Source organism: Pseudomonas sp. Root401 (assembly GCF_001425105.1).
Classification (GTDB): domain Bacteria; phylum Pseudomonadota; class Gammaproteobacteria; order Pseudomonadales; family Pseudomonadaceae; genus Aquipseudomonas; species Aquipseudomonas brassicacearum.
Map to the genome: position 1 here is coordinate 1 of NZ_LMDO01000013.1, position 115,343 is coordinate 115,343.

The following is a 115,343-nucleotide window of genomic DNA, read 5'->3' on the forward strand; positions in this document are numbered from 1 at the left end:
ACTTAACTCATTGAATCTCAAGGAGTTTTCCGTTTCGACTGCGCCGGAAGTGGGGCGAATTATAGACTTCCAGAATCTGCCGTCAACACCTATTTTCAGCTTTATTCGGATTTCAGCGTAATACGCGCGAAAGCCTTCTTGCCAGCCTGGCATACATGAGTAGAACCCAGCTCATATATATAGGTGCGATCCACAACCTCACCATCTATACGCACACCACCCGAACCCAGGAGGTCTCGCGCCACCGCCGCGTTCTTGACCAGGCCTGCTTTATTAAGGACCGCCGCAATCGGCATATCCTCGACAGCAGTCAACTCGATCTCCGGCAGATCATCCGGCAGCTCGCCATCCTTCATACGATTACCCGCCGCACGATGAGCATTGGCCGCAGCCTCCTCACCATGGAAACGAGCAACAATCTCTTCGGCCAGCTTGATCTTGATGTCCCGCGGATTGGCCCCTGCCTCGACATCGGCACGGAACGCATTGATTTCATCCATGGACCGGAAGCTCAACAGCTCGAAGTAGCGCCACATCAGCACATCAGGAATGGAGACCAGCTTGCTGTACATGACGCCTGGCGCTTCCTGGATACCGACGTAGTTGCCCAGCGATTTGGACATCTTCTTCACGCCATCCAGACCTTCGAGCAATGGCATGGTCAGAATGCACTGCGCCTCCTGACCATAACCACGCTGCAACTCACGCCCCATCAACAGGTTGAACTTCTGGTCAGTACCGCCGAGCTCAACGTCCGCGCGCAACGCGACCGAGTCATAGCCCTGAACAAGCGGGTAGAGGAACTCATGAATGGCAATTGGCTGATTGGATTTATAGCGCTTGTCGAAATCATCGCGCTCGAGCATACGAGCCACGGTGTATTGAGACGTCAGACGAATGAAATCCGCGGGCCCCATCTGATCCATCCAAGTGGAGTTGAAAGCCACTTCGGTCTTGGCTGGATCAAGAATCTTGAAAACCTGAGTCTTGTAGGTCTCGGCGTTATCGAGAACCTGTTCACGAGTCAGCGGCGGGCGCGTAGCACTCTTGCCGCTTGGATCACCGATCATCCCGGTGAAGTCACCTATAAGGAAGATGACCTGATGCCCCAGCTCCTGGAACTGGCGCAGCTTATTAATGAGCACGGTATGACCCAGGTGCAGATCGGGCGCCGTCGGATCGAAACCAGCCTTGATACGCAGCGGTTGCCCGCGCTTGAGCTTTTCGATCAGCTCGGACTCGACCAACAGTTCTTCCGCACCACGTTTGATCAGCGCTAGCTGCTCTTCGACCGACTTCATAACAGACCCGCAAGGCTCAGATTTAAAGGGCCCCAACCATACAAGATCGCGCACCAAATACAAGGTTTGCCCGGCGCACGGACGCCAATCCACAGAACAGAGCGTCCGCGGGCTTGCTTCGCAGGGGTTTTGGTTATATTTTATACAGTTATTTCATCTTCATCATGTCATTCATCTTTTCCAATTCATCTTTTCAAAAGTCAAAATTACCTATGACCACAGAACCGTCTAAAGCGCCACCGCTTTACCCAAAGACCCACCTGCTTGCCGCAAGTGGCATCGCAGCCCTCCTTAGCCTGGCGCTCCTGGTGTTTCCCTCCAGCGATGTTGAAGCCAAAAAGACGACTCTGAGTCTTGAACTGGAAAGTCCTGCTGAACAACTGACACAAGAACAAGACGCCGCCGAAGCCGTTCAAGCCACAAATGAACCGGCCGCCTCTCCTTTTGCGCAGATTGAAAACAGCCCGCAAGACACCACCGAGGCAGCCGCTCAGGTAGAAGCGCCTGTTGCAGAAGAAAAGAAAGGACCGGACCATCGCGAAGTGATTGTTGCCAAGGGCGACACACTTTCCACCCTCTTCGAAAAGGTTGGTCTGCCCTCGACTTCGGTCCATGAAATCCTGGCCAGCGACAAGCAAGCCAAGCAGTTCACTCAACTGCAGCGCGGCCAGAAACTCGAATTCGAACTCAATCCAGACGGTCAGCTGACCAACCTGCACACCAAGCTGAGCGACCTGGAAAGCATCACCCTGACCAAAAACGACAAAGGTTATGTATTTAACCGCGTCACCGCCAAGCCTACCGTTCGCTCGGCCTACGTTCATGGCGTCATCAACAGCTCATTGTCCCAGTCGGCTGCTCGTGCCGGCCTTTCCCATAGCCTGACCATGGACATGGCCAGCGTATTTGGCTACGACATCGACTTCGCTCAGGACATTCGCCAGGGTGACGAATTCGACATCATCTATGAGCAAAAAGTGGTCAATGGCAAGAGCGTCGGCAACGGTCCGATCCTTTCCGCGCGCTTCACCAACCGCGGCAAGACGTACACCGCAGTGCGCTACACCAACAAGCAAGGCAACAGCAGCTACTACACCGCCGACGGCAACAGCATGCGCAAGGCCTTCATCCGTACACCGGTTGATTTCGCCCGTATCAGCTCGAAGTTCTCCGCCGGTCGCAAGCATCCAATCCTGAACAAGATCCGCGCCCATAAAGGTGTCGACTACGCCGCCCCCCGTGGCACGCCAATCAAGGCTGCCGGCGACGGCAAGGTATTGCTGGCCGGACGTCGCGGCGGTTACGGCAACACCGTGATCATCCAGCACGGCAATACCTACCGCACGCTGTACGGCCACATGCAAGGTTTCGCCAAGGGCGTGAAGACTGGCGGCAGCGTCAAGCAAGGCCAGGTGATCGGATACATCGGCACTACCGGCCTGTCCACTGGCCCGCACTTGCATTATGAATTCCAGGTCAATGGCGTCCACGTCGATCCACTAGGCCAGAAGCTGCCGATGGCCGATCCGATCGCCAAGGCCGAGCGCGCGCGCTTCCTGGCTCAAAGCCAACCCTTGATGGCTCGCATGGATCAAGAGAAAGCCACCATGCTGGCCTCGAGCAAGCGCTAAGCATGGCGCTCTATATCGGTGTGATGTCCGGGACCAGCCTGGATGGCTTGGATATCGCACTGATCGAACTGACCCCGGCGATCAAATTGATCGCCACGCACTACATTCCTATGCCCGCCGCCCTGCGCACCGAATTGCTCGGATTGTGCAGCAGTGGGCCCGATGAGATCGCCCGCTCCGCCATTGCCCAGCAAAGCTGGGTAAAGCTGGCTGCACAGGGTATCCATACCCTGCTCAACGAACAGAAACTCAAGCCTGAAGACATCACGGCGGTCGGCAGCCACGGCCAGACCATCCGCCATGAACCAGCCCGCGGGTTTACCGTACAGATTGGCAATCCGGCCTTGTTGAGTGAGTTGACCGGCATCGCCGTCGTCAGCGATTTCCGCAGCCGCGACGTCGCCGCCGGTGGACAAGGCGCCCCGCTGGTTCCGGCATTTCACGAAGCACTGTTCGAAGAACGAGTCGGCAATCGCGCCGTGCTGAATGTCGGCGGTTTCAGCAATCTCAGCCTGATAGAGCCGGCAAAACCCGTTGCAGGTTTCGACTGTGGCCCAGGCAACGTATTGCTTGATGCCTGGATACACCAACAACGAGGCGACCATTTCGATCGTGACGGTCAATGGGCTGCCAGCGGGAAAGTCGAGCCAGTCTTGCTCAAGGCACTGCTCAGCGATCCCTTCTTTGTCACCAAGGGTCCAAAAAGTACCGGGCGCGAAGTATTCAACCTGCCTTGGCTGACACAGCATTTATCGCAGTTGCCAGCCTTCGCCCCCGAAGACGTGCAAGCAACGTTGCTCGAACTGACGGCCCTGACCATCGTCGAATCACTCCAACATGCCCAGTCCAACACTCAGGAGTTGCTGGTCTGTGGCGGCGGCGCGCACAACCAGACGCTCATGCAGCGCCTGGCTGACTTGCTGCCGGATGCCAAAGTCAGCAGTACGGCGGCGTACGGCGTAGACCCGGATTGGGTTGAAGCCATGGCTTTCGCCTGGCTTGCCCATTGTTGCCTTGAAGGTATTCCAGGCAACCGCCCAAGTGTCACCGGCGCACGCGGGCTGCGCGTACTCGGCGCCATCTACCCGGCCTGAATCCAATAATTACGGACAAAAAAAAGCCGCAGGGGCCAAAGGCACTGCGGCTTTTTTATTGAAGCACTCAGATCGAGAACGAAGAACCGCACCCACAGGTCGTGGTCGCGTTTGGGTTCTTGATCACGAACCGCGAGCCTTCCAGGCCTTCCTGATAATCCACCTCTGCACCTGCCAGGTACTGGAAGCTCATTGGATCGACCACCAGGCTGACCCCCTCGCGCTCGACGATGGTGTCATCCTCGGCCACTTCTTCATCAAAAGTGAAACCGTACTGAAAACCGGAACAACCGCCGCCCGTTACAAACACGCGCAGCTTCAAACGATCATTGCCCTCTTCATCGACCAGGCTCTTCACCTTGTGCGCGGCACCGTGGGTGAATTGCAAAGCCGTGGGGGTGAAGGTTTCGACGCTCATGCTGAATATCTCCCGGCGCTTACGCCGCCATAATGCGTGATGGCGGGCATTATCCGCTTCTCCTAGAAAATCGGTCAACTATTTAGAGGCGCAGCGGCGACTACAAGCCTCAAGCTTGTAGCTGCCAACTTGAAACGAGTGACTGCCGTTACGGCAACATCCCTGCATGGGACAGCCCCAAGCGCTCATCCAGCCCGAACAGGATGTTCAGGTTCTGCACGGCCTGGCCGGACGCGCCCTTGACCAGGTTATCGATGACCGACAACACCACCACCAGATCACCGTCCTGCGGACGATGCACGGCGATCCGGCAAACGTTCGCACCGCGCACGCTGCGGGTTTCCGGATGACTGCCGGCTGGCATTACGTCGACGAACGGTTCGTTGGCGTAACGCTTTTCAAACAACGCCTGCAGGTCGACCGAACGATCGACGACGGTTGCATAAAGAGTGGAGTGGATCCCACGAATCATCGGCGTCAGGTGCGGCACGAAGGTCAGGCCGACCTCCTTGCCTGCGGCCCGGCGCAACCCCTGGCGAATTTCCGGCAGATGGCGATGCCCCTTGACCGCGTACGCCTTCATGCTTTCCGACGTTTCGGAATATAGCGAACCGACACTGGCTCCACGCCCGGCACCACTGACACCGGACTTGCAGTCGGCAATCAGACGCGAAGCATCGGCAAGACCGGCCTCGAGCAGCGGCAGGAACCCCAGCTGAGTTGCCGTCGGATAGCAACCCGGTACCGCGATCAGTCGGGCCTGCTTGATTTTTTCGCGATTGACTTCCGGCAAGCCGTAGACCGCCTCGTCGAGCAGATCCGGCGCGCCGTGGGGCTGGCCGTACCACTTGGCCCATTCATCGGCGTCCTGCAGTCGGAAGTCCGCCGACAGGTCGATGACCTTGGTCCCGGCGGCCAGCAGTTCACCCGCCAGGGCGTGGGCAACACCGTGGGGCGTGGCGAAGAACACCACATCGCAGGCGCCGAGGGTCTTGACGTCCGGAACGCTGAACGCCAGGCCGTCGTAATGGCCACGCAGGTTCGGGTACATGTCGGCGACGGCCAGGCCGGCCTCGGATCGGGAAGTGATGACCACCACCTCAGCTTGCGGATGCTGTGCCAACAGACGCAGCAGTTCGACACCGGTGTACCCCGTGCCGCCGACGATACCGACCTTGACCATAAACCTGCCCTCAACGAACCCACTGGAAAGCCGTCGATGATAGGGGCCGCAGGGCCCGGCGACAACCGCCAAGGTGACGTGCGGACGCTCTAACCTCTACTATCGGGCTACCGTGAATCCTGGGAATAACTAAAAATGCTCTATCTGTGGCTCAAAGCACTTCACATCGTCAGCATGGTCTGCTGGTTCGCCGGCCTGTTCTACCTCCCTCGCCTGTTTGTCTATCACGCCCAAAGCGAGGACAGCGTCAGCAAAGAACGCTTCAGCGTCATGGAGCGCAAGTTGTACCGCGGCATCATGGGCCCGGCGATGATTGCCACCCTGGTGTTCGGCATCTGGCTGCTCAGCCTCAACGCCGGCGCCTATTTCACTCAAGGTGGCTGGATGCACGCCAAGCTGACCCTGGTGGTGCTGCTGATCGGTTACCACCATATGTGCGGCGCCCAAGTGAAGCGCTTCGCCCGTGGCGAAAACACCCGCAGCCATGTCTTTTATCGCTGGTTCAATGAAGTGCCGGTTCTGATATTGCTGGCTATCGTAATTCTGGTCGTCGTCCGACCGTTCTAATCTCCAATGCAGCATCCATTATCCGGGGTACTTGCGATGTCGTTGCCCGCTCTGCTTGAACAACGCTTGCGCCTGCCCGTCGTGGCAGCGCCAATGTTCCTGATTTCCAATCCGCAACTGGTGCTGGCCTGCTGCCGCAACGGCATCGTCGGCAGTTTTCCGGCGTTGAACCAGCGCGAGAGCAGTGGCTTCAAGGCCTGGCTCGAGGAAATCGAAGCAGGCCTGGCGACCCTGGAGAATCCGGCACCCTACGCTGTGAATCTGATCGTCCATCACAGCAACCCGCGGCTTCAGGCCGACTTGGCCATCTGCATCGAACACAAGGTGCCGATCGTCATCACCAGCCTGGGCGCGGTGAAGGAGTTGGTGGATGCCGTCCATGCCTATGGCGGACTGGTGTTCCATGACGTGACGACCCGGCGTCATGCCGAGAAAGCCGCCGAAGCCGGTGTCGATGGCTTGATCGCCGTTGCCGCCGGTGCAGGCGGGCACGCCGGGACCTGGAGCCCGTTTTCATTGATTGCCGAGATCCGGCAGTTTTTCGACAAAACCGTGCTGCTTGCAGGATGCCTGAACCACGGCCATCAGATTTTGGCCGCACAATTGCTCGGCGCCGATCTGGCCTACTTCGGTACACGCTTTATCGCTACGAGCGAAAGCCACGCCCCTGACGCTTATAAAGAGATGTTGCTCACATCCAGAGCCGCAGACATCGTGCATACTCCCGCTGTATCCGGAGTGCCGGCCAGCTTCATGCGTCAGAGCCTGGAGAATGCCGGTTTCGATCTGGCCGCCCTGCAGAACAAGGGCGAGGTGGATTTTGGCTCGAAACTCAAACCGCTGAACGATGAAGCCAAGGCCTGGAAAACCGTATGGTCCGCTGGCCAGGGAGTGGGTGAAATCGATGATTTGCCCAGCGTCGATCAGTTGGTGGCACGCCTGGATGAAGAATACCGTCAGGCACATGCCCGGGCGGCGCAGCTTGGCGGGCAATGGCCCCGCTGAAGCAACCCCAAAACAACAGTTATTTAACTTTCAGAGACAAGGATGCCGGGCATGAGCGAAACCCGTTTCAACATCGTATTCGACGGAGGCCTGATGCCGGGCGTCGATACCACCACCGCCAAACTCAACCTCGCCGAACTGTTCAAAAGTGACATCAGCGCCATTGAACGGCTGTTCACCGGTCGCAAGATTGCCCTTAAAAGCAACCTGTCCCAAAGCGAAGCCCAGCAGTACCTGGAAGCGCTCAACAAAAGCGGAATCGACGCCCGAATCGAAGCCGAACCCGCCGCCCTCCAACTGAGCCTTGGCGAAGTACAGGAGTCGCCGCAACAGCCGGGTGGACGCCATCCAGAGCCGATCGTCGACCCCGTCTCGCCGTACGCGCCTCCCCGCGCCGAAGTGGGTGAAGCGCTCGCCGAGTACAGCACGCTAAAACCCTTCAGCTTCGAGGGACGTATCGGGCGTTTGCGCTACCTGGCCTGGACCATGGTGTTGACCCTGGCCATGCTGCCCTTGGTCGGCCTGGGCTTCTGGTTGGCCACGGCCTGGCTGCTGGCTTCCGACTCGATAGCTGCGCTGGTCGTCGGCGGCCTGCTCGGCGCAGCCGTTGTACTTGCCTTTGCTTTCGTGAGCATCCAGTTCAACGTCCAGCGCCTGCATGATCTCGGCTGGTCGGGGTGGTTGTGGCTGGTCAACCTCGTTCCATTCGTGGGCAGCATCTTCCCGTTCATCCTCATCATCGCCCCGGGCAATACCGGTGCAAACCAGTATGGTCCGCCGCCACCGCGCAATACCACCGCGGTCAAATTGCTGGCGTCGCTTTGGCTTGTGATGATCGTCCTGATTTTCCTGGCTACCTTTGCCGGCATCTTCGGAGCCCTCCAGGAGGACTACGACAGCAGCAGCCTGAGCAGCTATGAAAGCAGCGAGTCCAGCAACGAAACCACCGAAGAACCAGCCGTCGAGGCAGCCGAGCCCGCCTCGCCTTCTGTAGACTATGAAGAAGAAGAGGAACAATAAGCACGCTTCATGCCGGTGACAGCCCAGTCAACTGGCGGCGGGCTGTTGCGATGGAGAACTGCATGACCCGTTACGCACTGATCACTGGCGCTTCCAGCGGCATTGGCCTGGCCATGGCTGAAGCGCTGGCCCGGCGCGGCCGCAACCTGATACTGGTGGCTCGACAGCGTGATCGGCTGGAAAGTATTGCAATCGAACTGACTCAGCGGTTTGGCGTAGAGGTGTTGTTCCGGGCCTGCGACCTGGGAGAACCGCTGAGGCTTTCAGGCTTTCTCCTGGAACTGGAGGAAGGTGAGCGGCAGATAGACCTGTTGGTCAATTGCGCAGGCATCGGCACCAGCGGGCCGTTCCTGGGCCAGGACTGGATGACCGAGCAGGACCTGATCGAAGTCAACATCCTCGCCCTGACACGGCTTTGTCATGCTATCGGCAACAGCATGGCACTGCTTGGCGGCGGCCAGATCCTCAACGTCGCCTCGATTGCCGCGTTCCAGCCCGGCCCCTGGATGAGTACCTATTACGCCAGCAAGGCCTATGTGCTGCACTTCTCCGAAGCCCTGCGGGTTGAGCTGAAGAAATGCGCGATCAAGGTCTCGGTGCTTTGCCCTGGCCCGACCCGGACCGGCTTCTTTGCCAGAGCGCAGATGGACGAACAGAAGCTCATCGATAGCAAGTTGCTGATGAGCCCGGAAGAGGTGGCCCTGTACGCCGTGCGCGCGTTGGACCGCAACCGCGCCATCATCATTCCCGGACGCCGCAACCGCTGGCTGGCCGCGCTGCCGCGACTGGGGTCGCGATGGCTGGTCCGAACCATCGCCGGCATGATCAACAAGGCTTATTGCCCGCGCTGATCCCTTCAAGTTGAACAACCAGGCACCTCAACTGCAGCCTTCAAGACACCCGACCTCGACGAACCCAACGGAGAAAACAGCTGTGGATACTCTGTTTACCAAGATCATCAACCGGGAAATCCCGGCGAAGATCATTTACGAGGATGACCAGGTATTGGCCTTCCACGACATCGCCCCACAGGCGCCTGTACATTTTTTGGTCATACCGAAGAAACCGATCCGCACCCTCAATGACCTGGCCGAAGAAGACAAAGGCCTGGCTGGACACATTTTGTTCACTGCTCAGCGCCTGGCGCTTGAATTGGGCTGTGAAGAAGGTTTTCGCGTGGTGATGAATTGCAATGAACTGGGTGGGCAAACGGTCTATCACATTCATATGCATGTGCTGGGGCAGCGCCAGATGAACTGGCCGCCGGGCTGATACCCCTGACCCAACGCAAATCTTCGGCGGTCGATTGGGTTAAACTGGCCGCTGTGATTTTTCCCGGAGGTAAGCATGACTACCCAACGTCACTACTCGCCGATTGACCGTCTGTTGCTGCAAGCTGATACCGCGATGCGCACGCTGCTGCCCTTCAGTGGCCAGCCGTACCGCCCATCACCGGCTATCGTGCAACCAGACGCGCAACTGAGTGACGAGCAAACCCGCCACGTCGCCGGACTGATGCGTATCAACCACACCGGTGAAGTCTGTGCCCAGGCGCTGTATCAGGGCCAGGCGCTGACAGCGAAGCTACCTAAAGTGCGTGAGGCAATGGAGCATGCCGCCGAGGAAGAAATCGACCATCTGGTCTGGTGTGAACAACGGATTCGTCAGCTGGGCAGCCATACCAGCGTCCTGAACCCGCTGTTCTATGGGATGTCATTCGGAATAGGCGCCGTTGCCGGGCTGATCAGCGACAAAGTCAGCCTCGGTTTCGTTGCGGCGACCGAGCATCAAGTGTGCAAGCATTTGAATGAACACCTCGAACAACTGCCAGCCGAGGATGAAAAATCCCGGGCAATCCTCGAGCAGATGCGCGTGGATGAGGAACACCATGCCGAGAGTGCGCTTGAGGCCGGTGGCTTCCGTTTTCCGGCCCCGGTCAAATTCGGCATGAGCCTGCTGGCCAAGGTCATGACCAAGAGTACTTATCGGATTTGACGGCAATTGGGGACTGACTAGCTCATTCCCACGGAAATTAAAAAGGCGACGTCCCCAAGGGAAGTCGCCTTTTTTCTGTTCGAAAACTTCAATACGGCCAGTCGGCTATCGACTCAACCCAACTCGATGATTTCATAATCGTGGGTGATTTCGACCCCGGCGGCGCCAAGCATGATCGAAGCCGAGCAGTATTTCTCGGCGGACAGCTCAATGGCGCGCTTGACCTGGGCTTCCTTCAGGGCTCGTCCCTTCACCACGAAGTGCATGTGGATCTTGGTAAACACTTTGGGATCTTCAGTGGCGCGTTCTGCCTCCAGGAAAGCTTCGCAGCTTTCGACGGCCTGGCGGGACTTTTTAAGAATGCTGACCACGTCAAAATTGCTGCAACCGCCCACGCCCAGCAGAAGCATTTCCATCGGCCGAACACCCAGGTTCCGCCCACCGGCCTCTGGCGGGCCATCCATGACGACCACATGACCACTGCCTGACTCACCGAGGAACATGGCTTCGCCAGCCCATTGGATGCGTGCCTTCATCGCCAAGACTCCACTGTTAAAAAAGGGTCGCCAGCTTAGCACAGCGCTCCGGCATGACTGCTCTGCGTCTTAGGAGACCTGACCTACCAGCATGTAGATAAATTCTCAAATCAATTGAGGACGCCTCTGTTAAGCTGGCCATACGCCAACTCGCTGGCGCATGGCCAGCTTTTAGCGATAGCCATTCGCGTCTATAAAAAAAACCAAACCATCACACTGCGCAGTCTTTCGGGATACAACCATGGTTGCCATTACTCCCACGTTCAAGATCAAGAATCTCGACAAACTCTTGATGCATTGCCAGCGCCGCCGTTATCCAGCCAAACACAACATCATTTGTGCCGGAGATCGTTCCGAGACGCTGTTTTTCATCATGAAGGGTTCGGTCACTATCCTGATAGAGGATGACGACGGCCGGGAAATGATCATCGCCTACCTCAATTCAGGAGATTTTTTCGGCGAGCTGGGGTTGTTCGAACAGGCAGGCAAGGAACAGGAACGCAGTGCCTGGGTACGGACCAAGATTGAATGTGAAGTTGCGGAAATCAGCTACGCCAAATTCCGAGAACTGTCCCTGCAAGACCCGGACATTCTTTACGTCCTCAGCGGACAAATCGCACAACGCCTGCGCAATACCACCCGCAAGGTCGGCGATCTCGCATTTTTTGACGTCACCGGACGTGTCGCACGTTGCCTGCTGGAACTGTGCAAGCAGCCCGATGCCATGACCCACCCGGACGGCATGCAGATCAAGGTGACCCGCCAAGAGATTGGGCGGATTGTCGGTTGTTCGCGTGAAATGGTCGGTCGCGTTCTCAAGGATCTGGAAGAGCGCAACCTGGTCAACGTCAAAGGTAAGACCATGGTGGTGTTCGGAACGCGTTAAGCGCCCAGAAGATTGGTCAACAGCTCCCGGTACAAAGCGTCGAGCCGCTCCAGCGCGTGAGGCGCCGGGAATTTTTCATGCAGGGCAATATGGCTCTCGGCCCGCACTCGCTGCTCCAGGCCGCAAGCCTCATTGAAACGATTGACTGCCGCGACCATGGACCCGCGCTCGTTCTCCAGCAAAAGCGCGCCATGAACCAGCCCCACCGGACGTTGACCACCCTTGCTCTGGCGCCAGCGCTGAGCGGTGCCCACCATTTTCCGGCCGTCGAGGTTGACGTTGAAGCGCCCGTCACAAAAAGCCCCCTCCACCTCTCCCAGCGAAGCCACACCGCCCAGCTCGTCCAACAGCTGACAGATGGGATCGCACAACCGGCGATACCCGGTTTCGATACGTCCGTGGTCACCTTCACTGCGCGGTGGTGCGTAGACCAGGGCGATATTGACCGTAGCGGCCGACTGCGGCACCGGTTCGCCACCCGTTTCACGCAACAAGACAGGCCAGCCATGAGCGGCCGATACTTCACAGGCGTGTTCAAACCCCGGCAGGCGGCTCAAGCGACGCGGCATCACTAGCGCACAATCGTTGGGCTGCCAGAACAGCAGGCCGAACTCGGCGTCGCCCGCGCAGATGCTGGCCAACAGATCCTGTTCGGCTTGCAGGCCAGCTTCGACGGCGTGGGAAATCACAGGCGACATGGATCAGTCCAGCGTCGAGCCGCTCACCGGCAGGCCTCGTTCAGGAAAGAACAGTCGCTGCAATTCCATACCCGGATTCTCGGCGCGCATGAACGCTTCGCCCACCAGGAACGAATACACATCGCTGACTTCCATCAGCTCGACATCGGCCCGGTTGAGGATGCCGCTTTCGGTGATGACCAGGCGATCGCGCGGAATGCGCGGCAACAGGTCCAGGGTGGTTTCCAGGCTCACTTCGAAAGTGTGCAGATTGCGATTGTTCACGCCGACCAGTTTGGTATCGAGGGTTTTCAGGGCTCGCTCCAACTCGTCACCGTCGTGGACTTCCACCAGGACATCCAGCCCGACGCTTTTGGCAACGGCCGCCAGCTCGGCCATTTTCACGTCGTCCAAGGCGGAAACGATCAACAGCACGCAGTCGGCGCCCAGCGCACGCGCCTCGACGATCTGGTACGGGTCAATCATGAAATCCTTGCGGATCACCGGCAACTTGCACGCCGCCCGCGCCTGTTTCAGGTAGTCGTCGGCCCCTTGAAAAAAGTCGACGTCGGTCAGCACCGAGAGGCAGGTCGCACCGCCCTTCTCGTAGCTTCGCGCGATCTCGTCCGGGACGAAGTGCTCACGAATCACGCCCTTGCTGGGGGATGCCTTCTTGATTTCAGCAATCACCGCCGGCTGTTTTTTCTTGGCCTGATCGATCAAAGCCTGGGCGAAGCCGCGCGGCGCATCCGCTGAACGCGCCAGGCTTTCCAGCTCGGCCAGACTGACCCGAGCGCTGCGCTCGGCCACTTCCTGGGCCTTGCGAGCCAGAATTTTTTCCAGAACCGTTGGCACGCTCATCCTTCGTTCTCCACTTTGAATACGGCGGTAAATGCACCCAGCTCTTCGAGCTTTTCCCTGGCCAGGCCAGTGTGCAGTGCATCATGGGCCAGTTCCACACCTTGCTTGAGGCTGCTGGCGTGGTCAGCGGCATACAACGCGGCACCGGCATTGAGCACGATCATCTCAGCGGCTTTCTGGCCATTCTCGGTCTTGCGGCGACCCAGCGCATCACGAATCAGCTCCAGCGATTGGGCCGGGCTGTCGACCGCCAACCCGTGCAGGCTCTGGCTCTTCATGCCGAGGTCTTCAGGTTCGACCCAATACTCGCTGATCTGATCATTTTTCAGTTCGGCCACGAATGTAGGCGCCGCCAGGCTGAACTCATCCAGCCCATCCTTCGAATGGACCACCAGCACGTGCTTGCTGCCCAGGCGTTGCAAGACTTCAGCCAATGGCCGGCACAACGCCTGGCTGAATACACCGACTACCTGATGTTTCACGCCGGCCGGATTCGTAAGCGGGCCGAGCATGTTGAACAGCGTACGCAGCCCCAGCTCGCGGCGCGGCGCGGCGGCGTGTTTCATGGCGCTATGGTGGGTCTGGGCAAACATGAAACCGATGCCGACGTTGTCGATGCAGCGTGCCACCTGGATCGGCGTCAGGTTCAGGTAAATACCGGCCGCCTCCAGCAGATCGGCACTGCCGCTCTTGCCGGAAACTGCCCGATTGCCGTGTTTGGCAACAGTGCAACCGGCCGCCGCAACGACAAACGACGAGGCCGTGGAAACGTTAAAGATATTGGCGCCGTCACCGCCGGTACCGACCACATCCACCACACCGTCCAGCGTCTTGAGTTCGACCTTGTCCGCCAGCTCACGCATCGCCGAAACCGCACCCACGATTTCATCGATGCTCTCACTCTTCATGCGCATGGCCATCATGAACGCGCCGATCTGCGCATCCGAGCATTGGCCGGTCATGATTTCGCGCATCACGTCGCGCATCTCGTCGGTGCTCAGGTCGAGATGGCCGACGATACGGCTCAGGGCTGTCTTGATATCCATGAAAAGTCCTTAGCGCGTGCCGCCGGTTTGTTTGAGAAAGTTGGCGAACAGTTCGTGGCCCTGTTCGGTGAGAATAGACTCGGGATGGAATTGCACACCCTCGATATTCAGCGTCTTGTGGCGCAGCCCCATGATTTCATCGACCGAGCCATCTTCAAGCTGGGTCCAGGCCGTCAACTCCAGGCAGTCGGGCAGAGTTTCGCGCTTGACCACCAGGGAATGGTAGCGGGTCACGGTGAGCGGATGATTCAGCCCCTCGAACACGCCCTTGTCCTCGTGGAATACCGGGCTAGTCTTACCGTGCATGACTTGTCGGGCACGCACCACGTCGCCGCCGAACGCTTGGCCGATCGACTGATGTCCCAGGCAAACACCGAGGATCGGCAGCTTGCCGGCGAAATACTTGATCGCGTCGATGGAAATGCCCGCTTCGGTCGGCGTGCACGGGCCGGGTGAAACCACGATGCGCTCAGGCTTGAGGGCTTCGATTTCGGCGATGGTCAATTCGTCGTTGCGCACGACCTTGACCTCGGAGCCCAGCTCGCCGAGGTACTGCACAACGTTGTAGGTAAAAGAGTCGTAGTTATCGATCATCAGCAACATGGCGTAAGCAACCTATTGAATTCACTGACTTTAAATACAGCCTTCAGAGAGTGACCCGCACGCTGCTGCGCTTGGCGAGGCAAGTGATGCCCCTGCGAAGCGGCTCTACAAGCGGGTGAAGAAGGCAAATCGGTACAGGTCCGGCGAGGCCGGCGGAGAATGTTCAGGCGCGCCAACGCCAGCGGGCGTGTGCCTTGATCATTTGATCCAGAAGTTTGCTGACAATCGACACGGGGAAAGTCTCGTTCATACGTCCCAGCACAGTAGCTTAGCTGGGCGGAGCACGCAATATGACCGTTCCCGAAGGGCTTTGAAACAATCACGACGTTCCGGATAGATGGCAAAACGCCGGAAGTTTTTGGTACTGTCGTTTCGTTTTCTAACAACAATAAGATAAAAACGGACTTTCCCATGATAAAGAAGACGTTGTTCGTACCGATTGCTGGTTGCCTGCTTGCGCTCGCCTGCGCCCAAGCGAACGCCGGCCCCAACCCGTACTCCAAGTTCATCGTGTTCGGCGACAGCCTCAACGACGCTGGCCAGTTTGCCGACCCGAATGGTCCGCCCGGCTCGACCGAGCGCTATACCAACCGAACCGGTCCGATCTACACCGACGGCAGCGGCGAGGCCTACTCCGCCAACTCCACCCAGTTGCTCGGTGGGCGCCTGGGTTATTCCGCCGACGAGACTGCCGCTTCCACTTCGGCGGTCCGCGCCAGCGAGGGCCTGGCGGACGGCAACAACTGGGCGGTGGGCGGTTATCGTACCGACCAGATACTCGAATCGATTACCGGCGTGTCCGACACCGGCGAGCGCAGCCGTCCCGGCTACCTGCAGTCCAATGGCCTGCGCGCCGATCCAAATGCGCTGTATTACCTTTCCGGTGGTGGTAACGACTTCCTTCAAGGCCGGGTGCTGACCCCCGAGCAAGCGAACGCCGCCGCGGACCGCCTGGCCGACAGCGTCCAGGTGCTGCAAACGGCCGGTGCCCGCTATGTGATGGTCTGGCTGTTGCCCGACCTGGGCCTGACCCCGGCCCTCAACGGTGGTCCGTTGCAAGACGCCTTTTCGCAACTGGGCAACCAGTTCAACCAACAGCTGGTCACGCGACTGCAAGGCATCGACGCTGAAATCATTCCATTGAACATTCCGCTTTTGCTGAAGGAAAGCTTCGCCGATCCGGCAAGATTTGGCCTCGCCACCGGGGAGAACCTCACCGCGACCTGCTTCAGCGGCAACGGCTGCACGGAAAACGCCACCTACGGCATCAACAGCGCCACGCCTGATCCCACCAAGCTGATCTACAACGACGCGGTCCATCCGACCGAAACCGGGCAAAAACTGATCGCCGACTACGCCTATTCCCTGCTCGCGGCGCCATGGGAACTGACGTTGTTGCCGGAAATGGCCCACTCGACCCTGCGCGCTCATCAGGACGAGTTGCGCAGCCAGTGGCAATCGGATTGGGAGAACTGGCAGGCCGTCGGCCAATGGCGAGCCATCGTCGCAGGCGGCGGCCAGCATCTGGACCTGGACAGCCAGAGCAGCGGCGCCAGCGCCGACGGCAGCGGCTACAGCCTGAACATTGGCGGCAGCTATCGCCTCAACGACGCGTGGCGCGTGGGTGTCGCCGCCGGTTTCTACCGCCAGGACATGGAAGCAGGCCATAACGATTCGGACTACAAGCTCAACAGCTACCTGGCGACCGCTTTCGCCCAGTTCCAGCAAAACCGCTGGTGGGCCGATGCGGCACTGACCGGCGGCAAGCTCGACTACGACAACCTGGAGCGCAAGTTCGACCTGGGCGTCAACGAAGCGCAGGAGAAAGGTGACACGGACGGTCATCTGTGGGCATTCAGCACGCGGGTGGGCTACGACATCGCCCAGCCGGGCAGCGAGTGGCATCTCTCACCGTTTATCAGCGCTGACTATGCGAAGGTGGAAGTCGATGGCTACTCGGAAAAGAGCAACCGCTCCACGGCCCTGACCTTCGATGACCAGACCCGCGACTCGAAACGCCTGGGCATTGGCTTGCAGGGCAAATACAACATCACCCGACAGACCCAGGTGTTTGGCGAGTATGCCCACGAACGCGAGTACGAAGACGACACGCAAAAGGTGAACATTGCCCTCAACAGCCTGCCGGCCAATGACTTCACGCTGGAAGGCTATACGCCACAGAGCCACCTCAATCGCCTGAGCCTGGGGGTCAGCCACAAGTTGACCAACGACTTGGCGCTACGGGGCGGTTATACCCTGCGCAAGGATGATGACATGACCCAGCAAGGGGTAAGCCTGGGCGTTAGCCTGGATTTCTAACGAAGGGCGGCTTGCTTCTGTAGGAGCTGCCGGAGGCTGCGATCTTTTGATCTTGATCTTGATCTTGATCTTTTGTTCTGGACTCGATTGGTCTTGGAAAGATCGCAGCCTCGTTGCACTCGACAGCTCCTACACAGCTCCTGCGCCGCGTCAGAACGGTTCAGTTGCTGGAGGTCTGCTCGGCCAGCGCCACGGCGCGGAACATGGCCCGGCGCTTGTTCAGGGTTTCTTCCCACTCCAGTGCCGGCACCGAGTCGGCGACGATACCGCCGCCGGCCTGCACGTGCAGTTCACCGTTCTTGATGACCGCGGTGCGAATGGCAATGGCGGTGTCCATGTTGCCGTTCCAGGCAAAGTAACCCACGGCCCCGCCGTACACGCCCCGCTTGACCGGCTCCAGCTCGTCGATGATTTCCATCGCGCGGATTTTCGGCGCGCCAGACAAGGTGCCCGCCGGCAGGATCGCCCGCAAGGCGTCCATCGCCGTCAGCCCGGCCTTCAACTGGCCGGTGACGTTGGAGACGATGTGCATCACGTTGGAGTAGCGCTCGATGACCATCTTCTCGGTGAGCTTCACCGAGCCGATTTCCGAGACCCGCCCGGTGTCGTTGCGCCCCAGGTCAATCAGCATCAGGTGCTCGGCGATTTCCTTGTCATCCGACAGCAGGTCCTCTTCCAGCGCCCGGTCAGCTTCCTCCGTGGCGCCACGGGGGCGAGTCCCGGCGATCGGCCGTACCGTGATCAGGTTGTCTTCGACCCGCACCAGCACTTCCGGCGAACTGCCCACGACATGGAAGTCGCCGAAGTTGAAGAAGTACATGTACGGCGTCGGGTTGAAACAGCGCAGCGCTCGATAGAGATCGATCGGCGCTGCCTTGAAGTCGATGGACATCCGTTGCGACGGCACCACCTGCATGCAGTCACCGGCAAGGATGTATTCCTTGATGGTATCGACAGCCCGTTCGTAATCGTCCTGGGTGAAACTGGAGCGGAATACCGGGTCGGCCGCCGACTGCTTGCTGAAGTCCAGGCCGGGACGCGGAGCGATCGGCTGACGTAACTTCTCCAACAGTGCTTGCAGGCTTTGTTGACCCTGCTCGTAGGCATCTTCCTGGGACGGATCGGCCAGGACGATGGCGTGCATCTTGCCGGCGAGGTTGTCAAAGACAACGACCGCGTCGGACACCATCAGCAAAATATCCGGAACGCCCAACGGATCGGGGTTCGGGCAGGTGCCCAGGCGTTTTTCCACGTAGCGCACGCAGTCGTAGCCGAAATAACCCACCAGGCCACCATTGAAGCGCGGCAGGCCAGGGATGGTCGGCACGTTGTAGCGGGCCTTGAAGGTTTCGACGAACGCCAGCGGGTCTTCGACTTCGAGGCTTTCGATTTCGACACCGTCGTGGGTCACGCTGACGCGATGGTCATGGACCCGCAGCACCGTGCGGCACGGCAGGCCGATGATGGAATAACGGCCCCATTTCTCGCCGCCCTGCACCGATTCGAGCAAGTAGGAGTTGGGCTGGTCGGCCAACTTGAGGTAGATCGACAGCGGCGTGTCGAAGTCGGCCAGGGTTTCACAGGCAAGGGGGATGCGGTTGTAGCCGGCTGCGGCTAGACGCAGGAATTCTTCGCGGATCATGGGGTGCCTCGTGGCAAGAGGAGCTGACAGTCAGGTATGCAAACGCGCCGGATAACCGGCCAGGATCACGTCAGGTGCGCCAACGCCAGCGGGCCAGGGCCTTCATGACTTTCATCCAGAGTTTGCGAGTGACCACCACGATGGCGTTTCCAGAAGAGGATTGAACAGCGTCGGGCAACGTTATCTCAGCGGCCGGGTCCAGGCAACCGGGAATTAACAGGCGCAAATCGTCGATCACCAGCGTCGGAAACTCTTCGGCGATTGGCCGACCGTGGTTGTAGCCGTAACTCAGCGCCACGCATTTGACCCCTGCCGCTTTCGCCGCCAGCACATCGCTGCGCGAGTCGCCGACGAACAAGGATTGGGAGGCCGGAATGTTGGCCATTTTCATCACGAAAAACAGCGCGGCCGGGTCAGGCTTTTTCTGCGGCAAGGTATCGCCGCCGATGATCCAGCGGAAATAGCGGCCGATTTTCATCTGGTCCAGCAACGGCGCAACGAAGCGCTCCGGCTTGTTGGTAATCAGCGCCATTTCCACGCCCTGCTTTTGCAGCCACTTGAGGGTTGAGCGCACGCCGGGATAGACCACCGTCAGTTGGTGATTGTCTTCGTAGGCTTCATTGAACAACTCCAGCGCCCGCTCGACCTCGGCATCATCGACACCTTGGGCACCGATGTCATTGGCCAGGGCCCGGCGCACCAGCATCGGCGCGCCATTGCCGACCCAGTGGCGTACCGAATCGAGGCCGGCAGGCGGGCGTCCAAGCTTGAGCAGCATCGTGTCCACCGCCGCCGCGAGGTCCGGGACCGAATCGACCAATGTGCCATCGAGGTCGAACATCACCAGACGCGGCAAGCTGCCGGGGAACAGCTGCTCGAAGCCGCTCATGGGCGCGCCAGGGCCAGTTCGGCGCGCATTTGTGCAATCACCTCTTCGTAGTTCGGTGCATTGAAGATCGCCGAGCCCGCAACGAACGTGTCGGCGCCGGCCGCGGCGATTTCACGAATATTCTTCACGTTCACGCCACCGTCGATTTCCAGGCGGATATCACGGCCCGAGGCATCGATCAGCGCACGTGCTTCACGCAGCTTGTCGAGCGTCCCCGGGATGAACTTCTGCCCACCGAAGCCAGGGTTGACGCTCATCAACAGGATCATGTCGACCTTGTCCATCACGTACTTGAGCACGTCCAGGGGCGTGGCCGGGTTGAACACCAGGCCGGCCTTGCAACCGCCTTCGCGGATCAACTGCAGGGAGCGGTCGATGTGCTGCGTGGCTTCAGGGTGGAAAGTGATGTAGGTAGCACCGGCTTCGATGAAGTCACCGACAATGCGGTCCACCGGGCTGACCATCAAGTGCGCGTCAATCGGCGCGGTGACGCCGTACTTGCGCAGCGCCGCACAGACCATCGGGCCGATGGTCAGGTTGGGCACGTAGTGGTTGTCCATGACATCGAAGTGCACGATGTCGGCCCCGGCGGCCAGAACGTTGTCCACTTCCTCGCCCAGGCGGGCGAAGTCGGCAGAGAGAATCGACGGAGCAATAGCGAAGGGCTGCATGACGCACCTGTTTTGAGCGAAATCACGATGGCGCGCATTGTATACCTCAAGATTTGGCACGCCCACCGTGGTAATCGATCAATACGCCGCGCGGTAGATCTTCTCGATATCGGCGGCGCTCAGTTGGCGTGGATTGTTGCGCATCAGCCGTTCTATTCCCGCCGCTTCCACCGCCATGGAGGGAATCACGTCATCGGTCACGCCCAGGCTGCTGAGGCCGTTGGGTATTTCCACGGCGGCGCACAACGCAACCATGGCCTCCACGGCTTCGTCGGCCGCTTCAAGATCACTCAGGTGCGCAGTCTTGAGGCCCATTGCCTCGGCGATGTCACGCATGCGCTCGACACAGGCCATCTTGTTCCAGGCCATGACGTACGGCAGCAGCAAAGCGTTGGCGACGCCATGGGAGACGTGAAAGCGCCCGCCCAACGGATAGGCCAACGCATGCACCGCCCCGACCCCGGCATTGCCGAATGCCATGCCGGCCATCAGGCTGGCCGTGGCCATGTCTTCACGGGCTTGCAGGTGAGCCGGGGTGGCATAGGCTTTGGGCAGCGCGCGGGTGATCAGTTTGATTGCGCCGATGGCCAGGGCATCGGTGATTGGCGAAGCATTGAGCGACAGATAGGCCTCGATGGCATGTACCAGCGCATCGACGCCACTGGCAGCCGTGACGCTGCGCGGGCAGGTGAGGGTCATCTGCGGACTGACCAACGCCACGTCCGGCAACAGATAATCGCTGACGATGCCTTTTTTCAGCTGCGCAGCCTTGTCGGAGAGGATCGCCACGTTGGTGACTTCCGAACCAGTACCGGCCGTGGTGGGGATGGCAATCATGGGCGGGCCTTTGCGTGGCACCTGATCGACACCGAACATATCTTGCAGCTCGCCGTGGTAACCGGCATAGACCCCCACGCACTTGGCGATGTCGATGGCACTGCCACCGCCGAGACCGATCAGGCCGTCATGACCACCGTCGCGATAGGCTTGCATGCAGTCTTCGACAATGGCGATTTCCGGGTCCGGCATGACCCGGTCGAAAATCTCGTAGTCCCGTCCGCCCAGATGTTGCAGGGCCAGTTCCACGGTGCCGGACTTGACCAACGCCGCATCGGTCACGATCAGCGGGTTGTCGACGTCCAGGCGCGTCAATTCCGCGGCCAGTTGCTCGATGGCAGCGGCACCGGTGATCAGTTTATGGGCGATCTTGAATGAGGAAAGACTCATGTGCGCGGCCTCTTATTCGAGTATGGGCTGGCACAAGGATAGCTCGGTATTGAGGGTTGTCTGCCATTCAGCGCATGAATGCGATAAGGAACCTGTGGATGAGCCCACTGTGGGAGCGAGCTTGCTCGCGATAGCGGATCAACATTCAACTTCTGCTTTGAATGTATCACCGCTATCGCGAGCAAGCTCGCTCCCACACTGTTTTTGCTTGGGCCTCAGACTTGGGTAGTACGCAGCTTCTCGCTACGCCCACGCAACCACTCCAGGGTCAGCAACAGGATCACCGAGAAGGCAATCAGCAGCGTCGCCGCCGCGGCGATGGTAGGGCTGAGGTTTTCGCGGATGCCGCTGAACATCTGCCGTGGCAAGGTTGCCTGCTCGGGGCCGGCCAGGAACAGAGTCACTACCACTTCGTCGAACGACGTCGCAAAGGCGAACAGTGCACCGGAGATCACGCCCGGGGCGATCAACGGCAGGGTCACCCGCCGAAACGCCGTCAGTGGCGAAGCCCCAAGGCTGGCAGCGGCCCGAACCAGGTTGTGGTTGAACCCCTGCAGGGTCGCCGACACCGTGATGATGACGAACGGTACACCCAGCACGGCGTGGACCACGATCAGCGAGAAGAAGCTGTTGCCCAGCCCCAGCGGTGCGAAAAACAGGTAGCTGGCCACGCCAATGATCACCACCGGCACCACCATCGGCGAAATCACCAGGGCCATCACCAACGCCTTGCCTGGGAAGTCACCACGGGTCAGGCCGATGGCCGCGAGCGTGCCGAAGACCATCGCCAGCAACGTCGCCGCCGGGGCCACGATGATGCTGTTTTTCAGCGCCCGCATCCATTCGGCCGAGGCGAAGAAATCGTGGTACCACTGCAGCGAAAAGCCCTGCAGCGGGTAGACCAGGAAGCTGCCGGAGTTGAACGACAGTGGAATGATCACCAGCACCGGCAGGATCAGGAACAACAGAATCAGCCCGCAGAGTGTGCGCAAGCAGTAAAACCACACCCGCTCGACGGGGGACATGTAAGGACTCACCATTTTCGATCTCCCCTTAGCTCAGGCGCAGGCGACTGGCGCCCACCAGCCAGCTGTAAATCAGATAAAGCACGATGGTCGCCAGCAACAGCAGCCCGCCGAGCGCCGTGGCCATGCCCCAGTTGATGCTGGTGTTGGTGTAGAACGCGACGAAGTAGCTGACCATCTGATCGTTCGGGCTGCCCAGCAGCGCCGGCGTGATGTAGTAGCCGATGGCGAGGATGAACACCAACAGGCAACCGGCGCCGACCCCGGCATAGGTCTGCGGGAAATACACCCGCCAGAAACTGGCGAACGGGTGGCAGCCCAGGGAAATCGCCGCACGCATATAGGTTGGCGAGATGCCCTTCATCACACTGTAGATCGGCAGGATCATGAACGGCAGCAGGATGTGGACCATGGAGATGTATACGCCGGTGCGGTTGAACACCAGCTCCAGGGGCTTATCGATGACGCCCATGGCCATCAGCGCACTGTTGATCAGGCCACCGGACTGCAGCAACACAATCCATGCGGCGACGCGTACCAGGATCGAGGTCCAGAACGGCAGCAGCACCAGGATCATCAGCAGGTTGCTCTGGCGCGAAGGCAGGTTCGCCAGCAGGTAGGCCAACGGATAGGCCAGCACCAGGCAGATCGCGGTGATCACCAGGCCCATCCAGAAGGTCCGGGTAAAGATGTCGAGGTAGATCGCCTGGTCCGGGGTGGCCGTGGCCAGTTCGCCGAGGTCATCGATGCGGTGATCGACAGCCGCCAGCAGGTAATACGGGGTAACGTCGCTGGTGTTGCGGCGAATCACCTGCCAGTACGCCGGGTCGCCCCAACGCTCATCGAGGTTTTCCAAGGCTTCTTTATAGGAAGCCGGCTCGGTGGCAAATGGCAACGCCCGAGCGGTCTTGGTCAGCAGGCTGCGATAGCCGGCCAGTTCCATGTTCAGGCGCTTGGACAAGTCGCCCAGGGTCTGATTCTTGCGGGCTTCGGCCAGGTCTTCGCTGGCAGCCTTGTACACCGGCTCGCCCGGCAAACCACGTCCGTCCCAGGCAGCGACGGCGGCAACAGTACGCGGCATGGCGCCCACCACTTCCGGGTTGCTGACGCTTTTGAACAGCAGCGCCACGATCGGCACCAGGAACACCAGCAACAGAAACAGCACCAGCGGCGCGATCAAGGCCTGGGCCTTCCAGCGGTTGATCCGCTCGGCGTGCTTGAGCCGTTGCTTGAGGGTGGGGCTGGTGCCCGCGTTCAGTGGAACGGCGATGGCCATGGCGAACTCCGCAAATCTTTTTGATCGTTACAGGGGCGGCGGGCCGCCTCTGTTCTTTTGAAACGTTGGCCTCTGAGTCGATCGTTCCCACGCTCCACGTGGGAATGCATCCAATGACGCTCTGCGTCACAAAGGACGCGGAGCGTGCTGGGCGGCATTCCCACGCGGAGCGTGGGAACGATCTCTGTCAGCGGTTACTTCGCAGCCCAGGAGTTGAAGCGCTGCTCCAGTTGCTCACCGTTGTCAGCCCAGAAGCTGACGTCGATCTGCACTTGGTTGGCGATGTTTTCCGGGGTGGTCGGCATGTCCTTCAGGACATCCTTGGCCAGCAACGGAACAGCCTGGGTATTGGCCGGACCGTAGGCGATGTTTTCCGAGTAGGTCTTCTGCTGCTGCGGCGCCACCGAGAAAGCGATGAATTTCTTCGCAGCTTCGGCGCGGGTCTTGTCCAGGCCGCGTGGGATGGCCCAAGCGTCGAAGTCGTAGATGCCGCCGTTCCACACCACTTTCAGGTTGCTTTCTTTCTGTACCGCGGCGATCCGGCCGTTGTAGGCCGAGCTCATGACCACGTCACCGGAAGCCAGGTACTGCGGTGGCTGGGCGCCAGCTTCCCACCACTGGATGTTCGGCTTGAGTTCATCGAGCTTCTTGAACGCACGGTCCTGGCCGTCTTTGCCAGCCAGCACTTTGTAGACGTCTTTCGGCGCTACGCCATCGGCCATCAGGGCGAATTCCAGGGTGTACTTGGCGCCTTTGCGCAGGCCGCGCTTGCCCGGGAATTGCTTGGTGTCCCAGAAGTCCGCCCAACTGGTTGGCGCGGTCTTCAGTTTGTCGGCGTTGTAGGCCAGCACGGTCGACCACACGAAGAAGCCCACGCCGCAAGGCTGGATAGCACCCTTGACGTAGTCTTCGGCCTTGCCGAACAGCGCCGGATCGAGTTGTTCGAACATGTCTTCGTCACAACCACGGGACAACTCCGGGGACTCGACTTCAACCAAATCCCAGGAAACGCTCTTGGTATCGACCATGGCCTTGACCTTGGCCATTTCGCCGTTGTACTCGCCAGCCACGATCTTGCCATTGCCGGCCGCTTCCCACGGTGCGTAGAAGGCTTTGACCTGAGCCGCCTTGTTCGCCCCGCCGAAAGACACCACGGTCAGGTCCGGGCCCGCCGCCATCGCGCTTGCCGCACCCATCATGCCCAATGTCAGGGCTGTGAACTTCAGGGATCTCAACATTTATTGTTCTCTCCACGTGCAGGGTTGGTGTTGGTACAGCAGGGGGGCGATCAATTCGCCTCTAGAAGGGGATCGAGCGCACGCACATGCTCGACTTGCCAGCCAAGCGGAACCACGTCCCCGACGGCGAGCCCGGGATCGAGCTCGGCAATCGGCTGTTTCACAAAGAAGTCGTTCTTGCCGCAGACTTCCAGGCGAACCCGGACGTGGTCGCCCAGATAGATGAATTCCGCCACCCTCCCTGAGAAGCGGTTGACACATTGTTCGCTTGCGCCGTTGAGGCTCACCCGCTCCGGGCGGATCGACAGAGTCACCGGCTCGCCTGGCTTGCCGACATTCACCGCCAGTGCCTCGACCTTCTCACCGCGCCCCAGCTCCACCAGGCAGCGCTCGCCGGTTTGGCTGTGCAGGCGGCCGTTAAGGCGGTTGTTCTCACCGATGAAGTTGGCGACAAAGGTGTTTTTCGGCTCTTCATAAAGGGTGCGCGGCGGGGCGATCTGCTGGATCTCGCCCTGGTGGAACACCGCCACACGGTCGGACATGGTCAGGGCTTCGCCCTGGTCGTGGGTCACGTAGACCACGGTCACGCCCAGGCGCTGGTGCAGGTGTTTGATTTCCATCTGCATGTGTTCGCGCAATTGCTTGTCCAGCGCACCCAGGGGTTCGTCCATCAGCACCAGCTGCGGCTCGAATACCAGCGCCCGGGCCAGGGCCACCCGTTGTTGCTGGCCGCCGGACAATTGCGCCGGGTAGCGTTGGGCGAAGCTGTCCAGCTGGACCATGCTCAAGACGCGCTTGACCCGATCACTCACGTCACTCTTGTTCAGGCCCCGCACGGTCAGCGGGAACGCCAGGTTCTCGGCGACAGTCATGTGAGGGAACAAAGCGTAGTTCTGGAACACCATGCCAATGTCGCGCTTGTGCGGTGGCACGTTGTTGATCGAGCGCCCGGCCAGCAGGATCTCACCGGCGGTTGGGGTTTCAAACCCGGCGAGCATCATCAGGCTGGTGGTCTTGCCGGAGCCGGAAGGCCCGAGCAGGGTCAGGAATTCGCCTTTGCGAATATCCAGGTTGAGGTCTTTGACGATCAGGTTCTCGCCGTCGTAGCTCTTTTGCACACCACGAAAGCTGACCAGCACATCACTGGCCCCCGCGCTTGAATCGACCTGGCTCATACCCGCACCTTTTGTATTGATGACTGCTTGTGAGTCAAGCCTAGTGGAGCCTGGGGCCCGCGCAAATCGGGACGCAGGAGAGAATCACCTCAGCCGGATGGAAGAGTCGGGGTAGGGATTGCCCTACAGAGATGGCGGGATTGGATAAGGACAGCGGGCAGTTGGCAGCGGCACGCCGCAAGTAGGGGCGAAAGCGCTGTTGGGGGCGTGTCGCAAATGGATATGCCGGCACATTTCCCCTGTGGGAGCGAGCCTGCTCGCGATAGCGGTGTATCAGACAATATCGATGTCGAATGACCCGACGCTATCGCGAGCAGGCTCGCTCCCACAGAGGGAAACTGCGGACCTTAGAGCAGCTTGTGCTCCATCGCATATTTCACCAGCTCCGCCAATGAGGTGATGTTGAGCTTCTGCATCAGCCGTGCCTTGTGGGTGCTGATGGTCTTGCTGCTCAGGGCCAGTTGCTGGGCGATGTCGTTGACGTTGGCGCCCTGGGCCAGGCGTTCGAAGACTGAGAATTCACGCTCGGACAGCAGCGAGTGCAACGGTCGCGTGTCGGTCAGGCCGACTTCAAAGACCATGCGATCGGCCAGGTCCGGGTCGATGTAGCGTCCGCCAGCCGCGACCTTGCGAATCGCCATGAGCAACAGGGCCGGGTCGCTGTCCTTGGTCGCGTAGCCAGCGGCGCCGACCTTCAGGGCGCGGGCGGCCATTTGCGCTTCGTCATGCATCGACAGCACCAGGATGGCCGGCGGATTGCTCAGCGCCCGGATCCGTGGGATCGCCTCCAGGCCGTTGACGCCCGGCATGGAAATGTCCAGCAGCACCACTTCGCAGGGCACGTGGCGCAAGGTCTCGAGCAACTGTTCGCCATTGCTCGCCTCCCCCACCACCACCAGATCCTTGGCCAGGCCGATCAACTGCTTGATGCCTTCACGGACGATGGTGTGGTCTTCGGCTACCAGTACACGGATCACGTTGTTCTCCAGATTCAGGATCTCATCGCGAGCAAGCTCGCTCCCACAGTGTGTATGTGTACATCTCAATCAATGTGGGAGCGAGCTTGCTCGCGATTGGGCCCACCCAGGCAACCCACCCCATCAGACCTCATGCAACGGCACCCGCACCGACAGGGTCGTCCCCTCCCCCGGCTCACTCTCCAGGGACAACTGCCCGCCCATGATCAACACCCGCTCACGCATGCCGACCAGGCCAAAGGAGGTTGGCCGCCCCGTATCGGCAATAAATCCTACACCGTCGTCGCTGACGGTCAGGCACAATTCGTCGCCCTCCTGAACCAGCGTCAGCTCTACAGTATGCGCTTGGGCATGACGCATCACGTTGGTCAGCGCTTCCTGGAGAATCCGGAACAGGCCAATGGCCTTGGCATCGCTCAGGGCCGGCAGGTTGTCCGGCACCTGCACCAGGCATGGGATCTGCGTTCGCGCCTCGAAACGCCGAGCCTGCCATTCGATGGCCGAGGCAATGCCAGCATCCAGGATCGGCGGGCGCAGCGCCGTTGCCACGTCCCGCACCAGTTGGAACAACTGGGCAATCAGGCGCTTCATGCTGTTAAGCCGCTCATGCAGGCCCGGGTCGAGTTGCGCGTAGGCCAATTCACACATGGATGTTTCTAGCTTCAACACCGTCAGCATCTGGCCCAGCTCGTCGTGGACCTCCCGGGCAATGCGCGCCTTTTCCTCTTCCCGCACGCTTTCCAGGTGCGCCGACAATTCGCGCAGCTGTTCCCGGGAGCTGGCCAGTTCCAATTCGATGCGTTTGCTTTCGGTGATGTCCCAGACGATTCCGTCCCAGACATAGGCGCCATCTTCGAGACGACGGGTGATCGCCTTGATCTCGGCCCAGCGCTCCTGGCCTTCGCGGGTCAGGATGCGGCCCTGCCATGACCAGTCACTGTCGGTGTCCAGCGCCTGGTCCTGAGTGCGGTGGTAATCGGCCTTGTCCTGCGGGTGCACCAGGCTGCGCAGCCCGGTGTCGCTGCGGGCCAGGGTCGCGGGGGAATAACCCACCAGGCTTTCGCTGCCCTCGCTGATGTAGGCAAAGTCGATCTGGCCGGTCACCGGCGCCCGCTCCAGGCGAAAGACCAGGCCCGGCACGTTGGCGGCGATGCCTTGCAAGCGCGCTTCGCTTTCGCGTAACGCCGCCAGCGCACGTCGGCGCTCGGTCACGTCGTTGAGGTAGACCACCAGGTATTCGGCGTCGCGAAAACGCAGGAAGCTCAGGGAAACGTCAGCCGGCAGGATGCTGCCATCGGCTCGCACGCATTCGGTTTCGAAACTCTGCGCCCCCTCTTCACTGGCCCGGGCGCGCTTCCACAGGTTCAGCCAGCGATCCATGTGCAAGCCCGGCTCGAAGTCGATCAAAGGCCGGTCGATGATGGCGCCCGAGGCATAGCCGAGCATGGTTTCAGCCGCTCGGTTGGCATAACGCACGTGGCTGTCCCAATTGACCCAGAGAATGCCGACCGTGCTTTGATCGATGGAAAACTGCGTCAGGCGCAAGGCTTCTTCGCTGGCAGCGCGCTGGACGATGTCCTCCCTCGCGGCTCGCAGACGGCGCTCCAGTGCGCGTTGCTGGCGGCGCTGCCAGAACACGATGGCAACGCTGCTGAGCAGCAAGACCAGAATCAACAGGGTCAGGTTCTGCCAGAAGCCCGGGGTCTCGGTCAGGCGTGGGTATTTTGGCTTGAGCCAACGGCTGTGCAGTTGCTCCAGATCCTTGGCCGGGATCGCCTGCAAACCGCTGTCGATGATCTCGGCCAATTCCGGCCAGTCCCGGCGCGTGGCAACCCGCAGCAACTGCGGCAGGCCAATGTCGCCCACTACCGCCAGCTCGGCGAATTCGGGCTCGACCATCAGCCGCCCGAGTTGTGCCTCGTCGACCACCGCGTATCGGGCCTGCTGGGTCAGCAATAGTTGCAGGGCCTCGCGCTCCATCGGCACGCCTTGCAGATTCAGCGTCGGGTAGTTGCTGCGCAAGTAATCGGCTATGGCGCTGGGCATGCGCACCGCGACCCGGGCCTGGGTGTCGAGTTTTTCCAACTCCACCCCTTCGGCGCCCTTCTGCGCGCCGACGATCAATTGCGGCACGCGCATATAGGGATCGGAAAACTGCCAGAGCTTGAGCCCGCCCGGGGATTGGGTCAGGCCCGGAGCAATGTCCACCTCGCCGGCGCGCACCGCTGCTTCCAGTTGTGCCAAGTCCTGGAAATTGCGCCAGGTCAGCTCGACGTTCAACGCCTTGCCCAGCCATTGCATCAACTCGACGTTAGTGCCGGACAAACGCTGCAAGCGCCGGTCGTATTGGGCATAGGGCGCCTGCAATACCAGGCCGACCCGCCATTGCGGATGTTGCACCAACCACTGGCGCTGCCCTGCATTCAATTGCACCCCGTGCGCCGACGGCGCGGGCGCGGCCCACGCCATCAAGGGAAGCCATAAACAGCCGATAACCCACAGGCAGCAAAAACGCATCATCGAAGTCTCATGCACTGACAAATACTGACCAACCCATTAGGCTGCCGGAAATACTTCTGGTCATGGAATATCCGATGCCCTCTGTTTATCGCCTGGCGTTGCCAGCATTGTGCCTGTCGCTGATCCTGCCAAGTGCCTTTTCTGTACAGGCCAGCGAAACGGCCCCCGCCGCCGAGCAACCTGCCGAAGAAAAACCCGTCGAGCGCCAGCCTTTGCTCGAGCGTAGCCAGGAAGAAGCGAGCGCACTTGAACGAAAAGTCCCGGTCCAGGAACAGCAACAGTTGCAGACTGGCAGCGATACCTTCCTGGCGCTGTGGAAGCCGGCCAACACCAGCGACCCCAAAGGTGCCGTCATCATAATCCCTGGCGCCGGCGAAACAGCTGACTGGCCTCAAGTCGTCGGCCCATTGCGTAAAAAATTGCCCGATGTCGAATGGAGCAGCCTGAGTATCACCCTGCCGGACCTGCAAAGCGACGTCATTGCACCGCGCGTGGTAGAAGCACCGCCCGAGACCAAGCCGGCCGACACCGCTGCCGCAGCACCGGACGCCACCACGGCGGCGCCGATCGAACAGGTCGCAGGTGGCGAAGCCGATGCGGCAGATCCCGTCGTTGCCCAAACCGATGAAGAACACGCCAAAGCCGACGCCGAGCGCATCTTCGCCCGTATCGATGCAGCCCTGGCCTACGCCGAACAGCAAAGCGCACGCCGCATCGTGCTGCTGGGCCATGGCACTGGCGCCTATTGGGCGGCGCGCTACCTGAGTGAAAAGCAACCCTCGCAGGTCGAACGCTTCGTGATGGTGGCCGCCCAGACTCCGACCACCGCCAAGCCGGCCCTGGTCGAACTGACTTCGACCTTGAAACTGGCGACCGCCGACATTTTCTACATGGACAAGCCGCTGGATCGCAACGCGGCGCTGGAGCGCTTGCAGGCGAGCAAACGCTTGAAAGGCTCGACCTTCAGCCAGGTGTCCCTCAAGGCCCTGCCGAACCCGACGGCGGAGCAGGAGCAGCTGTTTCGTCGAGTTCGGGGTTGGTTGAATCCGCAGAAGGCGGGGGAGTAAGACTGACTCTGGCACCGCCCACACGCTGTAGGAGCTGCCGAGCGAAGCGAGGCTGCGATCTTTCCAAGGCCAGTTGAGTCCCAAGCGAAAGATCAAGATCAAAAGATCGCAGCCTTCGGCAGCGCCTACCGCAGGCCAGCGGGCTAGCGAAAATCCCGGCGCTCGCGAATCAACCGATAGGCGTTATGCAATTCCCGGGTTTTGTCGGTGGCTTCACGCACCTGCATGGGCGTTGCTCCGCTGCCGGCAATCTTGTCCGGATGATGGCGACTGAGCAGGCGTCGGTAAGCGCGCTTGATCTGTGACGGTTCGCTGGTGGCCGACACCCCCAGCAAGCGCAAGGCTTCCTGATAGGTCACCCCGCTGTTGGGCCGCGACAGTTTCTGCGGCTCGTAATCAGCCGCCAGCGCCTGGACCTGCTGCGGCGTCCAGCCCAACCAGCGGCCCCACTGGGCCACCAGTTCTCGCTCACTGACACCGGCACGCCCATCGGCCCAGACCATCCGCCAACACGCGCGCAATACCCCTTCAGCCGCGTGGGGCTGGACGGCCAGGCGGCGCATGTAACCGCGCAAGCGATCGTTCCCGGACTTGCCCCGGTTGAACGCCGCGATCGCCCGGCGCTGCGCCGACTCGCTCAAGTCCAGCGCACGCATTTCCTGGCGAGCCTGCTGGATGTGACCATCGACCACGCGGCCATCGCTTTTCGCCAGCCGCCCCAGTAATACAAACAACAACTCATCGTTGCGCAACGCCGGGCGTCCACCCAGACGCTCACGTACCTGCGCCCAGCCTTGCAGGTTCAGGCGCCGATCCAGCGCCTGTCCCAACAACGCCCCAAGCATGGCCCCCGGGATGCTGGCTATGGCAAAGCCCGCCCCGGCTCCAATCAGAGTCCCTGGCCACCACATATCAACCGCTCGCTTCTATCAAGGTTTCGACCTGCGCCAAACGTTCATGGGTGCCGACATCGACCCAATGCCCTTTGAGGTGCTCGCCACTGACGCGCCCCTCGGCCATGGCCGCGCGCAACAGCGGTGCGAGCTTGAACGCACCGTCCGAGCAACCGTCGAACAACCGCGGGTGCAGGACGGCAATGCCGCTATAGGTCAGGTTGTCGGCAGGCGCGAGCCTATCGTGAACCTTTCCGTCGACCAGGACGAAATCGCCGCCTGGGTGATGCTCGGGATTATCGACGAGCACCAGGTGCGCCAGCCCTTTTAGCGGCCTGCGCAACACGCTGAAATCGTAGTCGGTCCAGATATCGCCGTTCACCACCACAAACGCTTCATCGCCCAGCAACGGCAAGGCCCGGAAGATTCCACCGCCGGTTTCCAGCGGCTCGCCTTCGGGGGAAAACCGAATGTTCACGCCAAACCGTGAACCGTCCCCCAGGTGATCTTCGATCTGCTGACCGAGCCAGGCGTGATTGATCACGATCTCGGTGAACCCGGCCCGCGCCAGCGCCCGCAAGTGGTATTCGATCAAGGGAACACCACCGACGCGAATCAACGGCTTTGGCGTGGTAAGAGTCAAGGGCCGCATGCGTTCGCCCTTGCCCGCCGCCAGGATCATCGCCTTCATGCCGTTGCTCCGGCCGATTGCCGCAGGCTGCCCAGCAGTTCATCGAGCGGTGCCAGTTCCGGGCGACGGGCAATGACCGCTTCTATATAAGCAAAGAACCGCGGCACATCGCCGAGGTAGCGTGGCTTGCCATCACGATGGCAAATGCGCGCGAAGATCCCGATGACCTTGAGATGGCGCTGCACGCCCATCAAGTCGCTGGCCCGCAGGAAGTCCTCGAGATCCGGCTGGACGGGAATGCCGAGGGCGCCGGCCTGCTGCCAGTAATTCTCCAGCCAGCCGCGCACACGGGCTTCGGGCCAACTGAGGAAGGCATCCTTGAACAGACAGGTCACGTCGTAGGTGACGGGGCCATAGACCGCATCCTGAAAGTCCAGCACACCGGGATTCGGCACGCTGAGCATCAGGTTGCGCGGCATGTAGTCGCGATGCACCAGCACTTTGGGCTGGGCCAGGGCGCTGTCGATCAACAGCTCGCTGGCCTGCTGCCAGAGTTGCTGCTGGGCCGAATCCAATTCGATACCCAGCTCGCGCTTGACGTACCACTCAGGGAACAATTCCAGCTCCCGACGCAGCAACGCGACATCGTAGCTCGGCAACGGCGCAACCATCGGCAATTGCTGGAAAGCCAGCAGGGCTTGCAGGGCATCGCGGAATAAATCGTCGGCATTTTCGCCGTTGATCACGTCCAGATAGGTCTGGTTGCCCAGGTCATTGAGCAAAAGAAAGCCGCGCTCGAGGTCTTCGGCATAAATTTTTGGCACGTTAATGCCGGATTTCGCCAGCAAAAAAGCAATATCCACGAAGGGTTTGCAGTTTTCCTGGGGCGGTGGCGCATCCATTACGATCAAACTGCGACCCTCGCCTTCCCAGCGGAAATAACGCCGGAAACTCGCGTCACTGCTGGCGGCGGTCAACGTGGCCGGGGGTACGGCGCCCCAGCCCTGTTGAGTGAAAAGGATCGGCAGTTGTTCATCGAGCCAAACTTTCAGGTGTTGCAAGCGTACATCTTGGTCGGGCATTGCAAGGGTCTCCGACGGCGCTAGCCGTCAAGCGGGTCATGCTTTATTATCCAGCATCTTGTGCGACACGCGTAGCGTGCCTCCAGCTTCGCGATGAGGAGTCATCGTGAAGGGTTCTTGCAAAGGAACCAACAGCCCGGCAGCCAATTCGGGAAACAAAACCGCCCAAGGAGTCCTTCGCTTAAAAAGACTCGTTGTCGCTGCGGCGCAATAGCGAACCCAAAACCACTTAGCACTCGGAAACGTGGTTAGGGTCCGGATTTCGGACTGGGAGTGCTTACTTCATCACATCGGCCCCATGGCCTTACTCTGACGGGAAGAATCCCCGCAGGGGTTCCTCCTTCTGCAAATAGGGGGAACATCACCCAGACAAGCCGTTTTCCTACGGTCCTTGTCCATTTCAACTGGAGACATGAGCGAAAGTTCTGTCTGTCATTGTCCAACTGTTGCAGTCACTGAACAGTAGCGGACTCGTTGTGCGACCAACGATAGCCTAGGAAGACATGCGTCACTGGTAACGGTGGGGTATGAAGCTCTTCCGACAATGTAGCCCCCGTCAGGGCGTGATCTTGCTGCGAGGCAAGTCATGGATGCTCGGAGCAGTACCGGGTTGAGGCGCTAGGCTGGCTGGCAAGGGCAACGTAAGTGAACTGCTGATAAACGCCGTAAGGATAACCATGCCCAAACTGCTGTCAGGCATGAGCCAAAAGGTACGAGGCCAGATATTCCTGTGGGATGTGGGAATACGTCGCTGCACAAGCCTCCGGCGAAAAGGCAGGTCCTAAACCAGTCGTGTGACAGTCAGGGAACGTGGTAAGCCCGTATGGCTGCCTTCGGGCAGGCATACCGCAAGGTGAACTGTTGGCTGTGCGGGTATGGGATCGCAGAGAAAGCGAACGCCGGGCTGTAATGGTTCGGATAGGGATTGGAACATTATCCCACGGGAAACCGGGCAGACTTCTGCGTGGTCTTTCGTCGCATGAATGCTGATTGAGCCTGTTTCAATGAACTTCGAGGTCCAGAAATACCGGACCTTCCAATAGTCCAACCCTGACGGGAGCGCACCTCCCCATCAGGGGATGCGTACGTCTTTTGCTCAGGGTCATCTGAGAGGAAGGCAGCATGATAGAACACAGCCAAATGGCCGTGTCTGCGCCTTCCGACGTTCCGCAGCAATGGCACGACATCGACTGGTGTCGCGTTCAGCGGAACGTTCGGGCAATGCAGATACGGATTGCGAAGGCTTGTCGGGAAGGCAACTGGCGCAGGGTGAAAGCCTTGCAACGGATGCTGACCCGCTCACGCTCGGCCAGATACTTGGCCGTACGGCGAGTCACTGAAAACCAGGGTAAGCGCACGGCGGGAGTCGACCGCGTGCTCTGGGATACACCGGATGCCAAATGGAAAGCGGCAGATGGATTGAAGCGCCACGGGTATAAACCTCGGCCGCTACGGCGAGTGTTTATCCCAAAGTCGAATGGAAAGGAGCGCCCTTTGGGCATCCCGACCATGACTGACAGGGCAATGCAGGCGTTGTACTTGCTTGCTCTGGCGCCCATCGCAGAAACCACGGGTGATCCCAATAGCTACGGCTTCAGGATCGAACGCTCGACGGCGGATGCGATGGGGCAGTTGTTCGTTTGCCTGTCCAAGAGGCTATCGGCCAAATGGGTTTTGGAAGCGGACATCAAGGGCTGCTTTGACCATATCAACCACGACTGGCTGATCCACCACGTCCCTACGGACAAAATGGTTCTTCGCAAATGGTTGAAAGCAGGCGTGATCCATAAAGGTCAGCTTCAGGCAACGGATGCCGGTACACCTCAAGGCGGGATTATCTCGCCGACCTTGGCAAACATGGTGCTGGATGGCCTGGAAACACAGCTCAAGCGATATCTGGGCGTGACACGGGCCAAGAAGCTGAAAATCAATGTAGTGCGATATGCGGACGATTTTGTGATCACTGGCGAATCGAAAGAGGTGCTCGATAGCGAAGTCAAACCTTGGGTGGAGCAGTTCCTCGCGGTGCGCGGATTGCAGTTATCCCCTGAGAAAACCCATGTCGTCCATATAGATGAAGGCTTTGACTTTCTGGGTTGGAATTTCCGCAAGTACGGCGGGAAGCTTCTGATCAAGCCGAGCAAGAAAAACGTGAAAGCGTTCTATCGCAAGGCCAAGGAGGTCATCAGCACCAACAAAGCGGTGACGCAAGAGGATCTGATCCGATTGCTGAACCCGATGCTGCGAGGCTGGGCGTTCTATCACCAGCCAGTAGTCGCCAAGAAGGCGTACAGCCGCATGGACTTTCAAATATTCCAAGCGCTATGGCGCTGGGCAAAACGGCGACACCCGAACAAAAACCTCGACTGGATCAGGAAGAAGTATTTCCAACTCATCGAGGGTCGAAACTGGGTGTTCTGCACCACGTTACTGACAGAGACTGGGGACAAAGAGGAGATCAGGCTATACACCCTTGAGGCTACGCCGATCGAGAGGCACAGAAAAATCAGCGGGGAGTACAACCCGTTCGATCCTTCGATGGAGGAAATGGGCGAGAAACTGCGGATGTCCCGGATGCTCGGGAAGCTGAAATACCGTAAACAAGTATCAAACCTGTTTCAATCGCAAAAAGGTCTGTGTTTACTGTGCAAGAACCCGATAACCAGGGAGACGGGGTGGCACGACCACCACATCATTTATCGCTCACAAGGCGGTGGTGACTCGCTAAGCAACCGGGTACTATTGCATCCCATTTGCCACCAGCAGCTTCATGCTCGTGGGCTAACAGTGAACAAACCGGCTCCCGATTTCGGGGGTTAAGTAGAGACTTGAGCCGTATGCGCTGAAAGGCGCACGTACGGTTTTTAGGGGGGAGCAGGCCAGAAATGGTCTGCTCCTACCCAACTTTCAGACCATCGAGAGGCGTGCGGCCCACACCGCGGGCAGATGGCACGCAGGAAGCCCGGACTAATAAGATGGCATTGAAATCCCCCGCGTTTCGTAAAAAATTTCCGTTGCTGGTCACCGGCAGTCTGCTGGCCCTGCAACCCTTGGCCTCTTCATTCGTCGTCGCGGCGCAGCAGTATGACTGCTCTGTCTCCGCTTCGGGTGCCTGGGACTGTGCGCCCAAGACACCGGCCGCCGCGTTGCCGCCGCGTCCCGTGCATGACGGCAGCGCGGTTTCCGACAGCGGCACGGCTCCGGCCGACAGCAGCTCGGGCGAGGAAGCCGGCGAAAAGCCGATGCTCGTTACCGAAGCCAAGGGCCGTGGCCTGAAGTCGCGCAGTGCAGACTACAGTCACCTGGATTGGGTTCCACGAGAGAACCTCACCCCGGCGCAATTGGCTGAAACCGGGCCTTACTGCTCGGGTGCCTATATCGAGCCGACCCGTCCTGGCATGAACGACAAGACGGCCAAGAGCGACGCCCCCACCTTCCTCGGCGCCAAGGCTTCACGCTATCAGCAGGAAGAACAGGTGGCGACCCTGGCCGGTGACGTGGTCATGCGCCAGGGCAGCATGCAGGTCGAGGCCGACGAGGCCAGCCTGTACCAGGCCGAGAATCGTGGCGAGCTGAGTGGCAACGTGCGGGTTCGCGACAACGGTGCGCTGATCGTCGGCGACCACGCCGATGTACAGCTGGACACCGGCGAAGCCAAGGTCGACAACGCCGAATACGTGATGCACAAGTCGCGCATCCGCGGTAACGCGCTGTACGCCAAGCGTGCCGAGAACGCGATCATCCGTCTCAAGGACGGTACGTACACCACGTGCGAACCGAACAGCAACGCCTGGACGCTCAAGGGCAACAACATCACCCTGAACCCGGCCACCGGCTTCGGTACCGCGACCAACGTGACGCTGCGGGTCAAGGACATTCCAGTCCTGTACACGCCTTATATTTATTTCCCGATCGACGACCGTCGCCAGTCCGGCTTCCTGCCGCCGACCATCGGCAGCGGCACCGACACCGGCTTCCTGCTGGTCACACCGTACTACTTCAACCTGGCGCCGAACTACGATGCCACGTTGTACCCGCGCTACATGAGCAAGCGTGGCCTGTTGATGGAAGGCGAGTTCCGCTACCTGACCAAGTCCAGCGAAGGTCAGTTCGGCGCGGCGTACCTCAACGACGACGAAGACGAACGCGCCAAGCAGTCCGATTACAGCAAGACCCGCTACATGTACAACTGGCAGCACAAAGGCGGCCTCGACTCGCGCGTGCTGACGGAAGTCGACTACACCAAGATCAGCGATCCTTACTACTTCCAGGATTTGCAGACCGACCAGATCGGTGTCGAATCCAGGGATTATGTGAACCAGCAAGGGGCCGTCAGCTATCGGGGGGACAACTACGTTGCCCGCTTGAATGCCCAGGCTTACCAGATGGCGACGATTTCGAAGCTCACGCCTTATAACCGCCTGCCGCAGATCACTTTCAACGGTGCGCTGCCGCAGCACCCATATGGCCTGGATTTCGCTTACCAAACAGAATTGGTGCGGTTTGATCGTGATTTGCGCAATGGCCTGTACAGCAACGACGAGGGCGTTACATCACCGTGGCTGGATAACAACATCACCGGCCTTGCTCGAGCGAACGGCAATCGCCTGAATTTGGCGCCGGTCATGAGCTTGCCAATGGAGGCTAGCTACGGCTACATCAAGCCATCCTTGAAATACCAGTACACCCAATATGACTTGGACCTGGATGGCAGAGGCAAATCGCAAATTGCGGCGCAGAGCGCCGAGGCCGATCGCCTGCAGGGCACTTATAGCAGCAACCAGAGTCGTGGCATTCCGATCGCCAGCATCGACAGTGGCTTGTATTTTGATCGGAACACCCAATGGTTCGGCACCAACTATCGCCAGACCCTGGAACCACGCCTGTTCTACCTCTACGTACCGGAAAAGGATCAGAGCGATATCCCGGTCTTCGATACCAGCGAATCGACCTTCAGCTATTCCTCGCTGTTCCGGGACAACCGCTTTACCGGCTCCGACCGCGTCGGCGACGAGAACAAGCTGTCCCTGGGCGTAACCAGCCGCTGGATCGAAGAAAACGGTTTCGAGCGCCAGCGCATCAGCGTCGGCCAGGCCCTGTACTTCAAGGATCGCGAAGTCCAGCTGCCAGGCATCGACTTCAAGACACGTGACGACGCCAAGTCGAACGTTTCCCCGTACGCACTGGAATACGAATACCGCTGGAACCGCGACTGGCGCACCACGGCCGACTACAACTGGGACCCAGACTCCCACAGCCCTCGCTCGGGCAGCGCGATGTTTCACTACCAGCCGGAAGACAACCCGAACAAGGTCATCAACGCTGGCTATCGCTATCGCAACGACCTGGTCCGCTACGATGAAACCACTGGCCAATGGCAAGTGGGCGGTGGCGACTACGGCACCCCGGGCCAACCTGGCTACGTGAAGGATTACTACAAGATCAAGCAGCACGACTTCTCGGTCATCTGGCCGATCGTGCCGCAGTGGAACGCGATCAGCCGCTGGCAGTATGACTACAACCGCAACCGCACCCTGGAAGCCTTCGGTGGTTTCGAATATGACAACTGCTGCTGGAAACTGCGCCTGATCAACCGTTACTGGGTCGACTATGAAGAGTTCAGTCAGGCCGCCCCGGAAAACGAAAAAGGCGACCACGGCGTCTTCCTCCAAATTGTTCTGAAGGGACTCGGCGGCCTTACTGGCGCCAAGGTAGAGAGCTTCCTCGACAAAGGCATCCAAGGTTATCGTGAACGTGAAGACCAAGCTTTCTGATTGTCTGCGCCCGCTGATGCTGGGCGCGCTGTTCCTGGGTACCGCGGCCAACGCCGCGGTACAGTCCATCGATAAAGTGGTGGCCATCGTCGACAACGACGTGGTCATGCAGAGCCAACTGGACCAGCGCGTCCATGAAGTGCAGCAAACCATTGCCAAGCGCGGCGGTGGCCTGCCGCCACCAGGCGTACTGGACCAGCAAGTGCTCGAACGCCTGATCGTCGAAAACCTGCAGTTGCAGATCGGCGAACGTTCCGGCATTCGCATCACCGATGAAGAACTGAACCAGGCCGTCGGCACCATTGCCCAGCGCAATAACATGAGCATCGACCAGTTCCGCGCCGCCCTGGCCCGCGACGGCCTCTCCTACGAGGACGCCCGCGATCAGATCCGCCGCGAAATGGTCATCAGCCGTGTGCGCCAGCGCCGTGTGGCCGAACGCATCCAGGTGTCGGAACAGGAAGTGAAGAACTTCCTCGCCTCGGACCTGGGCAAGATGCAGCTTTCCGAAGAACTGCACTTGGCGAACATCCTGATTCCGACCCCGGAAAGCGCCAACTCCGAAGCGATCCAGAGCGCTTATCGCCAGGCGATGGATGTCTACCAGCAGCTCAAGCAAGGCGCTGATTTCGGTCAGATGGCCATTGCCAAGTCGGGCAGCGACAACGCCCTGGAAGGCGGTGACATGGGCTGGCGCAAGCCCGCTCAACTGCCGCCTCCGTTCGACCGTGAACTGAGCGCCATGGCCGTGGGCGATATCACCCAGCCAGCGCGTACGCCAGGCGGCTTCATCATCCTGAAAGTGCTGGAGAAGCGCGGTGGTGGAACCCAGGTCCGTGACGAAGTGCATGTTCGCCACATCCTGATCAAGCCAAGCGAGATTCGCAGCGAAGCCGAGACCAAGCGCCTGGCGGAGAAACTCTACGACCGCATCGAAGCGGGCGAAGACTTCGCTGAACTGGCGAAGAGCTTCTCGGAAGACCCGGGCTCGGCTCTCAACGGTGGCGACCTGAACTGGGTTGACCCGAATGCACTGGTTCCCGAGTTCCGCCAGGTCATGGCCGACACGCCGCAAGGCCAACTATCCAAACCGTTCAAGAGCCCTTATGGCTGGCACGTGCTGGAGGTCCTTGGCCGTCGCGCCACTGACAGCACCACCCAGGCTCGCGAACAGCAAGCAATGACTGTCTTGCGCAACCGCAAATACGACGAAGAGCTGCAAACCTGGCTGCGTCAGATTCGCGACGAAGCCTACGTTGAAATCAAACTTCCTGGTGCAGACCAGGCAGCGCAGTGAAACCCAAGCGTTTCGCGCTGACCCCCGGCGAACCAGCCGGCATCGGTCCCGACCTGTGCCTGCTGCTCGCCTCGCAAGCCCAGCCACATCCCCTGATTGCCATCACCAGTCGCGACCTGCTCCTTGAGCGGGCCGCGCAACTGGGACTGGTCGTCAACCTGTTGCCCGTGACACCCCAGGCCTGGCCGGACGTCCCGGCGCCCGCCAACAGCCTGTATGTCTGGGATACGCCCCTGGGCGCTCCGGTCGTCACCGGGCAATTGGACAAGGCCAACGCCGCGTTCGTCCTCGAGACCCTGACCCGCGCCGGCCAGGGCTGCCTGGACGGGGCTTTCGCCGGCATGATCACCGCCCCCGTGCACAAAGGCGTGATCAACGAATCCGGGATTGCCTTTTCCGGGCACACCGAATTCCTGGCTGAGCTGACCCACACCGCGCAAGTGGTGATGATGCTCGCCACCCGCGGCTTGCGCGTGGCCCTGGTGACCACTCACCTGCCCTTGCGGGACATCGCCGACGCCATCACCGTGCAACGCCTGGAGCGGGTCACGCGCATCCTGCACGCCGACCTGCAGGAAAAATTCGGCATCGCCCAGCCACGCATCCTCGTCTGCGGGCTCAATCCCCATGCCGGCGAAGGCGGACACCTGGGCCGTGAAGAAATCGACATCATCGAACCCACCTTGGAGCGCTTGCGCAGCGAGGGCATGGACCTGCGTGGCCCGCTGCCTGCCGACACTCTGTTTACCCCCAAATATCTGGAGCACTGCGACGCGGTGCTGGCGATGTACCACGACCAAGGCCTGCCCGTACTGAAGTACAAAGGCTTTGGCGCGGCAGTCAACGTGACATTGGGCCTGCCGATCATCCGCACGTCCGTGGACCATGGCACCGCCCTGGACCTGGCCGGCAGCGGCAAGATCGATACCGGCAGCCTGCAAGTCGCGCTGGAAACCGCCTACCAGATGGCCGAGACCCATTTATGACCGAGCAATACCAACACCGCGCGCGCAAGCGTTTCGGCCAGAACTTCCTGCATGACGCCGGCGTGATCGATCGCATCCTGCGCTCGATCCGGGCCAAGCCCGACGACCGTCTGCTGGAAATCGGCCCGGGCCAGGGCGCCCTGACCGAGGGCCTGCTCGACAGCGGCGCGCAACTGGACGTGGTGGAACTGGACAAGGACCTGGTGCCGATCCTCAACCAGCAGTTCGCCGGCCGGAGCAATTTCAGCCTGCACCAGGGCGACGCGCTGAAGTTCGACTTCAATAGCCTGAACGCCGCGCCGAACAGCCTGCGGGTGGTGGGAAACCTGCCGTACAACATCTCCACGCCGCTGATCTTCCACCTGCTGAGCAACGCCGGCCTGATCCGCGACATGCACTTCATGCTGCAAAAAGAAGTGGTCGAGCGCCTCGCCGCCGGCCCTGGCGGTGGTGACTGGGGTCGCCTGTCGATCATGGTCCAGTACCATTGCCGGGTCGAACACCTGTTCAACGTAGGCCCGGGTGCATTCAACCCGCCGCCGAAAGTCGACTCGGCCATTGTCCGCCTGGTGCCCCACGCCGTCCTGCCGCACCCGGCCAAGGATCATCGCCTGCTGGAGCGAGTGGTGCGCGAAGCGTTCAACCAGCGCCGCAAGACCTTGCGCAATACCTTGAAACTGCTGCTCAGCAGCGCCGAAATCGAAGCCGCTGGCGTCGATGGCAGCCTGCGCCCCGAGCAGTTGGACCTGGCGGCATTCGTGCGCCTGGCCGACAAGCTCAGTGAACAGGTCGCCCCGCAAGTCGACGCCAACTGAACGGCTGACGATCGCTATCGGGCAGTACGCCAGTCTGGTCTACTACCCGATACTTGGCCTAGACTGATCTCTTGAGTCGCGCCCGCGTCCCGCTTCGCTTTTAAGGCCTTTTTGCATGTCCGATCCTCGTTACCAGGTCGACGTCAGCGTCACCACCCGTTTTCTGGCAGAACAGTCGCAACCCGAGCATGACCGCTTCGCTTTCGCCTACAGCATTACCGTGCGCAACAACGGCTCCTTGCCGGCCAGGCTGCTGTCACGGCATTGGATCATCACCGACGGCGATGGCCATGTCGAAGAAGTGCGTGGCGAAGGTGTGGTCGGCCAGCAGCCGTTGATCGACGCTGGCAAAAGCCACAGCTACAGCAGCGGCACGGTGATGACGACCAAGGTCGGCACCATGCAGGGCACCTACCAGATGCTGGCCGAGGACGGCAAACGCTTCGACGCCGTCATCAAACCCTTTCGCCTGGCCGTGCCCGGAGCCCTGCACTGATGGCCACGTATGCGGTCGGCGACCTGCAGGGCTGCCTCGATCCGCTCAAGTGCCTGCTGGAGCGCGTTGCTTTCGATCCTCAAAAGGACACGCTGTGGCTGGTGGGCGACCTGGTCAACCGTGGCCCGCAGTCCCTCGAGACACTGCGTTTTCTCTACAGCATTCGTCAGTCGCTGGTGTGCGTGCTCGGCAACCACGACCTGCATCTGCTGGCGGCCTGGCAGAACATCGAGCGCCTGAAAAAATCCGACACCTTGAGCGAAATCCTCGACGCCCCTGATTGCGTTGAATTGCTGGAGTGGTTGCGCCAGCAGAAGCTCATGCACTACGACGAGGCGCGCAACCTCGCACTGGTCCATGCCGGCATCCCGCCCCAATGGTCCCTGCGCAAGGCGCTCAAGTGCGCTGGCGAAGTCGAACAGGCATTGCGCGACGACAATCTGTTCGCCCCCTACCTGGATGGCATGTACGGCAACGAGCCGGTCAAGTGGGACAACGACCTCACCGGCAGCGCACGTCTTCGCGTCATCACCAATTATTTCACGCGCATGCGCTTCTGCACCCGCGACGGCAAACTCGATCTCAAGGGCAAGGAAGGCATCGAGACGGCACCGCCCGGCTATGCCCCCTGGTTCAAGCACAGTGAGCGCAAGACCCGTAACCTGAAAATCATTTTCGGGCACTGGGCGGCACTGGGCGGCCAATCCGACGAACCCGGCGTCATCGCCCTCGATACCGGTTGCGTGTGGGGCAGCGCCATGACCCTGATGAACGTCGACACTGGCGAGCAACTGCGTTGCGATTGCGACGAGCAGGGCCACGCTAAAATCCATCACCCGACCACTGCACCATTGCCGGCCGGCACCGCCGTTTGACCGGCGTTGCGCTTCAGCTACAGGAGCCCCTCATGAGCGAATTCAAACGCATCCCCCCCGAACAGGCCCAGGCCCTGCGCGAGCAAGGCGCGGTCGTCGTCGATGTCCGCGACCCAGCCACTTTTGCGGCTTTGCACATCAGTGGTTCCAGGCATCTGGACAACCATTCCATCGCCGACTTCATCCGTGCCGCCGACCTCGATGCGCCTACGGTCGTGGTCTGCTATCACGGCAACTCCAGCCAGAGCGCAGCCGCTTATCTGGTCAGCCAAGGCTTCAGCGACGTCTACAGCCTGGACGGTGGTTTTGAGTTGTGGCGTGCGACTTATCCTTCAGAAACAGTGCAAGACAATCACGAATAATTTTTTAAGCCGTCCAAGCCCGCGTGAACCGTGGGCTTGAGCGATGGCAGACGAACGGTCTGCCATAACTAATTACGTATTCCACCTTTACCTCCGCGATTCCGAACTATCCTTAGCCTCAGGCCATCCAAAACAGGGGAGAGCCGGTACACCGGCGCGCGGGTCATCGGGAGTCAGCTTTCAAGAGCCTGCATTCTTGAAAGCATTCTGGGGGGTAAACGGCAACTGGGTTCCCAGCGGCTGTCCAGCATCGACTGATTGATCCGACACCGGCTCCACGTATCGAGCGAGGTGACGTCATGAGCATTTTTAGCCACTTCCAGCAACGTTTCGAGTCCACGCGGCAGGAGGAATACACGCTGCAGGAGTACCTCGAACTCTGCAAGCAGGACCGCAGTGCCTATGCATCGGCTGCGGAGCGTCTGTTGCTGGCAATCGGAGAACCGGAGCTGCTGGATACCTCGACCAACTCGAGGCTCTCGCGAATCTTTTCCAACAAGGTGATTCGCCGCTATCCGGCCTTTGCGGACTTCCACGGGATGGAAGAATGCATCGAACAGATCGTGTCCTATTTCCGCCACGCCGCCCAAGGCCTGGAAGAGAAGAAACAAATTCTTTATCTGCTCGGCCCCGTAGGCGGTGGTAAATCATCCCTGGCCGAGAAGCTCAAGCAACTGATCGAAAAAGTGCCCTTCTACGCCATCAAGGGCTCGCCGGTGTTCGAATCGCCCCTGGGGCTGTTCAACGCCACTGAAGATGGCGCGATCCTCGAGGAAGACTTCGGCATTCCACGCCGCTACCTCAATACCATCATGTCGCCATGGGCGACCAAGCGCCTGGCCGAGTTCGGCGGTGACATCAGCCAGTTCAAGGTGGTCAAGCTCTACCCATCGATCCTCAACCAGATCGCAGTGGCCAAGACCGAACCGGGTGACGAAAACAACCAGGATATTTCCGCCCTGGTGGGCAAGGTCGATATCCGCAAACTGGAAGAATTCCCACAGAACGACGCCGATGCCTACAGCTATTCGGGTGCACTGTGCCGGGCCAACCAGGGCCTGATGGAATTCGTCGAAATGTTCAAGGCACCCATCAAGGTGCTGCACCCACTGCTGACCGCCACCCAGGAAGGCAACTACAACAGCACCGAGGGCCTGGGGGCCATTCCGTTCACCGGCATCCTGCTGGCCCACTCCAACGAATCGGAATGGCATACCTTCCGCAACAACAAGAACAACGAGGCCTTCATCGACCGGATCTACATCGTCAAGGTGCCGTACTGCCTGCGAGTGAGCGACGAGGTGAAGATCTACGACAAGCTGCTGTTCAACAGTTCGCTGTCCAAGGCTCATTGCGCACCCGACACCCTGAAGATGCTTGCCCAGTTCACGGTGCTGTCGCGCCTCAAGGAACCGGAAAACTCCAACATCTATTCGAAGATGCGCGTGTACGACGGTGAAAACCTCAAGGACACCGATCCGAAGGCCAAGTCGATCCAGGAATACCGCGACAACGCGGGGGTCGATGAAGGGATGAACGGACTGTCGACACGTTTCGCGTTCAAGATCCTGTCCAAGGTCTTCAACTTCGACCCTCACGAGATCGCAGCCAACCCGGTTCACCTGCTGTATGTGCTGGAACAGCAGATCGAGCAAGAGCAATTCCAGGCCGAAACCCGCGAGCGTTACCTGCGTTTCCTCAAGGAATACCTGGCCCCGCGCTACATCGAGTTTATTGGCAAGGAAATCCAGACGGCGTATCTGGAGTCCTACAGCGAGTACGGCCAGAACATCTTCGACCGCTATGTGCTGTACGCAGACTTCTGGATCCAGGACCAGGAATACCGCGACCCGGAAACCGGCGAAATACTCAATCGCGTGGCCCTCAACGAGGAACTGGAAAAAATCGAGAAACCGGCGGGCATCAGCAATCCGAAGGACTTCCGCAACGAGATCGTCAACTTCGTACTGCGCGCCCGGGCCAACAACAACGGCAAGAACCCAACCTGGCTCAGCTATGAAAAGCTGCGGGTGGTCATCGAGAAGAAAATGTTCTCCAACACCGAAGACCTGCTGCCAGTCATCAGCTTCAACGCCAAGGCCAGCAAGGAGGACCAGCAAAAACACAACGATTTTGTCACACGCATGGTCGAACGTGGCTACACCGACAAACAGGTACGACTGCTCTCCGAGTGGTATCTGCGGGTCCGGAAATCGCAGTAGTACAGCGACAAGCTACAAGCTATAAGCTGCAAGAGAAAAGCGCGTGAGCCCCGGGTCCGGGCGCCTGCTTTTACTTGCAGCTTGTAGCTCACGACTTGAAGCTCCCCCGGAGGGGCCTATGAGCTATGTGATCGACCGACGCCTTAATGGCAAGAACAAGAGCACGGTGAACCGTCAGCGGTTTCTGCGGCGTTACCGTGACCACATCAAGAAGGCCGTCGAAGAGGCGGTCAGCCGGCGCTCCATTACCGACATGGAACACGGCGAACAGATCAGCATCCCCGGTCGCGACATCGACGAGCCGGTGCTCCACCATGGTCGCGGCGGCAAACAGACCGTCGTGCACCCCGGCAACAAGGAATTCACCAGCGGCGAGCACATCCCCCGTCCCCAGGGCGGAGGTGCCGGCAAGGGGCCCGGCAAGGCCGGCAACTCCGGCGAAGGCATGGATGAGTTCGTGTTCCAGATCACCCAGGAGGAATTCCTGGAGTTCATGTTCGAGGACCTGGAACTGCCGAACCTGGTCAAGCGCAACCTGACCGGCACCGACACTTTCAAGACCGTGCGTGCCGGTATCAGCAATGAAGGCAATCCGTCGCGCATCAACATCATCCGCACCCTTCGCTCGGCCCACGCCCGGCGCATCGCGCTGTCGGGCAGCAGCCGGGCCAAACTGCGCGAGGCCAAGGAAGAACTGGCCCGCCTGAAACGCGAAGAACCCGACAATTTTGGCGACATTCAGGACCTTGAAGCGGAAATCGAGAAACTCAGCGCCCGCATCCACCGCGTACCGTTTCTCGACACGTTCGACCTCAAGTACAACCTGCTGGTGAAACAGCCAAACCCCAGCTCCAAGGCGGTGATGTTCTGCCTGATGGACGTCTCCGGTTCCATGACCCAGGCCACCAAGGACATCGCCAAGCGCTTCTTCATCCTGTTGTACCTGTTCCTGAAACGGAACTACGACAAGATCGATGTAGTGTTCATCCGCCATCACACCAGCGCCCGGGAAGTGGACGAAGAGGAATTCTTCTATTCCAGGGAAACCGGCGGCACCATCGTCTCCAGCGCCCTGAAGCTGATGCAGGAGATCATGGCCGAGCGCTACCCCGCCAACGAATGGAACATCTATGCGGCCCAGGCGTCGGACGGTGACAACTGGAACGACGATTCACCGATCTGCCGCGACATCCTGATCAACCAGATCATGCCGTTCGTCCAGTACTACACCTACGTGGAAATTACTCCACGCGAACACCAGGCCTTGTGGTACGAATATGAACGGATTGCCGAAGCTTTTTCCGACACATTTGCCCAACAGCAACTGGTCTCGGCCGGGGATATCTACCCGGTCTTCCGTGAACTCTTCCAGCGCAGGTTAGTGACATGACCGCCAAAAAAGAGCAGAAGCGCCAGCCCATTTCCACCGGCTCCGAATGGACATTCGAGCTGATCAAGGCCTACGACCGCGAAATCAGCCGTATCGCGGACCGTTATGCCCTCGACACCTACCCGAACCAGATCGAGGTGATCACCGCCGAGCAGATGATGGACGCCTATGCGTCGGTCGGCATGCCGCTGGGCTATCACCACTGGTCCTACGGCAAGCACTTCCTCAGTACCGAGAAATCCTACAGCCGCGGCCAGATGGGGCTGGCCTACGAGATCGTCATCAACTCCGATCCGTGCATCGCCTACCTGATGGAAGAAAACACCATCTGCATGCAGGCCCTGGTGGTGGCGCATGCCTGCTATGGGCACAACAGCTTCTTCAAGGGCAACTACCTGTTCCGCACCTGGACCGATGCCAGCTCCATCATCGATTACCTGGTGTTCGCCAAGCAGTACATCATGCAATGCGAGGAACGCCATGGTATCGACGCGGTGGAGGACCTGCTGGACTCCTGCCACGCCCTGATGAACTACGGCGTGGACCGTTACAAGCGGCCGTATCCGATTTCCGCCGAAGAAGAACGCCGGCGCCAAAAGGATCGCGAAGAGCACCTGCAAAAACAGATCAATGATCTGTGGCGCACCATTCCCAAAGGTGCAGACAAGTACAACGAAAAAGACAATGCCCGGTTCCCTGCCGAGCCCCAGGAGAACATTCTCTATTTCATTGAAAAACATGCGCCGCTGCTGGAGCCTTGGCAACGGGAAATCGTGCGCATCGTGCGCAAGATCGCCCAGTATTTTTATCCACAACGCCAAACCCAGGTCATGAACGAGGGCTGGGCCACGTTCTGGCACTACACACTGATGAACGACCTGTACGACGAGGGCCTGGTCACCGACGGCTTCATGATGGAGTTCCTGACGTCCCACACCAGCGTGGTGTTCCAGCCCGGCTTCGACAGCCCGTACTACAGCGGCATCAACCCTTACGCACTGGGCTTCGCCATGTACCGCGATATCCGGCGCATGTGTGAAAACCCCACCGAGGAAGATCGTCACTGGTTCCCGGACATCGCCGGCTCGGACTGGTTGTCCGCCATTAAATTCGCCATGAGCAGCTTCAAGGACGAAAGCTTCATCCTGCAATACCTATCGCCCAAGGTGATCCGCGACCTGAAACTGTTCAGCATCCTCGATGACGATCAGAAAGATGACCTGCTGGTGCCTGCCATTCACGATGAGGGCGGCTACCGCATCATTCGCGAAACCCTGGCGGCGCAGTACAACCTGGGCAATCGCGAACCCAATGTGCAGATCTACAGCATTGATCGCCGCGGGGATCGCTCCCTGACGCTGCGGCATCAGGCGCACAACCGCAAACCACTGGGCGACTCCACCGACGAAGTGCTCAAGCACCTGCATCGCCTCTGGGGTTTCGACATCCACTTGGAAACCCTGCAAGGCGATCAGGTGATGAAAACCCATCACGTGCCCCCCAGAAGCGAACAAGCAGAAGGAGACTATGGTCGCCTGGATCTGGCCGTCATTCATCTTTGAACCCGTTTTCGCCTCCGGACGTCCGACGCAAAGGTTATCCTGTCGGACCAACGGAGGTTTTTTATGCAGATCTATAAAGTCGGCGGCGCCGTTCGCGACCGCCTGCTAGGCATTCCCGTCACCGACATCGATCGGGTCGTGGTGGGGGCCACCGCCGAGGAAATGCTCGCCAAGGGGTTTCGCCCGGTGGGGGCCGATTTTCCGGTATTCCTTGACCCGAAGAGCGGCGAGGAGTACGCCCTCGCCCGCACCGAACGCAAGAGCGGCCGAGGCTATGGCGGCTTCGTGTTCCATGCCAGTCCTGAAGTGACCCTTGAGGAAGACCTGGTTCGTCGGGACCTGACGATCAACGCCATGGCCGAAGATGACCACGGCAACCTGACCGATCCGTACCACGGCCAACGCGATTTGGAAGCCCGGGTGCTACGCCACGTTTCCCCCGCTTTCGCCGAAGATCCGCTCCGAGTCCTGCGGGTTGCCCGCTTCGCCGCGCGTTATGCTCCGCTGGGTTTCAAGGTGGCGGACGAAACCCTCGAACTGATGCGCCAACTCAGCGATTCCGGCGAACTGGAAGCACTGACGGCCGAGCGCAGTTGGAAAGAAATTTCCCGCGCCCTCATGGAAAAACAGCCACAGGTATTTATCCAGGTCTTGCGCGACTGCACGGCCCTCAAGGTCCTGATGCCAGAGGTCGATGCGCTGTTTGGCGTGCCCCAGCCTGAAGCCCATCACCCGGAAATCGACACCGGCGTCCATACCCTGAGCGTGCTGGAACAAGCCGCCCTGCACCAACAACCACTGACAGTCCGCTGGGCCTGCCTGCTCCATGACCTGGGCAAAGGCCTGACACCCCGACACGAATGGCCGCGACACATCGCCCATGAGCACACGGGGTTGAAGCTGATCAAAGCGGTCAACGAGCGCTTCAAGGCGCCCCGCGACTGTCAGGAGCTGGCGTTACTGGTTGGCCAATACCACACCCATGGTCATCGCGCGCTGGAGCTCAAGGCGTCTACTTTGCTCGAGCTGCTGCAGAGTTTCGATGTGTACCGTCGACCTCAGCGCTTCGAGGAATTCATCTCAGCCTGCGAGATGGATGCACGGGGGCGCAAAGGGCTTGAAGACAGAAGTTATCCACAGGCTGATTATCTGCGAGGCGCAGCGGCAGCGGCCCGCGCGGTGGCGGTGCAGCCTTTGCTGGAGAAGGGCTTCAAGGGGCCGGAGCTGGGTGAGGCGATCAAGCGCGAGCGCCTCAAGGCGTTGAAAGGCTACAAGGAAGCGGCGAGCTGACGGGAGTTTGTATCAACTGATATTTCTGCTGAATATACAACCGCCATCGCGAGCAGGCTCGCTCCCACAGTGGATCTCGGTCAGACACAAGATATGTGCCCGCTGAAATTCTAATGTGGGAGCGAGCCTGCTCGCGATGGCGGCAGACGCTTCACAGCAGATTCGACGGCGTAAGCTGTTGGCCTCGCCATTCGAAAGCCACTGGCGCCAGCACCTGGTCGATCTGTGATTCTTCCCACAAAGTGGCGAAGCTTTTGCCCACACCCGGATGAATTCGATCCGGCGCGATCAACGACAAAGGCCATAGGACGAAGGCGTTCTTGAGGATTTCCGCACGCGGCAGGATCAACCCATCGAAGTTGCCGACCTGTTCGCCATACAACAACACGTCGATATCCAGCGGCAGCCCCTTGCGGTCCGGCGCATAGCGACCGTTGTCCGCCTCGATGAACTTGAGACGACGATCCAGCTCCATCAGCGGCAGATCCGTGAAGGCCGAGACGACGAAATTGAAGAATGGCCCGCTCTTGATACCTACCGGCTGGCTCTCGAACACGGCCGAACAGCGGATGTCCACCAGGAAACCGGCCAAGGCTTCAAGACCGGCGCATAGATGGGTTTCGCGCTCGATATTGCTGCCGAGCCCGAGAAAAACCTGAGTCAGCGACATCCGCGCTCGATCTCCACACCAACGCCGCTGGCCGCCGGTACGGCGCCAGGCTTGGTTAATTTCAGACGCAGCCAGGTGATCTTGAACTCGTCCATGAGCTCCTGGGCCAGTCGCTCGGCGAAGGTCTCGACCAATTGGAACTGCGCCTGTTCGGCAAATGCCTGGATGCGCGACGATACGCTGGCGTAGTCGAGCGCCAGGGTCAGGTCGTCCCCTGCGGCGGCCGGGCGGTTGTCCCAGGCGAAGCTCAGGTCAAGCCGCAGGCACTGTCGAATGCCTCGCTCCCAGTCGTAGGCCCCGATTACCGTGTCGACTTCCAGGCCCTCGATAAACACTCTGTCCAAGCACTCTTCTCCGCAGCACGACAAGGGCGCAATGCGCCGTTAGAATCAGGGCGTCCTCGCCCGGAATAGTTAGCATGTTTTGGTTACTGGCGATTCTCGCCTACCTGCTCGGCTCGCTGTCCTTCGCCATTTTGCTCAGCCGCCTGACCGGTCGCCCGGATCCGCGAATGAGTGGCTCGGGCAATGCCGGCGCCACCAACATGCTGCGCCTGGCCGGACGCAAACTCGCCATCCTGACCCTGCTGGGCGACCTCTGCAAAGGCCTTGTCCCGGTATTGATCGCCAGCCTCGCAGGGCTCTCGTTGCAGCAACAGGCCTGGATCGGCGTCTGCGCCGTCATCGGCCATCTATTCCCGCTGTACTTTCGCTTTCGTGGCGGCAAGGGTGTCGCCACCGCCGCCGGCATGCTGCTGGGCCTGTACCCGCCCGCCGCCCTGCTGGCTGTCTGTGCCTGGCTGCTGACGTTCTACCTGACCCGCACCAGCTCCCTGGCCGCGCTGATCGCCACACCGCTGACCCTGCCGTTGCTGGCCTGGCAGGAACCGGCGGCCTTGCTGCCAATGACCGCGCTGGTTGCGCTGATCGTCTGGCGTCACCGGGGCAATCTACGCGACCTGTTCGCCGGGCGCGAACGGCATTTTTAAATGACGTTTCACAGCGGCGCCAACTGCTCCATCGGCCAGCGCGCCTGTACGCTGATCGCCAGGCTTTCGTGCTGGCCGGCCTGCAAGCGCTGACAACCGGCAAAGGCAATCATCGCGCCGTTATCTGTACAGAACTCCGGCCGGGCGTAGTAAACGTCGCCCTTCATGTCGCCGAGCATTTTCTCCAGCGATGTCCGCAAGGCCTTGTTCGCGCTCACGCCGCCTGCGATCACCAGGCGCTTGAGCCCGGCCTGTTTGAGGGCTCGCTTGCACTTGATGGTCAAAGTCTCCACCACGGCCTGCTGGAACGCCAGCGAGATGTCGCAACGGGCTTGTTCGCTGTCGTCCCCGGCGCTGACGCACTGCTGCCAGGTGTTCAGGGCGAAGGTCTTCAACCCGCTGAAACTGAAATCCAGGCCGGGACGATCGCACATCGGCCGCGGAAACACGAAGCGCCCATCGATCCCTTGCGTCGCAAGCCGGGAGATTTCCGGCCCACCGGGATAATTGAGGCCCATCATTTTTGCAGTTTTGTCGAACGCTTCGCCGGCAGCATCGTCGAGCGTCTCGCCGAGCAACTCGTATTGGCCGATGCCATCGACCCGAATGAGCTGCGTATGGCCGCCCGATACCAACAAAGCGACGAACGGAAATTGCGGCGGTTGCGACTCCAGCATCGGCGCCAGCAGGTGGCCTTCCATGTGATGCACGCCCAGGGCCGGAATCCCCCAGGCAAAGGCCAGCGCCTGGGCACAGGAGGCGCCCACCAGCAACGCGCCCACCAGGCCCGGGCCGGCGGTGTAGGCGATGCCGTCGATCTCGGTCGGCACGCAGCCGGCTTCGGCCAGGACCTGGCGGATCAAGGGCAGCATGCGCTTGACGTGATCGCGAGAGGCAAGCTCGGGCACCACCCCGCCATAGGCGCGGTGCAGGTCGATCTGGCTGAACAGCGCATCGGCCAGCAGGCCGCGTTCACTGTCGTAAAGTGCGACACCAGTTTCGTCGCAGGAGGTTTCTAATCCCAGTACTAGCATGGGTTTGCGCCTTGTAGAGGCTGAATTCGAAGGCGCGCATAATAGTCGTCGCGTTGTGCCCCGACCAGCGGTTTTCGATCAGAGGCTTTGCATTCCGAGCGTTGAGGGGTTAACATCCGCAACCCTTAAAAACCGACGTCTTCAAGTGCTCTTTTGCCGCGAGGATGTTGACCCCGGTAATGAATGAAGGTAGCTCTGGATGCCAGCCGTCAAAGTAAAAGAGAACGAACCCTTCGACGTAGCTCTGCGTCGTTTCAAGCGCTCCTGCGAAAAAGCCGGTGTTCTGGCTGAAGTTCGTAGCCGCGAATTCTACGAGAAGCCGACTTCTGAGCGTAAGCGCAAGGCAGCAGCCGCTGTTAAGCGTCACGCCAAGAAAGTTCAGCGCGAACAGCGCCGCGCCGTACGTCTGTACTAATACACAGACGTCCGTAGCAAGCTTCTGCCAAGCCCGGCCTTCAAGCCGGGCTTATGGCATTTGCGGAATAACGCTTGATGCTTCACTGTCAAAGCCGCAGACGCGACCAAGACAACCTGCTTCACCGCGTCAGACCTGGCTCTTTTGCCAGCGGTGCACGTCTTTCCTGACGAGCCTTCCAAGGCTACCGACGAGCACACCCTGATTCCTCTAACGACGATCAGCCCAAGGCACCTGCCTGCGTGTCCGCTTCATGAGCTATCCGAGGCCTGAACGGCCGTTACCGGACTCAGCGCAACACATTCAAACAGTCGAATACTGATAGTTATTAACGTCAGTGGATTATCGGCAGATACACTTCCCGACAGCGATGATGCAGACGACCCGGTCGAGCCACCGATTTAGCGTGCCTCAAACCCAGACCCGGTTACGCCTGCCGATTTCGGGTCCATATTTCGCGCAGTGATGATGAGAACGCCATGGCCGGGCTGATTCCCCAGAGCTTTATTGACGACCTCCTGAACCGCACCGACATCGTCGACGTGGTCAGCTCTCGCCTGCAAATGAAGAAAGCGGGCAAGAACTACACGGCCTGCTGCCCGTTCCATAAAGAGAAAACGCCTTCTTTCAGCGTCAGCCCCGACAAGCAGTTCTACTATTGCTTCGGCTGCGGCGCTGGCGGCAATGCCCTCGGCTTCATCATGGACCACGACAACCTGGACTTCCCCCAGGCCGTCGAAGAACTGGCCAAAGCCGCCGGCATGGAAATACCCCGCGAGGAAAGCGGTCGACAGCACAAGCCACGCCAACCGACCGACTCTCCGCTTTATCCACTACTGACGGCGGCGGCGGATTTTTATCGCCAGGCCCTCAAAAGCCATCCGGCACGCAAGGCTGCGGTGGATTATCTCAAGGGCCGCGGCCTGACCGGCGAAATCGCCCGGGACTTCGGCCTCGGCTTCGCCCCGCCCGGCTGGGACAACCTGTACAAGCACCTAAGCAGCGATACGCTGCAACAGCGCGCCATGATCGACGCCGGCCTGCTGATTGAAAATGCCGAAACCGGCAAGCGCTACGACCGCTTCCGCGACCGGGTCATGTTTCCGATCCGCGACACGCGCGGGCGGATCATCGCCTTTGGCGGCCGGGTGCTGGGCGACGACAAGCCGAAATACCTGAACTCCCCGGAAACCCCGGTGTTCCATAAGGGCCAGGAACTCTATGGCCTGTACGAAGCACGCAAGAACAACCGCAACCTCGATGAAATCATAGTCGTCGAAGGCTACATGGACGTTATTGCCCTGGCCCAGCAAGGCCTGCGCAACGCCGTGGCGACCCTGGGCACGGCCACCAGCGAAGAGCACATGAAGCGCCTGTTTCGCGTCGTGCCCAACGTGCTGTTCTGCTTCGACGGCGACCAGGCCGGCCGTAACGCCGCCTGGCGCGCACTGGAGGCTACCCTGCCGTGCCTGCAGGACGGACGCCGGGCACGCTTTCTGTTCCTGCCCGAGGGCGAGGACCCGGACACCCTGGTGCGTTCCGAAGGTACCGACGCGTTCCGTGCGCGAATCAACCAGCACGCACAACCGTTGGCCGACTATTTTTTCCAGCAATTGACCGAAGAAGCCGATCCACGCTCCCTCGAAGGCAAGGCCCACATGGCCACCCTCGCGGCGCCGCTGATCGACAAGGTGCCCGGCGCCAACCTGCGCACACTCATGCGCCAGCGCCTGACCGAGATCACCGGCCTGAACAGCGAAGCGGTCAATCAACTGGTGCACAGCGCCCCCCAGGAGGCGCCACCGGCTTATGACCCGGGCATCGATTACGACGCGATGCCGGATTTCGCCGACTATCATCAACCCCAGCAGGATTACGCCCCCCAGCAGGAATGGACACCGAAAAAACCCGGCAGTGGCGGCAAGAAATGGGACAAGAAACCCTGGGACAAGAACGGCAAGCGCGGCGATCGCGACCAGCCACGTGCCCCGCGCGTGCCGGCCGCCGTCGAACCACCAACACTGGCCGCCTTGCGCACCTTGCTGCATCACCCGCAACTGGCGGAAAAAGTAGAGGACGCCGGGCACTTCGCCGCCGAGGACCACAGCAATACGCAATTGCTGGTTGCACTCCTTGAAGCCGTGCAGAAGAACCCCAAGTTAAACTCTTTCCAGTTGATCGCACGGTGGCACGGCACCGAGCAGGGGCGCCTGTTGAAGGCCCTGGCCGAGAAGGAATGGCTGATTGAGGGAGACAACCTTGAACAACAGTTTTTCGACACCATTACTAGCTTGTCCGCCCGCCAACGCGAGCGAAACCTGGAACAACTTCTGCGAAAAGCTCGCCAGAGCGAGTTGACCAGCGAAGAGAAAAACCAATTGCGCGACTTACTCAGCCGCAATGTTTGCGCATCAAACCCGACCTCAACTGGCGCGTGAGGTCACAGCTCAGGTATAATCCTCGGCTTGTTTTTTGCCCGCCAAGACCTTCAGTGGATAGGGTGTTATGTCCGGAAAAGCGCAACAGCAGTCTCGTATCAAAGAGTTGATCCTATTGGGTCGTGAGCAGGGCTACCTGACTTACGCGGAGGTCAACGACCACCTGCCGGAGGATATTTCAGATCCGGAACAGGTGGAAGACATCATCCGCATGATCAACGACATGGGGATCAACGTATTCGAGGTTGCTCCAGATAAGGATGCCCTTATGCTGGCCGACGCCGATACCGACGAGGCGGCCGCTGAAGAAGCGGCTGCAGCGTTGGCAGCGGTCGAGACCGACATTGGTCGCACCACCGACCCCGTGCGCATGTACATGCGTGAAATGGGTACGGTAGAGCTCCTCACGCGTGAAGGCGAAATCGAAATCGCCAAGCGTATTGAAGAAGGCATCCGTGAAGTGATGGGCGCAATTGCGCACTTCCCTGGCACGGTTGACCATATTCTCTCCGAGTACACCCGCGTCACCACCGAAGGTGGCCGCCTGTCCGACGTCTTGAGCGGCTATATCGATCCGGACGACGGCATTGCGCCGCCTGCCGCCGAAGTGCCGCCACCGATCGATGCGAAAGCCGTCAAGGCCGACGACGACACCGATGACGACGACGCCGAAGCGAGCGACGACGAGGAAGAAGCCGAAAGCGGTCCGGATCCGGTCATCGCTGCACAGCGTTTCGGCGCTGTGGCCGACCAGATGGAAATCACCCGCAAGGCGCTGAAAAAGCACGGCCGCAACAACAAGCAGGCGATTGCCGAGCTGTTGGCACTGGCCGAGCTGTTCATGCCGATCAAGCTGGTACCGAAGCAATTCGAAGGCCTGGTCGAGCGTGTTCGCAGTGCCCTGGATCGCTTGCGTCAGCAAGAGCGCGCGATCATGCAGCTTTGCGTGCGTGACGCCCGCATGCCACGTGCCGATTTCCTGCGCCAGTTCCCTGGCAACGAAGTCGACGAAAGCTGGACCGATGCACTGGCCAAGGGCAAGAGCAAATACGCTGAAGCCATTGCCCGCCTGCAACCGGACATCGTTCGTTGCCAGCAGAAGCTCAGTGCGCTGGAGGCCGAGACTGGCCTGAGCATCGCCGAGATCAAGGACATCAACCGTCGCATGTCGATCGGCGAGGCCAAGGCCCGTCGCGCGAAGAAAGAGATGGTCGAAGCGAACTTGCGTCTGGTGATCTCCATCGCCAAGAAGTACACCAACCGCGGTCTGCAATTCCTCGACCTGATTCAGGAAGGCAACATCGGCCTGATGAAGGCGGTGGACAAGTTCGAATACCGTCGCGGCTACAAGTTCTCGACTTATGCCACTTGGTGGATCCGTCAGGCGATCACTCGCTCGATCGCCGACCAGGCCCGCACCATCCGTATCCCGGTGCACATGATCGAGACGATCAACAAGCTCAACCGTATTTCCCGGCAGATGCTGCAGGAAATGGGTCGCGAACCGACGCCGGAAGAGCTGGGCGAACGCATGGAAATGCCTGAGGACAAGATCCGCAAGGTATTGAAGATCGCCAAAGAGCCGATCTCCATGGAAACCCCGATCGGTGATGACGAAGACTCCCATCTGGGTGACTTCATCGAAGACTCCACCATGCAGTCTCCGATCGATGTCGCCACTGTCGAGAGTCTCAAGGAAGCGACTCGCGAAGTACTCTCCGGCCTCACTGCCCGTGAAGCCAAGGTACTGCGCATGCGCTTCGGCATCGACATGAATACCGACCACACCCTTGAGGAAGTCGGTAAGCAGTTCGATGTGACCCGTGAGCGGATTCGTCAGATCGAAGCCAAGGCGTTGCGCAAACTGCGCCACCCGACGCGAAGCGAGCATCTGCGCTCCTTCCTCGACGAGTGACCTTCAAAACCCCCGGCCTTGCCGGGGGTTTTGCTATGTACAGATAAAATCCCCTTCGTTACGCTCCTCAGCACCCTGTTGCCCGTCTACACTCGAATCATCCTCCCCAAGCCATGTCGAGACAGTGATGCCCAGACTGACGGCCGCGCTTTTGCTGTCATTGATGAGCTGGACCGCAACAGCTGGCGCGTTGACGCTCACCGACGAGGAGCTCCGCTGGCTCAAGGACCACCCAGACCTGCGCCTGGGTGTCGATGCCTCATGGCCGCCGTTTGAGTTTCGTGACGACCAGGGCCGCTATCAGGGCCTGGCCGCCGACTACGTCGAGATCATTCGTGAACGGCTGGCCATCAAGCTCACACCCATCGAGCCAGCCAGCTGGACCGCCGTGCTGGAGCAGGTCGCTCAGGGCAAGATAGACCTTTTGCCGGGCATCATGTCCACGCCGGAACGCCAGAACTACCTGGCGTTTACCCGGCCTTACCTGGATTTCCCCATTGTCATCCTGGCCCATCGCGGTGGCGCCCAGCCGCACAACCTCAAGGAACTGTACGGGCTGAAAATCGCCGTGGTGGAGAACTATGCCCCCCATGAATTGCTGCGAAACCACCATCCCGACCTGAACCTCGTGGCGCTGCCCAACGTCAGCTCAGCCCTGCAAGCCCTGGCAATCGACGAGGTGGACGCGGTAGTCGGCGATCTGGCCTCCAGTGTCTGGAGCCTGCGTCAACTCAAGCTCGAAGGCCTTTATGTCAGCGGGGAAACGCCGTATCGCTATCAGTTGGCAATGGCCGTCCCTCGAGACAACAAGATATTGGTGGGCATCCTGGACAAGGTCATGGCGGACATGAGCCCGGCCGAAGTTGCCGAGATCCAGCAGAAGTGGGTCGGCAATGTACATGACTACCGCCAGCTCTGGTCAGACTTGCTGCTCTACGGCCTGCCTGCATTGCTGCTCCTGGTCGGCATACTGGCGGTGGTGATTCGCATCAACCGCCGACTGAGCTCGGAAATCGCCCGGCGGGTCGAGCTGGAACAGGAACTGCGCAGCAGCGAATACCATTACCGTGGGCTGGTGGAGAGCCTGTCAGCCATCGCCTGGGAGGCAAGGGTCAGCGACTTCACTTACAGCTACGTGTCGCCCCACGCCGAAGACTTGCTGGGCTATCCCCTTTCCCATTGGCTGATACCGGGCTTCTGGCGCAACATCATTCATCCGGCCGACCTGATCCGTGCCCAGACCTACTGCGATCATGAAGTGCTGGCGGGTCGCGACCACTGCATCGATTATCGCGTGATCACCGCCGACGGACGCTGCCTGTGGGTGCGCGATATTGTCAGCCTGATCGAACACGGGCACGAACCGGTGATGCGTGGGCTGATGATCGACATCAGCGAAGCCAAGCGCACCGAGGAAGCACTGCGCCTTTCGGAGCAGAAATTTGCCTCGGTGTTCCGCCAGTGCCCGGACATCCTGGTGATTGCACGGCTGCTGGACGGTTGCCTGCTGGAGGTCAACAAGGCCTTCGAAGAGCAGGTCGGCCTGAGTGCCGCCGAGGTGGTGGGACGCAACGCAACCGAACTGAATATCTGGGGCATCCAAGGCGTGGGGCCGGCCCTGTTGCAACGCTTGCAGGCCGGCAGCATCCGCAACCTGGAAATGCCCTTCCGCCGTAGCAATGGTCAGGTGTTCACCGGGCTGATCTCTGCCGAGCCCTTCGATCTCGACACGACGCCAGCCCTGGTCGTGGTGGTGCGGGACATCAGCCAGCTCAAGGAAACCCAGCAGCAATTGCAGACATCCGAAGAGAAGTTTGCCAAGGCGTTCCACGCCTCGCCCGATGGCCTGTTGCTGTCCCGGCAAAGCGACGGCCTGCTGATCGAAGTCAACGAAGGCTTCAGCCGCATTACCGGTTTCAACAGTGCCCTGTCGGTGGACCGCTCTACCCTGGACCTGGGCATCTGGGTCAACCTCAACGAGCGAAAGCAGATGCTGGACCTGTTGAAGCGGGACGGCTTCGTCAGGGACTTCAGCTGTCATATCCGTCGCAACGACGGGCAGATCCGGCTCTGCGAAGTCTCCAGTCGCCCGCTGCCCATCGGCAACGAAGACTGCATGCTGACCATCGCCCGGGACATCACCGAACGCCATCTCATGCAGGAGAAACTGCAACAGGCCGCCACCGTGTTCGAAAGCACTGCCGAAGGCGTGCTGATCACCGATACGCAACAGCACATCAGCGCAGTGAACCGAGCTTTCACCGAAATCACTGGCTACAGCGAAACCGAAGCCTTGGGCCATACGCCTCGGCTGTTGGCTTCCGGCCTGCACGACAGCGCGTTTTACGCCGCGATGTGGCACCAGTTGACGGCCGAAGGGCACTGGCAAGGAGAGATTTCCAACCGGCGCAAGAACGGCGAGCTATACCCCAGTTGGCTGACCATCAGCGCGGTGCGCAATCGGGACCGACAGATCACCCATTTCGTCGCGGTCTTCGCCGATATCTCCAGCCTCAAACACGCCCAGGCCCGTCTCGATTACCAGGCCCACCACGACCCGCTGACGGGCCTGCCGAATCGCACGCTGTTCGAAAGCCGCTTGCTGGCGGCTCTCAATGGCCAGCAGGAAAACGGTGGCCAGGGCGCCGTGCTGTTCCTGGACCTGGACCGCTTCAAGCACATCAATGACAGCCTCGGGCACCCGGTCGGCGACCTGTTGCTCAAGGGCATTGCCGTACGCTTGCGCGAGCAGTTGCGCGACATCGACACCGTGGCGCGCCTGGGCGGGGACGAGTTCATTATCCTGCTGCCGGGCCTGCAACAGCCCAGCGATGCCGAGCACATCGCCCAAAAACTGTTGAACTGCTTTGGCGCGCCGTTCCAGGCCGGCGAGCACGAGTTCTTCATCAGTGCCAGCATCGGCACCAGCCTCTACCCGCAGGACGGCTGCGACGTCGCCACGCTGGTGAAGAATGCCGACGCGGCGATGTACCGTTCCAAGGCCAAGGGACGCAACCGGGTGGAAAGCTACACCCGCGACCTCACCGCCCAGGCCAGCGAGCGAGTGGCCTTGGAGCACGAGCTACGGCGCGCGATTGAACGCAATGAGTTGTCATTGTCCTTCCAACCCAAAATCAGCCTCGTCGACAACCAACTGGTGGGTGCCGAAGCATTGATCCGCTGGACGCACCCCACGTTTGGCGACGTGCCGCCGGAACACTTCATCCCCTTGGCGGAAGAAAACGGCATGATCCTGCAAATCGGCGACTGGGTGCTGGAGCGTGCCTGCCGGCAGTTGTGCGAATGGAATGACACCTACGACAGCCTCGGCCCCCTTTCGGTCAATCTGGCCGGGGCCCAGCTGCGCCAACCCAATCTGCTGGGGCGCATCGAACAACTGCTGCGCGAGAACCAGCTCGAACCCGGCTTATTGCAACTGGAAATTACCGAAAACTTCATCATGAGCCAGGCCGAAGAGGCCCTGACGGTGCTGCACCAGCTGAAAAAACTCGGCGTGCAATTGGCCATCGATGATTTCGGCACGGGCTATTCCTCCCTGAGTTACCTCAAGCGCCTGCCGCTGGACATCCTCAAGATCGACCAATCCTTCGTCCGCGGCCTGCCCGACGACCCACACGATGCGGCCATCGTACGGGCAATCATCGCCCTGGGCCGCAGCATGCAATTCACCGTCATTGCCGAGGGCGTCGAAACCCTGGCCCAGCAGCAATTCCTGACCGAAGAAGGTTGCGAACAGATCCAGGGCTATATCGTCAGCCTGCCGCTGTGCGCCGACGAGTTTGCCGCAACGTTTCTTCGTATGACCGTATCGGATTTTTCGGATAGCACAGCCGAGAAACCGTCGCTATAATCCGCGACCTACTGAGGGCCTATAGCTCAGTTGGTTAGAGCAGAGGACTCATAATCCTTTGGTCCACGGTTCAAGTCCGTGTGGGCCCACCAATTCGAAAGCCGCGCATTGCGCGGCTTTGTCGTTTTTGAGACTGTGGACTTTGCGCACTAGGCGAAGGTTTTCATAAACGGCTCTGCACACTGCTTGATGGCCAAGACCACATTCGGCGCCTGCTCACAAAGGTCAGTCGCGCGGGTCAGCACCTGTTCCAGTGCTTGCAACTGCTTGTGGATTACCTCTTCTGGCCGGGCAACATCACATACCCGCGCGAAGTCCAACAGCCCCTGTCGCGAGGCAAATAACGACTTGTTGCCGACAAGATCAAGCGCCAATACGTCCCTTGGAATATAGGCTGTGGTGTTGACGATATCGTAGGCAGGTGCCAGCCGCGCATCACGCTGGGTGGGGTCGGAATAGAGCAGCCCGAAGTTCTTCAAATGAGCGTCACCATTGCCGACGATGCAGCTCAAGGCCACGGTGGCAAATAATTGGGCCAGGGAACCCTGCACTTGTTCGGGTGGGCAGAATAGACGGATGGCTTTGGCAATAGCTGAATAGCTCTTGCTGTACTTTTGCTCCGCAGCAAGCCCCATCAATGCAGCCATATCCTCGAAGCCGATGGGATTAAGTTGCTCATCTCGGTCGAAGCGACGCATAACGAACAGCTTGGCATTATCGGAAAGGTAGAACTCCGGTACCGTTATACCGGCCTCTCTGGCTACAGACATGCAGAGGAACTCATTAATCGCTAGCCCCGGAAATTCGTCCCGGCCGCTCTTGATAATCAGGTCGGAGGTTTTCGAGGTGAGCCGCTGCGCAGCACCATCCTGGCGCTCTGGCACGAGCACCTTGGGCTGAACGCCCGATATCCCGGCGCGCAGGACATAGCGTTCCACCAAGTCGGCAAAAATATCCTGCGCACCATCCCAGGCCAGGATTTCATCCAGCCTTTCTCCAGGAAATTGTTGACGTAGTAGAAGCGCATCGACCTCAGGTGAACTCACCGTTACCCGCCCGATAGGCGAGCTGCTGCCAGACAACGCAAGCAGCAGCATGGGATCGACGTTCGTTACCTTGGCCAGACGGTTTCGTAGCTGCTCCAAGACGTAACCTTCCGGCAGATTCATCTGGAAGATCGGGTGCAGCTCCCGATGACGGTATTCATCCAGGCGCACAGGCATCAATCAACTGATCGCCGCTTGTGCCTTAGCATCTTCGCGATAACGAAACAGATAGTCTGCGCCGCTGCCAAGGATCCTCCCGCTGTCGCCCTCAGGCGTTGCAACCCGCAAGGTTGTCATCAGTCGAACACTCCTTGGATCTCGTCAAGCGTAGGCATTGCAGCCGGCACCATGGCAAATTCACAATCCAGGGCCCCCAGGACTCGCGCATAGGCAAGCATCCCCACCGACAGGTCCCCCTTTTCGATGGCAATGACCTTCTGCCGAGTGACACCCGCCAAGTTAGCGAGATTAGCCTGGGTCAGGCCGCGATTCAGGCGGCGCTGTCGAACCTGCTCGCCCAGACGTACGATGATGAGGGAATAATCCATGTCCTGTATACGCGACAAAATAGAGTGAATGTAACGTATACCTAACCTTCTAAAAAATCAAAGCCAATATCCCTCGAGGCTGGTGTGCTCACCTTCTGCAAAACTTTTCACGCCAGGACGTGATGCGCAGAGCAGACAGACAAGCAAGGCTGATACTGTTGGAAAAGTGGCCTACGCGGGGCAACCCGCAGCACACACACTGCGCATCCCAAGTCCCTTGAAGGCAGCGACCCGATTGAACATCGACACACGCATCAAATTCCGTCATCTGGTGTGTTTTCTCGAAGTGGCGCGCCAGGGAAGCCTGGCCCGTGCGGCAGACAAACTGGCAATCAGCCAACCAGCGCTTTCCAAGACGCTGAAGGAGTTGGAAACGTTGCTGGCCGCCGTGTTGTTCGAACGAAGCAAGAAGGGGGCGACGCTGACGGAAGCCGGCGCAGCTTTTCTGCGATATGCGGGGCCGAGCGTGCAAGCGCTGCGCGAGGGGGTCAACAGCCTGCGCGCTGGTGTCCACGAGCCCGTTGCCATTAGCGTTGGCGTGCTGTCCACGGTTGAAAGCCTGTTGGTCCCTGAGGTTGTCTGTCGACTGCATGCTCGACATCCGGCCCTGGTTATCAGCGTGGTGACCGGCCCCAGTGCGCATTTGCTATCGCAACTGCGCGTCGGTGAACTGGACCTGGTGGTTGGCAGAATGACCGATAGCCCATTGATTCATGGGCTGGCGTTCGAACACCTCTACAGCGAGTCCATGACCCTGGTGGTGTGCAACGACCATCCTGTGCTCGCGAATCCACAGGGGCACAGGAATCTCGAAGACTATCCCTGGGTGCTTCCATTGGCGGGGACGACCATCCGTAAATTCGCCGACGCCCTGTTTGTTCAGCACGGCATTACCCCATCACGCCAACGCCTGGAAACCCTATCGGTCGCGTTGAGTCGACGCTACGTACAATGCAGCCAGGCCATCTGGGTTGCGCCTTTCGACGCGGTCCGGCAGGACTTGAAACAAGGCGCTTTGGTGGAGCTGGAATTAGGGGCACGGGAACCAGGCGGTTCCGTGGGGCTGTGCACAAATCCCGCGTTGCCGGTGACACCCCAGGCACAGTGGTGCATGGAGGTACTTCGCGAAGTCGGCCAGGAATACCTCGAAGGAAAATATCCATAACCATTTGGATATGGATCAAGTCGGTTTTTTCAATTTCTGGTTGGGCCGCGCAAGAGGAAACTGGGCTACCAGTCGCTGCCAACGCAGCGCTTGCCTTTGCCAAACCATAACAATAGGAAAAATCGACATGTCTGATGCGCATGACAGCCGCTTCGTCATTCGTGACCGTAATTGGCACCCCAAAGCCCTGACACCTGACTACAAGACTTCGATCCTGCGTTCACCGCGCCAGGCCCTGGTGAGTATTCCCCAGTCGCTGTCGGAAACCAGCGGGCCGGATTTTTCCCATCTGAAAATGGGCCAGCACGATAACGATCTGCTGCTCAATTTCAATCACGGAGGCTTGCCCATCGGCGAACGCATCATCGTCGCGGGCCGGGTCTGTGACCAATTCGGCAAACCGATTCCCCATACCTTGGTGGAAATGTGGCAAGCCAATGCGGGTGGTCGTTACCGGCATAAGAAAGACAGCTATCTGGCGCCGCTTGATCCAAATTTCGGCGGGGTCGGCCGCGCGCTGACTGATCGTGACGGCAACTACAGCTTCCGTACGGTCAAACCGGGGCCCTACCCGTGGCGCAACGGCCCCAATGACTGGCGGCCGGCCCACATCCATGTCTCCATCAGTGGCCCGTCCATTTCCACGCGCTTGATAACTCAACTGTATTTCGAAGGCGATCCGCTCATTCCCATGTGCCCGATCGTCAAGACGATCACGAGTCAGGAAGCGGTGCAGAGCCTGATCGCCAAGCTTGATATGAGCATGGCCAATCCTATGGATTGCCTGGCTTATCGCTTTGATATTGTTCTGCGCGGACAGCGCAAGACCCACTTCGAAAACCGCTGAGGAGGCATGCGCATGTCCGTTCAACTTCTGCCTGAAACCCCTTCGCAAACTGCCGGCCCTTATGTGCATATCGGCCTGGCGCTGGAGGCGGCTGGTAATCCGCCGCGGGAACAGGAAATCTGGAATGAAATGGCCAAGCCTGGCGCGCCCGGTGAGCACATCGTACTGATGGGCCACGTGTATGACGGCAACGGCCATTTGATTCGTGACGCGTTTCTCGAGTTCTGGCAGGCGAATCCAGAAGGCGTCTACGACACCGAATACGATCTGGAAAAGCCCTTCAACTGTTTTGGCCGTACTGCCACCGCCGACGACGGCGCGTGGATCATCAAGACCGTAAAACCCGGCAGCGTGAAAAACGCTGCAGGTGTTCCCATGGCCCCGCATATCAACGTTTCCTTGTTTGCTCGCGGGATCAACATTCACTTGCAGACCCGCCTGTATTTCGACGACGAATCCGAGGCGAACGCCGTGGACCCCATCCTCGGTCTGATCGAGCAGTTGCCACGTCGCGAATCCCTGATTGCCAAGCGCTCCACGCTCGATGGCAAGTTGGTTTATCGGTTCGACATTCATGTGCAAGGTGAATCAGAAACGGTGTTCTTCGACTTTTAATCGCCACTTGTACAGTGCCGAGGCGTGAGCACTCGAGCTGTTTAGATGCCGCCCCCCTAAAACCAGACCCATCAAGGTCTGGTTTTTTGTCGAATTCAGCTTTGAAGGCTGACGTTTTTTTGATCGCCATAGCAACTCTGGCAACCAACCGCTCCCCGACCTTGTCCCTGTACTGACCTGCAGTAATACTCTGTGAGGTTCACCCTCCACACCTAAGCGCCTTCAGCTTCCTCACCGAGACCCCCATCATCGCCAGCCCCAGCCTCTCTCGACTGTTTCTTGACCTGTTCTGGCAACTCGGCATCCTGCTGGTGCCGGCCTTTTTCGTCACGCTGCTGCCACCGGCGCTGGCTTTATTGGTGGTGCTGTTCTTCGGCCTGCTGATGGGGCTTGCCGCGCGCCTGGGCTGGCTATCGATCGGTCGAGGCTGTGCCCGGCTGATGATCGGCGCCGTGTTCGGCATGGGCTTCAGCATGGGTAGGGCCTTGCCTGAGTGGTGGGGCATCCTGGCGGCCATTGCCAGCATCGTCGGCGGGTTGGCGTGTGTCAGTATCTGGGAGCGGCGCCTGGGTTTGGCGCCTGCCTCCAGCGAGGGCGCCAGCGCCTGGGGAGGAAACGAACCGCAACTGACGCCTGAAGGCGAGCCAATCCGGACGTTCAACCACGGCGAAATCGCTATGGGCGGCCCGACTTATTGCGACTATCTGTTCCCCGACGGAGTGCTCCTGCAAGGCCTGGGCTCTTCGGCCGTGTTCTCCAGCGACGGGCGCTATTTCGCGGCGCCGGTACCGTCCCGACAGACATGGGGACTGGTGGTGCTCGACCGTCAGCAACGCCAGTTGTACCGCTGCGCCGACAGCGAACTCTGGGAGTTGGACGCTTTTGACCTCGACCTGTTAAGCGGACGCCATAGCCCACTGGTGGATAACAGCGTTCGCGAAACCCGGCTCGATGAGCTGTTGCAAACGGCCAGCGTCACCCCCCTGGTGCCTGTCGGCGATCTGTGGCTGGAGTCCGATTGTCATCCTGAGCAAACCTTCGAACGACGCTCCGTTGATGGCCGGCAATGCCTGCAGGGCAATATTTTTTTGCCCTCGACCTTTCGTGACCTGGCCCAGCCACTGGAACCACTGCGTTCACCGCGCTACACCGTCAGCGTCAACGGGCAGCCGTCCGACCTGCTGATGGCGGCCGATGCGCCGTTGGTGTGGAGCAGTGATCAACGCGCCCTGGTGTGCCTGGCCCAGGCGCGGGATCCTCAAGCAGATGGCGACCAGTATTGGTTGTGGCAGCTCGACAAAGGCTGGCACGCCTTGCCGTTGCCGTGGTTGAAGAGTGCTGCTGAACCGTCCTTCTACTGGCATGAATTGCTGAGCCTCGACGCGCACCATGTGCATATCGGCGCGTACCTCGACTATCCGCGACCGGGTTCCGGCCGGTATGGCTACCGTCTGGACAGCATCCACAGCGACACCGAAACCCAGGCCGGTCATGACGCCCAGGGTCGGGTAAACGTCGCTGAATTCACACTGACCCGCACGGCCATTGTGATGCCGTTGGACAGCCGGGGCCTGCGCGGTGACTCGCCCATCGAGACACAGCCGATGCTGGGTGGCGCATGCGCTCAGTTGACCTGGCTTTGCGACAATCGCGAGGGGCTTGGCGGTTATCGCTGCCAGATCGGTGATTGGCACTTGCCAGGCAGTTGGCTGCTGGATCATCGCGTGTCTGACTGCGGGCGTTACCTGGCACTGCTGCCCTTTGCAGACTCAACGACAGTGACCACCCATGCGGTCATTGCAGATGTGAAGGATCGACGCCTGCTGGAAGGCCCCGCCATGTGGGTGGAACGGATACTCGATTTTCGGGATGGCCGGTTGAGTCTGGCAGTGGTGGCCGGTCGTCTTGATCACGACCTGGACAGCAGCGCGCTGCAACGCTTCAACATCCCGGCGCCGCCGATCGGCAGCGCTCCTTCGTTCTTTCGTCCCAGCGAGCAATCCCGGCTGTTCTACAACACCGTGGACCTGCAGGTGACAAACTCACAACTGCACAGCGTCGCCCCCTGGCGCCTGGTGGATCGTCCGCAAGTGGCCAACGCCGACGGTGACTTCATCCAGCCCGCCCCCGACCGTCAGGATGCCGCCTGGTTGTTCGGCAGCGAAACGGAATATGCCGACAGTTGGGTGCGCGCGCAGACGCCCCGGCTCGGAGGCCATCTGCTGACAGCCTCAGGCTGCGTGTTGGTCGACCTGGCACCGTCGATGATCTGGTCGACGGATAGCCGCTACCTGGCCCTGACCTGCATGGCAACCGATGTGACAGAACAGTGTGGAAGTTATCGAGGCTGGCAATTGCTGCTCCTGGATGTCCAGGAACACACGTTGCGGGTGCATCCGCAGTGGCTGGGCAACCGGCCGCTGTTTGAAAGCTTCGACGCCGAGCAGCTGCATGTCCGGTGTTTCGAGCGCGATTGGGAAGCGCAAGACAATGACGACCCAGGCTCAGTGCAGTCGTTCTCACTGGACCTCTTGTTGCAGCTGCCCACCGAACAGCTGGTTTGCCAGGACGGTTTCTGGTTCAGGGCTTCACAGGTACACCAGGCCCCCGCCTGGCGCGCACTGGCTTTGCCTGCCATTGGCTATTTCGCACGTGAGAGCCTGTAACATGCTCGCCATCGAATGCCTGCGCCGGAGCCCACTTTGACTGACACCCGCCCTCCCGTCCTCGACGAAATCGACCGGCAGCTGATCGCGGCGCTGCAAATCAACGCCAGGGAAAGCGTCGCCATGCTCGCCCGGCAACTGGGTATCGCCCGCACGACCGTGACCTCGCGGCTGGCGCGCCTGGAAAAGACCAAGGTGATTACCGGATATGGCGTGCGCCTGGGGCAACGAGTGATTGACGGCGGCTTGCAGGCTTACGTCGGCATCAAGGTCCAGCCGCGTTCCGGCAAGGACGTGCTGCGGCGCTTGAGCGCCATGGCCCAGGTCCAGCAGCTGTGCGCGGTCAGCGGTGAGTTCGACTATGTCGCCTGGTTGCGCACGGACTCGCCAGAACAGCTGGACCAGTTGCTGGACCAGATCGGCAGCGTGGACGGCGTGGAGAAGACCACCACCTCGATCATCCTCAGCAGCAAGATCGATCGAGGCCAGCCAGTCTAAGCCCTGCGTCACTTAACCTGTGGGAGCGAGCTTGCTCGCGATGGTGGTCTGTCAGCCCATGAAAGTGCTGACTGAACCGACGCTATCGCGAGCAAGCTCGCTCCCACAGCGAACAACGCAAGTTATGGTATTGGATGGGAGAAATTTTCGATCCGGACCTGCCCCTCCGGAAAGGTCGCGATAATCTCCAATTCCCCCCCCATGGCCCGGATGTAGTTGCGCAATGTGCTGATGTACATGTCCGTACGGCGCTCCATTTTCGAGACTGCCGCCTGGTTGATATGCAGAGCCTTGGCCAAGGCCTCCTGGCTCAACTCCTGCGCCTGACGCAACTCGTGCAACGGCATTTCTGCACGCAACTGCTGATACAGAGCCTGAGCACGCGCCTGGGAGTCAGGCGAACGACGCGCCATCAAATCGGAAAATTTCTTAGCCATGGTCAAAGCCCTCTCTCTTCAATACTTCCAAATGCTCGTCATAGAGGCGTTCGGCCAAAGGCACATATTGCTGATACCAACGGTCCTGGCCGGTTTTGTCTCCCCCGATCAGCAGGATGGCGCAGCGTCGTGGATCAAACGCATAGAGCACACGATAAGGCCTACCTGCATGTTGCACCCGTAACTCACGAAGGTTGCCATGACGCGAACCTTTGATATCACTGGTGTGAGGAAAGCCCAGATACGGCCCGGTATCGCCGAGCAACATCACCGAGACCTGTACCGAGTCTTGCTCCGACTCACTGAGACGGTCCCACCACAACTCAAATTCGTCAGTGTATTCAACGCCCCATTTCATACAAATATGCCACCCAGGATATATAACCTCAAGGGAATAACCATAGGAGTTTCGGCGGGTATCTGTTGCTGTTGATCGCGCAGACAATTGTTAGGGGGCGTTTCTGTGGGAGCGAGCTTGCTCGCGATGGCGTTAATTCACTCAGCACCTTCATGGACTGATATACCGCTATCGCGAGCAAGCTCGCTCCCATAGGGAACCGGTTTCGTCATTGTGATTTATGAATAGGTCAAAATGACTGTCACATACTCAAAACGACGACATATTGTGTCTTATTAACGTGTTCCACCCTCCCTAGAATGGCTGGCATCTTTCCTATACTCAGACGCGAACACCGCGTCGAGTCGCCCATCAAGGTCAGCCATGAACAAGAACAACCGCCACCCAGCAGACGGTAAGAAGCCCATCACCATTTTCGGGCCGGACTTTCCTTTCGCCTTTGACGACTGGATCGAGCATCCGGCTGGCCTGGGCAACATTCCCGCCCACAACCACGGTACCGAAGTAGCGATTGTCGGTGCCGGGATCGCCGGTCTGGTGGCGGCGTACGAGCTGATGAAGCTGGGTCTCAAACCCGTGGTCTACGAGGCGTCGAAGATGGGTGGGCGCCTGCGCTCACAAGCATTCAATGGCGCCGAAGGGGTGATCGCCGAGCTGGGCGGCATGCGTTTTCCGGTGTCCTCCACCGCGTTCTACCATTACGTCGACAAGCTGGGCCTGGAGACCAAACCGTTCCCCAACCCGCTGACCCCGGCGTCCGGCAGCACAGTCATCGACCTGGAAGGCCAGACCTACTACGCACAGAAACTGGCGGACCTTCCCGCACTGTTCCAGGAAGTCGCCGACGCCTGGGCCGATGCGCTGGAGGATGGCTCGCGCTTTGGTGAGATCCAGCAAGCGATCCGCGACCGCGACGTGCCACGCCTCAAGGAGTTGTGGAACACCTTGGTGCCACTGTGGGACGACCGCACCTTCTACGACTTCGTCGCCACTTCCAAGGCCTTCGCCAAGCTCTCTTTCCAGCACCGCGAAGTGTTCGGCCAGGTCGGTTTCGGCACCGGCGGCTGGGATTCGGACTTCCCCAATTCGATGCTGGAAATCTTCCGTGTCGTGATGACCAACTGCGACGATCACCAGCATCTGGTGGTCGGCGGCGTCGAGCAGGTGCCCCACGGCATCTGGAACCACGTGCCGGAACGCTGCGCGCACTGGCCGCAAGGGACCAGCCTGAATTCGCTGCACCTGGGTGCCCCACGCAGCGGCGTGAAGCGCATCGCCCGCGCGGCTGATGGCCGGTTCAGCGTGACCGACGTCTGGGACAACACCCGCGAGTACGCCGCGGTGCTGGTCACCTGCCAGAGCTGGCTGCTGACCACCCAGATCGAATGTGAAGAAGCGCTGTTCTCGCAAAAAATGTGGATGGCCCTGGACCGTACCCGCTACATGCAATCGTCGAAGACCTTCGTGATGGTCGACCGGCCATTCTGGAAGGACAAGGACCCGGAGACCGGCCGCGACCTGATGAGCATGACCCTGACCGACCGTCTTACCCGTGGCACCTATCTGTTCGACAACGGAGACGACAAGCCAGGGGTGATTTGCCTGTCGTATTCCTGGATGAGCGACGCGCTGAAAATGCTCCCGCACCCGGTGGAAAAACGCGTGAAGCTGGCCCTCGATGCCCTGAAGAAAATCTATCCCAAGGTGGACATCGCCGCCCGGATCATCGGCGATCCGATCACCGTGTCCTGGGAAGCCGACCCGCATTTCCTCGGCGCGTTCAAGGGCGCCCTGCCCGGCCACTATCGCTACAACCAGCGCATGTATGCGCATTTCATGCAGGACGACATGCCGGCCGAACAACGCGGGATCTTTATCGCCGGCGATGACGTCTCATGGACACCGGCCTGGGTCGAAGGCGCGGTACAGACCTCACTCAATGCCGTGTGGGGAATCATGAAACACTTCGGCGGTGAAACTCACGCCGAGAACCCGGGTCCAGGTGATGTGTTCCACGAGATCGGTCCGATCGCCCTGCCCGAATAAAAGGAGTTTTCGATGCGTGTAGCCCTCTACCAATGCCCACCGCTGCCACTGGATCCGGCCGGCAACCTGCAACGCCTGCACCAGGTGGCGCTGGAAGCCAGGGGCGCCGATGTGCTGGTGCTGCCGGAGATGTTCATGACCGGCTACAACATCGGCGTCGACGCGGTGAATGTATTGGCCGAGGTCTACAACGGCGAGTGGGCGCAACAGATCGCCCGCATTGCCAAGGCCGCCGGCCTGGCGATTGTCTACGGCTACCCTGAACGCGGCGAAGACGGGCAGATCTACAACGCCGTGCAGCTGATCGACGCCCAGGGCGAGCGCCTGGCCAACTACCGCAAGAGCCACCTGTTCGGTGACCTCGATCACGCCATGTTCAGCGCCGGCGACGCCGCATTGCCTATCGTGGAGCTCAATGGCTGGAAGCTAGGCCTCCTGATCTGCTACGACCTGGAATTTCCGGAAAATGCCCGCCGCCTGGCCCTGGCCGGTGCCGAGCTGATCCTGGTGCCGACCGCCAACATGCAACCTTACGAGTTCATCGCCGACGTCACCGTGCGTGCCCGGGCCATCGAGAACCAGTGTTTCGTGGCGTACGCCAACTACTGCGGCCACGAAGGTGAATTGCAGTACTGCGGCCAAAGCAGCATCGCCGCACCGAATGGCAGCCGCCCGGCCCTTGCGGGGCTGGATGAGGCCTTGATCGTCGGAGAACTGGATCGACAACTGATGGAAGACTCCCGCGCGGCCTACAACTACCTGCACGATCGCCGCCCCGAGCTTTACGACGACCTGCACAAACACTGATTGAGGATTGAGAACGCGGCCTAATCCGCTAGCATGAGCGCATCTTTGTCCTGGAAGCGCTCATGCCGGCCCCCGACTCCCTCCGCCCCCACACTGAAACCCTGGCCAACGGCTTGCGGGTGACATTGCGTCACGTCCCAGGCCTCAAGCGCAGCGCTGCCGTACTGCGAGTCGCGGCTGGCAGCCATGACGCGCCCCTGGCCTGGCCGGGATTGGCGCACTTGCTCGAGCATCTGTTCTTCCTCGGCACCGAGCGTTTTCCCGCAGGGGAGAACCTGATGGCCTACGTGCAGCGACACGGCGGCCAGGTCAATGCGCGCACCAGCGAACGCACCACGGATTTTTTCTTCGAATTGCCACCCGCAACTTTCTCCGAAGGACTCGAACGGCTGTGGGACATGCTTGCCCACCCACGCCTGGATGAAGCCGATCAATTGCGCGAACGGGAAGTGCTGCACGCCGAGTTCATCGCCTGGTCCCAGGATGCTGCAGCCCAGCGCCAGCTTGCCTTGCATGACGGCCTGTCGGCGACCCATCCACTGCGGGGTTTTCATGCCGGCAATCGCGATAGCCTGACAGTGACGCAAGGCGAATTCCAAAGCGCATTGCACGACTTCTATCGCCGTTTTTACCAGAGCGGCCAGATGACCCTGAGCCTGGCCGGTCCGCAAAGCATCGACGCCTTGAAAGGGCTGGCTGAACAGTTCGACAGCCACATGCCTGCCGGCGAAGCGCTTGCCAGGCCGGCACCGCCAAAGCTGATGGCATCGTCCCAGACGAGTTATCAACAGGCCCGCGAGGGTTGCCTCGATCTGCTGTTCGCCTTCGAAGACTTGCCTGCCGCCTCGCCTCAAGCCCTGGATTTTCTCTGTACGTGGCTGAACTCCAGCAAACCGGGCGGCTTGCTCGCCACGTTGCGTCAGCGCGGCCTGGCTGACAGCCTCAAGGCCACCGCGCTGTATGAGTTTGCCGGGCAGGCGCTGCTGCACATCGAACTCAAGCACGCCAACGCTCCGGCAGCGGCGCAGATCCAGCCGTTGCTGCACGACTGGCTGGGGTTCTTTGCCACCCAGGGCGACTGGGCGCCGTTGCGCCAGGAGTTCACCGCACTGTTGCGGCGCCGACAGGAGACAGGATCGGCCTTGCAGTTGGCCCGCTGGGATTGTGAAGGACGTGACGGGCCGCTGTTGGCAAACGATCTCGTGAGGCTCAGGGAAATCCTCAAGCAACTGCACCCTGCCGATAACGTCGCGGGACAATGGCAATTGCCCGCGCCCAATCCGTTCCTGCAAACACCAAGCGAAGCCCCCCGCGCGGGGCTGATACGCGGCCAGACCAGCGCCCACCGCGGCTTGCGAACCTTCGCCCAGGACCGTTCCCGGGGTCGCCGGGAACGCTCGCCCATGCAGTTCAGCCAGGCGCTGCCGGACAACGGTCGTGAAGGCGCGGTGTACCTGCGTTGGCAACTGACGACCCAGGCACCGCTGGACTTTCAATCCAGGCTCGACCGGCACCTGCAGGAGGTGCGAGAGGATGCTCGCCAGGCCGGCGTGGACGTCAGCCTCGAGCCCTGCGCTGATCAATGGCTGCTGAAACTGGTCGGCTTGCAGGCGCCGATACCGCTGGTACTTGAACACCTTCTGACGAAGCTTGCGCAACCGCTGCCAATGGCCCAAGCCGGTCACGAAAGCCCGCCGATGCCGATTCGACAGCTGTTGAAGGCGCTGCCGAATCAGCGCCGGCAAACATCAGCGTTGCCACTGTCCGACAGTGATCAAAACGTGTGGACAACGGCCCGATGGGACGGGCTGTCCATCGGCCTGTCGTCAGCCACCCAAGGGGCGTTGGGCCCCGCGTTGGCCCGGGTGCCGGGCATCGCCGGCGATGAAGCCCGCGAGGCGCCGGCGCCTCGCGGGCAACGCCTCTGGCATACGCTCCGGACTCACGGCCAAGAACCGGCCGTATTGCTGTTTTGCCCGACAGCCACCCCGACACTGGCCGACGAAGCCGCCTGGCGATTGCTGGCACAGCTGTGCCAGACGCCGTTCTACCAGCGCCTGCGCGTCGAGTTGCAGTTGGGTTATGCGGTATTCAGCGGGTTGAAGCAGATCGACGGGCAAACCGGGATGTTGTTCGGCGTCCAATCGCCCAGCCTCTCGGCGACGCAACTGAACGCCCACATCGAGCAATTCCTGGACGGGTTACCGGCGCTGATCGAGCAGCTTGATGACTCATGCCTGACCGGCCAGCAGCAGGCGCTTGCCGCCCAACTCCAGAGCACCGCCCTGCCCTGCGCCCAGGCCGCCGAACTACTCTGGCAGGGCAAGCTGGCCGGCCGCCCGTCGGATTATCTTGAGCAACTGTCCGCTGCCATCGTGTGCCTGGATCGCACCCAGCTACAAATGGCTGCCCAACGCCTCATCGAGGCTGAAGGGGGACGGTATTGCCTGAGCAACGGAGCCTGCCCGGGAGAGCGCTGGCAAGCGGCGCAATGATCATTGCAGCGGCCGTAATGAGCTTTCTTCGAGAATCACGACGAACGAAGATGTCAGATTTAGTAACATAGGCGCCTAAGCATCTGAACATCTCCGAACGGAGGTGGACTATATGTATAGGTCTCAACCGTTCTATCTAACGAAAGCATCCCAACCAAAGGAGTATTCCCATGTCTTGGTCCAAACCCGCATATATCGACCTGCGTATCGGTTTCGAAGTCACCATGTACTTCGCCAGCCGTTGAATGCTGCAGGCGGTTAAGCACGCAGCACTACGCCTCGGCCAGCCGAGGCGTTTTTATTTCGGTTTGCAGATGGAGCAGCCATGTTCGTCCAGATTCTAGGTTCTGCCGCCGGTGGCGGTTTCCCCCAGTGGAACTGCAACTGCGCCAATTGCGCAGGTTTTCGCGACGGCAGCCTGCGGGCCCAGGCGCGCACCCAATCGTCCATCGCCCTGTCCGATGACGGTGTGAACTGGGTGCTGTGCAACGCCTCCCCGGACATTCGCGCCCAGCTCCAGGCGTTCGCCCCGATGCAGCCGGGCCGAGCCCTGCGCGACACCGGCATTGGCGCGATCATCCTGATGGACAGCCAGATCGACCACACCACCGGCCTGCTCAGCCTGCGTGAAGGTTGCCCGCATCAAGTCTGGTGCACCGACATGGTCCATGAAGACCTGAGCACGGGCTTTGCGCTGTTCAACATGTTGACCCACTGGAACGGCGGGTTGAGCTGGAATCGCATCGAACTCGACCAGAGCTTCACCATCGCCGCCTGCCCGAACCTGCGCTTCACCCCACTGCCCCTGCGCAGCGCCGCGCCGCCCTATTCGCCGCATCGCTTCGACCCGCATCCGGGCGACAACATCGGGTTGATCGTCGAAGACCTGCGCACGGGTGGCAAGCTGTTCTATGCCCCGGGCCTGGGCAAGGTCGACGAGTCGTTGTTGGAGATCATGGCCGGCAGCGATTGCCTGCTGGTGGACGGTACGATGTGGGACGACGATGAAATGCAGCGCCGTGGCGTCGGTACCCGCACTGGCCGGGAAATGGGCCATCTGGCCCAGAATGGCCCAGGCGGTATGCTGGAAGTACTGGAACAAGTACCTGGGCCGCGCAAGGTCCTTATCCATATCAACAACACCAACCCGATCCTGGACGAAGACTCGCCCGAGCGGGCTGAACTTGTACGTCGAAAGATTGAAGTGTCTTACGACGGAATGAGTATTGAGTTGTAGGAAGGGCGGAACCAATGTGGAGTGAACTTGCGGTGTGTCAGTCAAGGTTGATGCTGGTTGACAGGACGCTATCGCGAGCAGGCTCGCTCCCACCGTAGCTCGAGTCGTACTGGATATCTGATTCATAGCAAAACCAGTGTGGGAGCGAGCCTGCTCGCGAAGAGGCCAAACCAGGCACCCCAACCCCAGCGGTTATTCCCCGGAGACCCCAAATGACTGACACCCCCCTGTCCCCCGCCGAGTTCGAAGCCGCGCTGCGTGCCAAGGGCGCGTATTACCACATTCATCACCCGTATCACGTGGCGATGTATGAAGGCCGCGCGACTCGTGAGCAGATCCAGGGCTGGGTCGCGAACCGTTTTTACTATCAGGTGAATATCCCGCTCAAGGATGCCGCGATCCTGGCCAACTGCCCGGACCGGGAAATTCGCCGCGAGTGGATCCAGCGCCTGCTCGACCACGACGGCGCTCCCGGCGAAGACGGCGGCATTGAAGCCTGGCTGCGGCTGGGCCAGGCGGTGGGCCTGGACCCCGATCAACTGCGCTCCCAGGAGCTGGTGCTGCCCGGGGTGCGTTTTGCGGTGGATGCCTACGTCAACTTCGCCCGCCGGGCCTGCTGGCAAGAAGCCGCCAGCAGCTCGTTGACCGAACTGTTCGCCCCGCAGATCCATCAATCGCGCCTGGACAGTTGGCCCCAGCATTACCCTTGGATCGACCCGACCGGCTATGAATACTTCCGCACCCGCCTGGGCCAGGCCCGGCGTGACGTGGAACATGGCCTGGCGATCACCTTGCAGCACTACACCACTCGCGCAGGGCAGGAACGCATGTTGGAGATTCTCCAGTTCAAACTGGACATCCTCTGGAGCATGCTCGACGCCATGAGCATGGCCTATGAATTGAACCGCCCGCCCTACCACAGCGTGACCGAGCAACGGGTTTGGCACAAAGGAATTACCTTATGAGTTTCGACCGCAGCCAAACCCCGCGCTGGCGCACCGGCTATCGTTTCCAGTACGAACCGGCCCAGAAAGGCCACGTGCTGCTCTATCCTGAAGGCATGATCAAGCTGAATGACAGCGCTTCGCTGATCGGTGGCTTGATCGATGGTGAACGGGATGTCGCAGCCATCATCGGCGAGTTGGCGAAGCAGTTTCCCGCCGTGCCGGAACTCGGTGACGACATCGAGCAATTCATGGAGGTCGCCCGTGCACAGCACTGGATCGAACTTGCCTGAGAACACGGGCCTGCCGCCCAAGCCTGAAGTCGGCTTGCCGCTGTGGTTGCTGGCGGAGCTGACCTATCGTTGCCCGCTGCAATGTCCGTACTGCTCCAACCCGCTGGACTTCGCCGAGCAGGGCCAGGAGCTGAGCACTGAGCAGTGGTTCAAGGTCTTTCGCGAAGCCCGCGATATGGGCGCCGCGCAGCTGGGCTTTTCCGGCGGCGAGCCGTTGGTGCGCCAGGACCTGGCCGAGTTGATCGGCGAGGCACGCCGGCTGGGTTTTTATACCAACCTGATCACCTCCGGCATCGGCTTGACCGAGCAGAAAATCAGCGACTTCAAGAAGGCCGGCCTGGACCATATCCAGATCAGTTTCCAGGCCAGCGACGAGCAGGTGAACAACCTCCTGGCCGGTTCGAAGAAAGCCTTCGCGCAAAAACTGGAAATGGCCCGGGCGGTAAAGGCCCACGGTTATCCGATGGTGCTGAACTTCGTGACCCATCGGCACAACATCGACAAGATCGATCGCATCATCGAGCTGTGCATCGCCCTGGAAGCCGACTTCGTCGAGCTCGCCACATGCCAGTTCTATGGCTGGGCGCAGCTCAACCGCGTCGGCCTGCTGCCCACCCGGGAGCAACTGGTACGCGCCGAGCGTGTCACCAACGAATATCGCGCCAAGCTGGAAGCGCAAGGCAACCCGTGCAAGCTGATCTTCGTCACGCCGGACTACTACGAAGAACGCCCCAAGGGCTGCATGAATGGCTGGGGCAGCATTTTCCTCACCGTCACACCGGACGGCACGGCATTGCCCTGTCACGGTGCCCGCCAGCTACCGGTGCAATTTCCCAATGTGCGCGACCACAGCATGCAGCACATCTGGTACGACTCGTTCGGCTTCAACCGCTTCCGCGGTTATGACTGGATGCGCGAACCGTGCCGCTCCTGCGATGAAAAAGAAAAAGACTTCGGCGGCTGCCGCTGCCAGGCATTCATGCTCACGGGCGACGCCAGCAACGCCGACCCGGTGTGCAGCAAGTCTGAACATCACGGTGTGATTCTCAAGGCGCGGGAAGACGCCGAGCACGCCACGCAAACCATCGAACAATTGGCCTTTCGCAATGAACGAAACTCGCGCCTCATCGCCAAAGGCTGAGCCTTTCAGCGCCGCCCAGGCCGTCGCCGCCGGCACCGACTTCGCCGAACTGCAGCTCGGACCTTTGGGCCTGTTCTGGAATGAATACCGCCCCGCAGACGGCGCCTGCCGGATCTGGCATTGGCAAGACGCCATGCCCCGCTGCCTGACACCGGACGGGTTCAGCGCGCGCAGCCGGGTCTATGAATACGGCGGCGGATCATTCTGCCTGAGCCATGACGGCGTGCTGTTCGTCAATGAGGCCGACCAGCAGCTGTACCACCAATCGCTGAACGACGAACGCCCCGTAGCCCTGACCTCGGGTGACAGCCGTTATGGGGATCTGAGCTTTGCCGACGGCCAGGTATTGGCGGTGGAAGAACAGGCCAACCAGCATCGCCTGGTGTCGATCGGCTTGGCGGATCAACAGCGGCATCTGCTGGCCGAAGGTGCAGATTTCTATGCTTCGCCGACCGTGAGCCCGGACGGCCAGCGGCTCGCCTGGATTGAGTGGAGCGGCCCACATCAACCCTGGACCGCAACGCGCTTGATGCTGGCCGAGCGCAACGCTTCGGGTTGGGGTGCGCCGCGCTGTGTCGCGGGCAACGGTGAAGAAGAGTCCATCCAGCAACCGCGCTTCGATGCGACCAGTCGTCTTTATTGCCTGACTGATCGCGGTGGTTATTGGCAGCCTTGGGTGGAGTCGGCCCAGGGCCTGGAGCCGCTGCCTGCCGCCCAAGCCGATCACGCCCCAGCGCCGTGGCAACTGGCTGGCTGCACCTGGCTGCCGCTGGGCGAACACACGTACCTGGCCAGTTGGACCGAAGCGGGTTTCGGGCGCCTGGGCCTGTGCCACGGTGACGATGCCGATGCCGATGAGGACTTCACCGACACCTACACCCGCTTTCGCAGCCTGGCGCTGGATGAACGGTTCATCTACGCCGTTGCAGCCTCGCCGACCCGGCCATCGGCGATCATTGCCATTGAGCGGCATAGCCACGAAGTGGCCGTGCTGGCCGGCGGCGTCACACCATTGCCCGTCGAACAGATCAGCCGTCCTCGCACCCTGCGCTATCCGTCCGCCTCAGGGGAGGCCCACGGGTTCTTCTACCCGGCCATGAACGCACCCGAAAAGCCGCCATTGGTGGTGTTCATTCACGGCGGCCCCACCTCGGCCTGTTATCCCCTGTTCGACCCGCGTATCCAGTATTGGACCCAACGTGGCTTTGCCGTCGCCGATCTCAACTACCGCGGCAGCAGCGGCTATGGCCGGGCCTATCGGCAGGCGTTGCATTTGAATTGGGGCGTGGTGGATGTCGAGGACGCCTGCGCGGTGATCACGTATCTGGACGAACAAGGCCTGGTCGATGGCCGACGTGCGTTCATTCGCGGTGGCAGTGCCGGTGGCTACACGACGCTCTGTGCCCTGGCGTTCCATGATGTATTCCGGGCCGGCGCCAGCCTCTATGGCGTGAGCGATCCTGTCGCCCTCAGCCGTGCCACGCACAAGTTCGAAGGTGATTATCTGGACTGGCTGATCGGCGATCCGCAACAGGACGTCGAACGCTATCACGCCCGCACCCCGCTGTTGCACGCCGGGAACATCCGCGTGCCGGTGATCTTTTTCCAGGGTGAATTGGACGCCGTGGTGGTACCGCAGCAAACCCGCGACATGGTCAGTGCTTTACAGGCCAACCGCGTGGCGGTCGAGGCGCACTACTATCCCGATGAGCGCCATGGTTTTCGCAAGGCCGCGAACCAGGCCCATGCGCTGGAGCATGAGTGGTTGTTCTATCGCAAGGTGATGGATGGCCCCACATAGGGAGATGCCAAACCAATGTGGGAGCGAGCCTGCTCGTGATAGCAGTGGTCCAGTCAACATCCCTATCGACTGATACACCGCTATCGCGAGCAGGCTCGCTCCCACAGGGCTCCCAACAAATTTTTAAACTCGCGCCAGGTTCTCAGCGCTTGGCGATGATGTACACCGCATGGACGATGCCAGGGATATAACCCAACAACGTCAGCAGGATATTCAGCCAGAAAGCCCCGCCGAAGCCGACCTGCAGGAACACCCCCAGTGGTGGCAGCAGGATGGCGATAATGATGCGAATGAAATCCATGGATGACTCCCTGATCGACGATGGCCAAATTGCCACATAGCTCATTGACCCCAGACCGCTTGCCAGGGTTCAGTGAAACGCAACCAGAAGCAGCCCCGGTGGGGCGCCTGCCAGGAACAAAAAACGCAGGATCGGCATAGGGGACGGCCTTCACAGGCCGTTCCCCTGCCACACCACCCGGCATGCGGGTCCGCACCGGGCGGTTCGAGGGATTGAGGTCAGGAGAGACGCGGTAATCCCAAGCTGTCGAACCAAGCGATACTCAGCACACGATTCAGCTCATACCGGCTGTTGTTCCACCAACGGCGAGCATTCCCCGCGATCTTCTTCGCGACTTCCACACTCGCCCCCAGTGCCCGCAACGCCCGGTAGGTCGTCGTGCCACGCTTCCATTGCTTGAGCTGGATCGCTCGTAGTCGGTGTCGTATCCACTCGTCCAGCTCGCGCCAGACGGCTGGGGTTTGCGACAGTCCGAAATAAGCTTTCCAACCCAAAATGTAAAGGCGCAGATCATCGACGATCTGTTGCAAACTGCGACCACATGAGCGTCGGGTGTACCAGCGTATCCGCTGCTTGAACTGCTTTTGCGCTTTAAATGAGGCGGCTCGCTTGGCTTTGCCTTGAGAGGCCCAGAAGGCATATCCCAGAAACTTGCGACCAAACGCACTCGCCACCGCACTCTTGCTCTCGTTGACGCTCAAGTGCAGCTTTTCATACAGACGCTTCAGCAGAACCATCACTCGCTGCCCAGCCTTCTGGCTGCGAACATACACATTCGCATCGTCGGCATAGCGCACAAAGCAATGGCCTCGACGTTCAAGCTCTCGATCCACTTCGTCCAGCAGCACATTCGCCAGTAACGGCGACAGCGGGCCGCCTTGCGGCGCCCCCGTGCGGCTTTTCTCAACCGCACTGTTGATCAGCTCTCCCGCATCCAGATACGCTCGAACCAGTCGGATAACCGCCTGATCCGCAATCCGTTTGCGCAAACGGTCAATCAAGATGTCGTGGTCGACTCGGTCGAAGAACTTCTCCAGATCAACATCCACCATCACTCTGCGCCCTGAAGACACATGCCGCTGAGCCGCCAAAACGGCGTCCTGCGCACTGCGCCCCGGACGAAAGCCGTAGCTGTGTTCACTGAAGGTCGGATCGAGCTGTGGCTGCAAGACTTGCAGCAATGCTTGTTGAATCAACCGGTCGGTAACCGTTGGAATGCCCAACTTGCGTTCGCCGCCGTCAGGCTTGGGAATGACCACGCGCCGTACCGGGCTGGGCCGGTAGACGCCTGAAAGAAGCTGTTCGCAAATCGCAGGCCATCGGCTCTGCAAGTGTTCGGCAGTCTGCTCAATGTTCAGACCGTCGACTCCAGCAGCCCCTTTGTTGGCCCTGACTCGTTTCCAGGCCCGTTTCAGGTTCGCTCTCGCAAAGGCCCGTTCCAGCAGCCCTTGCCCTGCGTTGTAGGATTCATCTTGCGGGCAATTGACCTCGTCGCTGATGGAGGCACTCACGGCTTCACCGCTCGCGTCCCTCACATCCGCCCCGCGTTTGGCAGGCATCTGACTTCCGGTCTTTCGCATCAACATGGCCTATGACGCTTTCTCTCGTTCGGCCCTTCGTCAAAAAAAAAACTACTACGACCTCTGCTGACTTCTCGCTCCGGTTTGCACCGTCGCCCTTTCAGGCATAAGGCGAGATCTCCCCAGGTAAGAACGCAATCCTTCACCGCACAGCCGCCGGATCTACGCTGCCGCCCTTTGACCACAAGAGTTTCGCGGTTTTTGGCCCGCTTACCCTGGTCGGCTTCGCCTTATATCCGGTTCTTGTTCATCGGCTCACGGCTTCGCTCCACGCTTCCTCCCCACACTCGGTCACCCTCATGCAGTTGCGCTTCACTTCATTCGCTGTGGTCAGCTTACGGCGGGACTTTCACCCACAAGATTGCGCCCATGCTGGGCGCACCAAAAGAAAACCCCGCCGAAGCGGGGCTTTGCAGACTGTTTCCCTGACATCCATTTCACTCCGCCGTCCTGGCAGAATCCTACGTGTCCGTGTTGTTACTTTGCGCGTCCTGCGCTACATCCATGGAAGCTAGATTAGCCCTGGATCCAATCCGCCGATAGAGGGAAAACGCCAGCACGATGTGTAAGAGAATGCTTACACATCGTCATGATTTCAGAACTGGCCGGCTTCCAGCAGGAACAGCGACTCGCTGCCCGCCTTGACCGAAGCGCTCAAGGAATGAATACGCGGCAGCAGGCGGGCGAAATAGAATCGCGCCGTGCCCAGTTTGCTCGCGTAGAAATCATCCTGGCTTTCTTTGCCCAAGGCCGCCCTGGCCATCAGCGCCCACATGTAGGCATACGCGGTGTAGCCAAACGCCTGGAGGTACTCCACCGACGCCGCGCCGATTTCGTTCGGGTTGCTTTTCGCCCGGTCCAGCAGCCAGTCGGTCAACTCGTCCAGCGTGTCGACAGCGCTGTTCAACGGTTTGATGAACTCCGCCAGATCGCTGTTCGCGGTGGCCGTGAAGTGCCGGATTTCATCGGCAAACAACTTGTAGAACGCACCGCCGCTGCCGACGATCTTGCGCCCCACCAGGTCCAGCGCCTGGATACCGTTGGTGCCTTCGTAGATCTGGGTGATACGCACATCGCGCACCAGTTGCTCCTGGCCCCATTCACGAATGTAACCGTGGCCGCCGAACACCTGTTGACCATGGACGGTGGTTTCCAGGCCCAGGTCGGTCAGGAAGGCCTTCGCCACCGGTGTCAGCAACGCCACCAGGTCTTCGGCGCGCTTGCGCGTGACTGAGTCTTCGCTGAACTTGGCGGTATCGAGTTGCATCGCCACGTAGGTGGAAAATGCTCGACCGCCTTCGTTCGAGGCCTTCATCGTCAACAGCATCCGGCGCACGTCGGGGTGGACGATGATCGGGTCAGCGACCTTGTCCTTGTTCTGCGCACCGGTTGGTGAACGACTTTGCAGGCGGTCACGGGCATATTCGATGGCGTTCTGGTAGGAACGCTCACCGGAGGCCAGGCCCTGGATACCAACCCCCAGGCGCTCGTAGTTCATCATGGTGAACATCGCCGCCAGGCCTTTGTTAGGCTCGCCCACCAGATAACCCACGGCTTCGTCGAAGTTCATCACGCAGGTCGCGGACGCCTGGATGCCCATCTTGTGTTCGATCGACCCGCAGTTGGCCGCGTTGCGCGCGCCCAGGCTGCCGTCGGCATTGACCATGAACTTGGGCACCAGGAACAGCGAAATGCCCTTGGGGCCTGCCGGCGCGTCCAGCAGTTTCGCCAGCACCAGGTGAATGATGTTCTCGGTGAGGTCGTGTTCGCCGCCAGTGATGAAAATCTTCGTGCCACTGACCTTGTAGGAACCGTCGGCCTGGGGTTCGGCCTTGGTGCGGATGATCCCCAGGTCCGTACCGGCATGAGGCTCGGTCAGGCACATGGAACCGGCCCAGACGCCGGCGTACATGTTCGGCAAGTACGCCGCTTTCAGTTCTTCGCTGGCGTGGGCATTGATCGACAGGCAGGCGCCGGCGGTCAGCATCGGGTACAAGCCGAAAGACAGGCTGGCGGAGTTGACCATTTCCTCGACCTGGGCCGAAACGGCCTTGGGCATGCCCATGCCGCCGTACACCGGGTCACCGCCGACACCGACCCAACCGCCTTCAGCGTAAGTCTTGTAGGCCTGTGGGAAACCTGCCGGCGTAGTGACGGCGCCGTCGGCCCAGTGGCAACCTTCTTCGTCAGCGGCGCGGCTGAGGGGCGCGATGCTTTTGCTGGTGACTTTGCCGGCTTCTTCAAGGATCGCTTCGACCGTTTCAGCATCCACGGTGTCGGCCAACGCCGGCAATTGGGCCCAGAGTTTCGCGACCTCGAACACTTCATTGAGGACGAAGCGCATATCGCGCAGGGGCGCTTTGTAGTCAGCCATGGCAAACCTCGCAGGATCTAAACAGTTGGTTCGTAAAAGACGGTTTTCGCAATGACCTGAGTGTACCTCAACAACTTTTGCGACACATAGGGTCAACCCATGACCGTTTTGTTATTTTTAGTCATAAAGCAAGATCGCAGGCTTCGCCAGCTCCTACAGGGAATACACATTTCCATGTAAGAACTGGCGAAGCCTGCGATCTGTTGGCATTTTCTCTAAATCAAAGCGCAAACAACTCCGCCGGCAGCTTCATCAGGCAATCACTCCCGGCCTCGACGGCAGCCCGATGGGCGGTCGTGCGCGGCAGCAGGCGCTTGAAGTAAAACTCACACGTCGCCAATTTGGCCCGGCAAAAATCGTCGTCTCCAGTGCCACTGTCGAGTTGCGCCTGGGCCACCAAGGCCATGCGCAACCACAGGTAGGCCAGGATGATGTAGCCGCTGTACATCAGGTAATCCACCGAAGCGGCGCCCACTTCGTCCGGGTTTTTCATGGCAGCCATGCCGACCCGGGTGGTCAGTTCGCCCCATTGCTGGTTGAGCCCATCGAGTTGCTCGACGTAATCCTTGAGCTGCGGATGCCTGGCATTCGCGACGCAGAATTTGTGGACGATCCGGGTAAAACCACGCAACAGCTTGCCCTGGCTACCCAGCACCTTGCGCCCCAGCAGATCCAGGGCCTGGATGCCATTGGTGCCCTCGTAGATCGGCGCGATGCGGCAATCTCGCACCAACTGCTCCATGCCCCACTCACGAATGAAGCCGTGACCGCCAAACACTTGCATGCCGTGGTTGGTCACCTCCAGCCCGGTGTCGGTCATGAAGGCCTTGCAGATCGGGGTGAGGAACGCCAGCAGGTCCTCGGCCTCCTGGCGGGCGGTTTCGTCCGCGCCCAGGTGCGCGGTATCGAGCAATTGCGCGGTGAAATACGTCAGCGCCCGGTTGCCTTCGTTGAAGGCTTTCATGGTCAGCAACATCCTGCGCACATCGGGATGGACGATGATCGGGTCGGCGACCTTTTCCGGCGCCTTGGGGCCGGTCAGCGCGCGCATCTGCAAACGGTCGTTGGCGTATTTGATCGCGCCCTGGAAGCTCGCCTCGCCCAGGCACAGGCCCTGCATGCCGGTGCCGAGCCGGGCGTGGTTCATCATGGTGAACATGCAATTGAGGCCCTTGTTCGGCTCTCCGATCAGGAACCCCTTAGCCCCATCGAAATTCAGAACGCAGGTGGCCGATGCCTTGATGCCCATCTTGTGTTCGATCGAACCACAGGACACGCCATTGCGCGCCCCGGCCTCACCCGTGGTGTCGGGCAGGAACTTGGGCACGATGAACAACGAGATGCCTTTGGTCCCGGCGGGGGCGTCCGGCAACTTGGCCAGCACCAGGTGGATGATGTTATCGCTCATGTCGTGTTCGCCGGCGGAAATGAAGATCTTGCTGCCGGAGATCGCGTAGCTGCCGTCGGCCTGGGGCACGGCGCGGGTCTTGATGATACCCAGGTCGGTGCCGCAGTGGGCTTCGGTCAGGCACATGGTGCCGGTCCACTGGCCGGCGGTGAGTTTGCTCAGGTAGGTCTGTTTCTGTTCTGCCGTGCCGTGGGCGTGAATCGCCGACATGGCGCCGTGAGTCAGGCCCGGGTACATGCCCCAGGAGGTGTTGCTGGAGCCGATCATCTCGCTGATGACCAGGCCCAGGGAGCTGGGCAATCCTTGGCCACCATACGCCGGATCTGCCGCCAAGCCGTGCCAGCCGCCTTCCACGTACTGTGCGAAAGCCTGCTTGAAGCCTGTCGGCGTGGTGACTACGCCGTTGTCGAAATGGCAACCTTCTTCGTCACCGGAGCGATTGAGCGGCGCCAGCACGTTTTCGCAGAACCTGGCGCCTTCCTCGAGGATCGCGCTGACCATGTCCGGGCTGGCATCGCTGGCACCCAGCTCGGCATAACGGTCATGGAAATCGAAGACGTGATCGATCAGAAAGCGCATGTCGCGCAGCGGGGCTTTGTACTCGGGCATGGTGGTTTTCTCCGGTAGCAGATCGTTGCAACCTACTGCCGGCCACCGAGGCCCACAATCACAGTCCAGACGCTGAATGCGCCGTCATCACTCAACCCGCGGCAGTCTCCATGCGCACCGCACCGCGGCGGTTCTGCCCGAAGGCAACCACACAGTTACGCCCCGCGCCCTTGGCGTTATACAGCGCCTGGTCGGCGGACTTGAGCACTTCTTCAGGCGTGCGTTGCTCGAGGCGTTCCGCGACGCCGATGCTGACCGTCACCGAGACGCTGGATGCACCGGCGCCAGAACGGCGCTGACGGCCTTGTTGATCATCCTGGGGGCGACTGTCGGGGTTGCGCAGCTGGATGGCGTACGTCTCGATAGACTGGCGGATGACTTCCAGGTGGGGCATGCACTCGTCGATGGTCTTGCCGGCGAACACCAGGGCAAATTCCTCACCGCCGTAGCGATACGCCCTACCGCCACCGCCGATTTTCGACAATTTGCTGGCCACCAGGCGCAGGACCTGGTCACCCACATCGTGGCCGTGGGTGTCGTTGAATTTCTTGAAGTGGTCCACATCACTCATCGCCAGCACGTAATTGCGCCCCAGACGCTGCATGCGTTCGTTCAGCGCCCGACGGCCCGGCAGGCCGGTGAGTTCGTCACGGAAGGCCATTTGATAAGCCTCATGGGCGACCGCCGCGGCGATCATCAACATCACCTGGCTGCACATGATGTTCAGGGTGAAAGGCAGGATGAAGGTTTTCGGCAACATCCAGAACAACCCCAGCACCCCCACCAATTGCGCAGCATGCAATGGCCGGGGGTTGCGCCAGTATTGCCAGGCCAGCAGCAGGAACGCGGCGGCGAACATCGGGTAAGACAATTGGATCAAGCTCATCCAGGCGCCGTGCAACGCCGGCCAGCGGATTTCCGAAAGCCACAACAGCAAGGCTTGGGGGAAACTCTGCTCCAGGGCCAGTGCCACGCTGCCAAAGATCAGCAACACCGCGAACCGCGCCACCATGTCCTGGAACAGATGGGTGCGCTCCTGCCACGCCGCAAACAACCCGAACAACAGTGGCAGCAACAGGCAGACGAGATGGAACACCACCGCCGCGTCTTCGCGCACCTTGCCGTTATCGCGATAGAAGTCAGTCTGGGTGTCCAGCAGGAAATAGGCGATGTACACCGTGACCATCAGAAACAGTTCACGTTGACGTCGGTAGACCGCGCAATACGCCCCGCCCAACAACAACACCAGCGTCGGGAGCACGTTGAACAGCGAGGTGAAGAAAACGTTGAGATCCTTGACGTAGGCAGCCGCAAGCCCCGCCAGCAACAGCAGCAATGACGGTAGGAAATGGCTTAGACGTACAGCGGAAGAACGCGGCAAGGGTAAAGCTCCAACCCGGCTGATCAAAGATGGCATTGTGCCTTCAACTGGAGCAGTAAGGCACGCGAGATGTGACAGATGTCACACTGCCATCGCTGTAACGGCAGAGGGGACGGTTTTCTTAGGGTCGAGTTGGATGAATATTGTTTCAGGATCCTAGTTGATCCCTGTGGGAGCGAGCTTGCTCGCGATAGCGGTGTGTCAGCCATGAAGCTACTGACTGAACAAACGCCATCGCGAGCAAGCTCGCTCCAACAAGGGCCTGCGGTGGATACAGATTTTGCGACAGACATGAAAAAGCCGCTGCTCCCGAAGAAGCAGCGGCTTTTGGAAGCACCGCGTGAGGCTTAGTAGCCCAGCGCGAAGTCCTCTTCCTTCATGTCCATCAGGTTGTTGGCGCCCGACAGCATGGTTGCCACGTGGGTACGGGTACGCGGCAGGATGCGCTGGAAGTAGAAGCGCGCGGTCTGCAGCTTGGCGGTGTAGAAGGCTTCTTCAGTGGTGCCGGCTGCGAGTTTTTCCGCCGCCAGGCGTGCCATGTCGGCCCAGAAGTAGGCCAGGCAGGCGTAACCGGAGTACATCAGGTAGTCCACCGACGCCGCGCCGACTTCTTCGCGATCCTTCATGGCCGCCATACCGACCTTCATGGTCAGCTCGCCCCATTCCTTGTTCAGCGCAGCCAGGGGTTCTACGAACTCCTTGACCGCTTCGTTGCCTTCGTTGCCCTGGCAGAACTTGTGGACGATCTTGGTGAAGCCCTTGAGTGCCTCGCCCTGGGTCATCAGCACTTTACGGCCCAGCAGGTCGAGGGCCTGGATGCCAGTGGTGCCTTCGTACAACATCGAGATACGGCTGTCGCGAACGTTCTGCTCCATGCCCCACTCGGCGATGAAACCGTGGCCGCCATAGATCTGCACGCCGTGGTTGGCCGATTCGAAGCCAACTTCAGTCATGAACGCCTTGGCGATCGGCGTCATGAACGCCAGCAGCGCATCGGCCTTTTTCTTCTCTTCTTCATCCACGCCGTACTTGACGATGTCGACCTGCTTGGCGGTGAAGTAGACCATCGCCCGGTTACCTTCGGCGAAGGCCTTCATGGTCAGCAGCATGCGACGCACGTCAGGGTGGACGATGATCGGGTCGGCGGCTTTGTCTGGCGCTTTCGGGCCAGTCAGGGAACGCATTTGCAGGCGATCGCGGGCATATTTCAGGCCGCCCTGGAAGCCGATCTCGGCGTGGGCCAGGCCTTGCAGTGCGGTGCCCAGGCGTGCGGTGTTCATGAAGGTGAACATGCAGTTCAGGCCTTTGTTCGCCGGGCCGATCAGGTATCCGGTGGCCGCGTCGAAGTTCATCACGCAGGTGGCGTTACCGTGGATGCCCATCTTGTGTTCCAGGGAACCGCAGCTCACCGCGTTGCGCTGGCCGATGGAGCCGTCGGCGTTAGGCAGGAACTTGGGAACGATGAACAGCGAAATGCCCTTGGTACCCGCCGGTGCGTCCGGCAGGCGTGCCAGCACGATGTGGACGATGTTGTCGGCCATGTCGTGCTCACCGGCCGAAATGAAGATCTTCGTCCCGGAAACCTTGTAGGAACCGTCGGCCTGAGGCTCAGCCTTGGTGCGCAGCATGCCCAGGTCGGTGCCGCAGTGCGGTTCGGTCAGGCACATGGTGCCGGTCCATTCGCCGGAAACCAGCTTGGTCAGGTAAGCCTCTTGCTGTTCGGGCGTACCGTGTTCGGAAATCGTGTTCATCGCGCCATGGGACAGGCCCGGGTACATGCCCCACGACCAGTTGGCTTCACCGACCATCTCGCTGACCGCCAGGCCCAGGGATTCCGGCAAGCCTTGACCACCGTGCTCGACGTCGTGGGCCAGGCTTGGCCAGCCGCCTTCGACGAATTGCTTGTAGGCTTCCTTGAAGCCAGTCGGGGTCTTCACGCCGGACTCGCTCCAGGTGCAACCTTCGATGTCGCCCACGCGGTTCAGCGGAGCCAGCACCTGCTCACAAAACTTGGCGCCTTCTTCGAGAATGGCGTCAACCATGTCCGGAGTTGCGTCCTGGCAAGCCGGAAGGCTCTGATAATGCGCTTCGTAACCGAGCAGTTCGTCACGAACGAAGCGAATATCACGCAAGGGGGCCTTGTAGTCAGGCATAGCGATAAACCTCTGCTGATGTAACCGGGAATGAACGACCGCGTGGATTTGTTGTAGCGGTCAAACAGTTGTTTGAAACATACGTTTACGCCCAAATCTTGTCAAGCGCCGATCCGTTACCGCTCGTCCCATGCGTGGAATTCAAGAATGGACGAACCGCCTTCGCACCCACGCCATGACTGTCGACCCTGACAGGTTCGGCGTTGGGAAAAAACTGATGTACTGCTCCTGAGGCAGCAGAGCCGGGCCGTTCCGGTTCAGATTAGTTCCGATTGGAGGAAAGCGACATGGACACTCAATCCACAGGTAGCGACCCGACGCATGCGCCAGGCGAAATAGATCCGTCTTTCGGTAAAGAAGGTTCCATCCAATTCGATGTACGAGGCATTGCCACTGCCATTGTTTCCGACGAGGACGGCAAACTGGTCTTTGCCTTGGGGCTCTATAATCGTTTTGCGCTGATGCGCTACCTCCCTGACGGAACCAAGGACGAGACGTTCAACGAGATCGTTTGGAATTTCCGAGATGGCGACGGGAGCTTGCCAACGCGCGTACTGCTGCAAGAGGACCGAAAAATCCTCCTGATCGGAGGGTCACCCAGGGGGGCTGAGTGGAGCCCGGCGGCCGTGCGTTTTTTTAGTAATGGCGGCCATGACCTTGTATTTGGCCGCAAAGTCCTCGCTGGTCCGGTCAATGCCAATAGTGGCGCAGCCTGGATTCAAAAGTATGTGGATGGCTGCCTGCAAAAAGATCAACGAATACTGATTTGTGCCACTTACCATCTTCTCCGTAATGAGGAAAAACCGGAAGCAACGCTTAGCCGCCTGTTTTGCCTGGAACCCAATGGGGATCCCGACACTGGCTTCGGTGAAGGCCGTGGCTTCATCGATATTCGATTCCATGACTACGCAAGTTTCGCCTGCGATGTGCAGATCCAAAGTGATAGCAAGATCATCGTGGCTGGCAGTTGGCGACGTCTGGACGAACAGCGAAGGACACGAACCGTCGCTCGCTACATGCCAACAGGCGAACTGGACGCTAGCTTCGGTAATGGCGGTTTCGCCGATATACCGGTTGAAGACCAGATCGGGCAGTCAATCTCTGAACGAGGTTTTAGACCAGATATCGTCAGCCGTGTACGGGTCCTGGATGACGACAAGATTCTCATCACAGGTTACGCAAAAGGTCTTGACGCAATGGACAATGGTTTACTCGTCAGGATGGAGGCGAACGGAGGGCTCGATGGAAGCTTCAACAATGGCGCACCTTTGTTGATTGCCCGCGAGCTAAATGACTTGCACCTCAACTCCCTTGCCGTACAACCCGACGGCAAAATTGTCGTTGTGGGTAGGGGCATGATGGCAGGTAAAGCCATGCAACAGTACGAACGCGTGAGTCCAAGTGGGGAAATAGAAGGCTTCTGGAGAGGCCATAGCCTTGGAGACCTTGTCGACGTGACCATTCAACCCAGCGGACGCGTAGTTGCTTCAGGCAGTATCGAAACCTCGAACATGAATCCGTCTCCAGCCGTGTGGGGTTACCTGGGAAGCTGAAGACTTGGCAGGCAAAAACACCCAATGGCCCTGAAGCCATTGGGTGTCATTTATTCAGCACTGAAGGACTGGTACGAAAAGTTCAGGCAAAGGTATCGATCAACGTACCGAGCATTTCGTCGGATGCCTTGGCGACGTTCACGCCCAGTTGCACCTGGAACTTGCCTTGGGACAGTTCGACCATGTTGCTGGCCAGGTCCGACTGCTGGCTACGATCCACAGAACGCAGGCGATCGACCTGGACGTCGGACGACTGGCTGGTGACCGAACGCTCGATCGTATTGTTGGCGATCTGGCTGGAGGCCTGATCGACGCGGTTCTGCCCTGTCTGAATCGTGCTCAGACCGGCATAGAACGCGGTACTTCCTGAAATTTCCATGGAAGAGCTCGTCTTCTTGAAGGGTCGACAATGGTCATTGAAGCAGAACCCCCAGGAAAAGACCCGACAAAAACACTAATAGCACAGTGCCTTGTCATAGTGAAAACCTTCCCTTGGATGATTAATCCAGCAGATCCAGGTGCAGGTGCGCAGCCACGATATCGGCAGTGATGCCTTTGACCCTCGGTACTCGCCCCAGGCAAGGCGCCGGGAGGCGTTCGGCCAGGGTGGCGAGGTTTTCTTCCAGGCGCGAGGTCTTGGGATCGATGATGTTCGCCACCCAACCGGCCAGCTGCAGGCCGTCCCGGGCGATGGCCTCAGCGGTCAGCAACGCATGGCTGATGCACCCCAGGCGCACGCCCACCACCAGGATCACCGGCAGGCCCAGGGCCATTGCCAGGTCCGATAGATTATCCTGATCGGCCAACGGCACACGCCAGCCCCCCGCGCCCTCTATCAAGGTGAAATCGGCCTCCAGGGCCAGCACCTCACGCATGGGCCCCAGCAAGGATTGCACCGTCAGCGCCACGCCGGCTTCCCGGGCAGCCAGGTGTGGCGCAATGGCCGGCTCGAATGCCAGCGGATTGACCTGGGCATACTCAAGCGGCACCGAACACTCGGCCAGCAGCGCCAGGGCATCGGCATTGCGCAGGCCCTTGGGCGTGACTTCGCAACCGGAGGCCACGGGCTTGCCGGCGGCGGTGCTCATACCGGCCTGTCGCGCGGCGTGCAGCAGGCCTGCCGCGACGGTGGTCTTGCCCACGTCGGTGTCAGTGCCGGTAATGAAATAGGCCTGGCTCATAGCGGTTTCTCCAAAACGGCGTAGACCACCTGGTAAGTCGCCGGCAGTCCCTGCGCCTGACGAAACTGCTCATAGGCTTCAACCAGTGCCAGGATCCGCGCCCGGCCGGTCAAGCCGCCGGGGCGACCGGGGTTCAGATTGTGGGCGCCCAAGGCTTTCAATTCGTGAGTCAGACTGCGCACGTCGGGGTAATGCAACACATGGGGACGGTTTTCAAGACTGACGACATTCAGCCCGCTGGCCGTGCAAAGGTGCTGATACGTCTCGAACCCACGGAAACGGTTGACGTGCACCAAGCCATCCACCTGACGCCAACTGTCGCGCAATTCGTACAAAGTGCCTACGCAGAGGCTGGTGAAGGCAAACACCCCACCCGGTTTCAACACACGATGGGCCTCGCTCAGCACCGCGGCAAAATCCGCACACCACTGCACCGCCAGGCTGGAGAACACCAGGTCGCAGCTCGCCGCTTGCAAAGGCAACCGCTCAGCATCACCGGCGACAAAATGCGCGGCGCCGCCTTGGGGACGAGCATGGTTGAGCATGCCTTCGGCGATGTCCAACGCCAGGCCGGTCGCCTCACCGAAGCGCGCGCCCAGGGCCCGGGTGAAATAACCAGTGCCGCAGCCTAGGTCCAACCAACGTTGCGGCACGAAAGAGGGCGGCAAACGGCCGAGCAATTGCTGGCCGACGTCGCGCTGCAGTTCGGCCACGCTGTCATAGCTGGTCGCCGCCCGGGAAAACGAGGCTGCCACCTGACGCTTGTCGGGCAAGGCACCGGGCAATTTGGGAAGAGACAAATCAGTCATCGCCGGACTCATGCAAAAAAGCCTGGATCGCCCCCGCGACACCGTGCGGGTCCTCCAGAAGGAATCCGTGGCCGGCCTGTTCGATCAGGCCGATTTCAACATCCGGCAGCAAGACCAGCAACTCAGTCGCAGCTTCGGCCGGCACCAGCGCATCGAGTCCGGCGAACAGATGCAGTTGCGGACCGCGAAAGCTCTGCAGCGCGGCGCGTGTGTCCAGTTGCGCCAGTACTTCAAGCCCAGCCATCAAGACCTCCGGCGATGTACTCGGCGCCCCGGCCAATAACAACCGCGACAACCCGCGTGGATCGCTGCAGCCTTGGGCGCACAACAAACTGAAGCGCTTGAGGGTCTGGCGTGGATCGGCCGCACAGCCGGCAAGAAAGCCATCGAAGGTTTCGCCGTCCATCGCGCTCGGCCATTGCTCATGGGCGACAAAAGACAGATTGCTCGCCAGGGTCAGCAGGCCGCAACAGCGCTCACCCCGACGCGCCGCCAGCGCCGAGGCCAGCATGCCGCCCAGGGACCAACCGCCCAGCCAGGCGTCCTGGGGCACGGTGGCGTCCAGTTCTTCGAGCCATTCATCGGGGTCGTTCGATAGCAGCGCCGGCAACGGTTCGATTTCCACGCGCAGGTGTTCGTCGAGCCCTTGCAACGCCGCCGCCAGCGGTTCCAGCGGTGAAACGCCCAAGCCCCAGCCTGGCAGCAATATCAGTCGATCACGCATCGCTTGGCTCCGGTCCCAACAGGGCAAAACACTCGGCCAGTGCATTCAACAATAGCTGCACCTGGGCCTCGCTGTGGGCGGCGGTCAGCGTCACGCGCAAACGGGCGCTGCCAGCCGGTACGGTGGGTGGACGGATAGCCGTGACCATCAGCCCGCGTTCACGCAGCATTTGCGACAAACGCATGGCCCGTCCCGCATCGCCGATCAGGATCGGCTGAATCGGCGTGAAGCTGTCCATCAATTGCAGGCCGATCTGCTCCGCGCCCTGACGGAACTGACGAATCAGCACCTGCAAGTGCTCGCGCCGCCAATGCTCGCTGCGCAGCAGCTCAAGACTCTTGAGCGTGGCGCAGGCCAGGGCCGGCGGTTGGCTGGTGGTGTAGATATAGGGGCGAGCGAACTGGATCAGGCTTTCAATCAGTTCTTCACTGCCGGCGACAAACGCCCCGGCGGTACCAAAGGCCTTGCCCAGGGTGCCCACCAGCACCGGCACGTCATCCTGGCTCAAGCCAAAATGCTCGACGATACCGCCGCCATGGGCCCCGAGCGGGCCAAAGCCGTGGGCATCGTCGACCATCAGCCAGGCGCCCTTGGCCTTGGCTTCACGGGCCAGGGCCGGCAGGTCGGCAATATCGCCGTCCATGCTGAATACGCCGTCGGTGACCACCAGGGTATTGCCGGTGGCTTTCTCCAGGCGGCTGGCCAAACTTTGGGCATCGTTGTGCAGGTAACGGTTGAAACGCGCACCGGACAACAGCCCGGCGTCGAGCAGCGAGGCATGATTGAGGCGGTCTTCCAGTACCGTATCGCCCTGCCCCACCAGCGCCGTGACGGCGCCGAGGTTGGCCATGTAGCCGGTGGTGAACAACAACGCACGCGGGCGGCCGGTCAGGTCGGCCAAGGCTTCTTCCAAGGCGTGATGAGGGCTGCTGTGGCCGATCACCAAATGGGAGGCGCCTCCCCCGACACCCCAACGGAGCGCCCCGGCGCGCCAGGCTTCGATCACTTGCGGGTGATTGGCCAGGCCCAGGTAATCGTTGTTGCAGAACGCCAGCAACGGCTGGCCGTCCACCACCACTTCCGGGCCCTGCGGGCTTTCGAGCAGCGGGCGCTGGCGATAGAGGTTGTCGGCACGACGGGCAGCCAGGCGTGCGGCGAGATCGAAGGGCATGCAGGCCTCGGGGTGAACTACTTATTTGAGACGGGATGAAATCCCCTGTGGGAGCGGGCTTTTGTGGGAGCAAAGCTTGCTCCCACAAAAGCCCGCTCCCACACTTGGTTTTGCGTCAACTCAAACAGCGGCGTTATAGAACTGCTCGCTGCTCTTCTGCTCCACCAGCGCCTGTTCAATCGCCGCCTGGTGCACTTCGTCGGCATGTTCTTCGCGGGCTTCGGGCTGGATGCCCAGGCGTGCGAACAACTGCATGTCCTTGTCGGCTTGCGGGTTGGCGGTGGTCAACAGCTTGTCGCCGTAGAAAATCGAGTTGGCACCGGCAAAAAATGCCAGGGCCTGCATCTGCTCGTTCATCGCTTCACGGCCGGCGGACAGGCGCACATGGGACTGGGGCATCATGATCCGCGCCACGGCGAGCATGCGGATGAAATCGAATGGGTCGACGTCCTCGGCATTCTCCAGCGGCGTGCCAGCGACTTTGACCAGCATGTTGATCGGCACCGATTCCGGGTGCTCTGGCAGGTTCGCCAGTTGGATCAGCAGATTGGCGCGGTCGTCCAGGGATTCGCCCATGCCGAGGATGCCGCCGGAGCAGATCTTCATCCCCGAATCACGCACATAGGCCAGGGTTTGCAGGCGCTCGCTGTAGGTGCGGGTGGTGATGATGCTGCCGTAGAACTCCGGCGAGGTATCGAGGTTGTGGTTGTAGTAGTCCAGCCCGGCCTGGGCCAGCGCTTCGGTCTGTTCCTGGTCGAGGCGGCCCAGGGTCATGCAGGTTTCCAGACCCATGGCCTTCACGCCTTTGACCATTTCCAGCACGTACGGCATGTCTTTGGCCGACGGGTGCTTCCAGGCCGCGCCCATGCAGAAACGGGTCGAACCGATGGCCTTGGCCCGTGCAGCCTCTTCGAGGACCTTCTGCACTTCGAGCAATTTCTCTTTATCCAGGCCGGTGTTGTAGTGACCGGACTGCGGACAATATTTGCAATCTTCCGGGCACGCGCCGGTCTTGATCGACAGCAGCGTGGAAACCTGGACGCGATTGGCGTCGAAGTGCGCGCGGTGCACGGTCTGCGCCTGGAACAACAGGTCATTGAATGGCTGGACGAAGAGTGCTTTGACTTCGGCCAAAGACCAGTCATGACGCAGGTTGGCAGTGGTGCTGGCGCTCATGGGCATTTCCTTGATTATGCTTGGCTGGCGCCTGGGGCATGGAATACCCACAGGCGCGACACGGATGTTCGGCATATTTAAGGAAGAGTCATGCGCTGTCAACCACGACACAAAGGACCGGTTTACATCTGGTTAAAAAACAAACAATTCTGTCTACTGTGTGGCGAAAGCACCGATACGCCACAACCTATCTGCACGCCCTGTGAAAGCGAGCTGCCCTGGCTCGGCGATCAATGCAGCGTCTGCGCCTTGCCGCTGCCCATGGCTGGACTGCGTTGCGGACAATGCGCCTCGCAACCGCCGGCCTTCGAACGGGTCCTGGCGCCCTGGGCCTACGACTTTCCGGTGGACAGCCTGATCACCCGCTTCAAGCACCAGGCGAAATGGCCCCTGGGCCGGCTGATGGGCGAACTGCTGGCGCAGTCGCTGCAGCATCATTTCGACGAAGGGCTGGAACGGCCCGACGCACTGGTACCAGTGCCACTGGCGACCCGTCGTTTGCGCCAGCGCGGTTTCAACCAGGCAGCGCTGCTGGCCCGCTGGCTCAGCGGGCCGTTGGCGATCCCTTGCGAAGAACACTTGCTGCGACGCACCCAGGACACCCCCGCCCAACAGGCACTCGATGCCAGGGCCAGGCGGCGAAACCTGTGTCAGGCCTTTGCCCTGGCGCCCCAGGCTGCGTTGCGCAACCGTCACCTGGCGTTGGTCGACGACGTGCTCACCACGGGCGCCACCGCCCAGGCATTGGCCGCCCTGCTGCTCGATGCCGGCGCCGCACGGGTCGATGTGTATTGCCTGGCGCGCACGCCGAAACCCGGAGAGTCGGCTTGACGCGCCGCGTCCAAGGCGCCAACGTCCGTCCATCAGCCATTGCCCGCAGTTTTCCGTCATGTCATTGCCCACGCTTCTGACCCAGCACATCGTTCGGCGCCCGCAACGCATCGCCCTGTTGCAGCACATCGCCGAACAAGGCTCGATCACCCGCGCCGCCAAGAGCGCGGGCCTGAGCTACAAGGCGGCGTGGGATGCCATCGATGAGTTGAACAACCTGGCGGACCAACCGTTGGTGGAACGCAGCGTCGGCGGCAAGGGCGGCGGCGGCGCCAAGTTGTCGGAGGAAGGCCAACGCGTGCTGCGCCTGTATCAGCGCCTGCAAGCGCTGCAGGCGCAACTGCTGGAGGCGAGCGAGGATGCCGGCGACCTGGGCCTGCTCAGTCGCCTGATGCTGCGCACCAGCGCCCGTAATCAATTGCATGGCAAGGTCCTGGGCATCGAGGCCCAGGGGCACAACGACCGGATACGCCTGGAGCTGGCCCGGGGCCTGGTCATCGAAGCCCAGATTACCCACGACAGCACGCGGCGCCTGGAGCTGGATGTCGGCACCGACGTGGTGGCGCTGATCAAGGCTGGCTGGCTGGAGTTGCACCCTGTCGAGCAAGCGGAAAAACCGGGGATCAATACGCTGCGCGGCATGATCGAACAGGTCGACGCAGCCGAAGACGGCCCCAGCGAAGTGCGCATCGGCCTGCCCAATGGCCAGACGTTGTGTGCCCTGGCCGAGCCGCTCGAGCTACAAAAGCAGAATCTGGAAGGCGGCTCACCGGTGCAAGTGAGGTTTTCAGCGACAAATGTGCTGCTCGGCACACCGTTGTAGCGCGCTGCAACAATAGTTTCATCGACCCGCTTTAAGGTGACTGCCAAAACCAGCAGGGAGCCTGATGATGAGCCTATTAGAAGAAAACCAATCCACCGACCTGGAAAAGATCGTCGGCCTGAGCCGTCGCAGCTTCATCAGCGCCGGCGCCCTGTGCGGCGCGGCGATGTTCCTGGGCGGCAACCTGCTGAGCCGCAGCGTCCTGGCCGCCGCCGTGAGCGAAGGCAACAGCCGCCTGCTGGGCTTCAACAGCATCGCCGCCGCCACGGCCGACACCATCACGTTGCCGCCAGGCTACAAATCCTCGGTGCTGATCAGTTGGGGCCAGCCGCTGCAGAAAAATGCACCGGCCTTCGACCCCAGTGGCAACGGCACCGCCCGTGCACAGGAAGTGCAGTTCGGCGACAACAACGACGGCATGAGCCTGTTCCCGTTCCCCGGCGACAATAACCGGGCGCTGATGGCGATCAACAACGAGTACACCAACTACCAATACCTGTTCCCTCACGGCGGCCAGCCGCAGTCGGCCGAGGACGTGCGCAAGGCCCAGGCCAGCGAAGGGGTGTCGGTGATCGAGATCCAGCGTCGTCGCGGCCAGTGGCAGTTCGTCCAGGAGTCGCGCTACAACCGCAGAATCCACGGCAACACACCGATTCGCCTGCGTGGCCCGGCCGCCGGTCACGACCTGCTGAAAACCAGTGCCGACAAGAGTGGCAAGAAAGTCCTGGGGACTTTCCAGAACTGCGCCAACGGCATGACGCCATGGGGTACTTACCTGACCTGCGAAGAAAACTTCACTGACTGCTTCGGCAGCAGCAAGTCAGACCTGCAGTTCGACGCGGCACAGAAACGCTATGGCGCCACCGTCGCCAGCAGTGAAATCAACTGGCACTTGCACGACCCGCGCTTTGACCTGGCGAAAAACCCCAACGAACTCAATCGCCACGGCTGGGTAGTGGAAATAGACCCGTTCGATCCGCAATCCACTCCGGTAAAACGCACCGCCCTGGGCCGTTTCAAACACGAAAACGCCGCCCTGGCGCAGACCAATGACGGTCGCGCCGTGGTGTACATGGGCGATGATGAACGTGGCGAATTCATCTACAAGTTCGTCAGCCGCGAGCGCATCAATCACCGCAATGCCAAGGCCAATCGCAACCTGCTGGACCATGGCACCTTGTACGTGGCGCGCTTCGATGCCGGCGACGGCAACCCGGACCATCCGAAAGGCCAGGGCCAGTGGATCGAGCTGACCCATGGCAAAAACGGTCTCGACGCCAGCAGCGGGTTTGCCGACCAGGCCGAAGTACTCATCCATGCACGCCTGGCCGCCAGCGCCGTTGGCGCTACCCGCATGGACCGCCCGGAGTGGATCGTGGTCAGCCCCAAGGATGGCCAGGTCTATTGCACCCTGACCAACAACTCCAAGCGCGGCGACGCCGGCCAACCGGTGGAGGGACCTAACCCTCGGGCCAAGAACGTCTATGGGCAGATCCTGCGCTGGAAAACCGACCGCGACGATCACGCCTCCAAGACCTTCGCCTGGGACCTGTTCGTGGTCGCCGGCAACCCGACGGTACACGCCGGCACGCCGAAAGCCGGATCGTCCAACATCAACCCGCAGAACATGTTCAACAGTCCCGATGGCCTGGGCTTCGACAAAGGCGGGCGGCTGTGGATACAGACCGACGGCGACTCGAGCAACGCCGGTGACTTTGCCGGCATGGGTAACAACCAGATGCTTTGCGCCGACCCCAACAGCGGTGAAATCCGCCGTTTCATGGTCGGGCCGGTGGGCTGCGAAGTGACCGGAATCAGCTTCTCGCCGGACTACAAGGCTATGTTCGTCGGGATCCAGCATCCCAGCGGTGGCTCAACCTTCCCCGAGCACCTGCCCAACGGCAAGCCACGGTCTTCGGTGATGGTGATTACCCGTGAGGATGGCGGGGTCATCGGCGCCTGACACTGATCGTTCCCACGCTCTGCGTGGGAATGCAGCCAGGGACGCTCCGCGTCCCCAAAGCGTAACGCGGAGCGTCACATGAGGCGTTCCCACGCAGAGCGTGGGAACGATCACCGACAGCCACCACCTATCTGCCTCTGTCTGCGCTACCATGCTGGGCCGGACGCGGCAGCCCTGCCGCTGCGCAGGAGTCAGCATGTCCCATCCGTTTGAAACCCTCACGCCCGACCTGGTACTTGATGCCGTTGAAAGCATCGGTTTCCTCAGCGACGCCCGCGTGCTGGCCCTCAACAGCTACGAGAACCGCGTCTATCAGGTCGGCATCGAAGATTCCGAGCCGCTGATCGCCAAGTTCTATCGTCCTCAGCGCTGGACCAACGAAGCGATCCTGGAAGAGCACAGCTTTACCTTCGAGCTGGCCGAATACGAAGTACCCGTGGTCGCGCCGCTGATCCACAACGGCACCAGCCTGCACGAACACGTCGGGTTTCGTTTCACCCTGTTTCCCCGTCGCGGCGGCCGTGCACCGGAGCCGGGCAACCTCGATCAGCTCTATCGCCTGGGACAATTGCTCGGGCGCCTGCACGCCGTCGGCGCGACCCGTCCGTTCGAACATCGTGAAGCCCTGGGCGTGAAGAATTTCGGCCACGATTCGCTGGCCACCGTGCTGGCAAGCGGCTTCGTCCCGCGTAGCTTGCTGCCGGCCTACGAGTCGGTCGCCCGGGACCTGCTCAAGCGCGTCGAAGAGGTCTACGCCGCCACACCCCACCAGAACATCCGCATGCACGGCGATTGCCACCCGGGCAACATGATGTGTCGCGACGAGGTGTTCCACATCGTCGACCTGGACGACTGCCGCATGGGCCCGGCGGTGCAGGACCTGTGGATGATGCTCGCCGGCGACCGCCAGGAATGCCTGGGGCAATTGTCGGAATTGATGGACGGCTACCGTGAGTTCCACGACTTCGACCCGCGGGAATTGGCGCTGATCGAGCCGCTGCGGGCCCTGCGCCTGATGCACTACAGCGCCTGGCTGGCGCGGCGCTGGGACGACCCGGCGTTCCCGCGCAGCTTCCCGTGGTTCGGCAGCGAACGCTATTGGGGCGACCAGGTGTTGGCATTGCGCGAGCAACTGGCGGCGCTCAATGAAGAGCCGCTGAAACTGTTCTGACCCTACTGCTGGTCCCCCCTGTGGGGAGCTTGCTCGCGATGGCGATCGAACATTCGACACCTCTGTCGACTGACACACCGCTATCGCGAGCAAGCCTGCTCCCACAGGGGATCTGCGGTGATTGTGCACAATACTCACAGCGCAACCAGACAAATCTCCTTACAATCACTCCTTTGTTAGCTGCCTAAGCAAGGATTCTGCATGCAAGCCGCCAACCCGCGTCGCGGGTACATCCTGGGCCTGAGCGCCTACATCATCTGGGGTCTGTTCCCGATCTACTTCAAGGCTATCGCCAGTGTCCCGTCGGTGGAGATCATCATTCACCGGGTATTGTGGTCGGCCCTGTTCGGCGCGGCGTTGCTGATGGTCTGGAAACATCCGGGCTGGTGGCGCGAGCTGCGGGACAACCCACAGCGCCTGGCGATCCTCGCCCTGAGTGGGACGCTGATCGCGGCCAACTGGCTGACCTACGTCTGGGCAGTGAACAACGGGCGCATGCTCGAAGCCAGCCTGGGCTACTACATCAACCCGCTGGTGAACGTATTGCTGGGCATGTTGCTGCTGGGCGAACGCCTGCGCCGCATGCAATGGCTGGCGGTGGGGTTGGCGGCGGTCGGCGTGGCGCAGCAGGTCTGGCAAGTGGGCAGCCTGCCGTGGGTGTCGCTGGCGCTGGCGCTGACCTTCGGTTTCTATGGGTTGATCCGCAAACAGGCGCCGGTCAAGGCGTTGCCGGGGCTGGTGGTGGAAACCTGGATGCTGGTGCCGATCGCCATCGCCTGGTTGCTGTTCAATCCCACGGCCACCAGTGCCCAGGCCGCTTTCTGGACCACCTCCGAAGCCTGGTGGCTGGTGGCGGCCGGCCCCGTGACGCTGGTGCCGTTGGTGTGTTTCAACGCCGCAACCCGGCATTTGCCCTACACCACCATCGGTTTTCTCCAGTACATCGCGCCGACGCTGGTGCTGCTGCTCGCCGTGATGCTGTTCGGTGAGCACCTGTCGTCCAGCACACTGGTGGCGTTCCTGTTTATCTGGGCCGGGCTGGCGGTGTACAGCATCGATGCCGTGATCAGCATGCGTCGGCGCAGCTGATCAAAAAACGCACAAACCTCTACAGGCCACGTCTGGCGTGGCCTGCGCTCATCCTTCCCAAGGTTATCCACAGCGTGATCCCCGCCGTTTGTGCACAAGCCCTTGAAAACTGGTGATTTTTTGAGCACTGCTCGCTGAGGCCCGGCGGGCCTGGGCTGGAGCCGGGTCTCTACAGGTTATCCACAGGCAGGCGCAGTTTTTCCTTGGATAACCTTCGTCACGCTTCGTCGCTGAGCTTGAGCTCCACCATCAACTCATCGGCCAAGGTCTCCAGGCGTTCCTGCAACGTCTCCAGCGACAGGGTCAACGGCACCCCCAGGATCGCTTCGGCGTGGAACAGCAGTTCGCTGCTCATCGGTGCCGGCCGGACGTAGGTCACCAGACGCTCGACATTGACGCCCTGCTCGCTCAACAACCGGGTGATGTCCCGCACGATGCCGGGACGGTCGTTGCCCACCAGCTCCATGGTGATGGGTTTCCAGGTGCAAGACTCCTCAAGGGCGCTTTCAGCGATCAGTACGCGGATGTCGTGAGTCGATAGCCCCTGCAAGGCTTCGATCAGTTCCTCATGGGCCTCGGCCGGGACGCTGATTTGCAGGATCCCGGCAAACTGCCCGGCCAGGCGCGACATGCGGCTATCCAGCCAGTTACCGCCGTGCTCGGCGATGCAATCGGCAATGCGCTCGACCTGCCCGGGCTTGTCCGGGGCGAAAACAGTGATGACGAGGTGGTCCATGGCGCAGTCCTCTTGTTGGGGGAAGGGACAGTATAGGCAAGGCTGAAGCTCAACACGGTCGCGCTTTCATGATGAGGGAGCTTGCTCCCGCTGGACTGTGCAGGAGCTATGTAGGAGCTGTGTAGGAGCTGTGTAGGAGCTGTCGAGTGCAACGAGGCTGCGATCTTGCCCCAGACACTTGAATCTCAAGCGAAAGATCAAAAGATAAAAAGATCGCAGCCTCGCTTCGCTCGACAGCTCCTACAGCGGGAGCAAGCTCCCTCGTCACGGGAATCTGTGTACGAACCATAGATTTATCTGGAACAATCTATCTGTTTTTTGAGAACATCCCGTGCCTCGTCGTGACTGTACTGCTTTAGTCGGTCGCGGAACGACGCAATTAGTCTAATTTTCACAACCGCAATTGATCATGTAGTATTCCGCAGCGAGCACTACATAACGTTGTATCGATGTCTGCTTAAGGCGCAGTCGCATCCCTGAAAAGCCCCGTCAGCAAGGCTTACCACCCAGCCGCCAGCGATGGCATGTACTGGTTCCGGGGTTTGTGCTTTAAATGTCCCGAGGCTTCATTGTCAAAATCGAAGAGCTGAAAAGCGAAATAGCTGAGCAGAGTGAGGCAAGCAATGACTGAACACGTTCAAGTCGGTGGCCTGCAGGTCGCCAAAGTCCTGTTCGACTTCGTGAATAACGAAGCCATTCCCGGAACCGGCCTCACCGCCGACGCGTTCTGGGCCGGTGCCGACAAGGTCATCCACGACCTGGCGCCGAAGAACAAAGCCCTACTCGCCAAACGCGATGATTTCCAGGCGCGGATCGATGCCTGGCACCAGGCCCGTGCTGGCCAGGCCCACGACGCCGTGGCTTACAAAGCCTTCCTGCAAGACATTGGATACCTGCTGCCAGAAGCGGCGGATTTCCAGGCTACGACCCAAAACGTCGATGACGAAATCGCCCGCATGGCCGGCCCGCAGCTGGTGGTGCCGGTGATGAACGCCCGCTTCGCCCTCAACGCATCGAACGCCCGCTGGGGTTCGCTGTATGACGCGCTGTACGGCACCGACGCCATCAGCGAAGCCGATGGCGCGGAAAAAGGCAAAGGCTACAACAAGGTCCGCGGCGACAAGGTTATCGCCTTCGCCCGCGCCTTCCTCGACGAAGCCGCGCCCCTGGCGGCCGGCTCCCACGTCGACTCCACCGCTTACAAAATCGTCGACGGCAAACTGGTGGTCACCCTCAAGGGCGGCAGCAACAGCGGCCTGCGTGACGATGCCCAGTTGATCGGCTTCCAGGGCGACGCCTCGGCACCGACCACTGTGCTGCTGAAACACAACGGCCTGCACTTCGAAATCCAGATCGATGCCAGCACTCCGGTCGGCCAGACCGACGCAGCCGGCGTCAAAGACATCCTGATGGAAGCAGCGCTGACCACCATCATGGACTGCGAAGACTCGGTCGCCGCTGTCGATGCCGATGACAAAGTGGTGATCTACCGCAACTGGCTCGGCCTGATGAAGGGCGATCTGGCTGAAGAAGTCGCCAAAGGCGGCCAGACGTTCACCCGCACCATGAACCCCGACCGTGTCTACACCGCCGTCGACGGTTCGAGCGTGACCCTGCACGGCCGCTCGCTGTTGTTCGTGCGTAACGTCGGCCACTTGATGACCATCGACGCCATCCTGGACCAGCACGGCAACGAAGTGCCGGAAGGCATTCTCGACGGCCTGATCACCAGCCTGGCAGCGATCCACAGCCTCAACGGCAACACCAGCCGTCGCAACAGCCGCACCGGCTCGGTGTACATCGTCAAGCCGAAGATGCACGGCCCGGAAGAAGCCGCGTTCACCAACGAGCTGTTCGGTCGCGTCGAGGACGTGCTGAACCTGCCGCGCAACACCCTCAAGGTCGGGATCATGGACGAGGAGCGCCGTACCACGGTCAACCTCAAGGCCTGCATCAAGGCCGCCAGCGAGCGCGTGGTGTTCATCAACACCGGCTTCCTCGACCGTACGGGCGATGAAATCCATACCTCCATGGAAGCCGGCCCGATGGTGCGCAAGGCCGACATGAAAGCCGAGAAGTGGATCGGCGCCTATGAAAACTGGAACGTCGACATCGGCTTGAGCACCGGCCTGCAAGGTCGCGCACAAATCGGCAAGGGCATGTGGGCGATGCCGGACCTGATGGCGGCGATGCTCGAACAGAAAATCGCCCATCCAATGGCCGGCGCCAACACCGCCTGGGTTCCCTCGCCGACCGCCGCTGCCCTGCACGCGCTGCATTACCACAAGGTCGACGTGTTCGCCCGCCAGGCCGAACTGGCCAAGCGCGCGCGTGCATCGGTGGACGACATCCTGACCATCCCGCTGGCCGTCAATCCGAACTGGACACCGGAGCAGATCAAGAACGAACTGGACAACAATGCCCAGGGCATCCTTGGCTACGTGGTGCGCTGGATCGACCAGGGCGTGGGCTGCTCCAAGGTGCCGGACATCAACGACATCGGCCTGATGGAAGACCGTGCGACGCTGCGTATCTCCAGCCAGCACATCGCCAACTGGCTGCGCCACGGCGTCGTCACGCAAGACCAGGTGATGGAAAGCCTCAAGCGCATGGCGCCGGTGGTCGACCGCCAGAACGCCAGCGACCCGCTGTACCGTCCGCTGGCACCAGACTTCGACCGCAACATCGCCTTCCAGGCGGCGGTCGAGCTGGTGATCGAAGGCACGAAGCAACCTAACGGCTACACCGAGCCGGTACTGCACCGTCGTCGTCGCGAGTTCAAGGCAGCCAATGGGTTGTGATTGAGCGGTAGTGCAACAAAAAAAGCCCTGATCGAAAGATCAGGGCTTTTTCATTGCAAAATCACCAGGCCCTGGCTGATGCTTGAGTCATTGCGGCAAGGGGATTTATCTGTGGGAGCAAGGCTTGCCCGCGATGAAGACAGCGCGGTCCTTGGTGAACCGAGGCGCCTGCATCGCGGGCAAGCCTTGCTCCCACAGACGATTTTAGAGATCCATCCCCAACTCATGCTTGACCAACCCCAGCAACTTTTCGGTATCGATCGGCTTGAGCAGAAAGTCCACCACGCTCAGGTGCATGGCTTCGATGGCGTCTTTCACGTCGGCATCGCCCGACACGATGATGATCGGCAGCGCCGCCCGCGGCGACTCGCGCACCAGGCGAATCAGTTCCAGGCCATCGACATTGCCCATCCGCAGGTCGGTAATCAACAGGCCGATCGTTGGCTTGGTTTCCAGCATCTTGAGTGCCGTTTCACCGCTGGCGGCGGTCATGCAGTGAATCCCGTCCAACGCCAGGATCTCCGACAGCAGCTCACGAGCGTCCTTGTCGTCATCGACGATCAAGACGCGCTGCGGCGGCAGGTCAGGTTCCAGCATGACGGCACTCAGCGCCTCGCGCTCGGCGTCACTCAAAATATCGTGGTCGGACATGATGCTCTCTACGTTCTTTAAATCGATCCCCTGGCACAGTGGTCAGACATCGTTCTGCGGCGCTTCAATGTGCACTTCGTCGGATTTTTTTCCAAGAACATTTAATGACGATTTTTCTGACGCCTAGCGTAGGATTTTTCCGTAAGCCCTCCCCTGTGCAGCGACCTAGACTTACGTCCAATGGGCACCCCGCGCTGAGGGGCCGACCATGAGAGAACGGATCCGACCACAACAATCAAAAAAAGACTGCGTAATGGTTATGAAAAAAGCGGACGCCTTCATCCAGGCAGGGAAAACCGCGGTGTTGCAAAACATCCAGGGGACGCTGCAGTTTCTCCAGCGCTTCCCCCCGTTCAACCAGATGGAAAACGCCCACCTGGCCTATCTGGTGGAGCAATGCCTGCTGCGTTTTTATGCGCCGAGCGACACCATCATCAAACCGGCCGACGGCCCGGTGGAACACTTCTACATCGTCAAGCAAGGCCGGGTGATAGGCGAACGTCCGCATTCGGCCAAGGGCGGCACCGAAACCACCTTCGAAATCACCACCGGCGAATGTTTCCCCCTCGCCGCGCTACTGGGCGAACGGGCCACGCGCACCGAGCACCGGGCCGGCGAAGACACGTTCTGCCTGCAACTGAATAAACAGGCCTTCATCAAACTGTTCGCCCTGTCCGGCCCGTTTCGCGACTTCTCCCTGCGCGGGGTCAGCAGCCTGCTCGACCAGGTCAACCAACAGGTCCGGCAAAAGTCCGCACAAACCCTGGGCACCCAGTACTCCCTCAACACGCGGCTGGGCGAACTGGCGATGCGCCATCCTGTCAGTTGCAGCCCGGACACGCCGCTGCGTGAAGCCGTGAAGCTGATGCACGAACAGCAGGTCGGCAGCATCGTGGTGGTGAATGAGCAGAAAGCCCCGGTGGGAATTTTCACCTTGCGCGACCTGCGGCACGTGGTGGCCGATGGGGACGGGGATTTTTCCCAGGCCATCGTCGGACATATGACCCAGGCCCCGTTTTTTCTCTCGCCGGACCACAGCGCCTTCGACGCGGCCATCGCCATGACCGAACGGCACATCGCCCATGTCTGCCTGGTCAAAGATCATCGCCTGTGTGGCGTGGTGTCGGAACGCGATCTGTTTTCCCTGCAACGGGTCGACCTGGTGCACCTGGCCCGGACCATTCGCAGCGCCGCCAAAGTGGAAAACCTGGTGGCCCTGCGTGGCGAGATCGGCCAACTGGTGGAGCGCATGCTGGCCCACGGCGCGTCGTCGACCCAGATCACCCACATCATCACCCTGCTCAACGACCACACCGTGTGCCGGGTCATCGAACTGACCCTGATCGACAAGGGTGATCCAGGCGTGCCGTTCAGTTGGTTGTGTTTCGGCAGTGAAGGCCGGCGCGAACAAACCCTGCACACCGACCAGGACAACGGCATTTTGTTCGAGGCCCGGGACGCCGCCCATGCCGCGCAGATTCGCGGCCTGCTGCTACCCATCGCCCAGCAGATCAACCAGAGCCTGGCCTTGTGCGGCTTCACCTTGTGCAAGGGCAACATCATGGCCGGCAACCCCGAGCTGTGCCTGTCCCGTGCCGAGTGGGCCCGGCGCTTTTCGGCATTCATTCGCGAAGCGACCCCGGAAAACCTGCTGGGCTCGAGCATCTATTTCGACCTGCGGGTGGTCTGGGGCGATGAGCAAGGCTGCGAGCAGTTGCGCCGGCAGATCCTCGATCAAGTCGCCGATAACCGTTTGTTCCAACGCATGATGGCCGAAAACGCTCTGCGCCACCGCCCGCCCGTGGGCCGCTTCAGGGATTTCGTACTGAGTCGCAAGAACGGCGAAAAGGCCACCCTCGACCTGAAAGTGCAAGGCCTGACGCCCTTCGTCGACGGCGCCCGTCTGCTGGCGCTGGCCAACGGCGTCGAAGCCAACAATACCCTGGAGCGCTTGCGGCAATTGGTCGACAAGCAAGTGATCGAACCGCTCGATGGCGCAGCCTACGAAGAGGCCTATCACTTCATCCAACAGACCCGCATGCAGCAACATCAATTGCAAACCCGCGAGAACCTGCCCTATTCCAACCGCGTCGACCCCGACAGCCTCAACCATCTGGATCGACGCATCCTGCGCGAATCCCTGCGCCAGGCCCAACGCCTGCAAAGCAGCCTGACGCTGAGGTATCAGTTGTGAGCATTTTTTCCTGGTTGCGCCCAGCCCAACCCATGTTGCCCGAAGAAATACAAAGGCGCCTGGAACACCTTCCAGCGGCGTCAGCCTTGAGTGAATGCGACCTGCGGGAACAACGCTGGGTCGTGCTGGACCTGGAAACCACCGGGTTGAACCTGAACAAGGACCAGGTGCTGTCCATCGGCGCGGTGGTCATCGAAGACGGCGCCATCGACTTCAGCCAGCAGTTCGAACGCACCCTGCAATGCGATAAGCAAAAACTCGGGCCGAGTGTATTGATCCATGGCCTGGCGCCCAGCGCCATTGCCGCTGGCAGCGACCCGGCCGAGGCGCTGCTGGCGTTCATGGAGTTCGTCGGCGACAGCCCCCTGCTGGCCTTTCACGCACCGTTCGATTCGCACATGCTCGGGCGCGCCTTGAAGGACTACCTGGGCTATCGCCTGCAGCATCCGTTCCTCGATGTAGCAGACATGGCCCCGATGCTTTGCCCGCAAGCCCATCTGCGCAAGTCAGGCCTGGACGAGTGGATCGACTGGTTCAAGCTGCAAGTCTTCGACCGCCACAACGCCAGCGCCGACGCCCTGGCCACGGCGGAACTGGCGCTGATCCTGTTCAGCCGCGCCCGCCAGAAACAGATCCACAGCCCGCTTGACCTGCAACAACGCCTGAGCCACTGGAAACGGCGGCAGCAGGCGCCTTCGCTCTAAATCCTCTGCTCCGAGGGTGGTTTACCTGTGGGAGCAAGGCTTGCCCGAGAGGGCATCGCCTGGTTTGACAGCCAAACCGAGTCGCCTGCATCGCGGGCAAGCCTTGCTCCCACAGACCTACTGGGTCCACAGACTTATTTGGGCCCACAGACCGGGTCCCGACCAGCGCCAATTGCTTTCCCGCCTCCGCCTCTGCCACAATCGCGAACAATTCTCGTTACTTAAAACGTCGGTGATGCTCCGTGTCGTCAGTTCCTAGCCCTCACAGTGATTTGGTTGGTGCGTTGTACCGTGACCATCGCGCTTGGCTATTGGCATGGCTGCGACGCAACGTGGCGTGTTCGCAACGGGCCGAGGACCTGAGCCAGGACACCTTTGTGCGCTTGCTGGGTCGCGAGGAGCTGAAGGCGCCCCGCGAACCGCGGGCGTTTCTGGTGGCCATCGCCAAGGGCCTGCTGTTCGATTATTTCCGTCGAGCGGCATTGGAGCAGGCCTACCTCACCGAACTGATGCTGATCCCCGAGGCCGAGCAGCCCTCGGTGGAAGAACAGCAAATCATCCTCGAAGACCTCAAGGCCATCGATCGCCTGCTCGGCAAACTGTCGAGCAAGGCCCGCGCAGCCTTCCTCTATAACCGCCTCGACGGCCTCGGCCACGCCGAAATCGCCGAGCGCCTGGGGGTTTCGGTGCCGCGGGTACGGCAATACCTGGCCCAAGGCATCCGACAGTGCTACATCGCACTTTATGGTGAGCCGACATGAACCAGGCCCATGCCAAACCGGTCTCGGCCCGCGTGCTGGATGCCGCCATTGCCTGGCAGTTGTCCCTGGACTCAAGCAGCGCCCAGGAGCGTGAAGCCTTCGCCCAATGGCATGCCGCCGACGAAGAACACGCCCGGGCCTGGCGACAGCTGGGCATGCTTGACCAGCGTTTCAGTGTGGCCAATGGGCCGGCGCGGGCGGCGTTGCTGCAATCGCGGGTGAGCATTCGCCGCCGGCTACGCAAGGTCGGCAGCGGCCTGGCCAGTGTTATCGCGGTCATCGGCCTGGCGTTGTTTGCCGGCGATCGTTATCTGCCGCTGGATTACTGGCTGGCCGATCAGCGCACCGCGACAGGCGAACAGCGCACCCTGCGCCTGGCCGACGGCACGCTGATCAACCTCAACACCCATAGTGCCCTGGACGTGCGTTTCGATGACAAGCAGCGCCGCATCGTCCTGCAGGAAGGCGAGATCCTGGTGGAAACCGGCCACGACGACCCGCGTCCGTTCATCGTCGAAACCCGCGAAGGCACCCTGCGCGCCTTGGGCACACGGTTCCTGGTCAAGCGTGAAGACCAAGGCACGCGCCTGAGCGTGTTGAAATCCGCTGTGGCCGCGCATCCGCAGGCCACGGACAAGGAACAGATCCTGCGCGAAGGCCAACAAGTGCTGATGCGCCGCGACGGCCTCGGGCCGACCCTTGCCTTGAACCCCGGTGCCGATGCCTGGACCCGCGGCATGCTGGTGGTGGACAACGCGCGCCTTGAAGACCTGATCCACGAATTGGGACGTTACCGGCGCGGCTACCTGGGCGTCGAGCCACAAGTGGCAGACCTGCGCATCACCGGCAGTTTCCCACTGCACGACACCGACCTGGCCTTGACCGCCCTACTGCCGACCTTGCCGGTGCAAGTCGAGCATCACACGCGGTGGTGGGTGGTGGTGGGGCCACGGGTTGAAGCCAAACCCTGACGAATGTTGCGTCAGTGATGACGTCTTCGCGAGCAGGCTCGCTCCCACAGTGGAACAGCGGCGAACACCCAACAGGGGATCACCGAAGCTCAAATGTGGGAGCGAGCCTGCTCGCGATGAGGCCATCTGCCTCACCATAAAAACCAAGCTAGCCCGCAAAACGAATCTAAATTATTTTCATCCAGCCCTATCACTTTTCAATTTTCATCCGGCACCCAGGCAATTGAGAAATATTTCCATTCAGGAGCCGCCGTATGTCCCGCCCGCTAGACACCCTGTTGCGCCCCAGCCTGTTGGCCATCGCCATTGCCTTTGCCGTCCCGTTGACCAGCGCCCCACTGCTGGCCGCCGAACAGGCCACGAGCGTGCGCACCTACAACCTGCCCGCCGCACCACTGACCAGCACCTTGAACCAGATCGCCAGCCAGGCTGGCCTCGCCCTGAGCCTGAATCCGTCCCTGGCCTCGGGCAAGACCTCGGCCCCGGTCCAGGGCCAGTTCGACGCCACCGGCGCATTGCGCGAAGCCTTGCGTGGTACCGGCCTGCAACTGGAACAAAGCAGCGCCGGCACCTACAGCCTGGTGGCGGTGCCTGAAGGCGTCATGGCCTTGCCGGAAACCAGTGTGATCGGTGCCGGTGTCAGCGAAACCGCGTGGGGCCCGACCGCGGGCTACGTCGCCACCCGCACCGCCGCCGGGACCAAGACGGATACGCCGATTGTCGAACTGCCGCGCTCAGTTTCCGTGGTCACCCGCCAACAGATGGAAGACCGTTCGGTCCTCAACCTCAATGACGCCCTGCGCTACACCGCTGGCGTGCAGAGCAGCGGTTACGGTTCGGACTCGCGCAACGACTGGCTGCTGGTTCGCGGTTTCATACCGACCCAGTTCCTTGATGGCCTGCCGCTGCCCAAGGGCAACTACATCACCCCGAAAATCGAGCCCTGGAACCTGGAGCGCATTGCCGTGCTGCGTGGCCCGGCCTCTTCGGTCTACGGCCAGACGCCCCCTGGCGGCATGCTGGACATGGTCAGCCGTCGCCCACAGGCCGAAAGCAGCAATGAAGTCGAGCTGCAGGCCGGCAGCTATGAACACAAACAGATCAATTTCGACAGCACTGGCAAGGTCGATGACGAAGGCCAGTTCCTCTATCGGCTCAGCGGCACCGTGCGCGACAGCAATTCCCAGGTCGATCACATCCCGGACAAGCGCTACAACCTCGCGCCGAGCCTGACCTGGAACATCAACGACGACACCCGCCTGACCTTCCTGTCCCAGTACACCCGCGACGACACCGGCATCACCGGGCAATTCCTGCCCCTGCAAGGCACCAAGCTGTCCTCGCCAGCGGGCAAGATTTCCCACCACAAGAACCTCGGCGACCCGGACTGGGAATTCTACGACCGTACCTACTACGCACTCGGTTATGCGTTCGAACACCGTCTGAACGATACCTGGCAGTTCCGCCAGAACCTGCGCTACACCAAGAGCGACCTGGAAACCCAAGGCATCTCGGCAGGCGGCCAATTCTGGCCAGACGGCCCCGACCAATCGGTGGACGCCGACGGTAACGTCAAGCGCAGCGCCAGCGTCATCAACGAAGACATCAGCCAGTTCGCCGTGGACAACAACTTCCAGGCCGACTTCCAGACCGGCGCCCTCAGCCACACCCTGCTGCTGGGCCTGGATCACCAGCGCTCCAACAGCAATTCGCGCTGGGATTGGGGTTCGACTGGCGTGCCGACCAGCAACATCCACAACCCGACGTATGGACAGGATTTCTCCAACGTCGAGTACTTCACCATGTATGACTACAACCAAAAGACCCACCAGACCGGCCTGTACGTCCAGGACCAGATCGCCCTGGACAACTGGCGCCTGACCCTCGGTGGTCGTGAAGACTGGATTCACACCGGCACCGTGTTCCACAACCTGAACAACGTCACCAACACCCAGCGCGACAAGAAATTCAGCGGCAACGCGGCGTTGAGCTATGTCTTCGATAACGGTGTGACGCCCTACATTTCCTTCGCCCAGTCGTTCCAGGCGGCAGCGGGCTCGACCGTCAACAGCACCGACGCGTTCAAACCCACCGAAGGCGAACAATACGAAGCGGGTATCAAGTACCAGCCACCCGGCACCAAAACCCTGCTGACCGCTGCGGTGTTCGACCTGACCCAGAAAAACAACTCCGTCACCGAAAACAACGTCACCCGCCAGGTCGGTGAAGTCCAGGTGCGTGGCCTGGAACTGGAAGCCTCGGGCGACGTGACCGACAACCTGAAACTGATTGGTTCCTACACCTACAACGACAGTGAAATCACCAAGGGCACGGCGGCTGAAAAGGGCAAGCGCATGGCCCAGGTGCCGCGCAACCAGGCCACAGCCTGGGCGGACTACACCTGGCATAACGGCCCGCTGGATGGCTTCGGCGTCGGCGCCGGTGTGCGTTATGTCGGCGACACCTACGGCAACACCACCAACACCGACTGGGGCCATGTCGGGTCCTACACCGTGTACGACGCCTCGGCCCATTACGACCTGGGCCGTTTGAACAAGACCCTCAAGGGGGTCACGGTGGCGGTGGACGCGAAGAACCTCTTCAACAAGGACTACCTGTCCACTTGCGACGGCTTCTACTGCTACTACGGCGACCAACGCAACGTCGTCGCCAGCGTGAATTACAAATGGTAAACGGTTAGCATTTGCATACCCACTTTAGCGAGCACTATGTGGGAGCAAGGCTTGCCCGCGATGGAGACGACTCGGTTTCGGAAGGACCGCATCGCCTGTTTCGCGGGCAAGCCTTGCTCCCACAGATACCCTCGCCACAAGGTGCCCTTTTACATCCGGATCGATCATGAAAAGCAAAACCATCCGCCGCTGGTCCTTCGTCCACACCTGGACCAGCCTGATCTGCACGGTGTTCCTGCTGATGCTGGCGATCACCGGGCTGCCGTTGATCTTCCACCATGAAATCGAACACCTGCTGGGTGATGCCCCGCAGCTTCGGGAAATGCCGGCCGACACGCCGCCGCTGGACCTGCAACAACTGGTGGAAAAAGCCAAGGCCCATCGCCCGGGGGAAGTGGTCCAGTATTTTGGCTGGGACGATGACGATCCCAACGGCGTCATCACCATCATGGCACCGACACCGGGCACTGAACCCAACTCGTCCCACACCTTCATGCTCGACGGGCGTACCGGCGAGGCCCTGGAAATGCCCTCCGCCAATGGCGGTTTCATGATGGTCATGCTGCGCCTGCACGTGGACCTGTTCGCCGGGCTGCCGGGCAAGTTGCTGCTGGCGTTCATGGGCCTGCTGTTCGTGATCGCCATCGTTTCCGGAGTGGTCCTGTACCTGCCGTTCATGCGCCGCTTGAAGTTCGCCACGGTGCGCCAGGACAAATCCACGCGCCTGCGCTGGCTC

Annotated in this window: 96 protein-coding genes, 1 tRNA gene and 1 pseudogene (1 of these 98 running past the window's edge); 56 read left to right on the plus strand and 42 right to left on the minus strand. The window is 60.5% G+C overall.

The window, feature by feature from the left end:
* Nucleotides 1-101: 101 nt before the first annotated feature.
* A complete protein-coding gene (gene tyrS, locus ASC85_RS12860) occupies nucleotides 102-1,301 on the minus strand; it encodes a tyrosine--tRNA ligase (protein ID WP_057449592.1) in 1,200 nt (399 codons plus the stop codon).
* Between the two features lie 212 nt (nucleotides 1,302-1,513).
* Between tyrS and ASC85_RS12865 the strand changes: the two genes are divergently transcribed.
* Both ASC85_RS12865 and ASC85_RS12870 read left to right on the plus strand, forming a co-directional pair.
* Nucleotides 1,514-2,932, plus strand: coding sequence for a peptidoglycan DD-metalloendopeptidase family protein (locus ASC85_RS12865; RefSeq protein ID WP_057449593.1), 1,419 nt, complete (start codon nucleotides 1,514-1,516; stop codon nucleotides 2,930-2,932).
* A gap of 2 nt (nucleotides 2,933-2,934) precedes the next feature.
* Nucleotides 2,935-4,026 (plus strand): anhydro-N-acetylmuramic acid kinase, encoded by a 1,092-nt coding sequence (locus tag ASC85_RS12870; protein WP_057449594.1) that lies wholly within the window; start codon nucleotides 2,935-2,937, stop codon nucleotides 4,024-4,026.
* A gap of 67 nt (nucleotides 4,027-4,093) precedes the next feature.
* On the opposite strand, the gene erpA is transcribed toward ASC85_RS12870, so the two are convergent.
* Together erpA and argC are read right to left on the minus strand one after the other, a co-directional pair.
* Nucleotides 4,094-4,444 carry an iron-sulfur cluster insertion protein ErpA gene (gene erpA, locus ASC85_RS12875; RefSeq protein ID WP_003177727.1) on the minus strand — a complete coding sequence of 117 codons (351 nt, stop codon included), beginning with the start codon at nucleotides 4,442-4,444 and terminating at the stop codon, nucleotides 4,094-4,096.
* A gap of 148 nt (nucleotides 4,445-4,592) precedes the next feature.
* Entirely contained in the window at nucleotides 4,593-5,627 is a 1,035-nt protein-coding gene (argC, locus tag ASC85_RS12880) for an N-acetyl-gamma-glutamyl-phosphate reductase (protein WP_057449595.1), read from the minus strand.
* A 135-nt stretch (nucleotides 5,628-5,762) separates the two neighbouring features.
* Between argC and hemJ the strand changes: the two genes are divergently transcribed.
* The 6 genes from hemJ (at nucleotide 5,763) to coq7 (ending at nucleotide 10,214) form a co-directional block, all read left to right on the plus strand.
* Nucleotides 5,763-6,194 carry a protoporphyrinogen oxidase HemJ gene (gene hemJ / locus ASC85_RS12885; protein WP_003206117.1) on the plus strand — a complete coding sequence of 144 codons (432 nt, stop codon included), beginning with the start codon at nucleotides 5,763-5,765 and terminating at the stop codon, nucleotides 6,192-6,194.
* A 36-nt stretch (nucleotides 6,195-6,230) separates the two neighbouring features.
* A complete protein-coding gene (locus ASC85_RS12890; RefSeq protein WP_057449596.1) occupies nucleotides 6,231-7,199 on the plus strand; it encodes an NAD(P)H-dependent flavin oxidoreductase in 969 nt (322 codons plus the stop codon).
* Nucleotides 7,200-7,250: 51 nt separating this feature from the next.
* Nucleotides 7,251-8,219, plus strand: coding sequence for a DUF805 domain-containing protein (locus tag ASC85_RS12895; RefSeq protein ID WP_057449597.1), 969 nt, complete (start codon nucleotides 7,251-7,253; stop codon nucleotides 8,217-8,219).
* A gap of 62 nt (nucleotides 8,220-8,281) precedes the next feature.
* Nucleotides 8,282-9,070: an SDR family NAD(P)-dependent oxidoreductase gene (locus ASC85_RS12900; protein ID WP_057449598.1), complete on the plus strand. Its 789-nt coding sequence runs from the start codon at nucleotides 8,282-8,284 to the stop codon at nucleotides 9,068-9,070.
* 82 nt (nucleotides 9,071-9,152) lie between these two features.
* Nucleotides 9,153-9,491 carry a histidine triad nucleotide-binding protein gene (locus ASC85_RS12905; RefSeq protein ID WP_003206124.1) on the plus strand — a complete coding sequence of 113 codons (339 nt, stop codon included), beginning with the start codon at nucleotides 9,153-9,155 and terminating at the stop codon, nucleotides 9,489-9,491.
* Between the two features lie 75 nt (nucleotides 9,492-9,566).
* The gene (gene coq7, locus ASC85_RS12910; protein WP_057449599.1) at nucleotides 9,567-10,214 is read left to right on the plus strand and encodes a 2-polyprenyl-3-methyl-6-methoxy-1,4-benzoquinone monooxygenase; all 648 of its coding nucleotides are present in this window, start codon (nucleotides 9,567-9,569) and stop codon (nucleotides 10,212-10,214) included.
* A 113-nt stretch (nucleotides 10,215-10,327) separates the two neighbouring features.
* Here coq7 and ASC85_RS12915 read toward each other — a convergent pair whose 3' ends face one another.
* On the minus strand, nucleotides 10,328-10,750 hold the full coding sequence (locus ASC85_RS12915; RefSeq protein WP_003206127.1) for an OsmC family protein: 423 nt from the start codon (nucleotides 10,748-10,750) through the stop codon (nucleotides 10,328-10,330).
* Between the two features lie 241 nt (nucleotides 10,751-10,991).
* Here ASC85_RS12915 and crp point away from each other — a divergent pair, with 241 nt between their 5' ends.
* Nucleotides 10,992-11,636: a cAMP-activated global transcriptional regulator CRP gene (gene crp, locus ASC85_RS12920; protein ID WP_057449600.1), complete on the plus strand. Its 645-nt coding sequence runs from the start codon at nucleotides 10,992-10,994 to the stop codon at nucleotides 11,634-11,636.
* Here the strand turns inward: crp and ASC85_RS12925 are convergent.
* From ASC85_RS12925 to ASC85_RS12940, 4 genes are read right to left on the minus strand one after another with little or no spacing between them, the layout of a single operon-like run.
* Entirely contained in the window at nucleotides 11,633-12,334 is a 702-nt protein-coding gene (locus ASC85_RS12925) for a lipoate--protein ligase family protein (RefSeq protein WP_057449601.1), read from the minus strand. The genes crp and ASC85_RS12925 overlap by 4 nt on opposite strands.
* A 3-nt stretch (nucleotides 12,335-12,337) precedes the next feature.
* Nucleotides 12,338-13,174: an indole-3-glycerol phosphate synthase TrpC gene (gene trpC / locus ASC85_RS12930; protein ID WP_057449602.1), complete on the minus strand. Its 837-nt coding sequence runs from the start codon at nucleotides 13,172-13,174 to the stop codon at nucleotides 12,338-12,340.
* Nucleotides 13,171-14,220 (minus strand): anthranilate phosphoribosyltransferase, encoded by a 1,050-nt coding sequence (gene trpD / locus ASC85_RS12935; protein ID WP_003206134.1) that lies wholly within the window; start codon nucleotides 14,218-14,220, stop codon nucleotides 13,171-13,173. Before trpD ends, trpC begins: the two co-directional genes overlap by 4 nt.
* 9 nt (nucleotides 14,221-14,229) lie before the next feature.
* Complete coding sequence (locus tag ASC85_RS12940) at nucleotides 14,230-14,823, minus strand: aminodeoxychorismate/anthranilate synthase component II (RefSeq protein ID WP_057449603.1); 594 nt, start codon at nucleotides 14,821-14,823, stop codon at nucleotides 14,230-14,232.
* Nucleotides 14,824-15,234: 411 nt separating this feature from the next.
* On the opposite strand from ASC85_RS12940, the gene estP reads away from it, so the two are divergent.
* On the plus strand, nucleotides 15,235-17,142 hold the full coding sequence (gene estP / locus ASC85_RS12945) for an esterase EstP (RefSeq protein ID WP_057449604.1): 1,908 nt from the start codon (nucleotides 15,235-15,237) through the stop codon (nucleotides 17,140-17,142).
* A gap of 160 nt (nucleotides 17,143-17,302) precedes the next feature.
* Here estP and trpE read toward each other — a convergent pair whose 3' ends face one another.
* From trpE to ASC85_RS12995, 10 genes are all read right to left on the minus strand, one after another.
* Nucleotides 17,303-18,784, minus strand: coding sequence for an anthranilate synthase component I (gene trpE / locus ASC85_RS12950; RefSeq protein ID WP_057449605.1), 1,482 nt, complete (start codon nucleotides 18,782-18,784; stop codon nucleotides 17,303-17,305).
* 70 nt (nucleotides 18,785-18,854) lie between these two features.
* Nucleotides 18,855-19,673, minus strand: coding sequence for a phosphoglycolate phosphatase (locus tag ASC85_RS12955; protein ID WP_057449606.1), 819 nt, complete (start codon nucleotides 19,671-19,673; stop codon nucleotides 18,855-18,857).
* Nucleotides 19,670-20,344 carry a ribulose-phosphate 3-epimerase gene (gene rpe / locus ASC85_RS12960; protein ID WP_057449607.1) on the minus strand — a complete coding sequence of 225 codons (675 nt, stop codon included), beginning with the start codon at nucleotides 20,342-20,344 and terminating at the stop codon, nucleotides 19,670-19,672. The genes ASC85_RS12955 and rpe overlap by 4 nt, the downstream gene beginning before the upstream one ends.
* Nucleotides 20,345-20,422: 78 nt before the next feature.
* Nucleotides 20,423-21,571 carry an iron-containing alcohol dehydrogenase gene (locus tag ASC85_RS12965; RefSeq protein ID WP_057449608.1) on the minus strand — a complete coding sequence of 383 codons (1,149 nt, stop codon included), beginning with the start codon at nucleotides 21,569-21,571 and terminating at the stop codon, nucleotides 20,423-20,425.
* A gap of 215 nt (nucleotides 21,572-21,786) precedes the next feature.
* The gene (locus ASC85_RS12970; RefSeq protein ID WP_057449609.1) at nucleotides 21,787-22,611 is read right to left on the minus strand and encodes an ABC transporter permease; all 825 of its coding nucleotides are present in this window, start codon (nucleotides 22,609-22,611) and stop codon (nucleotides 21,787-21,789) included.
* Between the two features lie 13 nt (nucleotides 22,612-22,624).
* Entirely contained in the window at nucleotides 22,625-23,872 is a 1,248-nt protein-coding gene (locus ASC85_RS12975; protein WP_057449610.1) for an ABC transporter permease, read from the minus strand.
* Between the two features lie 194 nt (nucleotides 23,873-24,066).
* Nucleotides 24,067-25,110: an ABC transporter substrate-binding protein gene (locus ASC85_RS12980; RefSeq protein WP_003206153.1), complete on the minus strand. Its 1,044-nt coding sequence runs from the start codon at nucleotides 25,108-25,110 to the stop codon at nucleotides 24,067-24,069.
* Between the two features lie 50 nt (nucleotides 25,111-25,160).
* Complete coding sequence (locus tag ASC85_RS12985; RefSeq protein WP_003206154.1) at nucleotides 25,161-26,285, minus strand: ABC transporter ATP-binding protein; 1,125 nt, start codon at nucleotides 26,283-26,285, stop codon at nucleotides 25,161-25,163.
* A 347-nt stretch (nucleotides 26,286-26,632) separates the two neighbouring features.
* Entirely contained in the window at nucleotides 26,633-27,262 is a 630-nt protein-coding gene (locus ASC85_RS12990) for a response regulator (RefSeq protein WP_039590796.1), read from the minus strand.
* Nucleotides 27,263-27,385: 123 nt separating this feature from the next.
* The gene (locus ASC85_RS12995) at nucleotides 27,386-29,782 is read right to left on the minus strand and encodes a PAS domain-containing sensor histidine kinase (protein ID WP_057449611.1); all 2,397 of its coding nucleotides are present in this window, start codon (nucleotides 29,780-29,782) and stop codon (nucleotides 27,386-27,388) included.
* Between the two features lie 74 nt (nucleotides 29,783-29,856).
* Between ASC85_RS12995 and ASC85_RS13000 the strand changes: the two genes are divergently transcribed.
* Complete coding sequence (locus ASC85_RS13000; protein WP_057449612.1) at nucleotides 29,857-30,849, plus strand: alpha/beta hydrolase family protein; 993 nt, start codon at nucleotides 29,857-29,859, stop codon at nucleotides 30,847-30,849.
* Between the two features lie 143 nt (nucleotides 30,850-30,992).
* On the opposite strand, the gene ASC85_RS13005 is transcribed toward ASC85_RS13000, so the two are convergent.
* Genes ASC85_RS13005 through ASC85_RS13015 form a run of 3 tightly spaced genes read right to left on the minus strand, consistent with a single transcriptional unit; the run spans nucleotide 30,993 to nucleotide 33,455 of the window.
* On the minus strand, nucleotides 30,993-31,760 hold the full coding sequence (locus tag ASC85_RS13005; RefSeq protein WP_057449613.1) for a TerB family tellurite resistance protein: 768 nt from the start codon (nucleotides 31,758-31,760) through the stop codon (nucleotides 30,993-30,995).
* Nucleotide 31,761: 1 nt separating this feature from the next.
* A complete protein-coding gene (murU, locus tag ASC85_RS13010) occupies nucleotides 31,762-32,433 on the minus strand; it encodes an N-acetylmuramate alpha-1-phosphate uridylyltransferase MurU (protein ID WP_046064561.1) in 672 nt (223 codons plus the stop codon).
* Nucleotides 32,430-33,455, minus strand: a complete 1,026-nt coding sequence (locus ASC85_RS13015; protein WP_057449614.1) for an aminoglycoside phosphotransferase family protein — start codon at nucleotides 33,453-33,455, stop codon at nucleotides 32,430-32,432. The genes murU and ASC85_RS13015 overlap by 4 nt, the downstream gene beginning before the upstream one ends.
* 1,122 nt (nucleotides 33,456-34,577) lie before the next feature.
* Here ASC85_RS13015 and ltrA (ASC85_RS13020) point away from each other — a divergent pair.
* From ltrA (ASC85_RS13020) to ASC85_RS13075, 12 genes are all read left to right on the plus strand, one after another.
* Nucleotides 34,578-36,275 (plus strand): group II intron reverse transcriptase/maturase, encoded by a 1,698-nt coding sequence (gene ltrA / locus ASC85_RS13020; protein WP_057449615.1) that lies wholly within the window; start codon nucleotides 34,578-34,580, stop codon nucleotides 36,273-36,275.
* A gap of 155 nt (nucleotides 36,276-36,430) precedes the next feature.
* Nucleotides 36,431-39,229, plus strand: coding sequence for an LPS-assembly protein LptD (locus ASC85_RS13025; protein WP_057449616.1), 2,799 nt, complete (start codon nucleotides 36,431-36,433; stop codon nucleotides 39,227-39,229).
* On the plus strand, nucleotides 39,210-40,526 hold the full coding sequence (gene surA / locus ASC85_RS13030) for a peptidylprolyl isomerase SurA (protein WP_139197732.1): 1,317 nt from the start codon (nucleotides 39,210-39,212) through the stop codon (nucleotides 40,524-40,526). The genes ASC85_RS13025 and surA overlap by 20 nt, the downstream gene beginning before the upstream one ends.
* A complete protein-coding gene (gene pdxA, locus ASC85_RS13035) occupies nucleotides 40,523-41,512 on the plus strand; it encodes a 4-hydroxythreonine-4-phosphate dehydrogenase PdxA (protein ID WP_057449617.1) in 990 nt (329 codons plus the stop codon). The genes surA and pdxA overlap by 4 nt, the downstream gene beginning before the upstream one ends.
* The gene (gene rsmA, locus ASC85_RS13040) at nucleotides 41,509-42,327 is read left to right on the plus strand and encodes a 16S rRNA (adenine(1518)-N(6)/adenine(1519)-N(6))-dimethyltransferase RsmA (RefSeq protein WP_014340513.1); all 819 of its coding nucleotides are present in this window, start codon (nucleotides 41,509-41,511) and stop codon (nucleotides 42,325-42,327) included. The genes pdxA and rsmA overlap by 4 nt, the downstream gene beginning before the upstream one ends.
* Nucleotides 42,328-42,442: 115 nt before the next feature.
* Complete coding sequence (gene apaG, locus ASC85_RS13045) at nucleotides 42,443-42,823, plus strand: Co2+/Mg2+ efflux protein ApaG (protein WP_003206172.1); 381 nt, start codon at nucleotides 42,443-42,445, stop codon at nucleotides 42,821-42,823.
* The gene (locus tag ASC85_RS13050; RefSeq protein ID WP_057449618.1) at nucleotides 42,823-43,698 is read left to right on the plus strand and encodes a symmetrical bis(5'-nucleosyl)-tetraphosphatase; all 876 of its coding nucleotides are present in this window, start codon (nucleotides 42,823-42,825) and stop codon (nucleotides 43,696-43,698) included. The genes apaG and ASC85_RS13050 overlap by 1 nt, the downstream gene beginning before the upstream one ends.
* A 32-nt stretch (nucleotides 43,699-43,730) precedes the next feature.
* Nucleotides 43,731-44,060: a thiosulfate sulfurtransferase GlpE gene (glpE, locus tag ASC85_RS13055; RefSeq protein WP_057449619.1), complete on the plus strand. Its 330-nt coding sequence runs from the start codon at nucleotides 43,731-43,733 to the stop codon at nucleotides 44,058-44,060.
* A gap of 299 nt (nucleotides 44,061-44,359) precedes the next feature.
* The gene (locus ASC85_RS13060; protein ID WP_057449620.1) at nucleotides 44,360-46,282 is read left to right on the plus strand and encodes a PrkA family serine protein kinase; all 1,923 of its coding nucleotides are present in this window, start codon (nucleotides 44,360-44,362) and stop codon (nucleotides 46,280-46,282) included.
* Nucleotides 46,283-46,400: 118 nt separating this feature from the next.
* A complete protein-coding gene (locus ASC85_RS13065; RefSeq protein WP_014340517.1) occupies nucleotides 46,401-47,672 on the plus strand; it encodes a YeaH/YhbH family protein in 1,272 nt (423 codons plus the stop codon).
* Complete coding sequence (locus ASC85_RS13070; protein WP_057449621.1) at nucleotides 47,669-49,234, plus strand: SpoVR family protein; 1,566 nt, start codon at nucleotides 47,669-47,671, stop codon at nucleotides 49,232-49,234. Before ASC85_RS13065 ends, ASC85_RS13070 begins: the two co-directional genes overlap by 4 nt.
* A 63-nt stretch (nucleotides 49,235-49,297) precedes the next feature.
* Nucleotides 49,298-50,524, plus strand: a complete 1,227-nt coding sequence (locus tag ASC85_RS13075; RefSeq protein ID WP_057449622.1) for a multifunctional CCA addition/repair protein — start codon at nucleotides 49,298-49,300, stop codon at nucleotides 50,522-50,524.
* Nucleotides 50,525-50,675: 151 nt separating this feature from the next.
* Here ASC85_RS13075 and folK read toward each other — a convergent pair whose 3' ends face one another.
* Both folK and folB read right to left on the minus strand, forming a co-directional pair.
* Nucleotides 50,676-51,194: a 2-amino-4-hydroxy-6-hydroxymethyldihydropteridine diphosphokinase gene (folK, locus tag ASC85_RS13080; protein ID WP_057449623.1), complete on the minus strand. Its 519-nt coding sequence runs from the start codon at nucleotides 51,192-51,194 to the stop codon at nucleotides 50,676-50,678.
* A complete protein-coding gene (gene folB, locus ASC85_RS13085; protein ID WP_003206187.1) occupies nucleotides 51,185-51,538 on the minus strand; it encodes a dihydroneopterin aldolase in 354 nt (117 codons plus the stop codon). Before folB ends, folK begins: the two co-directional genes overlap by 10 nt.
* Nucleotides 51,539-51,612: 74 nt before the next feature.
* Between folB and plsY the strand changes: the two genes are divergently transcribed.
* Nucleotides 51,613-52,182 carry a glycerol-3-phosphate 1-O-acyltransferase PlsY gene (plsY, locus tag ASC85_RS13090; RefSeq protein WP_003206189.1) on the plus strand — a complete coding sequence of 190 codons (570 nt, stop codon included), beginning with the start codon at nucleotides 51,613-51,615 and terminating at the stop codon, nucleotides 52,180-52,182.
* An 8-nt stretch (nucleotides 52,183-52,190) separates the two neighbouring features.
* Here the strand turns inward: plsY and tsaD are convergent, their stop codons facing one another.
* Nucleotides 52,191-53,216: a tRNA (adenosine(37)-N6)-threonylcarbamoyltransferase complex transferase subunit TsaD gene (tsaD, locus tag ASC85_RS13095; protein ID WP_057449624.1), complete on the minus strand. Its 1,026-nt coding sequence runs from the start codon at nucleotides 53,214-53,216 to the stop codon at nucleotides 52,191-52,193.
* A gap of 199 nt (nucleotides 53,217-53,415) precedes the next feature.
* Between tsaD and rpsU the strand changes: the two genes are divergently transcribed.
* From rpsU to ASC85_RS13120, 5 genes are all read left to right on the plus strand, one after another.
* A complete protein-coding gene (rpsU, locus tag ASC85_RS13100; protein ID WP_002551877.1) occupies nucleotides 53,416-53,631 on the plus strand; it encodes a 30S ribosomal protein S21 in 216 nt (71 codons plus the stop codon).
* Between the two features lie 479 nt (nucleotides 53,632-54,110).
* Nucleotides 54,111-56,069, plus strand: coding sequence for a DNA primase (gene dnaG, locus ASC85_RS13105; RefSeq protein WP_024616738.1), 1,959 nt, complete (start codon nucleotides 54,111-54,113; stop codon nucleotides 56,067-56,069).
* A 67-nt stretch (nucleotides 56,070-56,136) separates the two neighbouring features.
* Nucleotides 56,137-57,984: an RNA polymerase sigma factor RpoD gene (gene rpoD / locus ASC85_RS13110; protein ID WP_057449625.1), complete on the plus strand. Its 1,848-nt coding sequence runs from the start codon at nucleotides 56,137-56,139 to the stop codon at nucleotides 57,982-57,984.
* A 127-nt stretch (nucleotides 57,985-58,111) separates the two neighbouring features.
* Nucleotides 58,112-61,855: a bifunctional diguanylate cyclase/phosphodiesterase gene (locus ASC85_RS13115; protein WP_057449626.1), complete on the plus strand. Its 3,744-nt coding sequence runs from the start codon at nucleotides 58,112-58,114 to the stop codon at nucleotides 61,853-61,855.
* 15 nt (nucleotides 61,856-61,870) lie between these two features.
* A tRNA-Ile gene (locus ASC85_RS13120) sits at nucleotides 61,871-61,947 on the plus strand.
* Nucleotides 61,948-62,004: 57 nt separating this feature from the next.
* On the opposite strand, the pseudogene ASC85_RS13125 reads toward ASC85_RS13120, so the two are convergent.
* Nucleotides 62,005-63,198: pseudogene (locus tag ASC85_RS13125) on the minus strand (type II toxin-antitoxin system HipA family toxin).
* A complete protein-coding gene (locus ASC85_RS13130) occupies nucleotides 63,198-63,449 on the minus strand; it encodes a helix-turn-helix transcriptional regulator (RefSeq protein WP_057449627.1) in 252 nt (83 codons plus the stop codon). Before ASC85_RS13130 ends, ASC85_RS13125 begins: the two are co-directional and overlap by 1 nt.
* A 235-nt stretch (nucleotides 63,450-63,684) precedes the next feature.
* Here ASC85_RS13130 and pcaQ point away from each other — a divergent pair, with 235 nt between their 5' ends.
* From pcaQ to ASC85_RS13155, 5 genes are all read left to right on the plus strand, one after another.
* Nucleotides 63,685-64,614 carry a pca operon transcription factor PcaQ gene (pcaQ, locus tag ASC85_RS13135; protein WP_057449628.1) on the plus strand — a complete coding sequence of 310 codons (930 nt, stop codon included), beginning with the start codon at nucleotides 63,685-63,687 and terminating at the stop codon, nucleotides 64,612-64,614.
* 127 nt (nucleotides 64,615-64,741) lie between these two features.
* On the plus strand, nucleotides 64,742-65,461 hold the full coding sequence (gene pcaH / locus ASC85_RS13140; RefSeq protein WP_057449629.1) for a protocatechuate 3,4-dioxygenase subunit beta: 720 nt from the start codon (nucleotides 64,742-64,744) through the stop codon (nucleotides 65,459-65,461).
* Nucleotides 65,462-65,473: 12 nt separating this feature from the next.
* Nucleotides 65,474-66,076, plus strand: a complete 603-nt coding sequence (pcaG, locus tag ASC85_RS13145; RefSeq protein ID WP_057449630.1) for a protocatechuate 3,4-dioxygenase subunit alpha — start codon at nucleotides 65,474-65,476, stop codon at nucleotides 66,074-66,076.
* A 311-nt stretch (nucleotides 66,077-66,387) separates the two neighbouring features.
* Entirely contained in the window at nucleotides 66,388-68,742 is a 2,355-nt protein-coding gene (locus ASC85_RS13150) for a hypothetical protein (protein WP_236712350.1), read from the plus strand.
* A 36-nt stretch (nucleotides 68,743-68,778) separates the two neighbouring features.
* On the plus strand, nucleotides 68,779-69,240 hold the full coding sequence (locus ASC85_RS13155) for an Lrp/AsnC family transcriptional regulator (RefSeq protein ID WP_018607342.1): 462 nt from the start codon (nucleotides 68,779-68,781) through the stop codon (nucleotides 69,238-69,240).
* Between the two features lie 122 nt (nucleotides 69,241-69,362).
* Here the strand turns inward: ASC85_RS13155 and ASC85_RS13160 are convergent, their stop codons facing one another.
* Together ASC85_RS13160 and ASC85_RS13165 are read right to left on the minus strand one after the other, a co-directional pair.
* Nucleotides 69,363-69,677, minus strand: coding sequence for an XRE family transcriptional regulator (locus tag ASC85_RS13160; RefSeq protein WP_057449632.1), 315 nt, complete (start codon nucleotides 69,675-69,677; stop codon nucleotides 69,363-69,365).
* On the minus strand, nucleotides 69,670-70,035 hold the full coding sequence (locus tag ASC85_RS13165; RefSeq protein ID WP_057449633.1) for a type II toxin-antitoxin system RelE/ParE family toxin: 366 nt from the start codon (nucleotides 70,033-70,035) through the stop codon (nucleotides 69,670-69,672). Before ASC85_RS13165 ends, ASC85_RS13160 begins: the two co-directional genes overlap by 8 nt.
* Nucleotides 70,036-70,398: 363 nt before the next feature.
* Here ASC85_RS13165 and ASC85_RS13170 point away from each other — a divergent pair, with 363 nt between their 5' ends.
* The 9 genes from ASC85_RS13170 (at nucleotide 70,399) to ASC85_RS13205 (ending at nucleotide 80,799) form a co-directional block, all read left to right on the plus strand.
* Entirely contained in the window at nucleotides 70,399-72,081 is a 1,683-nt protein-coding gene (locus ASC85_RS13170; protein ID WP_057449634.1) for a flavin monoamine oxidase family protein, read from the plus strand.
* Between the two features lie 12 nt (nucleotides 72,082-72,093).
* Nucleotides 72,094-72,888: a carbon-nitrogen hydrolase family protein gene (locus ASC85_RS13175; protein ID WP_057449635.1), complete on the plus strand. Its 795-nt coding sequence runs from the start codon at nucleotides 72,094-72,096 to the stop codon at nucleotides 72,886-72,888.
* A gap of 62 nt (nucleotides 72,889-72,950) precedes the next feature.
* Nucleotides 72,951-75,383 (plus strand): pyrroloquinoline quinone biosynthesis protein PqqF, encoded by a 2,433-nt coding sequence (gene pqqF, locus ASC85_RS13180; protein WP_057449636.1) that lies wholly within the window; start codon nucleotides 72,951-72,953, stop codon nucleotides 75,381-75,383.
* Nucleotides 75,384-75,553: 170 nt separating this feature from the next.
* Nucleotides 75,554-75,628 (plus strand): pyrroloquinoline quinone precursor peptide PqqA, encoded by a 75-nt coding sequence (pqqA, locus tag ASC85_RS31150; protein ID WP_003177660.1) that lies wholly within the window; start codon nucleotides 75,554-75,556, stop codon nucleotides 75,626-75,628.
* Nucleotides 75,629-75,708: 80 nt separating this feature from the next.
* Nucleotides 75,709-76,620 (plus strand): pyrroloquinoline quinone biosynthesis protein PqqB, encoded by a 912-nt coding sequence (pqqB, locus tag ASC85_RS13185; RefSeq protein WP_057449637.1) that lies wholly within the window; start codon nucleotides 75,709-75,711, stop codon nucleotides 76,618-76,620.
* Between the two features lie 212 nt (nucleotides 76,621-76,832).
* A complete protein-coding gene (pqqC, locus tag ASC85_RS13190; protein ID WP_057449638.1) occupies nucleotides 76,833-77,585 on the plus strand; it encodes a pyrroloquinoline-quinone synthase PqqC in 753 nt (250 codons plus the stop codon).
* Nucleotides 77,582-77,857, plus strand: coding sequence for a pyrroloquinoline quinone biosynthesis peptide chaperone PqqD (gene pqqD, locus ASC85_RS13195; RefSeq protein WP_057449639.1), 276 nt, complete (start codon nucleotides 77,582-77,584; stop codon nucleotides 77,855-77,857). Before pqqC ends, pqqD begins: the two co-directional genes overlap by 4 nt.
* Nucleotides 77,829-78,998 carry a pyrroloquinoline quinone biosynthesis protein PqqE gene (gene pqqE / locus ASC85_RS13200; RefSeq protein WP_057449640.1) on the plus strand — a complete coding sequence of 390 codons (1,170 nt, stop codon included), beginning with the start codon at nucleotides 77,829-77,831 and terminating at the stop codon, nucleotides 78,996-78,998. The genes pqqD and pqqE overlap by 29 nt, the downstream gene beginning before the upstream one ends.
* Nucleotides 78,964-80,799 carry a S9 family peptidase gene (locus tag ASC85_RS13205; protein ID WP_057449641.1) on the plus strand — a complete coding sequence of 612 codons (1,836 nt, stop codon included), beginning with the start codon at nucleotides 78,964-78,966 and terminating at the stop codon, nucleotides 80,797-80,799. The genes pqqE and ASC85_RS13205 overlap by 35 nt, the downstream gene beginning before the upstream one ends.
* Before the next feature lie 142 nt (nucleotides 80,800-80,941).
* On the opposite strand, the gene ASC85_RS31155 is transcribed toward ASC85_RS13205, so the two are convergent.
* From ASC85_RS31155 to ASC85_RS13230, 6 genes are all read right to left on the minus strand, one after another.
* Nucleotides 80,942-81,100 carry a YqaE/Pmp3 family membrane protein gene (locus ASC85_RS31155; protein ID WP_003177654.1) on the minus strand — a complete coding sequence of 53 codons (159 nt, stop codon included), beginning with the start codon at nucleotides 81,098-81,100 and terminating at the stop codon, nucleotides 80,942-80,944.
* A 218-nt stretch (nucleotides 81,101-81,318) separates the two neighbouring features.
* Nucleotides 81,319-82,686 (minus strand): group II intron reverse transcriptase/maturase, encoded by a 1,368-nt coding sequence (gene ltrA, locus ASC85_RS13210; protein ID WP_082534372.1) that lies wholly within the window; start codon nucleotides 82,684-82,686, stop codon nucleotides 81,319-81,321.
* A gap of 589 nt (nucleotides 82,687-83,275) precedes the next feature.
* Complete coding sequence (locus tag ASC85_RS13215) at nucleotides 83,276-85,054, minus strand: acyl-CoA dehydrogenase C-terminal domain-containing protein (RefSeq protein ID WP_057449643.1); 1,779 nt, start codon at nucleotides 85,052-85,054, stop codon at nucleotides 83,276-83,278.
* A gap of 220 nt (nucleotides 85,055-85,274) precedes the next feature.
* On the minus strand, nucleotides 85,275-87,071 hold the full coding sequence (locus ASC85_RS13220) for an acyl-CoA dehydrogenase C-terminal domain-containing protein (RefSeq protein WP_057449644.1): 1,797 nt from the start codon (nucleotides 87,069-87,071) through the stop codon (nucleotides 85,275-85,277).
* A gap of 91 nt (nucleotides 87,072-87,162) precedes the next feature.
* Nucleotides 87,163-88,452, minus strand: a complete 1,290-nt coding sequence (locus ASC85_RS13225) for a GGDEF domain-containing protein (protein WP_057449645.1) — start codon at nucleotides 88,450-88,452, stop codon at nucleotides 87,163-87,165.
* A 347-nt stretch (nucleotides 88,453-88,799) separates the two neighbouring features.
* Nucleotides 88,800-90,605, minus strand: a complete 1,806-nt coding sequence (locus ASC85_RS13230) for a phenylacyl-CoA dehydrogenase (protein WP_003206230.1) — start codon at nucleotides 90,603-90,605, stop codon at nucleotides 88,800-88,802.
* Between the two features lie 287 nt (nucleotides 90,606-90,892).
* Between ASC85_RS13230 and ASC85_RS13235 the strand changes: the two genes are divergently transcribed.
* Nucleotides 90,893-92,158, plus strand: coding sequence for a hypothetical protein (locus ASC85_RS13235; protein ID WP_057449646.1), 1,266 nt, complete (start codon nucleotides 90,893-90,895; stop codon nucleotides 92,156-92,158).
* A gap of 82 nt (nucleotides 92,159-92,240) precedes the next feature.
* On the opposite strand, the gene ASC85_RS13240 is transcribed toward ASC85_RS13235, so the two are convergent.
* The 6 genes from ASC85_RS13240 to bioB all read right to left on the minus strand — a co-directional run bounded on the left by ASC85_RS13240 (nucleotide 92,241) and on the right by bioB (nucleotide 97,219).
* A complete protein-coding gene (locus ASC85_RS13240) occupies nucleotides 92,241-92,537 on the minus strand; it encodes a hypothetical protein (protein WP_057449647.1) in 297 nt (98 codons plus the stop codon).
* Between the two features lie 121 nt (nucleotides 92,538-92,658).
* A complete protein-coding gene (bioD, locus tag ASC85_RS13245; RefSeq protein WP_057449648.1) occupies nucleotides 92,659-93,339 on the minus strand; it encodes a dethiobiotin synthase in 681 nt (226 codons plus the stop codon).
* Nucleotides 93,336-94,148, minus strand: a complete 813-nt coding sequence (gene bioC / locus ASC85_RS13250) for a malonyl-ACP O-methyltransferase BioC (RefSeq protein ID WP_057449649.1) — start codon at nucleotides 94,146-94,148, stop codon at nucleotides 93,336-93,338. Before bioC ends, bioD begins: the two co-directional genes overlap by 4 nt.
* On the minus strand, nucleotides 94,141-94,872 hold the full coding sequence (locus tag ASC85_RS13255) for an alpha/beta fold hydrolase (protein WP_057449650.1): 732 nt from the start codon (nucleotides 94,870-94,872) through the stop codon (nucleotides 94,141-94,143). Before ASC85_RS13255 ends, bioC begins: the two co-directional genes overlap by 8 nt.
* Nucleotides 94,865-96,043 (minus strand): 8-amino-7-oxononanoate synthase, encoded by a 1,179-nt coding sequence (gene bioF, locus ASC85_RS13260; protein ID WP_057449651.1) that lies wholly within the window; start codon nucleotides 96,041-96,043, stop codon nucleotides 94,865-94,867. Before bioF ends, ASC85_RS13255 begins: the two co-directional genes overlap by 8 nt.
* Before the next feature lie 120 nt (nucleotides 96,044-96,163).
* The gene (bioB, locus tag ASC85_RS13265; protein WP_057449652.1) at nucleotides 96,164-97,219 is read right to left on the minus strand and encodes a biotin synthase BioB; all 1,056 of its coding nucleotides are present in this window, start codon (nucleotides 97,217-97,219) and stop codon (nucleotides 96,164-96,166) included.
* Nucleotides 97,220-97,309: 90 nt separating this feature from the next.
* On the opposite strand from bioB, the gene ASC85_RS13270 reads away from it, so the two are divergent.
* The 5 genes from ASC85_RS13270 (at nucleotide 97,310) to rarD (ending at nucleotide 103,096) form a co-directional block, all read left to right on the plus strand.
* Entirely contained in the window at nucleotides 97,310-98,050 is a 741-nt protein-coding gene (locus ASC85_RS13270; RefSeq protein ID WP_057449653.1) for a ComF family protein, read from the plus strand.
* Between the two features lie 58 nt (nucleotides 98,051-98,108).
* A complete protein-coding gene (locus ASC85_RS13275) occupies nucleotides 98,109-98,873 on the plus strand; it encodes a TOBE domain-containing protein (protein ID WP_057449654.1) in 765 nt (254 codons plus the stop codon).
* A 67-nt stretch (nucleotides 98,874-98,940) separates the two neighbouring features.
* On the plus strand, nucleotides 98,941-100,836 hold the full coding sequence (locus ASC85_RS13280) for a PhoX family protein (RefSeq protein ID WP_046064526.1): 1,896 nt from the start codon (nucleotides 98,941-98,943) through the stop codon (nucleotides 100,834-100,836).
* A gap of 196 nt (nucleotides 100,837-101,032) precedes the next feature.
* Nucleotides 101,033-102,007 (plus strand): serine/threonine protein kinase, encoded by a 975-nt coding sequence (locus ASC85_RS13285; protein WP_057449655.1) that lies wholly within the window; start codon nucleotides 101,033-101,035, stop codon nucleotides 102,005-102,007.
* Nucleotides 102,008-102,208: 201 nt separating this feature from the next.
* Nucleotides 102,209-103,096, plus strand: a complete 888-nt coding sequence (gene rarD / locus ASC85_RS13290) for an EamA family transporter RarD (protein ID WP_057449656.1) — start codon at nucleotides 102,209-102,211, stop codon at nucleotides 103,094-103,096.
* 217 nt (nucleotides 103,097-103,313) lie between these two features.
* On the opposite strand, the gene ASC85_RS13295 is transcribed toward rarD, so the two are convergent.
* Complete coding sequence (locus ASC85_RS13295) at nucleotides 103,314-103,832, minus strand: glycine cleavage system protein R (protein WP_057449657.1); 519 nt, start codon at nucleotides 103,830-103,832, stop codon at nucleotides 103,314-103,316.
* 623 nt (nucleotides 103,833-104,455) lie between these two features.
* Here ASC85_RS13295 and ASC85_RS13300 point away from each other — a divergent pair.
* The gene (locus ASC85_RS13300; RefSeq protein WP_057449658.1) at nucleotides 104,456-106,633 is read left to right on the plus strand and encodes a malate synthase G; all 2,178 of its coding nucleotides are present in this window, start codon (nucleotides 104,456-104,458) and stop codon (nucleotides 106,631-106,633) included.
* Nucleotides 106,634-106,837: 204 nt separating this feature from the next.
* On the opposite strand, the gene ASC85_RS13305 is transcribed toward ASC85_RS13300, so the two are convergent.
* The gene (locus tag ASC85_RS13305; RefSeq protein WP_057449659.1) at nucleotides 106,838-107,284 is read right to left on the minus strand and encodes a response regulator; all 447 of its coding nucleotides are present in this window, start codon (nucleotides 107,282-107,284) and stop codon (nucleotides 106,838-106,840) included.
* A 259-nt stretch (nucleotides 107,285-107,543) separates the two neighbouring features.
* On the opposite strand from ASC85_RS13305, the gene ASC85_RS13310 reads away from it, so the two are divergent.
* From ASC85_RS13310 to ASC85_RS13335, 6 genes are all read left to right on the plus strand, one after another.
* Entirely contained in the window at nucleotides 107,544-109,478 is a 1,935-nt protein-coding gene (locus ASC85_RS13310; RefSeq protein ID WP_330219809.1) for a putative nucleotidyltransferase substrate binding domain-containing protein, read from the plus strand.
* Nucleotides 109,475-110,182 (plus strand): 3'-5' exonuclease, encoded by a 708-nt coding sequence (locus ASC85_RS13315; protein WP_057449661.1) that lies wholly within the window; start codon nucleotides 109,475-109,477, stop codon nucleotides 110,180-110,182. The genes ASC85_RS13310 and ASC85_RS13315 overlap by 4 nt, the downstream gene beginning before the upstream one ends.
* Nucleotides 110,183-110,424: 242 nt before the next feature.
* A complete protein-coding gene (locus ASC85_RS13320; RefSeq protein WP_003206261.1) occupies nucleotides 110,425-110,943 on the plus strand; it encodes an RNA polymerase sigma factor in 519 nt (172 codons plus the stop codon).
* Nucleotides 110,940-111,914 (plus strand): FecR domain-containing protein, encoded by a 975-nt coding sequence (locus tag ASC85_RS13325; RefSeq protein WP_057449662.1) that lies wholly within the window; start codon nucleotides 110,940-110,942, stop codon nucleotides 111,912-111,914. The genes ASC85_RS13320 and ASC85_RS13325 overlap by 4 nt, the downstream gene beginning before the upstream one ends.
* Before the next feature lie 254 nt (nucleotides 111,915-112,168).
* Nucleotides 112,169-114,607 (plus strand): TonB-dependent siderophore receptor, encoded by a 2,439-nt coding sequence (locus ASC85_RS13330; RefSeq protein ID WP_057449663.1) that lies wholly within the window; start codon nucleotides 112,169-112,171, stop codon nucleotides 114,605-114,607.
* Nucleotides 114,608-114,773: 166 nt separating this feature from the next.
* A protein-coding gene (locus tag ASC85_RS13335; RefSeq protein ID WP_057449664.1) for a PepSY-associated TM helix domain-containing protein crosses the window boundary here: on the plus strand, nucleotides 114,774-115,343 show its 5' portion. 561 nt of this gene lie beyond the right edge of the window; 570 of the gene's 1,131 nt are visible here — the first part of the coding sequence; it begins with the start codon at nucleotides 114,774-114,776; the stop codon falls past the right edge of the window.

What these genes read in the sequence shown, in the direction of transcription:
- ASC85_RS12865 (WP_057449593.1), top strand. Translation starts at nt 1,514, where the DNA reads ATGACCACAGAACCGTCTAAAGCGCCACCGCTTTACCCAAAGACCCAC.
- ASC85_RS12925 (WP_057449601.1), bottom strand. Translation starts at nt 12,334, where the DNA reads ATGTCGCCTGTGATTTCCCACGCCGTCGAAGCTGGCCTGCAAGCCGAA.
- ASC85_RS13060 (WP_057449620.1), top strand. Translation starts at nt 44,360, where the DNA reads ATGAGCATTTTTAGCCACTTCCAGCAACGTTTCGAGTCCACGCGGCAG.
- ASC85_RS12955 (WP_057449606.1), bottom strand. Translation starts at nt 19,673, where the DNA reads ATGAGCGGCTTCGAGCAGCTGTTCCCCGGCAGCTTGCCGCGTCTGGTG.
- ASC85_RS31155 (WP_003177654.1), bottom strand. Translation starts at nt 81,100, where the DNA reads ATGGATTTCATTCGCATCATTATCGCCATCCTGCTGCCACCACTGGGG.
- trpC (WP_057449602.1), bottom strand. Translation starts at nt 13,174, where the DNA reads ATGAGCGTGCCAACGGTTCTGGAAAAAATTCTGGCTCGCAAGGCCCAG.
- ASC85_RS13310 (WP_330219809.1), top strand. Translation starts at nt 107,544, where the DNA reads ATGAAAAAAGCGGACGCCTTCATCCAGGCAGGGAAAACCGCGGTGTTG.
- ASC85_RS13050 (WP_057449618.1), top strand. Translation starts at nt 42,823, where the DNA reads ATGGCCACGTATGCGGTCGGCGACCTGCAGGGCTGCCTCGATCCGCTC.
- bioB (WP_057449652.1), bottom strand. Translation starts at nt 97,219, where the DNA reads ATGAGCGCCAGCACCACTGCCAACCTGCGTCATGACTGGTCTTTGGCC.
- tyrS (WP_057449592.1), bottom strand. Translation starts at nt 1,301, where the DNA reads ATGAAGTCGGTCGAAGAGCAGCTAGCGCTGATCAAACGTGGTGCGGAA.
- ASC85_RS12985 (WP_003206154.1), bottom strand. Translation starts at nt 26,285, where the DNA reads ATGAGCCAGGTCGATTCAAGCGCGGGGGCCAGTGATGTGCTGGTCAGC.
- hemJ (WP_003206117.1), top strand. Translation starts at nt 5,763, where the DNA reads ATGCTCTATCTGTGGCTCAAAGCACTTCACATCGTCAGCATGGTCTGC.
- glpE (WP_057449619.1), top strand. Translation starts at nt 43,731, where the DNA reads ATGAGCGAATTCAAACGCATCCCCCCCGAACAGGCCCAGGCCCTGCGC.
- bioD (WP_057449648.1), bottom strand. Translation starts at nt 93,339, where the DNA reads ATGAGCCAGGCCTATTTCATTACCGGCACTGACACCGACGTGGGCAAG.
- ASC85_RS12870 (WP_057449594.1), top strand. Translation starts at nt 2,935, where the DNA reads ATGGCGCTCTATATCGGTGTGATGTCCGGGACCAGCCTGGATGGCTTG.
- erpA (WP_003177727.1), bottom strand. Translation starts at nt 4,444, where the DNA reads ATGAGCGTCGAAACCTTCACCCCCACGGCTTTGCAATTCACCCACGGT.
- crp (WP_057449600.1), top strand. Translation starts at nt 10,992, where the DNA reads ATGGTTGCCATTACTCCCACGTTCAAGATCAAGAATCTCGACAAACTC.
- ASC85_RS13130 (WP_057449627.1), bottom strand. Translation starts at nt 63,449, where the DNA reads ATGGATTATTCCCTCATCATCGTACGTCTGGGCGAGCAGGTTCGACAG.
- rpe (WP_057449607.1), bottom strand. Translation starts at nt 20,344, where the DNA reads ATGCAGCCCTTCGCTATTGCTCCGTCGATTCTCTCTGCCGACTTCGCC.
- ASC85_RS13305 (WP_057449659.1), bottom strand. Translation starts at nt 107,284, where the DNA reads ATGTCCGACCACGATATTTTGAGTGACGCCGAGCGCGAGGCGCTGAGT.
- ASC85_RS13300 (WP_057449658.1), top strand. Translation starts at nt 104,456, where the DNA reads ATGACTGAACACGTTCAAGTCGGTGGCCTGCAGGTCGCCAAAGTCCTG.
- ASC85_RS12900 (WP_057449598.1), top strand. Translation starts at nt 8,282, where the DNA reads ATGACCCGTTACGCACTGATCACTGGCGCTTCCAGCGGCATTGGCCTG.
- apaG (WP_003206172.1), top strand. Translation starts at nt 42,443, where the DNA reads ATGTCCGATCCTCGTTACCAGGTCGACGTCAGCGTCACCACCCGTTTT.
- trpE (WP_057449605.1), bottom strand. Translation starts at nt 18,784, where the DNA reads ATGATCCGCGAAGAATTCCTGCGTCTAGCCGCAGCCGGCTACAACCGC.
- ASC85_RS12915 (WP_003206127.1), bottom strand. Translation starts at nt 10,750, where the DNA reads ATGAAGGCACGCATCCAATGGGCTGGCGAAGCCATGTTCCTCGGTGAG.
- ASC85_RS13220 (WP_057449644.1), bottom strand. Translation starts at nt 87,071, where the DNA reads ATGCCCGAGTACAAAGCCCCGCTGCGCGACATGCGCTTTCTGATCGAT.
- ASC85_RS12890 (WP_057449596.1), top strand. Translation starts at nt 6,231, where the DNA reads ATGTCGTTGCCCGCTCTGCTTGAACAACGCTTGCGCCTGCCCGTCGTG.
- bioF (WP_057449651.1), bottom strand. Translation starts at nt 96,043, where the DNA reads ATGCCCTTCGATCTCGCCGCACGCCTGGCTGCCCGTCGTGCCGACAAC.
- pqqD (WP_057449639.1), top strand. Translation starts at nt 77,582, where the DNA reads ATGAGTTTCGACCGCAGCCAAACCCCGCGCTGGCGCACCGGCTATCGT.
- trpD (WP_003206134.1), bottom strand. Translation starts at nt 14,220, where the DNA reads ATGGATATCAAGACAGCCCTGAGCCGTATCGTCGGCCATCTCGACCTG.
- coq7 (WP_057449599.1), top strand. Translation starts at nt 9,567, where the DNA reads ATGACTACCCAACGTCACTACTCGCCGATTGACCGTCTGTTGCTGCAA.
- ASC85_RS13005 (WP_057449613.1), bottom strand. Translation starts at nt 31,760, where the DNA reads ATGTGGTGGCCAGGGACTCTGATTGGAGCCGGGGCGGGCTTTGCCATA.
- ASC85_RS13285 (WP_057449655.1), top strand. Translation starts at nt 101,033, where the DNA reads ATGTCCCATCCGTTTGAAACCCTCACGCCCGACCTGGTACTTGATGCC.
- ASC85_RS13025 (WP_057449616.1), top strand. Translation starts at nt 36,431, where the DNA reads ATGGCATTGAAATCCCCCGCGTTTCGTAAAAAATTTCCGTTGCTGGTC.
- ASC85_RS13235 (WP_057449646.1), top strand. Translation starts at nt 90,893, where the DNA reads ATGGACACTCAATCCACAGGTAGCGACCCGACGCATGCGCCAGGCGAA.
- dnaG (WP_024616738.1), top strand. Translation starts at nt 54,111, where the DNA reads ATGGCCGGGCTGATTCCCCAGAGCTTTATTGACGACCTCCTGAACCGC.
- ASC85_RS13170 (WP_057449634.1), top strand. Translation starts at nt 70,399, where the DNA reads ATGAACAAGAACAACCGCCACCCAGCAGACGGTAAGAAGCCCATCACC.
- ASC85_RS13065 (WP_014340517.1), top strand. Translation starts at nt 46,401, where the DNA reads ATGAGCTATGTGATCGACCGACGCCTTAATGGCAAGAACAAGAGCACG.
- ASC85_RS13070 (WP_057449621.1), top strand. Translation starts at nt 47,669, where the DNA reads ATGACCGCCAAAAAAGAGCAGAAGCGCCAGCCCATTTCCACCGGCTCC.
- ASC85_RS13160 (WP_057449632.1), bottom strand. Translation starts at nt 69,677, where the DNA reads ATGGCTAAGAAATTTTCCGATTTGATGGCGCGTCGTTCGCCTGACTCC.
- ASC85_RS13175 (WP_057449635.1), top strand. Translation starts at nt 72,094, where the DNA reads ATGCGTGTAGCCCTCTACCAATGCCCACCGCTGCCACTGGATCCGGCC.
- estP (WP_057449604.1), top strand. Translation starts at nt 15,235, where the DNA reads ATGATAAAGAAGACGTTGTTCGTACCGATTGCTGGTTGCCTGCTTGCG.
- pcaH (WP_057449629.1), top strand. Translation starts at nt 64,742, where the DNA reads ATGTCTGATGCGCATGACAGCCGCTTCGTCATTCGTGACCGTAATTGG.
- ASC85_RS12895 (WP_057449597.1), top strand. Translation starts at nt 7,251, where the DNA reads ATGAGCGAAACCCGTTTCAACATCGTATTCGACGGAGGCCTGATGCCG.
- pqqC (WP_057449638.1), top strand. Translation starts at nt 76,833, where the DNA reads ATGACTGACACCCCCCTGTCCCCCGCCGAGTTCGAAGCCGCGCTGCGT.
- rpsU (WP_002551877.1), top strand. Translation starts at nt 53,416, where the DNA reads ATGCCAGCCGTCAAAGTAAAAGAGAACGAACCCTTCGACGTAGCTCTG.
- pqqB (WP_057449637.1), top strand. Translation starts at nt 75,709, where the DNA reads ATGTTCGTCCAGATTCTAGGTTCTGCCGCCGGTGGCGGTTTCCCCCAG.
- ASC85_RS13015 (WP_057449614.1), bottom strand. Translation starts at nt 33,455, where the DNA reads ATGCCCGACCAAGATGTACGCTTGCAACACCTGAAAGTTTGGCTCGAT.
- ASC85_RS12940 (WP_057449603.1), bottom strand. Translation starts at nt 14,823, where the DNA reads ATGTTGCTGATGATCGATAACTACGACTCTTTTACCTACAACGTTGTG.
- pcaG (WP_057449630.1), top strand. Translation starts at nt 65,474, where the DNA reads ATGTCCGTTCAACTTCTGCCTGAAACCCCTTCGCAAACTGCCGGCCCT.
- rpoD (WP_057449625.1), top strand. Translation starts at nt 56,137, where the DNA reads ATGTCCGGAAAAGCGCAACAGCAGTCTCGTATCAAAGAGTTGATCCTA.
- ASC85_RS12980 (WP_003206153.1), bottom strand. Translation starts at nt 25,110, where the DNA reads ATGTTGAGATCCCTGAAGTTCACAGCCCTGACATTGGGCATGATGGGT.
- ASC85_RS13325 (WP_057449662.1), top strand. Translation starts at nt 110,940, where the DNA reads ATGAACCAGGCCCATGCCAAACCGGTCTCGGCCCGCGTGCTGGATGCC.
- argC (WP_057449595.1), bottom strand. Translation starts at nt 5,627, where the DNA reads ATGGTCAAGGTCGGTATCGTCGGCGGCACGGGGTACACCGGTGTCGAA.
- ASC85_RS13075 (WP_057449622.1), top strand. Translation starts at nt 49,298, where the DNA reads ATGCAGATCTATAAAGTCGGCGGCGCCGTTCGCGACCGCCTGCTAGGC.
- ltrA (WP_082534372.1), bottom strand. Translation starts at nt 82,686, where the DNA reads ATGTTGATGCGAAAGACCGGAAGTCAGATGCCTGCCAAACGCGGGGCG.
- ASC85_RS13215 (WP_057449643.1), bottom strand. Translation starts at nt 85,054, where the DNA reads ATGGCTGACTACAAAGCGCCCCTGCGCGATATGCGCTTCGTCCTCAAT.
- rsmA (WP_014340513.1), top strand. Translation starts at nt 41,509, where the DNA reads ATGACCGAGCAATACCAACACCGCGCGCGCAAGCGTTTCGGCCAGAAC.
- ASC85_RS12970 (WP_057449609.1), bottom strand. Translation starts at nt 22,611, where the DNA reads ATGGTGAGTCCTTACATGTCCCCCGTCGAGCGGGTGTGGTTTTACTGC.
- ASC85_RS13275 (WP_057449654.1), top strand. Translation starts at nt 98,109, where the DNA reads ATGTCATTGCCCACGCTTCTGACCCAGCACATCGTTCGGCGCCCGCAA.
- ASC85_RS13115 (WP_057449626.1), top strand. Translation starts at nt 58,112, where the DNA reads ATGCCCAGACTGACGGCCGCGCTTTTGCTGTCATTGATGAGCTGGACC.
- ASC85_RS12995 (WP_057449611.1), bottom strand. Translation starts at nt 29,782, where the DNA reads ATGATGCGTTTTTGCTGCCTGTGGGTTATCGGCTGTTTATGGCTTCCC.
- tsaD (WP_057449624.1), bottom strand. Translation starts at nt 53,216, where the DNA reads ATGCTAGTACTGGGATTAGAAACCTCCTGCGACGAAACTGGTGTCGCA.
- ASC85_RS13230 (WP_003206230.1), bottom strand. Translation starts at nt 90,605, where the DNA reads ATGCCTGACTACAAGGCCCCCTTGCGTGATATTCGCTTCGTTCGTGAC.
- bioC (WP_057449649.1), bottom strand. Translation starts at nt 94,148, where the DNA reads ATGACTGATTTGTCTCTTCCCAAATTGCCCGGTGCCTTGCCCGACAAG.
- ASC85_RS12965 (WP_057449608.1), bottom strand. Translation starts at nt 21,571, where the DNA reads ATGAGTCTTTCCTCATTCAAGATCGCCCATAAACTGATCACCGGTGCC.
- ASC85_RS13270 (WP_057449653.1), top strand. Translation starts at nt 97,310, where the DNA reads ATGCGCTGTCAACCACGACACAAAGGACCGGTTTACATCTGGTTAAAA.
- ltrA (WP_057449615.1), top strand. Translation starts at nt 34,578, where the DNA reads ATGATAGAACACAGCCAAATGGCCGTGTCTGCGCCTTCCGACGTTCCG.
- ASC85_RS13165 (WP_057449633.1), bottom strand. Translation starts at nt 70,035, where the DNA reads ATGAAATGGGGCGTTGAATACACTGACGAATTTGAGTTGTGGTGGGAC.
- ASC85_RS13240 (WP_057449647.1), bottom strand. Translation starts at nt 92,537, where the DNA reads ATGGAAATTTCAGGAAGTACCGCGTTCTATGCCGGTCTGAGCACGATT.
- ASC85_RS13330 (WP_057449663.1), top strand. Translation starts at nt 112,169, where the DNA reads ATGTCCCGCCCGCTAGACACCCTGTTGCGCCCCAGCCTGTTGGCCATC.
- folK (WP_057449623.1), bottom strand. Translation starts at nt 51,194, where the DNA reads ATGTCGCTGACTCAGGTTTTTCTCGGGCTCGGCAGCAATATCGAGCGC.
- rarD (WP_057449656.1), top strand. Translation starts at nt 102,209, where the DNA reads ATGCAAGCCGCCAACCCGCGTCGCGGGTACATCCTGGGCCTGAGCGCC.
- ASC85_RS12975 (WP_057449610.1), bottom strand. Translation starts at nt 23,872, where the DNA reads ATGGCCATCGCCGTTCCACTGAACGCGGGCACCAGCCCCACCCTCAAG.
- ASC85_RS13000 (WP_057449612.1), top strand. Translation starts at nt 29,857, where the DNA reads ATGCCCTCTGTTTATCGCCTGGCGTTGCCAGCATTGTGCCTGTCGCTG.
- plsY (WP_003206189.1), top strand. Translation starts at nt 51,613, where the DNA reads ATGTTTTGGTTACTGGCGATTCTCGCCTACCTGCTCGGCTCGCTGTCC.
- ASC85_RS13255 (WP_057449650.1), bottom strand. Translation starts at nt 94,872, where the DNA reads ATGCGTGATCGACTGATATTGCTGCCAGGCTGGGGCTTGGGCGTTTCA.
- ASC85_RS13280 (WP_046064526.1), top strand. Translation starts at nt 98,941, where the DNA reads ATGAGCCTATTAGAAGAAAACCAATCCACCGACCTGGAAAAGATCGTC.
- ASC85_RS13295 (WP_057449657.1), bottom strand. Translation starts at nt 103,832, where the DNA reads ATGGACCACCTCGTCATCACTGTTTTCGCCCCGGACAAGCCCGGGCAG.
- pqqF (WP_057449636.1), top strand. Translation starts at nt 72,951, where the DNA reads ATGCCGGCCCCCGACTCCCTCCGCCCCCACACTGAAACCCTGGCCAAC.
- murU (WP_046064561.1), bottom strand. Translation starts at nt 32,433, where the DNA reads ATGAAGGCGATGATCCTGGCGGCGGGCAAGGGCGAACGCATGCGGCCC.
- ASC85_RS13205 (WP_057449641.1), top strand. Translation starts at nt 78,964, where the DNA reads ATGAACGAAACTCGCGCCTCATCGCCAAAGGCTGAGCCTTTCAGCGCC.